The organism is Psychrobacter sp. H27, assembly GCF_059072655.1.
Window position 1 is genome coordinate 1 of record NZ_JCACRX010000001.1, and the last position, 115,343, is coordinate 115,343.

Annotated in this window: 91 protein-coding genes (1 of these 91 running past the window's edge); 41 read left to right on the top strand and 50 right to left on the bottom strand. The window is 44.1% G+C overall.

Annotated elements, in window-relative coordinates; translation table 11 throughout:
• The 3 genes from AC5JPY_RS00005 to dusB form a co-directional block, all read left to right on the top strand.
• Positions 1 to 428 (top strand): HIT family protein (locus tag AC5JPY_RS00005; protein ID WP_493851657.1); only part of this gene is annotated, 428 nt, incomplete at its 5' end.
• Positions 429 to 814: 386 nt separating this feature from the next.
• Entirely contained in the window at positions 815 to 2,860 is a 2,046-nt protein-coding gene (locus AC5JPY_RS00010) for a BCCT family transporter (RefSeq protein WP_493851658.1), read from the top strand.
• A gap of 121 nt (positions 2,861 to 2,981) precedes the next feature.
• Positions 2,982 to 4,013, top strand: coding sequence for a tRNA dihydrouridine synthase DusB (dusB, locus tag AC5JPY_RS00015; RefSeq protein ID WP_493851659.1), 1,032 nt, complete (start codon positions 2,982 to 2,984; stop codon positions 4,011 to 4,013).
• Positions 4,014 to 4,100: 87 nt separating this feature from the next.
• On the opposite strand, the gene AC5JPY_RS00020 is transcribed toward dusB, so the two are convergent.
• Positions 4,101 to 4,508 carry a DUF1622 domain-containing protein gene (locus AC5JPY_RS00020; RefSeq protein WP_493851660.1) on the bottom strand — a complete coding sequence of 136 codons (408 nt, stop codon included), beginning with the start codon at positions 4,506 to 4,508 and terminating at the stop codon, positions 4,101 to 4,103.
• A gap of 199 nt (positions 4,509 to 4,707) precedes the next feature.
• Here AC5JPY_RS00020 and AC5JPY_RS00025 point away from each other — a divergent pair, with 199 nt between their 5' ends.
• Both AC5JPY_RS00025 and AC5JPY_RS00030 read left to right on the top strand, forming a co-directional pair.
• Positions 4,708 to 5,595 (top strand): SDR family NAD(P)-dependent oxidoreductase, encoded by an 888-nt coding sequence (locus AC5JPY_RS00025; protein ID WP_493843369.1) that lies wholly within the window; start codon positions 4,708 to 4,710, stop codon positions 5,593 to 5,595.
• Positions 5,596 to 6,583: 988 nt separating this feature from the next.
• Positions 6,584 to 7,438, top strand: a complete 855-nt coding sequence (locus tag AC5JPY_RS00030) for a patatin-like phospholipase family protein (protein ID WP_493851661.1) — start codon at positions 6,584 to 6,586, stop codon at positions 7,436 to 7,438.
• 54 nt (positions 7,439 to 7,492) lie between these two features.
• On the opposite strand, the gene AC5JPY_RS00035 is transcribed toward AC5JPY_RS00030, so the two are convergent.
• The 3 genes from AC5JPY_RS00035 to lipB all read right to left on the bottom strand — a co-directional run bounded on the left by AC5JPY_RS00035 (position 7,493) and on the right by lipB (position 9,692).
• On the bottom strand, positions 7,493 to 7,960 hold the full coding sequence (locus AC5JPY_RS00035) for a hypothetical protein (protein WP_443524216.1): 468 nt from the start codon (positions 7,958 to 7,960) through the stop codon (positions 7,493 to 7,495).
• A 168-nt stretch (positions 7,961 to 8,128) separates the two neighbouring features.
• The gene (locus AC5JPY_RS00040; RefSeq protein ID WP_443524214.1) at positions 8,129 to 8,659 is read right to left on the bottom strand and encodes an inorganic diphosphatase; all 531 of its coding nucleotides are present in this window, start codon (positions 8,657 to 8,659) and stop codon (positions 8,129 to 8,131) included.
• A gap of 196 nt (positions 8,660 to 8,855) precedes the next feature.
• The gene (lipB, locus tag AC5JPY_RS00045; protein WP_493851662.1) at positions 8,856 to 9,692 is read right to left on the bottom strand and encodes a lipoyl(octanoyl) transferase LipB; all 837 of its coding nucleotides are present in this window, start codon (positions 9,690 to 9,692) and stop codon (positions 8,856 to 8,858) included.
• Positions 9,693 to 10,213: 521 nt separating this feature from the next.
• Between lipB and AC5JPY_RS00050 the strand changes: the two genes are divergently transcribed.
• The 4 genes from AC5JPY_RS00050 to pncB all read left to right on the top strand — a co-directional run bounded on the left by AC5JPY_RS00050 (position 10,214) and on the right by pncB (position 16,660).
• Positions 10,214 to 11,698 carry a coniferyl aldehyde dehydrogenase gene (locus tag AC5JPY_RS00050; RefSeq protein ID WP_493851663.1) on the top strand — a complete coding sequence of 495 codons (1,485 nt, stop codon included), beginning with the start codon at positions 10,214 to 10,216 and terminating at the stop codon, positions 11,696 to 11,698.
• Positions 11,699 to 12,156: 458 nt separating this feature from the next.
• Entirely contained in the window at positions 12,157 to 14,085 is a 1,929-nt protein-coding gene (locus AC5JPY_RS00055; RefSeq protein ID WP_493851664.1) for a glycine betaine ABC transporter substrate-binding protein, read from the top strand.
• A gap of 63 nt (positions 14,086 to 14,148) precedes the next feature.
• The gene (locus AC5JPY_RS00060) at positions 14,149 to 15,069 is read left to right on the top strand and encodes an ATP-binding cassette domain-containing protein (RefSeq protein WP_493852701.1); all 921 of its coding nucleotides are present in this window, start codon (positions 14,149 to 14,151) and stop codon (positions 15,067 to 15,069) included.
• A gap of 364 nt (positions 15,070 to 15,433) precedes the next feature.
• Positions 15,434 to 16,660, top strand: coding sequence for a nicotinate phosphoribosyltransferase (pncB, locus tag AC5JPY_RS00065; protein WP_493851665.1), 1,227 nt, complete (start codon positions 15,434 to 15,436; stop codon positions 16,658 to 16,660).
• A gap of 21 nt (positions 16,661 to 16,681) precedes the next feature.
• Here pncB and xseB read toward each other — a convergent pair whose 3' ends face one another.
• The 3 genes from xseB to AC5JPY_RS00080 all read right to left on the bottom strand — a co-directional run bounded on the left by xseB (position 16,682) and on the right by AC5JPY_RS00080 (position 19,149).
• Entirely contained in the window at positions 16,682 to 16,942 is a 261-nt protein-coding gene (gene xseB, locus AC5JPY_RS00070) for an exodeoxyribonuclease VII small subunit (RefSeq protein ID WP_443524205.1), read from the bottom strand.
• A 58-nt stretch (positions 16,943 to 17,000) separates the two neighbouring features.
• Positions 17,001 to 18,533, bottom strand: a complete 1,533-nt coding sequence (gene xseA, locus AC5JPY_RS00075) for an exodeoxyribonuclease VII large subunit (protein WP_493851666.1) — start codon at positions 18,531 to 18,533, stop codon at positions 17,001 to 17,003.
• 247 nt (positions 18,534 to 18,780) lie between these two features.
• Positions 18,781 to 19,149: a hypothetical protein gene (locus tag AC5JPY_RS00080; RefSeq protein ID WP_319050271.1), complete on the bottom strand. Its 369-nt coding sequence runs from the start codon at positions 19,147 to 19,149 to the stop codon at positions 18,781 to 18,783.
• Between the two features lie 303 nt (positions 19,150 to 19,452).
• Here AC5JPY_RS00080 and AC5JPY_RS00085 point away from each other — a divergent pair, with 303 nt between their 5' ends.
• From AC5JPY_RS00085 to purF, 11 genes are all read left to right on the top strand, one after another.
• Entirely contained in the window at positions 19,453 to 20,112 is a 660-nt protein-coding gene (locus tag AC5JPY_RS00085) for an alpha/beta hydrolase (RefSeq protein ID WP_443524202.1), read from the top strand.
• 211 nt (positions 20,113 to 20,323) lie between these two features.
• Entirely contained in the window at positions 20,324 to 21,424 is a 1,101-nt protein-coding gene (gene zapE / locus AC5JPY_RS00090) for a cell division protein ZapE (RefSeq protein ID WP_319050273.1), read from the top strand.
• 235 nt (positions 21,425 to 21,659) lie between these two features.
• Complete coding sequence (locus AC5JPY_RS00095; protein ID WP_493852702.1) at positions 21,660 to 22,244, top strand: nitroreductase family protein; 585 nt, start codon at positions 21,660 to 21,662, stop codon at positions 22,242 to 22,244.
• Positions 22,245 to 22,367: 123 nt separating this feature from the next.
• The gene (locus AC5JPY_RS00100; RefSeq protein WP_493851667.1) at positions 22,368 to 23,660 is read left to right on the top strand and encodes an NAD(P)H-dependent glycerol-3-phosphate dehydrogenase; all 1,293 of its coding nucleotides are present in this window, start codon (positions 22,368 to 22,370) and stop codon (positions 23,658 to 23,660) included.
• 66 nt (positions 23,661 to 23,726) lie between these two features.
• On the top strand, positions 23,727 to 24,185 hold the full coding sequence (locus AC5JPY_RS00105) for a SixA phosphatase family protein (protein ID WP_493851668.1): 459 nt from the start codon (positions 23,727 to 23,729) through the stop codon (positions 24,183 to 24,185).
• 86 nt (positions 24,186 to 24,271) lie between these two features.
• Complete coding sequence (gene gspL, locus AC5JPY_RS00110) at positions 24,272 to 25,594, top strand: type II secretion system protein GspL (protein ID WP_493851669.1); 1,323 nt, start codon at positions 24,272 to 24,274, stop codon at positions 25,592 to 25,594.
• A gap of 32 nt (positions 25,595 to 25,626) precedes the next feature.
• Positions 25,627 to 26,196 (top strand): type II secretion system protein M, encoded by a 570-nt coding sequence (locus tag AC5JPY_RS00115; protein WP_493851670.1) that lies wholly within the window; start codon positions 25,627 to 25,629, stop codon positions 26,194 to 26,196.
• A gap of 236 nt (positions 26,197 to 26,432) precedes the next feature.
• Complete coding sequence (locus AC5JPY_RS00120; protein WP_443524192.1) at positions 26,433 to 26,846, top strand: DUF4870 family protein; 414 nt, start codon at positions 26,433 to 26,435, stop codon at positions 26,844 to 26,846.
• Positions 26,847 to 27,072: 226 nt separating this feature from the next.
• Complete coding sequence (locus tag AC5JPY_RS00125) at positions 27,073 to 28,107, top strand: quinone-dependent dihydroorotate dehydrogenase (protein ID WP_319050279.1); 1,035 nt, start codon at positions 27,073 to 27,075, stop codon at positions 28,105 to 28,107.
• 30 nt (positions 28,108 to 28,137) lie between these two features.
• Positions 28,138 to 28,635: a CvpA family protein gene (locus AC5JPY_RS00130; protein WP_319050280.1), complete on the top strand. Its 498-nt coding sequence runs from the start codon at positions 28,138 to 28,140 to the stop codon at positions 28,633 to 28,635.
• Between the two features lie 208 nt (positions 28,636 to 28,843).
• Complete coding sequence (gene purF / locus AC5JPY_RS00135) at positions 28,844 to 30,379, top strand: amidophosphoribosyltransferase (RefSeq protein WP_493851671.1); 1,536 nt, start codon at positions 28,844 to 28,846, stop codon at positions 30,377 to 30,379.
• Positions 30,380 to 30,498: 119 nt separating this feature from the next.
• Here purF and AC5JPY_RS00140 read toward each other — a convergent pair whose 3' ends face one another.
• The 6 genes from AC5JPY_RS00140 to yajC form a co-directional block, all read right to left on the bottom strand.
• On the bottom strand, positions 30,499 to 30,858 hold the full coding sequence (locus AC5JPY_RS00140) for an AzlD domain-containing protein (protein WP_493851672.1): 360 nt from the start codon (positions 30,856 to 30,858) through the stop codon (positions 30,499 to 30,501).
• Positions 30,848 to 31,579 carry an AzlC family ABC transporter permease gene (locus AC5JPY_RS00145; protein WP_493851673.1) on the bottom strand — a complete coding sequence of 244 codons (732 nt, stop codon included), beginning with the start codon at positions 31,577 to 31,579 and terminating at the stop codon, positions 30,848 to 30,850. The genes AC5JPY_RS00140 and AC5JPY_RS00145 overlap by 11 nt, the downstream gene beginning before the upstream one ends.
• 116 nt (positions 31,580 to 31,695) lie before the next feature.
• Positions 31,696 to 33,099: an MATE family efflux transporter gene (locus AC5JPY_RS00150; protein WP_493851674.1), complete on the bottom strand. Its 1,404-nt coding sequence runs from the start codon at positions 33,097 to 33,099 to the stop codon at positions 31,696 to 31,698.
• A 273-nt stretch (positions 33,100 to 33,372) separates the two neighbouring features.
• Positions 33,373 to 34,626, bottom strand: coding sequence for a protein translocase subunit SecF (gene secF / locus AC5JPY_RS00155; protein WP_493851675.1), 1,254 nt, complete (start codon positions 34,624 to 34,626; stop codon positions 33,373 to 33,375).
• A 9-nt stretch (positions 34,627 to 34,635) separates the two neighbouring features.
• Positions 34,636 to 36,513 carry a protein translocase subunit SecD gene (gene secD, locus AC5JPY_RS00160; RefSeq protein WP_493851676.1) on the bottom strand — a complete coding sequence of 626 codons (1,878 nt, stop codon included), beginning with the start codon at positions 36,511 to 36,513 and terminating at the stop codon, positions 34,636 to 34,638.
• A gap of 377 nt (positions 36,514 to 36,890) precedes the next feature.
• Positions 36,891 to 37,220: a preprotein translocase subunit YajC gene (yajC, locus tag AC5JPY_RS00165; protein ID WP_319050287.1), complete on the bottom strand. Its 330-nt coding sequence runs from the start codon at positions 37,218 to 37,220 to the stop codon at positions 36,891 to 36,893.
• Between the two features lie 688 nt (positions 37,221 to 37,908).
• On the opposite strand from yajC, the gene AC5JPY_RS00170 reads away from it, so the two are divergent.
• From AC5JPY_RS00170 to AC5JPY_RS00180, 3 genes are all read left to right on the top strand, one after another.
• Entirely contained in the window at positions 37,909 to 39,129 is a 1,221-nt protein-coding gene (locus AC5JPY_RS00170) for a CNNM domain-containing protein (protein WP_493851677.1), read from the top strand.
• A 313-nt stretch (positions 39,130 to 39,442) separates the two neighbouring features.
• Entirely contained in the window at positions 39,443 to 39,937 is a 495-nt protein-coding gene (locus AC5JPY_RS00175) for a hypothetical protein (RefSeq protein WP_319050289.1), read from the top strand.
• Between the two features lie 327 nt (positions 39,938 to 40,264).
• A complete protein-coding gene (locus AC5JPY_RS00180; protein WP_493851678.1) occupies positions 40,265 to 43,234 on the top strand; it encodes a LysM peptidoglycan-binding domain-containing protein in 2,970 nt (989 codons plus the stop codon).
• A gap of 128 nt (positions 43,235 to 43,362) precedes the next feature.
• Here the strand turns inward: AC5JPY_RS00180 and AC5JPY_RS00185 are convergent, their stop codons facing one another.
• Together AC5JPY_RS00185 and AC5JPY_RS00190 are read right to left on the bottom strand one after the other, a co-directional pair.
• Complete coding sequence (locus AC5JPY_RS00185; protein WP_493851679.1) at positions 43,363 to 44,571, bottom strand: transglycosylase SLT domain-containing protein; 1,209 nt, start codon at positions 44,569 to 44,571, stop codon at positions 43,363 to 43,365.
• A 983-nt stretch (positions 44,572 to 45,554) separates the two neighbouring features.
• Entirely contained in the window at positions 45,555 to 46,373 is an 819-nt protein-coding gene (locus tag AC5JPY_RS00190) for a Nif3-like dinuclear metal center hexameric protein (protein ID WP_493851680.1), read from the bottom strand.
• Between the two features lie 285 nt (positions 46,374 to 46,658).
• Here AC5JPY_RS00190 and AC5JPY_RS00195 point away from each other — a divergent pair, with 285 nt between their 5' ends.
• Complete coding sequence (locus AC5JPY_RS00195) at positions 46,659 to 47,987, top strand: S1C family serine protease (RefSeq protein ID WP_493851681.1); 1,329 nt, start codon at positions 46,659 to 46,661, stop codon at positions 47,985 to 47,987.
• 160 nt (positions 47,988 to 48,147) lie between these two features.
• On the opposite strand, the gene yfaE is transcribed toward AC5JPY_RS00195, so the two are convergent.
• The 13 genes from yfaE to AC5JPY_RS00260 all read right to left on the bottom strand — a co-directional run bounded on the left by yfaE (position 48,148) and on the right by AC5JPY_RS00260 (position 64,891).
• The gene (gene yfaE / locus AC5JPY_RS00200) at positions 48,148 to 48,417 is read right to left on the bottom strand and encodes a class I ribonucleotide reductase maintenance protein YfaE (protein WP_493851682.1); all 270 of its coding nucleotides are present in this window, start codon (positions 48,415 to 48,417) and stop codon (positions 48,148 to 48,150) included.
• Between the two features lie 71 nt (positions 48,418 to 48,488).
• Positions 48,489 to 49,622, bottom strand: a complete 1,134-nt coding sequence (gene nrdB, locus AC5JPY_RS00205; RefSeq protein WP_201608429.1) for a class Ia ribonucleoside-diphosphate reductase subunit beta — start codon at positions 49,620 to 49,622, stop codon at positions 48,489 to 48,491.
• Between the two features lie 97 nt (positions 49,623 to 49,719).
• Entirely contained in the window at positions 49,720 to 50,091 is a 372-nt protein-coding gene (locus AC5JPY_RS00210) for a hypothetical protein (protein WP_493851683.1), read from the bottom strand.
• Positions 50,092 to 50,128: 37 nt separating this feature from the next.
• Positions 50,129 to 50,956, bottom strand: coding sequence for a DUF6602 domain-containing protein (locus AC5JPY_RS00215; RefSeq protein WP_493851684.1), 828 nt, complete (start codon positions 50,954 to 50,956; stop codon positions 50,129 to 50,131).
• Positions 50,949 to 51,413, bottom strand: a complete 465-nt coding sequence (locus tag AC5JPY_RS00220; protein WP_493851685.1) for a M67 family metallopeptidase — start codon at positions 51,411 to 51,413, stop codon at positions 50,949 to 50,951. The genes AC5JPY_RS00215 and AC5JPY_RS00220 overlap by 8 nt, the downstream gene beginning before the upstream one ends.
• On the bottom strand, positions 51,410 to 53,068 hold the full coding sequence (locus AC5JPY_RS00225) for a ThiF family adenylyltransferase (RefSeq protein WP_493851686.1): 1,659 nt from the start codon (positions 53,066 to 53,068) through the stop codon (positions 51,410 to 51,412). Before AC5JPY_RS00225 ends, AC5JPY_RS00220 begins: the two co-directional genes overlap by 4 nt.
• Positions 53,069 to 53,070: 2 nt before the next feature.
• A complete protein-coding gene (locus AC5JPY_RS00230) occupies positions 53,071 to 54,012 on the bottom strand; it encodes a nucleotidyltransferase domain-containing protein (RefSeq protein WP_493851687.1) in 942 nt (313 codons plus the stop codon).
• 112 nt (positions 54,013 to 54,124) lie between these two features.
• Complete coding sequence (gene nrdA / locus AC5JPY_RS00235) at positions 54,125 to 56,401, bottom strand: class 1a ribonucleoside-diphosphate reductase subunit alpha (protein WP_493851688.1); 2,277 nt, start codon at positions 56,399 to 56,401, stop codon at positions 54,125 to 54,127.
• Between the two features lie 502 nt (positions 56,402 to 56,903).
• A complete protein-coding gene (locus tag AC5JPY_RS00240; RefSeq protein ID WP_134292530.1) occupies positions 56,904 to 57,287 on the bottom strand; it encodes a YbeD family protein in 384 nt (127 codons plus the stop codon).
• 428 nt (positions 57,288 to 57,715) lie between these two features.
• Positions 57,716 to 58,675: a bestrophin family protein gene (locus AC5JPY_RS00245; protein WP_493851689.1), complete on the bottom strand. Its 960-nt coding sequence runs from the start codon at positions 58,673 to 58,675 to the stop codon at positions 57,716 to 57,718.
• Positions 58,676 to 58,865: 190 nt separating this feature from the next.
• Positions 58,866 to 60,788, bottom strand: coding sequence for an RNA polymerase sigma factor RpoD (gene rpoD, locus AC5JPY_RS00250; RefSeq protein WP_493851690.1), 1,923 nt, complete (start codon positions 60,786 to 60,788; stop codon positions 58,866 to 58,868).
• A 545-nt stretch (positions 60,789 to 61,333) separates the two neighbouring features.
• Positions 61,334 to 63,544 carry a DNA primase gene (locus AC5JPY_RS00255; protein WP_493851691.1) on the bottom strand — a complete coding sequence of 737 codons (2,211 nt, stop codon included), beginning with the start codon at positions 63,542 to 63,544 and terminating at the stop codon, positions 61,334 to 61,336.
• Between the two features lie 138 nt (positions 63,545 to 63,682).
• Positions 63,683 to 64,891 carry an outer membrane protein assembly factor BamD gene (locus tag AC5JPY_RS00260; protein ID WP_493851692.1) on the bottom strand — a complete coding sequence of 403 codons (1,209 nt, stop codon included), beginning with the start codon at positions 64,889 to 64,891 and terminating at the stop codon, positions 63,683 to 63,685.
• 869 nt (positions 64,892 to 65,760) lie between these two features.
• On the opposite strand from AC5JPY_RS00260, the gene AC5JPY_RS00265 reads away from it, so the two are divergent.
• Both AC5JPY_RS00265 and AC5JPY_RS00270 read left to right on the top strand, forming a co-directional pair.
• Positions 65,761 to 66,834 carry an RluA family pseudouridine synthase gene (locus AC5JPY_RS00265; protein WP_443524825.1) on the top strand — a complete coding sequence of 358 codons (1,074 nt, stop codon included), beginning with the start codon at positions 65,761 to 65,763 and terminating at the stop codon, positions 66,832 to 66,834.
• 125 nt (positions 66,835 to 66,959) lie between these two features.
• Entirely contained in the window at positions 66,960 to 67,856 is an 897-nt protein-coding gene (locus AC5JPY_RS00270; RefSeq protein ID WP_493851693.1) for a purine nucleoside phosphorylase YfiH/LACC1 family protein, read from the top strand.
• Between the two features lie 105 nt (positions 67,857 to 67,961).
• Here the strand turns inward: AC5JPY_RS00270 and AC5JPY_RS00275 are convergent, their stop codons facing one another.
• Positions 67,962 to 69,218: a YeeE/YedE family protein gene (locus AC5JPY_RS00275; protein ID WP_493851694.1), complete on the bottom strand. Its 1,257-nt coding sequence runs from the start codon at positions 69,216 to 69,218 to the stop codon at positions 67,962 to 67,964.
• Positions 69,219 to 69,944: 726 nt separating this feature from the next.
• Between AC5JPY_RS00275 and AC5JPY_RS00280 the strand changes: the two genes are divergently transcribed.
• The 5 genes from AC5JPY_RS00280 to guaD all read left to right on the top strand — a co-directional run bounded on the left by AC5JPY_RS00280 (position 69,945) and on the right by guaD (position 78,396).
• Entirely contained in the window at positions 69,945 to 70,556 is a 612-nt protein-coding gene (locus AC5JPY_RS00280) for a flavodoxin family protein (RefSeq protein ID WP_443524159.1), read from the top strand.
• Positions 70,557 to 71,459: 903 nt separating this feature from the next.
• Positions 71,460 to 73,172 carry a xanthine dehydrogenase small subunit gene (locus AC5JPY_RS00285; RefSeq protein WP_493851695.1) on the top strand — a complete coding sequence of 571 codons (1,713 nt, stop codon included), beginning with the start codon at positions 71,460 to 71,462 and terminating at the stop codon, positions 73,170 to 73,172.
• A 64-nt stretch (positions 73,173 to 73,236) separates the two neighbouring features.
• Positions 73,237 to 75,810: a xanthine dehydrogenase molybdopterin binding subunit gene (gene xdhB, locus AC5JPY_RS00290; protein WP_493851696.1), complete on the top strand. Its 2,574-nt coding sequence runs from the start codon at positions 73,237 to 73,239 to the stop codon at positions 75,808 to 75,810.
• Positions 75,803 to 76,867 carry an XdhC family protein gene (locus tag AC5JPY_RS00295; RefSeq protein WP_493851697.1) on the top strand — a complete coding sequence of 355 codons (1,065 nt, stop codon included), beginning with the start codon at positions 75,803 to 75,805 and terminating at the stop codon, positions 76,865 to 76,867. Before xdhB ends, AC5JPY_RS00295 begins: the two co-directional genes overlap by 8 nt.
• Before the next feature lie 107 nt (positions 76,868 to 76,974).
• Positions 76,975 to 78,396 carry a guanine deaminase gene (gene guaD, locus AC5JPY_RS00300; protein ID WP_493851698.1) on the top strand — a complete coding sequence of 474 codons (1,422 nt, stop codon included), beginning with the start codon at positions 76,975 to 76,977 and terminating at the stop codon, positions 78,394 to 78,396.
• A 126-nt stretch (positions 78,397 to 78,522) separates the two neighbouring features.
• Here guaD and AC5JPY_RS00305 read toward each other — a convergent pair whose 3' ends face one another.
• From AC5JPY_RS00305 to uraD, 8 genes are all read right to left on the bottom strand, one after another.
• Positions 78,523 to 78,972: a hypothetical protein gene (locus AC5JPY_RS00305; RefSeq protein WP_493851699.1), complete on the bottom strand. Its 450-nt coding sequence runs from the start codon at positions 78,970 to 78,972 to the stop codon at positions 78,523 to 78,525.
• Positions 78,973 to 79,071: 99 nt separating this feature from the next.
• The gene (locus AC5JPY_RS00310) at positions 79,072 to 79,332 is read right to left on the bottom strand and encodes a hypothetical protein (protein ID WP_493851700.1); all 261 of its coding nucleotides are present in this window, start codon (positions 79,330 to 79,332) and stop codon (positions 79,072 to 79,074) included.
• A gap of 523 nt (positions 79,333 to 79,855) precedes the next feature.
• Entirely contained in the window at positions 79,856 to 80,386 is a 531-nt protein-coding gene (locus tag AC5JPY_RS00315) for an ureidoglycolate lyase (RefSeq protein WP_493851701.1), read from the bottom strand.
• The gene (gene alc / locus AC5JPY_RS00320; RefSeq protein ID WP_493851702.1) at positions 80,386 to 81,507 is read right to left on the bottom strand and encodes an allantoicase; all 1,122 of its coding nucleotides are present in this window, start codon (positions 81,505 to 81,507) and stop codon (positions 80,386 to 80,388) included. The genes AC5JPY_RS00315 and alc overlap by 1 nt, the downstream gene beginning before the upstream one ends.
• Before the next feature lie 85 nt (positions 81,508 to 81,592).
• Entirely contained in the window at positions 81,593 to 82,573 is a 981-nt protein-coding gene (puuE, locus tag AC5JPY_RS00325) for an allantoinase PuuE (protein ID WP_493851703.1), read from the bottom strand.
• A gap of 78 nt (positions 82,574 to 82,651) precedes the next feature.
• Entirely contained in the window at positions 82,652 to 84,007 is a 1,356-nt protein-coding gene (locus AC5JPY_RS00330) for a urate hydroxylase PuuD (protein ID WP_493851704.1), read from the bottom strand.
• A gap of 195 nt (positions 84,008 to 84,202) precedes the next feature.
• Positions 84,203 to 84,571 carry a hydroxyisourate hydrolase gene (gene uraH / locus AC5JPY_RS00335; protein ID WP_443524145.1) on the bottom strand — a complete coding sequence of 123 codons (369 nt, stop codon included), beginning with the start codon at positions 84,569 to 84,571 and terminating at the stop codon, positions 84,203 to 84,205.
• Positions 84,572 to 84,691: 120 nt separating this feature from the next.
• Complete coding sequence (gene uraD / locus AC5JPY_RS00340; protein WP_443524144.1) at positions 84,692 to 85,213, bottom strand: 2-oxo-4-hydroxy-4-carboxy-5-ureidoimidazoline decarboxylase; 522 nt, start codon at positions 85,211 to 85,213, stop codon at positions 84,692 to 84,694.
• 476 nt (positions 85,214 to 85,689) lie between these two features.
• Here uraD and AC5JPY_RS00345 point away from each other — a divergent pair, with 476 nt between their 5' ends.
• On the top strand, positions 85,690 to 86,355 hold the full coding sequence (locus tag AC5JPY_RS00345; RefSeq protein WP_443524142.1) for a TetR/AcrR family transcriptional regulator: 666 nt from the start codon (positions 85,690 to 85,692) through the stop codon (positions 86,353 to 86,355).
• Positions 86,356 to 86,552: 197 nt separating this feature from the next.
• Here AC5JPY_RS00345 and AC5JPY_RS00350 read toward each other — a convergent pair whose 3' ends face one another.
• From AC5JPY_RS00350 to tolQ, 5 genes are all read right to left on the bottom strand, one after another.
• Positions 86,553 to 87,959, bottom strand: a complete 1,407-nt coding sequence (locus AC5JPY_RS00350) for a nucleobase:cation symporter-2 family protein (RefSeq protein WP_443524141.1) — start codon at positions 87,957 to 87,959, stop codon at positions 86,553 to 86,555.
• Positions 87,960 to 88,435: 476 nt separating this feature from the next.
• Positions 88,436 to 89,728: a translocation protein TolB gene (locus AC5JPY_RS00355; protein WP_493851705.1), complete on the bottom strand. Its 1,293-nt coding sequence runs from the start codon at positions 89,726 to 89,728 to the stop codon at positions 88,436 to 88,438.
• Positions 89,729 to 89,863: 135 nt separating this feature from the next.
• Positions 89,864 to 90,886: a cell envelope integrity TolA family protein gene (locus tag AC5JPY_RS00360; RefSeq protein ID WP_443524138.1), complete on the bottom strand. Its 1,023-nt coding sequence runs from the start codon at positions 90,884 to 90,886 to the stop codon at positions 89,864 to 89,866.
• Positions 90,887 to 90,953: 67 nt separating this feature from the next.
• Positions 90,954 to 91,415, bottom strand: coding sequence for a protein TolR (gene tolR / locus AC5JPY_RS00365; protein WP_493851706.1), 462 nt, complete (start codon positions 91,413 to 91,415; stop codon positions 90,954 to 90,956).
• On the bottom strand, positions 91,412 to 92,134 hold the full coding sequence (gene tolQ / locus AC5JPY_RS00370; protein ID WP_493851707.1) for a protein TolQ: 723 nt from the start codon (positions 92,132 to 92,134) through the stop codon (positions 91,412 to 91,414). The genes tolR and tolQ overlap by 4 nt, the downstream gene beginning before the upstream one ends.
• 568 nt (positions 92,135 to 92,702) lie before the next feature.
• On the opposite strand from tolQ, the gene AC5JPY_RS00375 reads away from it, so the two are divergent.
• The 3 genes from AC5JPY_RS00375 to AC5JPY_RS00385 all read left to right on the top strand — a co-directional run bounded on the left by AC5JPY_RS00375 (position 92,703) and on the right by AC5JPY_RS00385 (position 98,658).
• Positions 92,703 to 93,998, top strand: a complete 1,296-nt coding sequence (locus AC5JPY_RS00375; protein ID WP_493851708.1) for an NCS2 family permease — start codon at positions 92,703 to 92,705, stop codon at positions 93,996 to 93,998.
• Between the two features lie 692 nt (positions 93,999 to 94,690).
• Positions 94,691 to 97,954 carry a bifunctional proline dehydrogenase/L-glutamate gamma-semialdehyde dehydrogenase PutA gene (gene putA, locus AC5JPY_RS00380; protein WP_493851709.1) on the top strand — a complete coding sequence of 1,088 codons (3,264 nt, stop codon included), beginning with the start codon at positions 94,691 to 94,693 and terminating at the stop codon, positions 97,952 to 97,954.
• An 11-nt stretch (positions 97,955 to 97,965) separates the two neighbouring features.
• Positions 97,966 to 98,658 (top strand): 1-pyrroline-5-carboxylate dehydrogenase, encoded by a 693-nt coding sequence (locus AC5JPY_RS00385; RefSeq protein WP_319050327.1) that lies wholly within the window; start codon positions 97,966 to 97,968, stop codon positions 98,656 to 98,658.
• A 203-nt stretch (positions 98,659 to 98,861) separates the two neighbouring features.
• Here AC5JPY_RS00385 and AC5JPY_RS00390 read toward each other — a convergent pair whose 3' ends face one another.
• Positions 98,862 to 100,034, bottom strand: a complete 1,173-nt coding sequence (locus AC5JPY_RS00390) for a JmjC domain-containing protein (protein WP_493851710.1) — start codon at positions 100,032 to 100,034, stop codon at positions 98,862 to 98,864.
• A 130-nt stretch (positions 100,035 to 100,164) separates the two neighbouring features.
• Between AC5JPY_RS00390 and AC5JPY_RS00395 the strand changes: the two genes are divergently transcribed.
• A complete protein-coding gene (locus AC5JPY_RS00395; RefSeq protein WP_201571421.1) occupies positions 100,165 to 100,350 on the top strand; it encodes an NF038104 family lipoprotein in 186 nt (61 codons plus the stop codon).
• Between the two features lie 172 nt (positions 100,351 to 100,522).
• Here AC5JPY_RS00395 and purB read toward each other — a convergent pair whose 3' ends face one another.
• Together purB and mnmA are read right to left on the bottom strand one after the other, a co-directional pair.
• Positions 100,523 to 101,914 carry an adenylosuccinate lyase gene (gene purB / locus AC5JPY_RS00400; protein WP_493851711.1) on the bottom strand — a complete coding sequence of 464 codons (1,392 nt, stop codon included), beginning with the start codon at positions 101,912 to 101,914 and terminating at the stop codon, positions 100,523 to 100,525.
• Positions 101,915 to 102,125: 211 nt separating this feature from the next.
• Entirely contained in the window at positions 102,126 to 103,238 is a 1,113-nt protein-coding gene (gene mnmA, locus AC5JPY_RS00405) for a tRNA 2-thiouridine(34) synthase MnmA (protein ID WP_493852703.1), read from the bottom strand.
• A 368-nt stretch (positions 103,239 to 103,606) separates the two neighbouring features.
• Here mnmA and ispF point away from each other — a divergent pair, with 368 nt between their 5' ends.
• The 5 genes from ispF to AC5JPY_RS00430 all read left to right on the top strand — a co-directional run bounded on the left by ispF (position 103,607) and on the right by AC5JPY_RS00430 (position 108,875).
• On the top strand, positions 103,607 to 104,113 hold the full coding sequence (ispF, locus tag AC5JPY_RS00410) for a 2-C-methyl-D-erythritol 2,4-cyclodiphosphate synthase (RefSeq protein WP_319050332.1): 507 nt from the start codon (positions 103,607 to 103,609) through the stop codon (positions 104,111 to 104,113).
• A 185-nt stretch (positions 104,114 to 104,298) separates the two neighbouring features.
• A complete protein-coding gene (gene grxD, locus AC5JPY_RS00415) occupies positions 104,299 to 104,649 on the top strand; it encodes a Grx4 family monothiol glutaredoxin (RefSeq protein WP_193012410.1) in 351 nt (116 codons plus the stop codon).
• Positions 104,650 to 104,915: 266 nt separating this feature from the next.
• Positions 104,916 to 105,455: a hypothetical protein gene (locus AC5JPY_RS00420; protein WP_493851712.1), complete on the top strand. Its 540-nt coding sequence runs from the start codon at positions 104,916 to 104,918 to the stop codon at positions 105,453 to 105,455.
• A 302-nt stretch (positions 105,456 to 105,757) separates the two neighbouring features.
• Positions 105,758 to 107,653, top strand: a complete 1,896-nt coding sequence (mnmG, locus tag AC5JPY_RS00425) for a tRNA uridine-5-carboxymethylaminomethyl(34) synthesis enzyme MnmG (protein WP_319050334.1) — start codon at positions 105,758 to 105,760, stop codon at positions 107,651 to 107,653.
• 262 nt (positions 107,654 to 107,915) lie between these two features.
• Positions 107,916 to 108,875, top strand: coding sequence for an AEC family transporter (locus tag AC5JPY_RS00430; RefSeq protein WP_493851713.1), 960 nt, complete (start codon positions 107,916 to 107,918; stop codon positions 108,873 to 108,875).
• Between the two features lie 111 nt (positions 108,876 to 108,986).
• On the opposite strand, the gene AC5JPY_RS00435 is transcribed toward AC5JPY_RS00430, so the two are convergent.
• The 5 genes from AC5JPY_RS00435 to katG all read right to left on the bottom strand — a co-directional run.
• Positions 108,987 to 109,160, bottom strand: a complete 174-nt coding sequence (locus tag AC5JPY_RS00435) for a hypothetical protein (protein ID WP_319050336.1) — start codon at positions 109,158 to 109,160, stop codon at positions 108,987 to 108,989.
• Between the two features lie 49 nt (positions 109,161 to 109,209).
• Complete coding sequence (locus tag AC5JPY_RS00440; protein ID WP_493851714.1) at positions 109,210 to 110,211, bottom strand: LLM class flavin-dependent oxidoreductase; 1,002 nt, start codon at positions 110,209 to 110,211, stop codon at positions 109,210 to 109,212.
• Positions 110,212 to 110,548: 337 nt separating this feature from the next.
• Entirely contained in the window at positions 110,549 to 113,080 is a 2,532-nt protein-coding gene (locus AC5JPY_RS00445) for a membrane-bound PQQ-dependent dehydrogenase, glucose/quinate/shikimate family (protein WP_493851715.1), read from the bottom strand.
• 231 nt (positions 113,081 to 113,311) lie between these two features.
• Positions 113,312 to 114,241, bottom strand: coding sequence for a LysR substrate-binding domain-containing protein (locus AC5JPY_RS00450; protein ID WP_319050339.1), 930 nt, complete (start codon positions 114,239 to 114,241; stop codon positions 113,312 to 113,314).
• A gap of 429 nt (positions 114,242 to 114,670) precedes the next feature.
• On the bottom strand, positions 114,671 to 115,343 hold the 3' portion of the coding sequence (gene katG, locus AC5JPY_RS00455; protein WP_443524822.1) for a catalase/peroxidase HPI. The gene runs 1,520 nt beyond the window's last position; 673 of the gene's 2,193 nt are visible here — the last part of the coding sequence; its start codon lies off the right edge, out of view — the gene reads right to left on this strand; its stop codon occupies positions 114,671 to 114,673.

A 115,343-nucleotide genomic window follows, 5' to 3' on the forward strand; every position in this document is an offset into this window, starting at 1 on the left:
AAAAGACTGCTTATGACGACAATAATATTTTTGCCAAAATGCTGGACGGGGATATTCCATACCACAAGGTTTATGAAGACGATAAAACCCTTGCCTTTATGGATATTATGCCGCAAGCAAAAGGTCATGTATTGGTCATACCTAAGCAAAAAACAGCTGATTTGGCTAATCTTGAGCCAGAGTATGCTGCCGCTGTTTTGATGACCTCCAAAAAAGTCATGCAAGCGCAGCGTAAAGTGTTCGAGCGTGAAGGTATCATCCAAATGCAGTTGAATGGTGCGCAATCAGGTCAAACGGTTTTTCATTATCACATACATCTAATCCCCTCGAGTATTCATGAGCTGGGTCGCCATGCGGTGGCACAAGCTGATCAAAGTGAACTTGCCGATATTGCAAAGCAACTTGCTGCAGCAATCAATGATGCGTAATCGCAGTACCATGTTTTGTGATATAAATACCATGCTTTATGACCTTAATATCTATAGCGATATGTAGGTCTAAGTCATAGCGCATTAACATAAGTGGTGTACAAGATAAGAAGACAGCTCGCAAGCTGTCTTTTTTGTTGCTTAGTAATAGTCATGTAACGAGCGTTAAGGTCATGTTACGAGTCAGCTGGTCGTCTAGGGTTTTTGAAAAGAATGTGATAGATATGATGCGTGTTTACTAACTTATCGTTAATCGACTCATTACTAACTAATTTAGATTTAACGCACAACCATAAACTATCTATTAGCTATCTTACATTCACCTTTGTCCTTACCAATGAATAACTATAAAAAAGGCAAAATCAACTTTTGGGAAATCGCTTTTCATGAGTAAATTACCTCGTTCTACTATTTTATTACCAGTCTTTGTACCCGCTGCCATCATTATGCTGCTACTGGTCATTGGTACAGCGATCAATCCTGAAGCAGCAGGTGCTTTATTCAACGATGTACTTGCCTTTACGACTGAGACGTTCGGTTGGTTTTATATGTTGGCAGTGGCACTGTTCTTGATGTTTATTATCGTATTGGCATTTTCGTCCTATGGCAGTATCAAGCTGGGGCCTGACCATGCTGAAGCGGAATACAAGTTTCTTGAATGGTTTGCTATGCTCTTTTCAGCAGGCTATGGTATCGCGCTCCTGTTCTTTGGGGTAGCAGAACCAGTGATGCATTTTGCCAGTCCGCCACTCTCGGAGCCACAAACGATTGCGGCGGCAAAAGAAGCGATGCAAATTGCCTATTTTCACTGGGGATTTCATATTTGGGCGATTTATGGGGTAGTGGGGTTGTCACTGGCGTATTTTGCATTTCGCCACGGTCTACCATTATCGATACGCTCAACGTTGTATCCAATCATCGGTGACAAGATTCATGGTCCTATCGGTCACACGGTCGATGTGTTTGCGATATTGGGCACGATGTTTGGTATTGCGACCAGTCTCGGTTTGTCAGTATCGCAGATCAACGCGGGACTCAATTACCTGTTGCCAGATCTAATTCCAGTGAACACCACTGTGCAGGTGATTGCTATTGCATTAGTGACGTCAGCGGCTCTGTTGTCTGTGTTGGCAGGTATGGATAAGGGTGTCAAACGCTTGTCTATTTTAAATATGGTGCTAGCGACAGCACTGATGATTTTTGTGTTTATTGTCGGTCCGACCATCTTTATCTTGAATGCCTTTATGGAAAATACAGGCAGCTACTTGGGCAATATCGTTGAGCGTACCTTTAGTTTACAGGCCTATGAGAACAGCGACTGGATCGGTAGCTGGACGCTGTTTATTTTTGCGTGGACAATCGCATGGGCGCCTTTTGTGGGGCTATTTATTGCCAAGATTAGCCGTGGTCGTACCATTCGCGAGTTTGTATTGGGCGTGATGCTGGTACCAACGTTCTTTACGTTCTTTTGGTTTGCTGTGTTCGGTGATACTGCACTACATATGATTATGGTCGATGGGTATAACTCGCTCATTGGCGATGTACAGGACAACCAAGCGATTGCTTTATTTAAACTATTAGAGAACTTACCATTCACTGAGTTTGTGTCGTCATTGACTATTCTATTAATTATTACCTTTTTTGTGACGTCGTCAGATTCAGGTTCATTAGTGATTGATTCACTAGCGGCTGGTGGTCGTAGTGATACGCCGTGGTGGCAGCGCAGCTTTTGGGTAGTGACTGAAGGGGCCGTAGCAGCGGTACTCTTGATCGCAGGTGGTCTAACAGCACTGCAAACAGCAGCTATCGTCAGTGCGCTACCGTTTGCCATTATTATTCTAATCTCAATGTTTGGTATGTGGCGTGCCCTACGTATCGAAGGCCACCGTAATCAAAGCCTCGGTCAAAATAACAAACTGCCACCGCATCTACTCAAACCATCAGCATGGCGCGAGCGTATTGACTACATGACTGACAAACCAACGCGCGATAAGGTCTTGAGTTATATCAAAGAAGTGATTATGCCATCCATGATGGAAGTATCATCTAAGTTTGCAGAGACAGGCTGGACCACTGAAGTCAATTACGATGCAGTCAATAACCGTGCGGTACTTGAGTTGCAGCGTGGCGACGATGTTGAGTTTTGGTATGAAGTGCGCTTATCCGAACATGATGCGCCTGATTATTATACTGAGGGCACCGCGGATACCTTACCGCAAGAGCATCATCACCGTGCTGAGGTTTATCTACGCCGCGGTGGTCAAACATATGATCTATACGGCTACCAGTCTGAGTCAGTGATTAATGACATCATCGATCAGTTCGAAAAATACCTGCATTTCCTCAATGTATCACCTGATAGCCTACCATGGCGTATGCAAGAACATGATGAAGATATCACCCTAGAGCAGGGCAGTGTACTCGACAAATAATAGAATGAATGCGTCAATAGTAATTATAAATCAGGCAAGCTATTTACCGTAATAGCTTGCAATAAATATAAGATTCCTTAGAATAACGGCTTGTTTTCCTTACAAATCAAGCCGTTTTTTTATGTCTATTGATTCTTCAGTTTTATCCTCGTCCGCCTCAGTGTCTGACCATCCGTTATTGCAGCCATTAGTCATCGGTGGTCTGACTATCGAAAACCGTCTGATGGTTGCCCCGATGGCAGGGGTGACGGATAACCCTTTTCGCCGTCTGTGCAAATCATTCGGTGCAGGTCATGCGGTCAGTGAGATGATTATCGCAGATACGGCACTCTATGCACGCAAAAAATCACTATATCGTGCCAATTTTAATAATGAGATTGCCCCTATCTCTGCACAGATAGCAGGTGCGGAGCCTGACAAATTGGCTGAAGCGGCTCGTTATCAAATCGATAACGGTGCACAGATCATTGATATTAATATGGGCTGTCCTGCCAAAAAAGTCTGCCGTAGGCTGGCAGGCTCTGCCTTACTACAAGATGAGGATTTGGTCGCGCGTCTATTAGATGCAGCAGTCAATGCGGTGGATGCCCCTGTCACGCTAAAGACAAGATTGGGATTTGAGAATGGTCGCGAGAATATTTTGCGAGTAGCGAAGCGAGCAGAGCAAGCAGGTATTACGGCGATTGCCATTCATGGGCGCACGCGTGAGGATATGTATACGGGTGAAGCGCGTTATGAGCTCATACGAGAAGTCAAAGACAGCATCAGTATTCCGGTTATCGCTAATGGCGATATTGATAGCGCGCAAAAAGCCCAGCATGTCTATGAGATGACGGGCTGTGATGCGGTGATGATTGGTCGTGCGGCGCAAGGGCAGCCATGGATATTTCGTGATATTGAGCATTTCTTGCGTACGGGCGAGCGTCTGGATGCCCCAAGTATCAGTGAGATAAAAGAGATTGTACTGGCGCATCTACAAGAGCTCTATGACTTTTATGGTGAGTACTCTGGCTGCCGTATAGCCCGTAAGCACATCGCTTGGTATACGACAGGTATTCCGAACTCTAACGCCTTTCGGCAAGCAATGTATGGCGAAGAGAGCACCGCTGGACAATTTCGAGTGGTTGAGACTTTTTTGCAGGCGCATAAGTAGTAGAAGACCGCGATGCTATTATGCTCATCTAGTATCTATCATCACACTTGTATAGCAGATACTGCATAAGCGTATCTTTTTCGTTTCCTATGCTTTATCGATAGGTGTCGTATTCTCAGCAGGGGTAGTGGCGAGGTTTTCTTTCGGCAACGGTTTTTCTTTTTGCCAAGGGAACCGACCTTCTAGCTCTACCTGTAATGATAAGCTCAAAAACGTTCTAATAAGTACGATAATACCCAATACTATTACGCTACGTAACGATGGCTCTGTGACCACAGTGGCGACGATATCAGCAGCGATAAGTACCTCTAGGCCTAATAGGATAGATTTACCAACAGTCTGCCTGATATCGACATACGTATTATGGTTGAAGCCTCCTGGTAGTCGAAATGCCCTATAAAACGCAAAAAATATGCCAAAAAACATTATAAGAACCCCAATGACTTCGACTATTTTGGCAATTAGATCGATATAATGGGTTAACGTTTCTATCAAAATATATCCTCCTCAAACTCAATTAGTACATAGCAGAATATTAAATCTTACCGCTATTGTATGATTATATACCACTGCATACCTGCATAATCATCGTACTAGCTGTCAATTACTGGTGTTTTGTTCACTTTATACGATATTTTTTTGCTATGCTATAAACGAATATTTATTGGCATAGGACAGACAAAAAGGACTTTTTATGGCTAATCCCTCGAAAAAAGCAATAACCAAAGCAGTGAAAGGTAAGAATATTATCATTACAGGCGCGTCAAGCGGTATTGGCGAGCGTACCGCTTTTTTATTAAGTGAGTGCGGTGCCCACGTTATTTTGCTTGCACGTACTGAAGACAAGCTTAGAACAGTAAAAGAAAATATTGAAATACTTGGTGGTAGAGCCAGTTATTATCCATGTGACCTCACCAACATGGATGAGATCGAAAAAACCAGTGATAAAATTCTGACTGATTTTAAACATGTCGATGTACTCATAAACAATGCTGGTCGCTCGATTCGTCGTTCGGTGCATGAGTCTGTCAACCGTTTTCATGACTTTGAACGTACGATGGAGATTAACTATTTCGGTGCCGTCAAAATTATTCTTGGGTTTTTGCCCACGATGATTGGTCGCCGTACTGGACAGATTGTCAATATATCGTCAATTGGTGTATTGGCAAATAGTCCTCGATTTTCTGCATATGTGGCATCAAAATCTGCATTGGATGCCTTTAGTCGTTGCCTAGCAGCAGAAGTGAAAGGGGATAACATTAAAGTCACCAATATCTTTATGCCATTGGTACGTACGCCTATGATTGCTCCAACTAAGCTGTATCGTTATATGCCTGCGCTTATGCCAGACGAAGCTGCATTGATGGTAGCAAGAGCTATTGTTGATAAGCCAAACAGTATCGCTAGTAATATGGGTAAATTTGCATCAGCGACCTATTCGTTGGTACCAGCATTCAACGTCGGTATTCAGTCGATTGGTTATCGTATCTTCCCAAGCTCTACTGCAGCACAGACCAAAGACAGCAAGCCAAACCTTGCTCAACGCGCTTTTGCTAAGATTTTGCCTGGTGAATATCACTAGAGTAGAAACTTTTTGAGTTTTTAAGCAAATGAAAAAAGGATACGATGGTATCCTTTTTTATGCTTCTGACTTTTTGAGTGATCTAATGATTAGCTTGTTTGATTATTCAGTTGCCGTGAGAGAGATATTTAGATGATATTTCGATTTGCTTTTGATTTTAAGAATATTTATTTGAGAGTGATCAGAGACGATCGATGGCTATCTATAAAAACTTCGAGGGTCAGCAAAGGAGTCCGTAATTTACAGACGGTTTTTAGGTTATAAGCTATAAAATGGTGTCTACAGTTAGTCTACTCAACGCCTATTTGACTTGCTGGAACCATGCATCGTTGATCGCCGTTTCGTTCGAGTTAAAATGGACACATATCCTTTCGTTACATTTTTTGGCATACCAGTATTCGTCGAGCCCTATTTTTATTTCAAATAAATCCTTGGTCACGACATCGCCAACCGTATATATAGATCCTTCTTCAAAAAAAGGATTGCCAATGATGCATATAAGTTTGTCACCAGAAACTATCACAAGTGTATCTCCCCAAAATCAAAACAACATAGAATATATATTATTTATGAACAAATGCCAATTATAAAGACGGTATTTTTTTATATTTCTGGCTTATATCATCGATTATCCGATAAACGGTAAAAAAAAGTCCATTTTATGACTGTTTGTTTGTATTAGGATTATTTTTGTAAAGTTGGTATTTGTTACCAAAAGTATTAATTGAGCAAACTAATATCTATCTGTTTGGGTTTGTCATTTATGTTCACATAATATAAATAGGTGATAGTAGACTCCTGTACCTAGATACCCATAGCGTTCAGTTATTCATATCAGTCAGAATGTACCCGTGACTATTTACTACAAAGTCTCTTATAGTGATAATAATGACTTGATAGCCCGACTATAAACTCAAAATTATTTGTATATATTTTCTCACCTAGTGTGCTGGTAAGTGTGCGCTGCGTGAGTTATCAGAGGTTTTTAATGATCAAACAACATCGGCAGGCATTAGTCGTTGAAGGTGGCGGAATGCGCGGCGCATTTACCAGTGGCGTTTTAGATGCTTTTTTACAGCAACAGTTCAATCCTTTTGACCTTTGTGTGGGTGTTTCCTCAGGTTCAACCAACGTCGCTAACTATTTGGCTGCACAAGAAGGTCGTACCTTGCACATTTACTTAGATCACTCTCTTCGATCTGAATTTATTCGTTATGGTCGTTTTTTTAGAGGCGGTGACTTATTAGATTTGAAGTGGATGTGGGACGTTGTTGAACAGGAATATCCGCTAAATCAGGAGCAATTATTTGCCAATCATGCTGAATTTTATATGGTATTGACGCATGCTATTTCAGGAGAAGCGACCTATATCAAAGCTTGTAAAGCAAATATTTTGGAGGGGTTAAGAGCATCAAGTTCTATTCCGGTGCTGACCAGGCAAGCCGTTGAGATATTTGGTGAGCCTTATTTTGATGGCGGTGTGGCTGATGCTTTACCCGTACATTGGACTGCCAAGCAGGACCGCGTCGCTAAGATGATGGTTGTACGTACTCGCCCCAAAAACTACTATAAAGCGAGTCTCAAAGGCGATAAGTTACTGGCAAAATACTACGCTAAGCAGCGCCAAGGTTTTGCTCAAAGCTTATTGACACGAACCCAACGCTATAATGATGCCGTGCAATTTTTGCATACATCGCCATCACAGACGCTTTTAGAGATTTGTCCACCTGACTTAAAAAATATGGCGAGCCGGTTGTCTAAAAATAAAGCTAAAATTCGCTATAGCTATGATGTCGGGCTGGATGCTGGGCACCAAGCGATTGAAGAGTGGTACAGGCTCTAGTTCAACGAATGACGGACAAGTAATGCTACGTTACATATGGTGAGCTAATATTTTTTAACCAAAAACCCGCCATAATATCCAAAACACACCCAGCATTATGATAGCGATAACGAGCACGCGTTTTAGCCAGTAGGGGAGCAACGGTTTTTTGTAACCCAAATCATTCAATTGACTGTCTACACCCGCTTGCAGACTTTTAAACCCTTGCTCTGATTTAGTCGATTTGACCCGATTTTTTACTAGCGGTCCAGAGTCCTCTTCAATGTCTTGTTCTCTATCGAAGCTAATGGCTTGATTAGGAATGCCTTGTTTATTGGCAATGGTGCTTAGCTTTTGCTGCTGCTCTATTTTTAGCTTGGTCTCATAAGCATCAATCCGTACCTTGGCCTCGTCCATACTGATGTTTTCATCAGCTGCCAATGTCTTGATCGCCATGACCAAGTTGTTTTTTTCGATCATTGTAATGATTGCTTTGGGCAGCTTTGTATTGACGGGCTTTGTGATAGGGTCGGGATTAAACATGGTTGTCCTTAGTGTCAAATAGATGCCACATAGAGTAGGAGAGTATCGTCGGTTTATTATAACCATGTTACACAAACAATGTTCAAGCAAAAAAATACCGCCATCACATTATGATTGCGGTATTTTATTATTTATCTTGTGTCAGCATTGATGCCAATTTTTGATAAATTATAGATCTTTCCAGCGTTGAATGGCTTCATGGATGACTTTTTTGGCCTCGCTGACATCGCCCCATGATTCGACCACAGTGGTTCCTGGTTTTTTCAGGTCTTTATAGTGGTTGAAATGATACTCTAGCTGATTGATGATTTGTTTTGGTAGGTCATCCAAGCTGTTGTAGGCGTTGCTATTGTTGCGATCATCGGCAGGAACAACAACAATCTTGTCATCAACTTCGCCATCATCAACAAATTTCATCACACCAATTACTTTGGCTTTTAAGAAAACACCTGTGGTCAATGGCTCTTCCGTTAGAATCAACAAGTCCAGTTCATCGCCATCTTCGTCAAGGGTTTGCGGGATAAAACCGTAGTTGCAAGGCTTTGCAAAAATTCGTGGATCAACACGATCAAGCTCAAATACCGCCAATTCGCGGTTCCATTCGATTTTGTGGTTGCTACCAGTTGGAATCTCAACAACGGCGTTAATAATGCCGCCGTCTACATCGCCTGCGTCCAAGATTTTATTAAAATCTGCCATAAAATACTCCATTTTCTTTTGTTTTAGAAGTTTGAATAAGGGGTTGAGCTTTGAGTGCCACAACATCGTATTGGGGCATCCGATTTATGCTGCATGCGATTATAGCAAGTTTGAATCAAGTTTTCTCACAATGCGTAAGTCTAAGCGTGCAAGACATTATGCAAAAAAAGATTATGCAAGAACACACTCAAAGCACTTATTTAGGTGCAATCGCTCGTAATTTAATTAAACCAGCATGGCGTTTTGCAATATTGTCGATGAGTTTTTGAGTAACGACGTCATAGCTCAGTGCCTTACTTATTTGTTGAGCCGTTCGGTTTTGTGTCTCTTTTTGCATATCTACAAAATCCGATAGGCGTAGCATTTGCATACCTGCATACCCGCATGGGTTGATCGCATTAAATGCTGATAAGTCACAATTGAGGTTAATCGCAATACCGTGATAGCTAAAGCCATGCTTAATCTTGAAACCTAATGAGGCTATTTTGCCCAGCATAATTTTATGATCAAGAGGTGTGTCATCACACGAGGTGCTGTTGGTTGATGTGTCGGTATCGGTAGGGTCAGCGTAAAGATAAACACCAGGGGCATCACGTCGGGCATGAGCGCTGATGTGGTCATCACTAGATGATGCTGAGCCATGCAAACAGTCGTTGACGACATCCTCGATCGCCTGCTCTGCGTGAGAGACTAGATGACGCACGCTCCATTTAAGGCTGTCCAAGTCAAACAACCAGTAAATCACTAATTGTCCATGACCATGCCATGTCACCTGACCACCGCGATCGGTCTTTATAATGGGCGTATCGGTACGCTGTAATATGTGCTCTTCTTTACCAGCTTGTCCGAGTGTATAGACGTCGTTATGATCCACGATCCACAACTCATCAGGGGTACGCTGTTCTTGTTGTTTTTTTAAATCGATACGAGCAAGTGTGCGTGATAGCATCGCATCAAGCGTAGAGACGTAGTCGGCTGCTGATAGAGATTTACTGATCAGTGTGTCATTAAGTTGTTGCGTGTCGTTTGGCATGGGAGTGTCTTATTATTGTCTGGTGTAAAGGGGCACAACGGTTTGGCGTAAAGGTATGGTGTATAAATAGGCAGTGTAGCAGTTTTAGCAACTGTCGCTCAAAATTATATGCTATCACGCTGCCTGTAAAGGTGGCCGACGCTCATAAAAAAGAAGTGCGAGAAGGCGCTAAAAATATTTGTATATCATTGCGTTAAAGGTCAAAAAACAGTATTGATACAAACCCTGTAGTCAATCAAAGATGCTGTTCATTGCGCAGTCGATGCGCTACATTAAAGTAGCACAAATGGAACTTGATAGAATCTACAGTCAAAGCAGTATAGTAAACAGCAGGACATTTAAAAGTAAGATAGTCAAAAGTACATAGGACTATATAGAGCTGATCATAAAATAGACCTGAATACAAAATAAAAAGGTCTGCCTAGTAAGACCGTACCTATAACCCAATATAGCGCCGTGACTGCATTATAATATATGAACATAAATGATATGAGCATAAACGACTACGACAAGGAAGAAAAATGACAGATAACAATCAACACACCCCTGAGCAGACATCAGCTGATGCCCGAACTGTGCTACAGCGTATGCCCGAAGCACTGAGCACTGCTACTACTATCGATGAGATGAAAGCACAGTTTTCACGCTTGCAGATGTTGAGTCGTACGCAGCCAATCAATGACTGGAGAGAGCGTGAGACTCATCTGGATAATTTAGAAGTGATGCTGAGTGATAATCAAGAGAGCTTTGCAAAGGCGATCAGTGCTGACTTTGGTTATCGCAGCCAATCAGAGACCCAGTTTGCCGAGTTGTTCCCGAGCTTTACGGGTATTAGTCATGCCAAAAAACACGGCAAAAAATGGATGAAAACGCATCGCGCGCCTATCTCAGCCCTATATATGCCAGCACATAATGAGATCCAGCCGCAGCCGTTGGGTGTGATTGGTATTATGGTGCCTTGGAACTATCCACTATACCTAGCCATTGGCCCAATGATCGATGCGCTCACTGCGGGCAACAGAATCATGGTCAAGATGAGCGAAGCGGCGCCGCAGTTCGCTCAGGCGTTCGCGGATGCTATTGCTCGTTACTTTTCACCAGATACGATCTGTGTGGTACTGGGTGAGGTTGATATTGCTGCAGCCTTCAGCGAGTTGCCATTTGATCATCTGCTCTATACAGGATCGACTGCTGTAGGCAAAAAGGTAATGGCTGCTGCTGCACCTAATTTGACGCCAGTGACGCTTGAGCTTGGTGGCAAATCACCAGTGATTGTATTAGATGATGCCAACTTAGAGTCTGTGGTCAATCGCGTGATGATGGGCAAAACATTAAATGCCGGTCAAACCTGTATTGCTCCAGATTACGTGTTGATTCCGCGTCAACATCATGACCAGTTCATCCATTTAGCAAAAGAGTGGATGGCAAAACACTATCCTAATATCGAAGAAAATCCGGACTATTCGCGTATCATCAATGGTGAGCAGTTCAAACGGGTCAAGGGCTATCTAGATGCACTAACTGGTGATGAGATACATGCCCTTACCACTGCGGAGCCTAATATAGAAACACGTCTGATGCCGCCAGTCATCGTGAGTGAGCCTGCACCTGATAGCGATATTATGCAGAACGAAATATTTGCCCCAATTTTACCATTGGTGCATTACGAAACCCTTGATGATGCGATTTATTTTGTCAACTCACGTCCACGGCCATTGGCGTTGTATGTCTTTAGTGATAACTACAGTAGTGTGGAGAATGTGCGTAATAATACAGTCTCTGGTGGTCTATGTATTAATGAGGTGATTATTCATGTTGCCCAGCATGACTTGCCATTTGGCGGGGTTGGTGACTCTGGTACAGGCGCATACCATGGCAAAGCTGGTTTTGAGCGTTTGAGCCATATGAAGCCTGTCTTTGTACAAACCAAGCTTAATGGTCTCAATTTCTTGCTGCCGCCTTATGGTGGACTGTTTAAAAAGGCGATGGCGCTGTTTTTAAAATGATAGTTTGTGAAATAACAAATTTTGAAATAATCTCTTCTAGAGGGTTGGTTTTTAAAAGAAATACCTTTGAAATATTTGTTCTAAAATAGACGGTTCAAAAATATCTTAGTTAGACTATTTTATAATTCATATTTTACAACTTACAGTACCTATTTAGATAGGTGCTGTTTTTTTTGTTCAAAAATCAATCAACGCAATCAGAAAAAGAGTGTTTAGTACCAGAGTGTCTATCTTTGTGGTATCAAAATCAATCATCGCAACCATGATATCTATCGATAAATAAGCATTTGTCATCACTCACATAAATCGATACACTTTGTAGTAAGTCTAAACAACAGTAGATAATATTTGCATGATTCATAAATGTCATTGATCGATATGTCACCACAAAATGCCATCATAAGGCTTTGCTGATTCGATGCTTACTTCATGCTAATACAAAAAAAATAGGACAAAGCATGCGTCAATGGATCGCGTTAAGTTTACTGTGTATGAGCGCGCTGTTGCTACCCGTATCAGCATCTGCAGCTTGTGAATCACCTATCAAATTTGGAGCACTTACTTGGGAGAGCGGTCAATTTATCTCTGGTGTACTCAAATATATCGCAGAAGATGGCTATGATTGTACAGTTGAGGAAGTGCCAGGAGCAGGCCCTGCGCTAGAGACGGCACTGTCGCAGAACGATATCCAAATCATTGGTGAGCAATGGATTGGTCGTTCACCAATTATGGAAGACGCCATTGCACAAAATAAAGTCGCTGTCATTGGTGATACGCTAAAAGGCGGTGCGACCCAAGGCTGGTACGTCCCAAAATACGTCTTAGAAGAAAACCCAGGACTGCGCAGTTATCAAGACCTGCCCAAATATGCTGACCTATTTATAGATCCCGAAGACCCAAATAAATCGCGCTTTATGAACTGTCCCTCTGGATGGACATGCGAGATATTCAATACACGGTTGCTAAAAAACACCGGTCTAGACAGTATTTTTAATAATGCTCATCCTGGTACTGGCGCGGCGCTCGATGCCGAAATCGCCTCCGCTTTTGAGCAGCATAAGCCGCTATTATTCTATTATTGGCAGCCCACGGGACTCATGGCAAAGTATGATTTTGCCGCGTTGGAATTTCCTGTTCATAAAGATGCCTGCTGGCAAGATCTATTGCTTGCTGACGGTACGTCTGACTGTGTATCAGGCTTTCCTGTATCGCCTTTAGGCATCGCAGTATCTACGCCATTTATTAAATCTAATCCTGAGCTGGCAGAGGTGTTCGAGCAGGTACAGTTTACGCCTGATGAGCTCAATGGTGCGATCTTAGAGATGAGCGAAACAAAGCGTAGTGGGGATGAGCAGGCGCTGGTGTTTTTGCGTGAGAACCCAGACGTTTGGCGTGAGTGGTTGTCTGGAGATGCCAGTACCAACCTTGCCTCAAACTTAGGTATCGGCTTAGATGGTGCTATTACTGAGGATACTACTACCGCTAGCATCGATGGCTCCGCCCAAGCAACAATATTCCCTTCATGGTCACTTGAGACGCCGCTCAATAACGCCTTGGCAAGTGTGGTTCTAAACTATGGAGACGTATTTCGCACTATTAGCACAGCCGCGCTTACGTATTTACTTTTACCTATCGAGCGATTGCTGACCATCATTCCGCCTTGGCTGATTATCGCTTTGGTGGCTGTGCTGGCATGGTTTGGTGTTCGCAAGATTTGGTTTGCGTTGGCATGCGGCGCGGGGCTGTTTTTGATTGGTGCTTTTGGATTATGGGACGCATTAATTGATACCTTGGCGTTACTTATCGTATCAGTATTGGTCACCGTAGTGATTGGTATTCCTATCGGCATTGCGATGTCAGGCAGTAAGCTACTGCGTAAGATTGTGACGCCAGTACTCGATGTGATGCAGACCATGCCAAGCTTTGTGTACTTGATTCCAGTGCTGATGCTATTTGGCATTGGTAAAGTGCCTGCATTGTTTGCAACGGTTATCTATGCACTGCCACCACTGATTCGTCTGACGACACTAGGGATTACTCAAGTTAATCACGAAATGGTCGAAGCAGGACGCTCTTTTGGTAGTACGCATTTGCAGCTACTTATTTGGATCAAACTGCCACAAGCGCTGCCTAGTATCATGGCAGGTATCAACCAAGCGGTGATGATGTCGCTTGCGATGGTGGTACTGGCGTCGATGATTGGTGCCCCAGGGCTTGGCGAGGATGTATTGCAATCTATCCAAACCCTAAATATCGGGCAAGGACTGCAAGCAGGGACGGCTATCGTTATCGTTGCCATTATCATTGACCGTATTACTCAAGCGTTTGGTCAAGGCAAGCGTGCACGCCAAAAAACGATTAGGGCAGGTAGGCGTCCCATTGGATAGTTGTTTATCCAATCGTCAGTGACTAAAGCAATAATAAAAAATCAGGCAATAGTGAGAGCAATGATGAATCATATCCAACTAAAAAATATCAGCAAAATTTATAATGCCGATAGCACACAAGCACAATCTGCATTGGCATTACTGGCTGAGGGTATGGACAGTACTGCTGTCAAAGAACAAACTGGCTACTCGGTGGGTCTCTACGATATTAACTTGGATATCAAAGCAGGCGAGCTACATTGCATCATGGGGCTATCAGGTTCTGGTAAGTCTACGTTGATACGTCATCTTAATCGCTTGATCGATCCTACTAGTGGTGAGATATGGGTGGATACTGCGCTTAATGCAGATCGTATTACTCAGGCAGTGACAAATACTAAAAGCCGTGCAGGAAGAATAGAAACGCTCGACCCAACAGCAGAAGAACTTTCAGGAACCGCTACTAATATTTTGTCGCTTAATGATAAGCAATTGCAGCACTATCGGCAGCAGACGGTTAGTATGGTATTTCAGCATTTTGGTTTGGTGCCGCACATGACAGTGATGCAAAATGTCGCTTATGGGCTACGTGTCCGCAAAATGAGTGTGAATGAACGCAATGAGAGTGCACGGCACTGGCTAAATGAAGTGGGACTTACCAATGTAGAGCACAGTTACCCAGACGAGCTGTCAGGCGGTATGCAGCAGCGTGTTGGACTGGCCCGAGCATTAGCAACCGACAATCCGATTTTGTTGATGGATGAGGCATTCTCTGCGCTTGATCCACTTATTCGTGCCCAGCTGCAAGATCAGCTGCTTGCACTGCAAGACAGACTCAACAAAACCATTGTTTTTATCACTCATGATATTGATGAAGCCATCAAAGTCGGTCAGCGCATTAGTATTTTAAATGGTGGACGACTGATACAGACTGGCACCTCAAGTGAGTTACGGCATAATCCTGTTGATGACTATGTCGAGCAGTTCATGAGTGCAAAAGCTTGATAAGCCCTAATACTTAATAAGACTTGATAAATACTAAGAAAACTCTGATCTAAAATAAATAAAAAACGCTAAGCTAAGCCTTAGCGTTTTCTGTGTTATATGCCCAATATGCCAGCTCACTAATTTGAAGGTTGTACTAATTTTGCTGCAATCTATAGTGAACTCTGAAATAAACACCAAAATTCGTTATACTTAATGGCTTTTTGATAACACGCGCTTGATAAAGGTTTGTCGTTTATTATTTAGATACTATGTATAGTTCAAATACAGTCTATATTTCAAATACAGTTTATATCTCAGATACAATGTCGCTTGGTCTATTCAGTGACGTTTGTTTCTCATTTTGCACTTTTAAGGCCATAGCATGACTGCTATCTATACCCCGATCATTACCTCACTGCTTGATAATGACTTGTACAAATTTACCATGCTACAAGCCATGCTGCATCAGTTCCCTCAGACACATGGTGTTTATCGTTTTCGCTGCCGCAATAATAAAGACACGGCCTATCCATTGGCTGATATCCAAAAAGACTTAGAGCAGCAACTAGACAGCTTATGTGAGCTGCGTTTTTTACCAGATGAACTGGACTACCTGCGCAGTTTGCGCTTTATGCGTTCAGATTTCGTCGATTATCTTGAGTTGTTTAAGCTAAAGCGCCGTTTTATTACGGTCAGTACCGATGAAAAAGGGCGCTTATCTATCGATATCGAAGGACCGATGATTCAAGCGATGTTCTTTGAAGTATTTGTGCTCGCTATCGTCAATGAGCTATATTTTAATGCACTATCGAATGATAGCGTGATTGAAGAAGGACAGCGCCGCCTCGATGAAAAGGTCACGCTACTGCACCAATATGCGGTAGAGCAAGCAAACAATGGTGTCGATACACCGCCGTTTATCGTTGCTGATTTTGGCACGCGTCGACGTTTTAGTAAACGCTGGCAAGCACATGTGGTGGAGACGTTATACAGCGCTGAACCAAAGATCGTGAGCGGTACCTCTAATGTATATTTGGCAAAGCAGCTTGGAATGACGCCAATAGGGACGATGGCACATGAGTTCATGCAGGCATTTCAGGCATTGGATGTGCGTCTGCGTGACTCACAAAAGGCCGCACTTGAAGCATGGGTACATGAGTATCGTGGCGACTTAGGCATTGCCTTAACTGACGTGGTCGGAATGGATGCGTTCCTGCGCGATTTTGACTTATATTTTGCCAAGCTCTTTGATGGGCTACGCCACGATAGTGGCGACCCTTATATTTGGGGCGATAAAGCAGTTGCCCATTATGAGAAGCTAAAAATAGACCCAAAGACCAAAATTTTGACTTTCAGTGATGGCTTGAACTTAGAGAAGGCGTGGGAGCTGCATCAATACTTTAAACATCGTATCAAAACCAGCTTTGGCATTGGTACTAACTTAACCAATGATATGGGTATTACACCGATCAATATCGTACTTAAATTAGTGGAGTGCAATGGTCAGCCAGTAGCCAAGCTATCTGATAGCCCAGGCAAGACCATGATCAATAATGACACGTATCTTGCCTATCTTCGTCAAGTGTTTGAGGTGGATGAACCAGAGTAAGCCAGAAAAACATTCTGTTGTCTAACTATCAGACTGATTATGCTTGGAGTCGCTAGTAGGGTTTTCTTCAGCAAAGGCGGCATCCAATGCTTGTTGAACCGCATTGATGCGAGTCTCGCACACGCGATAAGCGGCGATAGACTCTTCAACGGTGGTCATCAGGTTGTCAATGTCAGGCTCGTCTTGTTGCTGTAGTTCGGCTGCATTGGTTTTCAAAATATCGTAGGCCGCCTTAAAAGTTTTTGGGGCGGCTTTTTTGCGTCTGCGAGTAGGGGTGGTCATAAAATTTCCTAATGTTTAAAGGTAAGTAGACGAGTGTTCTTTAGATATTATTATTTTGTTAAGTTAAAGTGCCTGAGGTTTCTGTTACTTCTTTATCCATAGTTAAATCTATAATCTGTGCTGTTGCGCTACCATCTTTTAGAATGATATTGACCGTTTGCTCAGGATACAGTTGGGCGCTGCTGGTGAGTGTTTGTTTGCCTTTTTTATCCATAAGCATGGTATAGCCTTGCTTGAGCACGCGAGAGGGTCGATGTAATAGTACAATGTCTCGCAGATGTTCACTATCACGCTTCGCTTGTATCACTTGTTGTTGCGCGTTTTGCATAATGAACTCTTGGTAATTTTTACTACGAGTACCGGCCTTTGTGAGCTGCTGATGCGCTAAGTTTTGCGTCTGTACATACCGCTCAGTCGTCAATCTGGCGGCTTGCTTCACTTGGCGCTGCGCGCTTTGTTGAATGCTGCGCCACGCATAATCACTGTCTTTTTGTAGAGCGGTGAGCTGTCCGATAGTTTGCGACTGTATTTGGCTCAACTGGCGCGTGGTTTGTTGCTCGGCAGTATTCAATTGGCGCTGAGCGGCTTGCTTAATTTGCGCTTGATATTGTAGCGTCTGAGAGACGAGCTGTGCTAAATGGTTATGGATAGCAGCAATGACTTTGGAAGGCGTATCAAAGCTTGTGTGCGCAACTTCATCTAAGATAACTCGGTCACGCTCATGACCGATACCGACCCAGACAGGAATAGGTAGCTCAGCAACCAACGCTGCCAACTCATAATCATTCAGATAAGCCAAATCACCAACTGCACCGCCGCCACGAATAATGACTAACAAGTCTGGTAGGTGCTGGTAAGTATCATAAAACGCCTGTTGGGCGCTAACAATCGCTTGTCGTATCTCGGCAGGCGCGTGATTGCCCTGAAAGGTCGCATGATGATAGTGGAACTGACAAGCGCCTGTATTCGCTAAGCGATTTGCATCGGCTTGAAAGTCGCCCAATCCAGCAGCCTTTTCGGGTGCGATGACCAGTACATGCTCGATATCAAAAGGAGTCGGAAGCTGTTGGTTAAGATGCAGTAGGCCTTCGCCTGTCAAGCGATCAACCATCTCTGCATATTGCCGTGCTAAGTCACCTAGCGTATAGCTAGGATCAATATCTTCAATGGTGATAGAAAAGCCATATAGGGCATGGAAACCTGCCGATACTTTGAGTAGGACAGTCAAGTCACGCTCAAGGGGCATGCCTGTTGAGCGCTCAAACTTAGCCAACACACGAGACGCTTTAAAACGCCAAAGATTACCGCGGCAACTGGCAATTACTTTGCCAGCATCGTCTTTTTCTGCCAACTCAAAGTAATAGTGACCGCCCTTACTTGATAAATTGCGGATTTCCGCCTTGACCCAGACACGGTGATCAAAGGTTTGCTTGATGACCATTTCAACCGCCGATAAATAGTCGCTCAGGCGTAGGACGGTATCTTCTAAATGGTCTTCTTGCTCAGCGAGTTCTGCTTCCAATGTTGCCAAATCTTTAGCAGGCGCTAATACTTTGGCGGGTTTGATATTTGAAAGATTGGGTTTGCGCATGATATGAGACCGAAGATGATTGAAATACAAAGACTGATGAGGTAGTGACAAGTAGAATATGAACAGTTTAACCCAAAAGGGCGTATACAAAAAGCGAAGCCAACACGCTTTGAGCGATATATTATCGACATCGAAGCTTGTTGGCTATTTGATTGGCATCAGATTGTCTATGATATCAGCAGTATCAGCAGATGACTCGTAAATTTACCATCCGTAAGGTGGCTATCGTATAAAGTAGGTTGTTGGCTTATTGGCAACGAAAACTAATAGTATATTCATAGTCATCATCACGCGACAAGTTAGGTGTGCCTGTACCAAAGATAGAGCCAACGACTGCACCCATTTGTCCAACCATGCGACCAGTACGCTCATTCAAGATACCGTTATATTGCACGCTATCTTCTACGATAATCACTTGCTTGCTACGACAGGTTTTTTGCGCACTATCTATGGCATTCTGTTGCGCCTTTACTTTAGTATCGCTAATACCAGTAGTCTCATAAATGGAATTGGCACGTTGAATCACAGGCGATGATGGTGTGCTTTGACACGCACTCAATGTCAGTATAGCCGCGAAACACGCACCTAGACTGGCGGTTTTATTAAAAGTATTCATAAATGATTCCTGAGGTTACAAAAAAAACATCATGATTATAAGTAAAGCTTTATGAATGTAACCTAACGATATATTAAATGTCTAGACGCTTATGGTGTGTTGTATTGCAGCGATATTGCGAAGAGACACTGCCATAAGTGCGTTTAGTGAAATGAGCGAGGTCTAAAGCCTAAATCCCAAGGCTAAAAATAACTTTCATTCGTTTAAAACAAAACAAGACACGACCGTACACAGCAAATTACTTGAAATATAAATCATATCTAGCATAATTGAGCCATTCATTTTTTATTAAAAAGTAATACTATGCAATTGATTCCCGCTCCTGCTGGTGTGCTCGAGGTCGACGCACTATGGCAACAAGACAATCCGAATGACCCAAACACTGATACCGTGGCGCTACTGTGTCATCCTAATCCCCTGTTTGACGGTACGATGAATAACAAAGTAGTCACGACTATGTATCGCTTTGCTCGTGATAATGGCATGCATGTGGTGCGCTTCAACTTCCGCGGGGTAGGTCAATCGACAGGTGAGCACGATTACGCGGAAGGTGAAGTCGTCGATGCAATGACCGTGCTACAATGGATCGCCGAGCAAACCAATGCCCGCAAACTATGGCTTGGTGGTTTTTCTTTTGGTGGATATGTTACAGCCCGCGTGGCTGAGCAAGTGCTTGAAGCCCCGCATATATGGGGAGTGGGTGATTTTGAAGTTTCAAAAATTGCCCTTATTGCACCATCAGTCGAAAAAAACGACAGTAGTGACATTGATCTACCCGCTGACAAAACCTTTGAGATTTATGGCAATGCTGATGAAGTGATTGAACCTGACAATATGCAAGCGTTTGCAGATCGTCTAGGGCTTGAGGTTAGCGTCGTCGATGGTGCTGGACACTTTTTCCATGGACGCCTGTCAGAGCTCAAAAAATTATTAGAAGCCCATAGCTTTGGGCATGACGGCTAGCTTTGGCTTTATAATTGTTCTTCAAAGGTCGTTATTTCACAGCTTTGTCTTTGAAGATGCTTTTTGTAGTACATCTCACAGCCAATGTTTTTGAATGAAGTACCTTGATGTGAAATGTGTTGACGGGTAGTGTTTCTTGTCAGATGCTTGGCTATCCCACTGTTTTGTTATTTAATTTTGATATTTATTGAATCCAACGATGAGTCGTATTATGAGTTTATCTCCATTGCAACGTTACGAGAAAGCCGTCAGTACAGATGAGTTTACCCGTGATGAGCAGCAGTTTCAGGCCATGAGTTCCCTTGATGAGATATACCATCAGCTCATCAATAGTGCGCCGCAAAAGAAAGGTTTTTTTGGGTTTTTGAAGTCTAAGCCTGTTGCACCAACTGGGTTATATATGTGGGGCGGTGTGGGACGCGGTAAAACGTGGATGATGGACATGTTCTATGATTCATTGACCATTGAGCGCAAAATGCGCCTGCATTTTCATCATTTTATGCAGCGCGTTCATCAAGAGTTGAATAAACTCCAAGGTGAAAGCAATCCACTCGAAAAGGTCGCCGATATTATTTATGAAGAAGCGGTCATCATCTGTTTTGATGAGTTTTTTGTGTCTAACGTATCCGATGCTATGATTTTGGGTGATTTGTTCACCATGCTATTCAATCGCGGCATTACCTTGGTCGCCACATCCAACATTGAACCCGCTGGACTATACAAAGATGGCCTGCACCGTGACCGTTTCTTGCCAGCGATTGCAGAAGTTGAAAGCCATACAAAAGTGATGAATATTGACTCTGGTATTGATTACCGTCTGCGAGTGCTCCAACAAGCGGAGTTATACGAGTCGCCAATGACCAAAGCCAACCATCACTGGTTAGCCAACCGCTTTGCCAGCCTGTCTGATAACCAAAAAATTAGTAATGATCCTATTACTATTAATGGTCGCGAAGTAAAAGTCAATGCGCGTACTGATGATATTCTATTCTGTGATTTCCGCCATCTGTGCATGGCACCGCGCTCAGCATCTGACTTTATTGAGCTTGCCAAACAGTTCAGTACGGTATTGGTCGATTCAGTTCCCGCCTTGGATGATGATCTGCGTGATCCAACGCGCCGTTTTATTTACCTTGTTGACGAGTTTTACGATCGCCGTGTAAAACTATTGGTACGAGCAGAACAATCAATTTTGGACTTGTATCAAGGAGAAAAGCTGGCGTTTGAAATTGAGCGTACTCGCTCGCGCTTGCTTGAGATGCAATCAGAAGATTACCTACGTATGGAGCACCGTGTCGAGGATGCTGCATAGTTTTCCTTAAAGCTGTATTGCTGATATTTCATGCTTATTACCTCTAAAAGTACTGTTAAAGATCTATTTTTTAGAACTGCTGAGTAATAAGAATTAGGCAGTCAGTGATAAATATTAAAAATAATTAGCAAAAATAGATAATAATAAGTAAGGATAAAAAATGACTACGACAAATGAAGATAATCTAGAAACGCTAGACAATAAGCTGTCCGTGAAAAATGTATCAGGAAGCGATATGTCATCTACCAGTGATGAGTTAATAGGTTGGATCAATTCAAGACGCAGTATGGGCAATCTAGATACACCAGCACCGACGCGTGACCAGATTGAGTCTGCTATTGAGTGCGCAGCAACAGCACCAGATCACAAAAAATTGCGCCCATGGCGATTTATTGTGACGCAAGGTGACGCGCGACATGAGCTTGGCAATGCTCTGGTTGAAGCCGTAAAAACAAAGGCATTACAAGATGGTGAAGAGGTGTCTGAGAAGACCATCAAAAAAACCCACACTATGCCACTTCGTGCACCAGTGATTATAACTGTGGTTACTCAAATGCAAGCGCATAAAAAAGTCCCACCATTTGAGCAAATGCTTAGTGCTGGCGCTGCGGTGCAAAACCTTATATTGGCGCTAAAAGCCCAAGGGTTTAGTACGGTGTGGCGTACTGGACTACTATGTAACGAGCCAGCAGTAAAAGCCTATTTTGGCGTAGGGCCAGATGATTATGTGACCGCTTTTGTTTATACTGGCACAAGCCCCAAAAATGAGTCTGCCCGCAAACCTATCGATATCGAACCGTTAGTACGCTTCGAGTCATGATTTGACCCTATAGGATTTCTTGGTAATAGTATTGCCAAAATAGACAGTCAACCTGTGTATCTAAGATATCAGGGGTAAGATAGATTCTATTGATAATAAGTCAGTCAACACGGATAAAAGAACATGACAAGCCCTAACAACAGCAATAAAGACAATAGCAGCGCTAGTGATGAGACGAGCAACAATACGTCTGATAAACAAAATGGTATGCTGGCAGGTATATTAGAGCGTGCAAGTAAGTCAGGCATCGGTCGTAAAAAATCAATACCGAGTCCAGTGGCGTCTGCAGTTGCAAAGGATATGGCAGATATTCATAGTAACCCTACCAAGCTGCGCTTGGCATTTTTGGGTGGTGGTAGCTTTGGTACAGCAATGGCGAATTTGGCCGCGCGCAATGGTTGTGATACGACGTTATGGGTACGCAATAAACGCACGGTTAAAGCAATGGCAAAAACCCAGACCAATAAAAAGTATCTACCAGGCTATAAGCTTGATGACCGTCTAAAATACAGCCATGATCTGGCGACAAGTGTCAAAGAAAAAGATATCATCTTTATTGCCGTGCCGGGCTTAGCTTTTCGTGAGACTCTCAAGAGTATTGCACCTTTTATCAGTGGACAGTCTATTGTCTCATTGACAAAAGGCATGGAGAAAGACACTTTTGCGATGATGAGCGACATCATTAAAGAAGTATTGCCTGAAGTGAACTTTGGTGTCATGTCAGGACCGAATCTGGCTATCGAAATCATGAAAAATATGCCATCTGCTACGGTTATTGCAAGTGAGTCTGAACCCCTACGCCATGCGGTACAAGCCGCGCTACATAGTGCATTTTTTAGGGTGTTTGCTAGTGATGATATCCGCGGCGTTGAGCTTGGCGGTGCGCTAAAAAATATCTATGCCATTGCTATGGGTATGGCAGCTGCCTATGAAGTGGGCGAGAATACCAAAGCAATGATACTGACCCGTGCGCTGGCAGAAATGAGTCGTTTCGGTGTTGAAGAAGGGGCAAACCCGTTGACATTCTTAGGTCTGTCAGGAGTAGGGGATTTATACGCTACTTGTAGCTCAGAATTGAGCCGCAACTACCGTATCGGCAATATGCTCGGTCGCGGTATGAGTATTGACGCCGCTGTCAAAAAGCTTGGCCAAACTGCTGAAGGGGTCAATACGATTCAGCAGGTTCACGAAAAAGCCACTAAAGCAGGCATCTATATGCCCATTACCCATGCACTCTATGCCGTGATTTATGAAGATAAGGCAGCACTAGGTGTGGCACTACATTTGATGGAAGCAGGATTCCGTAGTGATGTTGAGTTTGTGATGGCTCATGACCATAGCAATGCCGCGCTGACCGCTCATATGAAAAACAGCGCCACAGACAATGCCAACGATAGCGATGCTGATAGCAAGTAAGACCTATCATTTAGGCAAAGTACTATTAGGTAAAATACACTGCCGCCACATGCACCAAGGAAGGTTATGAAAATTATATTAGTACGTCATGGTCAAGCAGAAGATGAGACGCGTCCAGATAGTGCGCGCCAGTTGACTGATTTTGGTCGGCAGCAAGCAGTGCAAACGGCGGAGTACGTGACCACTCATTATAGCCCAGATCGTTTTATAGTCAGTCCTTATGAACGCGCGCAACAGACACTGTCTGCATTTCAGTTGCGCGCGCCAAAAACACCATCATCTATCCAATCCAACATCACGCCTTCTGATAATGCTCGTCAGGCGCTAATAGATATCGCTAATATTGAGGCGGAGTGTCTGGTAGTGGTTTGCCATATGTCGATTGTTGCTTATATAGCGGGGCTGCTTACCGGTGAGTCTCCTGAGTCATTCTCTTTGGCAGAAGCTAGAGTGTTTGAGATGGAGTTTGTGATGACAGGTATGGCAACAGAAGTGGATCGGTTTGTGCCTGATCAGCCATACTAAAAAACTTGGACATTTAGCAGATGCCTTTGGGGTTCTGCCTCATGAACGTATGGTTACAATTGCATCAATAATTGAGGACACGTTTAGTGTTACACGTTTGGTTACGAGCGCAGCATAGTCCGCTAGCTGTCTGGCATGAAGAGGTACAGCAGTGGCAAATGGTTGACAGCTGGCAGCAGCTGCAAACGGTCTATAGCCATTATAAATCCAATAGCCAAAAGTTACTTTGCCTATATTTTCCCTCAAGCTATGCACTGCAGGTAGATACCGAGCTTAGTGCTACTCAGCTCAAGCAGCTAGGCAACAGCGGTAAGCAGTATCTGTTTGAAGAGACCTCGCTCACACCTGTTGAGCAATTGGCTATTCGCCAGTTAGGTCATGCTGATACTACGCAGCTGTATGCACTGGCGCAAAGCGATATTGAGTCCTGGCAGCAAAGTGCTCAGCTTATTGGCATGAATATCGTTGCCTTACTTCCTGATTTTTTATTGTTGCCGCCACCAGAGGAGGGAGCAGGTCAGCAAGTGACACTGTACCAAGATGGGCAGACGATGCTATTGCGTCAGTCAGTGCGCCAAGGTATGGCTGTCAGCTATTTACCGCTGATATTGGAGCGTTTGCCGCACTTAAGTGAAGTGATGATGCTATCGTCTATTGAGGCTTCGAGTCTCGTAGACAACCAGTCGATAGATGATAGTCTAAACACGGCTATAGAGTCTAAGGAGACTGCTGTTACGGGTACACAAGATATTCAGACGATGTCAGCGACAACCAGCGCCATCGCACAAACAACAGCGCTTATCGCTGATGCTCAACTGCTATTGACGACGCTACCGAGTATACCTAAACCCATTGACTCTCCTGAACGTCATGCTCTTAACTTTTTTATTAAATCAACTGACTCGCAGCTATCACCTTATCTGCGAGTGGCAATGATGGTTGCGCTAGCGGCCTTGGTGCTACAGATGGCAACCGATGGCGTACAGTGGTACAAGTACAATGAGGCCACTGCTGCAACTAAGACCGAAATCGCGGCGCAGTATCAATCTTGGTTCGCTGATGAGCCACTCAGTACACGTACCAAACTCCAAGTACAACTGCAACCCAAGCTGATGAGCGACAGCCAAGCACCCGAGTCGCATATAGCCGCACTATCAAAGATATCACCTTTGATCAAGCAGTCCTCGCTACGCGCGCAATCATTAGTCATGCAACCATCAACACTCAGTTTCACGCTCATTGCACCTGATCGCGGTAGTCTAGATCAGTTTACGAGCACACTGGTTGCACAGGGATTAAGTGCTAAGCTTGCACAAGTGAATAGTAATGAGCAAGGCCAGTTCAGTGGTCAGATTACTGTAAATGTAGTGGAAGGGAGTGGTGCAACAGACAATGTGGCAGCGTCATAACTCATCTAGGTATCGGTAATAAAGGTTAAAATATGAAACGACTACAGCGCCGTACCAAACGTAGTGCAGCTGCCTCTACACCCAATACTACAACGCATGCACTTTCAGATCGGATTGGCACTTATCAAAACATGCTGGTCACACGCTGGCAGGCTCTACCACCACGTGACCAGCTAGCGTTAGCCGTATTGTCCGTGTTTCTGCTGTTGTTTATCGGCGGCTATGGCGGTTATAGTATTCATCAAGCCGCAAAAACCAGCAAAAGTAATTACCAAGAACAAGTATCTGATTATTTTTGGTTGCGTGCGCAAGCAGGTAATATCGATAATAATGCATTGAATGCTAATAATACTGCTAACGGCGTGGCTGACATGCCGCCTGCCAATCGCATCAGTGCGCTACTCAATAATTCAGGTATTACGGACGCTCAAGTCGTTGCTGCTGGCGATTCGGTGCAGTTGAGGTTTGTACATCCTAGTCAAGCTGTTGTCAGTACTGCACTTGGTAAGCTTGAGCAGCAAGGTTGGCAGTTCATGCAATTATCTATGCAGCAAAACCTAACGGACAAATCCATTGAAGTGCAAGCCACTATCACTTCATAGTGTGGTGTGCTAAACGTGATATATCAGTTAAGATGAGCGATGGGCAGTGCTTAAGACGGCGTGCTGGGTCCAACATCTTAGATTAGGTGCCATTTTAGCTTGAGTATTATTTTAGCTTGAATGTCATTGAAACGCCATTTACTGGCACCATTAACTATTTATTAGCCACTGCTAACCACAAATAGGTACCACAAAAAATATCTAGATAGCTAACTCAGTAAGGAAGATTGCCTACGATGAGTGACAGTATGAGCAAAGACAAGCACCGTTCTTTGGTGACTTACAACCACATTACTTATTTCTTATATGTGATCAGTTACTTTACTGCTGGTTTATTATGGATTGTGCCGATTGTGATGAACTATGCCAAGCGCCATGATGCGAATGGGTCATGGCTAGCCACGCATTTTGATTGGCAAATCAAAACCTTTTGGTACAGTATTGTCTGGTTTGTCATTGGTGTTATCATCATCACCTTTGCACTGGGTGGCTTTGGTGTCAGTGTGTTGGCTGATAGTGGTAATATTGCTATTGGTTCCATATTATTGGCTGGATTTGGCCTATTGATTATGACCTTTACCTTTATCTGGCATCTATATCGTATCGTTCGTGGTTGGATTGCTCTGACTGATGGTCGCCCAGTACCTTAGTGCTTTAATATGCCGAAAGAAGTATTTTTTGATGTTGATCCACTGAACAGGCAGTGACTTATTATCGTCATTTACTAAATGCTTAGGAATGCTAAGAGTTACTTTGGGGTGGAAATTTACCGTATGAAACTTTGCCCTTGTTTCTGTTAAGCTGATATAATCGCTGCGCTTGATTTTATTCATATTCTTTATTCACTATTGCTTTTGAGCAGGGTCTGTCGTCATTATGTCTTATGCCTTACTTCGTCCTTTTTTGTTTAATATGGATCCTGAACATGCCCATGAGATGACTTTGTCTTTATTGGACAAGGCACATAAGGCGCGTGTCTTAGGTCTGGCATATGGTCAGTCGATGCAGCCTACAGACTGTATGGGATTGCAATTCTCTAATCCAGTTGGTCTTGCCGCAGGTCTGGACAAAAATGGTGACTATATTGATGCCTTAGCTGAGCTTGGATTTGGCTTTATAGAAGTAGGTACCGTCACCCCAAGACCACAAGTGGGTAATGATAAACCCAGACTGTTTCGAATCAAACAAGCAGACGCTATTATCAACCGTATGGGTTTTAATAATGAAGGCGTCGACTATCTGATTGATAACGTCAAACGCTGCAAGTATAAAGGTAATATTGGTATCAATATTGGCAAGAATGCTGATACGCCAGTAGAGCAAGCAGCAGATGATTATGTCTATTGTCTAGAGCGTGTTTATCCTCATGCGTCATATATTACGGTCAATATCTCATCGCCAAATACCAAGAACTTACGTGATTTGCAAAGTGGAGAAGCGTTGACCCAGCTGATGGATACGATTAAGAACCGTCACAGTCAGTTAGCCACTGAATATGGTTTTTATGTGCCATTAGTATTGAAGGTTGCCCCTGATCTAGAGCCTCTACAAGTCGACTATATCTCACAGCAGTTGTTAGATTTTGAAATCGATGGTCTGATCGCGACCAATACAACATTGAGTCGTGTGGGTGTCGAAGACTTGCGTGATGGCGATCAAATGGGCGGTCTTTCAGGTCGACCAGTCAGCCATATTAGTACTCAGATTTTGCAGCAGTTCTCCGATCAGCTGGATGGTAAAGTGGCTTTGATCGGTGTCGGCGGTATCGATAGTGGCGCCAAAGCCGTCAAAAAAATCGAAGCGGGTGCAGACATGGTGCAGCTCTATACAGGACTGATCTATAGAGGTCCTGGACTGGTACAATCGTGTATTCAAGCAATCGGTGGGTATTATGATGCCATGGAAGGCTAATCACATGAAGCAGATAGTGAGGCGCAAAGTATGAGCGGTCTAGATATTGTGATTGCTATCGTTGTATTGATTGGCTTGTGGCGTGGCTTTCAAGTCGGACTGATCAAAACAGCAGTAGGCTTGGTAGGTTGGTTCATTGCGCTTATTGCCGCAACTCGCCTAGCAGGAGTAGTATCGCCTCAACTGTCTGGTATCGTACAAAGCCCTGTGTTACAAATGGCGTTGGCTTTTTTGTTGGTAGTGATTGCAATATTGGCTATCATGCACTTGGTGGCTTTTGTGTTCTCAGGTGTACTAAAAACCCTACGCTTAGGTGTGGTTGACAAAATGGCTGGCGGGGTACTTGGTGCTGCCAAAAATGTCTTGATGGTATTGGTCATTTTGAGTGTCAGTGCACCACTATTGGTGCAGATGCCGCAATGGCAGACCTCAGTACTTGCCCCTGAACTCATGCCCTATGCACCCATGGGCAAAGCCTTGGTTTCAGATGTGTTAGGCATGGCTTGGGATCAAGTTAATCAATCGTAATTTTCTAAAGTTTTCATTCTTTTTATACTTCTAAATGTTTGTGCGTGTCGCGGATCATCAAAAACAAGTTATCAGAAACTATCGTTAAGTGTCTTACAAAATCATCAGGTTAGCGGCGAACGACAGTGAGTGATTTTAGCAACATGCTGTCGTTGCATTTGCCGTTATTGTCGTACTAATGTGTGGGTCAAAATAGGATATAGCTATTATGTGTGGAGTCATTGGAGTTGCAGCTCATGAGCCAGTCAATCAGATACTTTATGACGGCTTGACGATGCTACAGCATCGCGGGCAAGATGCAGCAGGTATTGTCACTTTGCAAGATGGGCGACTCTATCTACGTAAAGAAAATGGCATGGTACGTGACGTATTTATGAATCGTCATATGATGAAACTGGTTGGTAAATTTGGTATCGGTCACGTTCGTTACCCAACGGCTGGTACCTCTAGCAGCGCTGAAGCCCAACCATTTTATGTCAACTCACCTTATGGTATTACGCTTGCACATAATGGCAACTTGACCAATGCTGAGAGTTTGGCCAAATCGCTATATATCGAAGATCGTCGTCATCTAAACACTGACTCAGACTCTGAAGTACTGCTAAATGTACTGGCGCACGAGATGCAAAATCTTGGCAAGACTCACCCGAGCGCTGATGATATCTTTGAAGCAGTAAAAGCGGTTTATAAACGCTGTGAGGGTGCTTATGGCGTTGTGGCTTTGATTACTGGTCATGGTCTGCTGGCATTCCGTGATCCAAACGGTATCCGTCCGCTTATCTTTGGTAAGCGCATGGCACAGAACGGCGGTACCGAGTATATGGTCGCCTCAGAGTCAGTAGCGCTAACAGGGTCAGGATTCACTATCGTTCGTGATGTAAAACCAGGCGAAGCGATTTTTATCGACTTGAACCATAAATTGCATACGCATCAGTGCGTAGAGCAAAAAGAATACACGCCTTGTATCTTTGAATATGTGTACTTTGCTCGCCCAGATTCAATTATGGACAACATCTCAGTCTACAAATCACGCTTACGCATGGGTGAAAAACTGGCAGATAAGATTCTTGCTGAATGGGGCGACGGACATGACATCGATGTGGTTATCCCGATTCCAGATACGTCACGTACGTCAGCCATGGAGTTGGCACTCAAAATGAACGTCAAGTATCGTGAAGGGTTTATGAAAAACCGCTATATCGGTCGTACGTTTATCATGCCAGGTCAGCAGCAACGCAAAAAATCAGTGCGTCAAAAGCTTAGCGCTGTACCATTAGAGTTCAAAGGTAAAAATGTACTATTGGTTGATGACTCTATCGTTCGTGGTACGACCTGTCATGAAATCATCCAAATGGCACGAGATGCCGGTGCAAATAAGGTGTTTTTTGCGAGTGCTGCGCCACCAGTAAAATTCCCAAATGTCTACGGTATCGATATGCCAGTGCGTAGTGAGCTGATAGCTTCAGGTAATAGTGTCGAAGAGGTACGTGATATCATCGGTGCTGATCGTTTGATTTTCCAAGATTTAGATGATTTGATCGATGCGGTAAAAGACACCAAGCATAGCCGCGTTGAAGGTTTTGATTGTGCAGTATTCAATGGCTGTTATATCACAGGTCAGATCAATGAAGCGTATCTTGATCACTTGCAAGAGCAGCGTAATGACACCGCTAAAACGGGCAAAAAGGGTGTGCAAATAGTGGCCGATACCCCAGTAGATATGATGGGTGTTGAAGAGCTCTAAGTCATATACCGCTGAAGAATGATGTTATAAAAAGAGCTGGATTCTGAGTAGAATCCAGCTTTTTTGTATGTAAAGCACAATCAAAAATACTAATAGTAGTACAAGCGTACGTCATATAGTCAGCTAAAAAATCGACTAAGTATCCAAAACAAACCATTGATTGCAGCAATACCAACGATCATACTTACCAAAAGTTGACGGCTAATATGGTAAACAAATAGTACCAAAATAAGCGCACCAACTTGAGCCATCAATAAATGGAGCTCAGAGTTGTTGATCGTGATATCTGCTGGTAAATTCTGATAAGACAGACTGGTCAAGATAAGTAAGACCATGACAGACAGCGGCAAGCTCTCATTCAATCGATGTAGCCAAGGCGTGTCTAAAATTTTTCTAGGTATTAGCGCTGGCAATGCACGAGTGATGAATGTGACAGCGGCCATGGCAAGTGTTGCAATAATAAGATAACTACTGGTCATGAGGCGCTCCTATTTCTTGACGTTGTATCCAAAATCCACGTATCAAAATCATGATCATACAGATAGTAATGGCTACTAATAGCAACCAATCGCTCGTAAATAGCGAGGCGATAATTAGGCCAATCACGGCAATACCAATTGGAAAGTAACGCTTGATACTTTGAAACTGCTCATAAGCTAAAATCGCAAACAGACAAACCAACGCAAAATCTAAATGCGGTACTAAATCACTGAGCGTACTACCAATGACCACGCCAATAGCACTCGCGAGCACCCACCAGCTTTGATTGAATAAGCTAATAGGCAGTATCAATGCCCGTCGTGACTCATGGGGCAGACTGGTCATCACCGAAAATGTCTCATCAGTTAGGGCAAACAAACAATACGTTTTGGCGAGTTTGTGTTGAGGTAAATACTGTAATAATGGCATACCGTAAAATACGTGACGTAAATTGATCGCTGCGATATTGGTTGCGATATTACCGATTGGTAAGCCTGCGCTTAGCATGGGTAGACAAGCGTATTGTGCGGCACCAGCATACAACACAATGCTGAGCATGATAGTTGCCCATATAGGAATACCGGCAACTTGTGCCAGCACACCAAAGGCAATACCCGCAGGCAGATACCCCATAGCAACGGGTAAGCTCTTTTTGAGCCCCTCAGCCCAGTCGTAGTGACTGTTGTGTTGCTGGCTTAATTTATTTGAATGAGTACTCACATGACATCCTAAATTTGTCTCGCTAATTTTTTATAGATTTATAGATTTGTACGTTCTAAGGATAAACCACTCATTGCATAAGGTGGCTAACCAAGCAGGCATTTAGTCGATAACTACTATGCTTCAGGCTGTAGCATCTCATAACTACCTGACTGATGCGCACGGTATAAAAACCCACTTAAAATGATCAATCTCAATAGCAACAAACACCACACGCTGAGCCAAATACCAGTCATATCCCATTGCTGATAAAGTAACCAACTCAATGGAAAGAAAACAACAGCCAGTATCAGTGCCGCATTTCGAATGACATTACCCGCGGTCAAACCAAAAAATATACCATCCAACCAGTAGGCGCCCACGCCGACAAGAGGCAATAGCACAGCATACCAATGGTACTCATAAGCGAGGGTAAATACTGGCTCAATATTGGTCATAAAGTCTAAGTATGTGGGCATTGCAAGCCACCAAATGGCACTCAACATGATAGCGAGAGCATAGCTAACCACACCTGTGCGTTTGACGATCAGACGAAAACGTGGCCAGTCATGTCGACCAGCGGCCTGTCCACTCAAGGTTTCGGCAGAGACAGCAACGCCGTCAAGCGCAAAGGCTGAGATACTTAATACTTGTAACAAAATAGCATTGGCTGCCAGTATGACGTCGCCACTTTGAGCAGATAAGCGAGTGATCCAAGCAAAGCTTAGCGTCAAAATAAGTGTACGTACAAAAATATCTTTGTTTAAAGAAAATAGCCTAAGCATCTTTTCTTTGGTGAAATGTTGGCTATCAGCCCTAAATAGAGCGCTCCAAGATATCGTTAGGTGATGACGACTTAACCACAATGCCATTACGACGCCTAACCAAAATGCGATAGTCGTACCTAGAGCAACACCAGCCAAACCCATCTGCATTACAAACACAAAAAATAAGGTCAGTACGATATTGATTATGGCGATAAAACCCTGTTGGTAGAGCATATATCGTGTCTTACCTTGTCCTGCAAACCATCCAATAAATGCAAAGTTCATGAGTTCCGCTATCACGCCCCAAAAGCGTACATCTAGATAGGTTTTTGCCGCGCGACCGCTCTCCGGGTTGGCTGACAGTGCTTGTAAACCATAATCAATCAGCCATGGTTTTGCGAGTAGCAATATTGCGCCAATGATAAAGGCTAACAACAGCGCACGTTGTAAGATAGACAGCAGAGGGGTGGCAGAGGTTGCTGTAATACGGTCAGTACTATTAGCCAACTGTCCCAATGCCTGTGCGGAAAGTCCCGATGAGGCGTACTGCAAAAAGTTAAAACTGACCAGCAATAAGGACAACAGCTGTATTGCCAGACCCATACCAGCGAGTTTGGCAGTGTCATTCATATTGCCTACGATTGATGTATCGATAACACTTTGCAGTGGCATAGCCAGATTGGCCAATAGTACAGGCAGGGCAATCGCGATGATACGCTTATAGCTGGTATCAATAGGCGGCATGGCATTAGATGTTGAAGCGTTGGCTGACATTGGTAGCTCGTTTATACTGAGGTGATAAAGAGAGTAATATGTTATTTAATCTGTAGCAAAACAGCAGTGCTATACCTATGAGAAGTGAGACAAAATAGCTATAAAGACAAAAGCACCTAGACTCATCATTCATGAGTCAGGTGCTCTTATTTAGACGCTTTTAAAGATTGTGACTGTTATTATGACTATTTGAGTAGCGATAATATAAAGACCAATAATATGCTATGTTCGCGTCTGAGCTCAACCAATTTGCTAGACAGCTAATATGGCTTATTAGACATTGTCCTGTTCAAACATCTTTGGATCATTAAAAGTAACAATCTCTTCTTCGAACTCTGGTTTTACTTTCACAATAAAGTCATCGCGCGATAGACCCATACGTAATGGAATCGAGCTTGCGATATAAGTCGACGAGTATGTACCGGCAAGCAAGCCGATAAATAGCGCCACTGAGAACCAGTATAGACCATCGCCGCCCAAGAACAACATGGCCAATACGACCAACAAGACGGTCGAAATGGTCATAATCGTGCGGCGTAAGGTTTCAGTCAAAGATAAATCGACAGTTTGACTGGGCGATATACCTCGAACACGGCGGAAGTTTTCGCGGATACGGTCATAGACAACAATCGTATCGTTCAATGAATAACCAATCAAAGCCAAGATAGCAGCCAATACTGTCAAATCGAACGGAAAGCCAAACAATGCAAACACACCAATAGTTACGACGGCATCATGAAAAAGAGACAGTACAGCGCCCAAAGAGAGCTTGAACTGAAAGCGTAGGGCAACATAGCCCAGCATACAGGCCAGTGCTAGTGCTAGCGCCATAACTGAGTTTAAGTAAACCTCATTACCCACTTGGCTACCAATGATATTGACGTTGCTAATATCAGCAGTATTATCAGGTAATGCCAATGCTTGAGTGAGATCTGCACTTAGTCCGTCGACGTTATCTGACTGTGGCGGCAAACGTACCAGTAGCTCCTCGCGAGTGCCTAGATACTGTACGACAGCATCATCAAACCCACTGTCTGCCAGCGCCTGTACCACGGCTACCTGCTCGACAGGTTGCTCATAACGCACGTCTGCTGAGACACCACCAGTAAAATCAAGACCTAAATTCAAGCCATTGACAGCGATAGCAATGATACTAGCGATAACCATAAATAAAGATAATAGCGCCATTGGCTTTTCTATCTTCATAAAAGGAATAATACGCTGATTACCAACCGCTTTGATACCACCTTCAGCTACGGCTGCAGCATCATCAGCGGCGTCACCTGATACTAGATTGGGATCAGTCGCAGTAGATAATGCCTGACTGTCTTTGTTATCTTTGCCGCCGCTGCGACTGCTTTTGCCAGATTTTGTGGCAGTTGGATTATTGGTTTTAGTGTTGCTACCTTTACCATCACGACGCGGTTTTTTGCGGCGTCGCGTATTTGCATTAGTCGCCTCACCAGTCGAGCCATTTCGATCAGGGTTGTTCTGCTGTTCTAAAGGGTTGTTATTATCGATCGCCATAGTATTCTCCTAACCGATGCTCAGACTTTTGATGGATTTACGCTTACCGTAAGCAATTTGTACCAGTGCACGTGTCACCAAAATAGCGGTGAATAGTGAGCTGACAATACCAATAGCTAGCGTAATCGCAAAGCCTTTAATCGGACCTGTACCAATCGCAAATAGGATAAACGCGACCAATAAGGTTGTGATGTTGGCATCAAAAATACTACTAAATGCGCGGTCAAAACCTGCCACGATAGCGGACTTTGGCCGTACGCCATTTGCTATCTCTTCTCGTATCCGCTCAAAAATCAGTACGTTGGCATCAACGGCCATACCAATGGTCAAAACGATACCTGCGATACCAGGTAGAGTCAGTGATGAACCCAAAATTGACATGATAGCAATGATAATAATAACGTTCACGGCGAGTGCCACGTTGGCAATCACCCCAAACAGACGATAGAAGATAATCATAAACGCAAAGACTAGAAGATAGCCAACCTGCGTAGAGAACAAGCCTTTATCAATGTTTTCTTGACCCAGCGATGGACCGATGGTGCGCTCTTCTACAAAATACATTGGTGCCGCAAGTGCGCCTGAACGTAGCAATAGAGCAAGCTCAGCTGCTTCAGCACTGCTGTCTAAACCAGTGATACGGAATGATGAACCCAGTACCGCTTGAATGTTAGCGCGGTTGATAACTTTAGTTTCAGCATAAGGCGTACGAACTTCAGTCGTCTCACCAGTCTCTGGATCTTCTTCGTAAATAATTCTTTGCTTATTTTCAATAAACAATACAGCCATTTGTTGACCAACAGCGGTACGAGTGGCGTTCTGCATGAGCTTGCCGCCAGCACTGTCCAATGTGATACTTACTTCAGGTAGGCCGCTTTCATCAACGCCAGTTTGAGCGTTGGTTACTTTGTCACCTGTGACGATCGCTTGGCGATCTAGTAATACTGGTGGACCATCTAGTGTCTCAAACGGGAAGGCCTCTGTGCCTGCAGGAGGGATGCCACCTGTATAGGTATCGGCGTCGTCTGCCACCATACGAAACTCAAGGTTTGCGGTACGGCCAAGGACACGTTTTGCTTCAGCGGTATCCTGTACACCTGGTAGTTCAACCACAATACGGCTAGCGCCTTGCGACTGTACTAAGGCTTCAGTGACACCTAGCTCAGCAATACGGTTACGTAGGGTCGTTAAGTTCTGATTGACCGCATAGCTATTGATCTCATCAAGCGTTGCATCATTATACGACAACACTAACGCAGGCCCTTGATCATCAATAGAAGATTGCAGATTAAACGTATTGCTCATCGAGCCTTGCAACACATTCTGTGCACGGTTACGAGTATCAGTATCAGCAAAATGCAACACAACACCGCGCTCTTCAGTTTTTATACCTTTGATCGCCACTCGCTCAGCACGTAGCTCGCGTCGCATATCACGACTGGCACTAGTCAAACGCTGCTCAAGTGCCTTGTCCATATCAACTTCTAGTACAAAACGAACACCACCGCGTAAATCAAGACCGAGCTTCATCGGTTTTGCACCGATATCACGCAGCCATTGCGGGGTCGTCTGTGCTAAGTTGAGAGCTACTACATAGTCCTCACCCAAGTTTTGACGGAGTACTTCCTGCGCTTTTAGCTGGTCAACTGGGTTGTTGAGACGTACCAGCGCACTGTTTCCCTCAAATGTACCATCATGATTGTCTAGTCCTGCCTCTTCGAGTAAGCTTTGAGACTGGGTCAAAATGCCTTCAGACAATTGTGTGCCAGCTGCTGCACTGGTAATCTGCACTGCAGGCTCGTCAGGGTAGAGGTTAGGAGCAGCATACAGACCGGATACGAGTAGCACGACGGCAATAATTAAGTATTTCCAAGCGGGATATTGCATAATCACTTCTTTAGGTTGATAAACGACTGGCGATGTGAGCCACAAGTTAGCAGATGGGAAGTTAGCGACAGCAATGATTGACTGTCTATTTGGCAGGCTTCATTGCGATCATCCGCGGTGATAGTAAAGCATAAAACAGTAAAGCAAATAATACAGAGGTATCTTTATCTAGTCACCAAAAATATCACTAAGCAAATAGATAAAACCAATATGTCTCAAGAGCCAACGTATATAGACAAAAAATCAGCCTATATGGCAACTATACTTTACTGCCTTAACAGCGAAAAATGACCGTAAATGATATACGGTCATTGTTTTGTCATGACACCCAGTGGTGAGATGACCATCAAATCATTACTAGTAAGAAACAGTAGTGACTATACGCCTTCGATTGTGCCAGTAGGCAATACTGAAATAACAGAAGCACGTTGTACTTTTACGTCAGTATTGTTGTTTAGGCTTACGACGGCATAATCGCCCTCTATCGCTTTGATACGGCCCATCAAGCCACCAGCAAAAATGATCTCATTACCAACACTCAAGGCATTAACCATTGCACGGTGCTCTTTGGTACGCTTAGACTGCGGGCGAATAACCAAGAAGTAAAAAATGGCAAAAAAGGCAACAGGCAGTAAAATCTGACCGAATAAACCTGCAGCACCGGCAGTCTCTGGGGCAGCATGGGCAGCTTGAATAAATAGGCTCATAATATCTCTCAGTAAGTCGTAGATAACAATAAAATTAGACGCATAGTAACAAAAAATACCCGACTTGGTAACTGTTAATCATAGGCTGAGCGTGTTTTTGTTAGCGTAGCGGCATACTAGCAGCACACAGGTGTCACAACGACGTTTTACTATTCCAAGTATAGGATACGCAAATACGAAGCTATAAATAGCATTACAAGGAGCCTCAAACAGCAGTGACCCGCTCAGTAATATTGAGGAAATAATAAGCAATAAAAGTGACCAAAAAATAAAAACTTAAAAATAGCGACTTATTGTGAAATGCTATTATCAATGCTACTATCAAATGGCAATGATTGCCTGTATTTAGTCTGCTGTCTATTGAAGCGAAATATAGCTTTGGAGCAGTGCTAAGTCAGCTTTGAGCAGTGGTGTCGGTTCATGCAGTGTAGCGAGGTAGATGGTGAGTAAAAGTACTACAGAGTAGACTAAATAAGCCTAACACCGTATCTGATTTATATATAATTAACGTTATAATAATCTCTAGGTATCTTGTAGTACGCTACTAACCGACACCGATTGCTCTTTATGCCATATTCCCTTTTCTCTTTTTAGGTTACCTAACTTGTTCACCACTTTTATGTTTGTACCTCGTTTATGTCGTCCGCGCGCTCATCGTGAAGACGCATCTGCAGAACCTCCCCCGAGAATGAAGCATAGTTCTCAAATTGGTTATACATTTTTTTCTGCGTTAGCGTTATTGATGCTACCGCAGTCTGTATGGGCAGCTGGTGCTGTAGCCACAACAACCGCTGCTGCTGCACCAACTGCGCTCAGTGTTTCTCTCTTGATATTTTTTGTCTTGCTCGCTATTGGCGTCTCTTTTGTCTGTTCGCTTGCAGAATCTGTTCTGCTTAGCATGACGCCATCGTTTATTGCCGATGTGCAAGAAACAAGCCCCAAAAAAGCAGCGATGCTAAAGAGCCTTAAAGTTGACAATATCGATCAGTCATTGGCTGCTATTTTGACCCTAAATACGGTCGCTCATACGCTTGGCTCTATTGGGGCTGGTGCGCAGGCTACGATCGTATTTGGTAGCGCTTGGTTCGGTTTATTCTCTGCCATTATGACGCTTGCCATTTTGTTTTTGTCTGAGATTATTCCAAAAACACTAGGTACAGTCTACTGGCGTCAGCTGAGTGGCATGGTGGCATATTTTGTCCGCGGTATTATCATGATTTTGTACCCACTTATTTGGGTATCAGAGCGCTTGACTAAACTATTGGTACGCGGCAAAGAGACGCAAACGTTTAGCCGTCGCGAGTTTGCTGCACTTGCTAGCATTGGTGAAGAGTCAGGTCAGATCGATCCATTAGAGTCACGTATTATTCGTAATCTACTGGCGTTTGGTGCTATAAAGGTCGAAGACATCATGACGCCGCGCTCAGTGATGCTTGCATTTGAAGAGAACAAAACAGTGGCTGAGTTATTGGTTGATCGCCCAAAACTGACCTTTTCTCGACTGCCTATTTATGATGGCGACTTAGATAATATTACAGGTTTTGTCCTAAAGACTGACATGTTATTGGCCAAGGTCAATCATGCTATGCATAAGCCATTGACTCAGTTTAAAAGAGACATTACTTTTGTGTTCTCTAAAATGAAGCTATTCGATTTGTTAGAGCTTATGCTAAAAAACCGTATTCATATTGCGATTACTGTCGGTGAATATGGCGAAGTAAAAGGCTTGGTCACGTTAGAAGATGTCTTTGAGACACTACTAGGGCTTGAGATTGTTGATGAGATAGATCGCGTAGAAGATATGCAGGCCTTAGCTCGACAAATGATGGACAGACGTGTAGAACGTTTGGGTATGAAGCTCAGTGACGACGAGCAAGATGACGATAGCAATAGCGACGCCAAATTCTAGTATTGAGAGCTGATCTAGTATTAAGAGCCACTATAAGAGCCCTTGAGATCAAATGTTATGGTACCAAACGTCATAAAAATAACCGTTTTAATGACGTGCGGTGTCATAGCCGCAAATGTGAGACTTCTGCGTTTTGTTAGTCGCAATAATTACACAGGGTGTCACATGGCTGTGAGAATTCGATGATAGGCTCGGCATATTATATAAGTATAATCATACAGATATATCTATAAAAACGTACTGCCAAAATAAATGATAAAGAGCGTTGATCGTCACTATATGACGCTAACGAAAAATATCGCTAAGGATTATCATGAAAAAACTATTGGGTAATGGGCTATTAGCTCTCTTGGTAAAAGGCGCCAGCATCACTGCGATAGTAGCAGTAGCCAGCACTATTAGCATCAGTGCACAAGCTGCCACGATGACAGAAGCCTTGGTGCAAAATTATGCAGCAGCAATGAAGTCCTCTGCAAATAACCAAAGCATCAATCAAGTGGCGCGTCTTGTATCTGATGATGCGCTGATTTCTTTATCTAGAAAGGGTAAGTCGACTAGCCTAGATAAAGACGCCTACTTGAGACTATTGCAGAATAGCTGGAACGATACGTCGAATTATCGCTATGACATATCAGTAGATAATGTGGTCATCACAGGTGATCAGGCCAAAGCCAATGTCACAACAAACGAAAGCTGGATCAAAAACGGTCAGCCAGTATCGTTTGTTACCACCTCTCGCGTGACGCTGACGGTATCTACTGGTAATGCCATACTACTGCGCGCAGTATCACAAGTAGCTATTAACTAAGTCTGACTCAGAACAAGCGTAGTTAGCTGCTGCCTATTACCTGTTAACAAAAAGAGTAGGTAGCCAAGCATATCCGTCAGACAAAGCAAAAAACGGTTATTTGTTTGAAAAAGTAGCCAGTCTGATTGTCGATGTCAAAACCTATGACTAAGGATTTTGACATTAAAGGTCTGACATCAAAAGTCTTTAAAAGGTCCCAGCTTTAAACGATTCTTTAAACGATCATTACTATCTTTTATATTAGGCTGGTTTTTGCTTTACGTTGCATACTATACTATCTATCAACTTTATCTTATCACTTTCTGTCGTTAGGAAACCTCCAATACCATGTCTACTGTGCTATCAAAATCTCGCTCGTTTGTCGCGTTACCCTTGACGCTTGCAGTATCAACGTTACTCATCAGTGCGTGTAGCAACACCTCAGCAGTAAAAAACACAGGTGCGACTAATAGCTCATCTGTTGTTACTAAACGTCCTGCTACTCAAGTGGCGACGAATAGTACCGATTATTCTACAGCGTTTTTGGACGCAGAGAGTTTAGATGAGTTGGCAGATTTGTTAGAAGCAACTGACATGACAATGGTGGAGGGCAACCAGCTTGCCATTCAACAGTATGGTGATTTGTGGAATCGCCTGCGTGCCGGTTACCGTATGAACGGTGGTAAGCCGATTTATAATCAGCGTATCGAAGGACAAAAAAGCTGGTTTACTAGCAGACAAGACTACCTAAACCGTTTAACAGCGCGTGCCAGCCGTTATATTTATCATACGGTACGAGAAGCTGAGCGACGTAATATCCCGACAGAGCTGGCTTTGCTACCCGTTATTGAGAGCTCGTATGACCCAAGCGGCACCAGTAGTGCAGCCGCTGCAGGGCTATGGCAGTTTATTCCAAGTACGGGCCGTATTTATGGTTTGAACCAAAGCAGTACTTATGATGGTCGCCGTGACGTGATTGAGTCGACCCGTGCCGCTTATGACTTCTTGACCGCACTGCACAACCAATTTGGTAGTTGGGAGCTTGCGCTGGCGGCTTATAATGCAGGTCCTGGTCGTGTACAAAAAGCCATTGATGCGAACGCTGCACGCGGCTTGCCAACAGATTACTGGTCACTGCAGCTGCCTACAGAAACCATGAACTACGTACCACGCTTTTTGGCAGTTGCCGAAATCGTTGCCAAGCCTGAACAGTATGGCGTATATCTACCCGCTATTGCCAATCGTCAGCATTTCCGTAGTGTACCAGTCAACTATGGTGTGAGCTTGTCTGAGGTGTCACAGCTCACAGGTGTGACTTATGATGAGCTCGAACGACTCAATACGGCATTGACCTCAGGTCGTGTTGATTCTTCAGGTCCGCAGCGTGTCATTATTCCTAACGATGTTAGCCTAAATGCTGATGCTAAACTGAGCCTATTGCGCGGCAATGGTACAGGTAACGTATTGGCATCTGGTAATACAAGCACACCGGCGTCAACGACACCAAGCTATAATAACAAGCCATATACCTCATCATCACTACCATCTAGCAGCAGCGCTTTAGCTGATTATGCTGCTAGCGCGAGCGTCCCTCAGCAAACGACAAGCTATATCTCACCATCGGCTCAAACGACGAGCAGCTCTGTTTATAGCGGTAGTGCCTCAGTGCGTACTGAGCCACCATTGACCAATGCTGAGACCAAAAAAATCAATGCTGAGCTTAAGAGTAGCAACAGTCTACCGACCACTTCAGCTCAAATCACTCAGAACAATACGATTGTCCAAGAGCCACCACTGAGTAAAGAAGAGCGTGATTTCATTGCCAATCAAATTCGTAGAAGCACCTCTGAAACTAACGTAATTAATGCTGATGGTAATATTAACCTATCAGCCGTTCAAACGCAGCAGTCTATCCTAGAAGCAAGTGGTGCAGAGAAAAAACTTAGCTTTGCAAAGTCATCGGCCAGCAAGCCGAAACCGCAAGGTACGCGCAGCACTTATACTGTCAAGCGTGGCGACACGCTATCGAATATTGCGAGCCGTGCTGGGGTAAACTGGCGTGATATCGCAGAATGGAACCAAATAGACGCCAGTGCCAACTTATTGTCTGGTAGTACCTTGTATCTATACAATGCTAAATCTATCGAGCCATTAGCTGCTGCCAATAATGCTGCAGCCAGCCAGCCTGATAGCTACGTTGTACAAGGCGGAGACACGCTCATCGGTACGGCCAATCGCTTTGGCTTATCAGTTACGCAGCTTGCCAGCTACAACAATCTTAGTAGTCGTGCAGATCTGCTTAGAGGACAAAAGTTGTGGTTGATACCGGGCAAAGTGACTGCACCGGCGACAACACCTGCGGCACCTTCTACTCGGTCGAACAAGTCAAGCGCCGCAACCAAGAGTTATAAAGTAAAATCAGGAGACGGTCTGATTGCTCTAGCGCGTCAGTTCAATGTATCAACAGACACATTAGCCAGCCTAAATGGTATCAATACCAACAGCTCACTATATGTTGGTCAGACATTAAAAGTACCATCTAGTGTTAATTTTGATACAGCAAGTACGTCAAGCTCTAGTAATGCCAGTAGCGCAAGCTCAGTAGCGACCACCAGTTACAAGGTACAATCAGGTGACACCTTGATTGGCATTGCCAATAGTGTGGGTGTTAGTGCCGCAGAGATTGCTGCTGTTAACAGCAACTTTGATGCAAGAGCACGTCTCCAACGTGGTCAAACGATAAAAGTACCTGTTTCTAAAGAATTGGTTGATCGTCAGCTCAATGATAAAGCGGTTAGCTATAAAGTAAAATCAGGTGATACGCTAACTGGTGTGGCGAGACGCTATAACATCGGCTTGAGCGATTTGGCATCAGCGAATAACTTAACGACCACTTCTAATTTGATACTGGGTCGTACGATTACGATTCCTGCTGGTGGCAGTGTTGCAAGTGCCTCTAGCAGTAGTTCTACTAGTAGTAACAGCAGCAGCTCTGCGAGTAGCGGAGCAAAACTGAGTAACACCGAAAACTACAAAGTCCAATCAGGTGATGGTTTAATTGCTTTGGCACGTCAATTTGGAGTTTCTGTTGAGGATTTAGCAGCGACGAATAATCTGGCAACTAACGCACAGTTACAGCGTGGTCAAACCCTTAAAGTACCAAAAGTAACTGTAAGCTATACCGTTGGTTCAGGCGATAGCTTGATCGGTCTAGCACGTAAGTATGGTGTATCAACGCAAGAACTGGCTGATATGAATAACATCGCTGCTGACACTATGTTGCAGCGTGGTCAGCGTCTGACAGTACCCAACCGTTAATGAGACCTTAGATACGGTATCTAGATATCGTTTTGATTGACCGTATAACAAAAAAGCTGCTCTTAATAAGAGCAGCTTTTTTTTGGATATTTAGTTTTACAAGTTTCTATCCAATAGAGATCTATCGACTAGACAGTTTGAGTTTTGATGGTCTCAAGGTAGCTTCTGATGTTACTGACATAATGCATTGCTTGCCCGTAGCGACTGTTGGAAGCTTTGTTATCTGCTAAATAAGCATAGACGTTCGCCCAGCTCTTATCATCAATACCTTGAGCACGTAGTTCACGCTGAATTCTTTTGACTGCATTGGGACCCATGTTATAACCTGCAAGTGCAAACCAAATACGATCAGTTTTGGGCACATCAGAGAAGTCATCTTTGACTTGCTCTAGATAGCGTGCACCGCCACCAATGCTTTGGTATGGATCAACACGATCTGATACGCCCATCGCTTTTGCAGTGTTGTTGGTCAGCATCATCAGGCCACGTACGCCAGTCGGTGACACCGCATCGGCATCCAGATGAGACTCTTGATAACCCATAGCCACTAGCAATTCCCAGTCATGATTATAGTTGCGCGCTTGCTCTTCAAACGATGATTGATAATCAGGCAGTTTTTCTGTCAAAGTTTTTTGGAAATGATCCTGACTATAAGCGTCCTTTAGCAAGTTCTGATTGTAGAATGCTGCCAATTTCTGTGTGTTTTGTAGCTTGATGCTATCACATAAAAAATAACTGGCTTTTTTGGATAGTGGGTCATTAGATGAGCTAAACGTCCAGCTGACTTTTGGATGCAAGCCATTTTTAGTCAAGCTGGCATCATAACCACAGCTGACATTGATAGAAGATAGATTAAGTTGGCTTTTTAGCTTAGTGCTGGCAGTGGTCAATGCCATATCAGCATCACCTGATCTGATAGCTTTTAGCGCAGCTTCCTCATTAGCATAGGCTTTTAGGTCAATATCAACACCAAGCTCGTCGGCGTAAGTGCGCACCAAATCAAAACCAAAGCCATGCTGGAAGCCATCAGTCGCAAAATAGGTACTATCGCCTGGTACTGCGGCAATGGTTAAGGTGTTCTCCAGCATGACATTGGCATAGGCTGGCACAGGCGCGCTCATAGTGGTCAGACTCTCTGCTGGCAGAGAGAGTAGTGCTATACTGGATACTTGTGCCAGCTTCTTGGTTCTGGCAAAACGCCCTGACGCAGTAGGGGTAACGGATGAAACGATGTTACTTTTGGTGTTAAGCAGGCGTTTAGATGGACGCAGTAAATAAGAAATACGGCGTTTGGCCCCTTGCGCAGATACTTTTACACGATAAGTAATACGTTGCATGGATGTCTCCTGATTTTAGCCATCCTTCTTACCGCAAAAACACATAAAGGCAAGTGCACGTCATCTTGCACCTATCGATATAGCGTCTCAGACGATAGGGTACTTTTGAATAAAACAAGTACATATCATCTTGCTTGAATACAGTGCCACTAGCATACTCTCTCTAAGAGTTAGCGATGTGAGCGATCATTAACCAGGGATTCAGGTATCCTCTATATCATCACAACAGTCGTCTCAAAATCTGGACGCACGACTATAAGAAGGATATGGATCAGATGATTCCTTCATCAATATTTCGATGTGGCTAATGGTCAAACAACTATATGTCAAACATAGGTAAGGTCATGAATAAGTCATTGGGACAATGACATAGTAATAACAGTACTGGGATATTTTGAGGTTAAAATAAATATCTCCGTCTACCTTTACTATGCAACTTTGAAAACTGGCGACACCTTGTATTATTAGTAATAAGGCGGCTTGCTACAAAATTTTTTGTCCAGCGATAAGAGTAAGTACAGTAGCTATCAAACAACAGATAAGCCATGTCATACTGTCACCGCGACACTAAAATCAAAAACACGATGCTGCCAAAATGTAGTGCATACATCGTGTCTGATTGACCAATATTCTAAAATACAATTACTTATGATGCGTAATAAAATCTTAGATTAGGGCCAATGTCACTCTAGTGCCATAACCGGAAGCTGTAATAATGGGAAGTTTCATGACAAAACGTTCTTTCTTACAGGTAGTAATATGCGGTTACCGATTGTATTATTCAAGTAGAGTTAAGAAAAAAGCGATAAAACTTAACAATAGAGACATAAGCGGTTAAATTTCCATAAATTAATTACTTGTTATTCACAAAAAGGCTAATAATGGTAGAAAACAAATAAAAAATGAATTTGAGTAAGTTTAAAATCATCGATTTCAATCTGTTTTTCTATCATGTAACTGTCTATGCGAGCTGTACTGACTGTTTAAGCAGGATTATCAATATCGATAAATGTTACTGGCAGCTCGAATTTTTTGGCAATGACGTCGCCTAATGCTTGGATACCGCCACGCTCGGTTGCATGATGACCACAAGCAAAATAGTCGATACCCAACTCTCGCGCACTATGTGTGGTGCGCTCAGATATCTCTCCTGATATAAAGGCATCACAGCCCATAGCCGCCGCTTGGTCAATCATATCTTGGGCACCACCGGTGCAAATACCCACTCGTCTGATCAGTCTGCTCTGTATATGAGCATCTGCGTTGTTTTCATAATTGGCTGAGATATGAAGTGGCGTACGTCCTAATGCTTGAGTAATTGTGGCGATAAGATCATCAGTAGTTTGCGGTGCACAAGTAGCAATATTACCAACAGGGTGCGACTCGTGAGGATAGAGCGCACCAGTCATTGTCATACCTAAAACATCAATCAGCTGGGCATTGTTGCCAATCACAGGATGCGCATCGAGCGGTAAATGATACCCAATCATGGAGATGCCATGCTGCATGAGTTTACGGACACGTCGACCCTTCATACCTGTAAGCGGGGCAGGTTCACCTTTCCAAAAGTAACCATGATGCACCATAATGGCATCAGCATTGTCGGCAATGGCGGCATCAATCAAGGCTTCACAAGCAGTTACGCCAGTGACAATACGCTGAATCGGTCGTCCACCATCAACTTGTAGTCCGTTTGGCGCATAGTCTTTAAATGCATTGGTAGATAAATACTCATCGCAGAACTGGGTCAGCTCTTGTGCGCTGATGCTACTGGTCGAAGATTTAGTCGTGTTTTGGGTCATTAGGTTTCCTTATTCTTATCGTATCGGTCTCTGTGGCAAGTATTTTACATGGTTTTTATTTTAACATGACCCTGCAAAAGAGTAGACAAGATGGATAACTGAAACGGTACACGATACGTTACTATTTCACGGCATTGCGGTTATAATTTATACATGTAAGTCTGCCTATCTGTGCATCCGTTGCCTAGCCAGACAATGAGATGCGATCAGTCGCAACCAACTTACTTTATCTCTTATAATTTCATTTTTCACTGTTTGTTTGCATTACATTTATAGAGGTTCTATATGTCGTCATCCCAGAACACCCATAACAAGGCATCCCTATTAAAATGGTTGCCTTGGGTTTTATTGTTGCTAGTGTTAGCAGCGTTTATCTGGTTGTTTATGAGTATGAAGTCGACATCAGAGGCGACATGGGAACCACCAAGAACCACGCCAGCTGAGCAGCAAGCCTCAGCACCAGTGGCAGACACGCCAGCGCCGATATCTTCTTATCACAACGCAGTGGCACGCGCATCACAGTCGGTGGTCAATATCTATACGACCCAAGCGATGATGGAGCATCCTTATATGGATGATCCTGTATTGCGCCGTTTCTTTGAGAACCATAGCGGACCGTCACAAGATCAAGGGTCGACCAATCTAGGCTCAGGGGTTATCGTATCAGAAGACGGCTATATCGTGACTAATGCTCACGTGATCGAGAAAGCCGATGAGATTACAGTCGCGTTCAACGATGGTCGCAAGAGCCGTGCTAGAGTCATCGGTACTGATCCAGACAGTGATCTGGCAGTGATCAAAGTCGATATGACAGGACTGACGCCCCTTGGTTTCCGTGAAGACCCAATCCGTGTTGGCGATTTGGCCCTAGCTATTGGTAATCCATTTGGGGTCGGTCAAACGGTGACCCAAGGAATTATCTCAGCGACTGGACGTACTGGACTGGGGGTCAATAAATTCGAAGACTTTATCCAGACAGATGCGGCAATCAATCCAGGCAACTCGGGCGGGGCACTGGTCGATGCGCGTGGTGAGCTGGTCGGTATTAACACCGTAATATTCTCACGCTCTGGTGGCTCGATGGGGATTGGTTTTGCGATTCCTACAGCGCTCGTTGAGCAAGTGATGAATGCGCTTATTAAAGACGGCCGCGTCAGTCGTGGCTGGCTCGGTATCGAGATTCAGTCACAACTACGTGACCCAACGCAGCTTGAAACCTCAACTGGTGTAGAAGTGCTAAATGTCATTCAAGGTGGTCCTGCTGCCAAGAGTGGACTGCGTGTTGGTGATATTATCCTAACCATCGATGGTGTCGAGATGACCGATGCCAATACCTTGATCCAGTATGTCGCTCGTAAGCCGCCAAATACTGAACTGGATGCACAGATACTACGCCAAGGCAAAAATGCACAAGTCAAAATCATGCTAGAGGAGCGTCCTGTCCAAGAGCTTATCGAGCGTCCTGTGGTACTGCAAGGAGAGAGTATGGGCGGTATGGAAGCAGAGCCAAGTATTCAAAGTGATGAAGAGGCGCCAATGATGTCAAAAGCAGAGCGTGATCGTATGCGCGAAGAGCTGATGAAACTGTTTGAACAAGATACGTCGGCACAGTAAGGTGTATTGATAATATATGCTCTTCACTAGCATATTGATTTAGCTGGTCGCATAAAAAAGCGCGCTCCTTATCCAAAGGGGCGCGATTTTTTTTGACGGTTCGAACGATTTTTAGCAACGCTGACAGTCGTAAGCTTAGGGTTTTGTGTTTACCATTATATTATGACTTTTCAATGGGGTCATGATTGATATGAATAACCCCTTGCACTCGGCAGCAGCAGGGTAGGATCTCATCGTCCTCAATCATGGCGAGCGGATCAAACGGATAGTCCACCGTATGCGAGCTGGCAATACGCTTGACTCGGCAGCTACCACAATAGCCCTCACGGCATTGATAGTTGACTTCATGACCAGTGCGCAGCAGACCATCAAGCAGACTTTCATCGTCATGCAAGTAAAATTGCTGCTTACTGGTCATTACCCACGTCATAATTTATCCTATTGGGATACGTCTTTGCTGTTACTGCTATTAAAACGTAAAACGGTTACAACTCAAAGCTCTTATAATTCAAAATCATCAAAATCACTATCTGACAAATCTGAATCAATCTGACCAACCAAGTACGAGCTAATCTCGGTCTCTTGCGGTGCTACTTGCACATTGTCAGACGACAACCACGTATTGATCCACGGAATTGGGTTTGATTTTGAGTTCGGGAACGCCGCTGGCAAGCCGACGGTCTCCATACGCAAGTTGGTGATGTATTCGATATATTGGCAAAGGATGTCTTTGTTTAGACCAATCATTGAGCCGTCTTTGAACAGATAGCCTGCCCATTCTTTTTCTTGCTCAGCAGCCTTGCGGAAGATTTCGATACTTTCTTCATAGCACTCTGCGGCAATCTCGACCATCTCAGGATCGTCACGACCGTTACGCATGAGGTTTAGCATATGCTGCGTACCAGTCAAATGCAACGCTTCATCACGAGCGATTAGCTTAATGATTTTGGCATTACCTTCCATCAATTTACGCTCAGCAAAGGCAAACGAGCAAGCAAACGACACATAGAAACGAATGGCTTCTAGAACGTTGACCGCCATGATGCATAGATACATCTGCTTTTTCAACGATCTTAAATCAACCGTGACTTGCTCGCCATTGATGTTGTGCGTACCTGGCCCATACAAGCTATATAGCTGTGAGTTGCGATACAGCTCATCATAATACTGGGCGATATCAGAGGCACGGCCTAAGATGTGCTCGTTTTGCATAATGTCATCAAAGATAATATTTGGGTCATTGACGATATTACGAATGATATGCGTATAGCTGCGTGAGTGAATGGTCTCAGAGAACGACCATGTCTCAATCCACGTCTCAAGCTCAGGGATAGACACCAGCGGCAGTAGCACCACATTTGGACTACGACCTTGGATAGAGTCGAGTAGGGTCTGGTACTTGAGGTTGCTCAAAAATATATGCTGCTCATGCGAGGACAGATTACTAAAGTCGATACGGTCTTTTGATACATCGACTTCTTCTGGACGCCAAAAGAACGATAGCTGCTTTTCAATCAATTGCTCAAAGATAGGGTGCTTTTGTTGGTCATAGCGTGCCACGTTGACGGGCTGACCAAAGAACATCGGCTCTTTTAGCGCATTGTTTGGCGTTTGAGAAAAAATCGAGTAAGTCATGGGACTGCCTTTATAATTGATACGGTTATTAATTTATATGGGTTTGACTGGTTTTGATTTGATGTTATGACACGTTTTTGGATTATATCGTTTTAGCTCAGAGGTTCTCTAGTGATATCTGTGACGACTCTTGCCCATCGTTCATATAGGCTTTGAATATCTCGCTCAGTTCACTATCATCGAGTGCTTCTAATTCATCAAGCGCGCTTTTGCGTAGGGTACTCACATCCGACTCTTCCGCTGTTGTTTTTAAGTCTTTTTTAGCCGCTCTTGATGCTGGTTTTTTGGCTGCTTTCGCCACGCTTTTTTTGGCGACAGTTGCCTTTGGTGCTTCATTCATGCCTAACTGCTGACGCACCTCTGCAATATCAACCTCGACTTGTACGATATGCGAGCCACCATCGTTTAGGTCTGAAAATACGTTTGGGATAAACAAACCACCGTCTTTGATGATTGCGGTATATTGCACATGACCTCCGTTTTTGGTGTTGGTTCTTTGATAGCGTTTAAAGTTCTTGATCTATTTCTTCACCTATTACATTGAGATAAGCTTGCAAATCAATAGCTGGAATAGTTCCTATCGCTTGCTGAAGATAGCGAGTTAATTGCATAAAGAAAGTAATTAATGAATTTTCAGCTTTGCTAAAATTCACATCATCAAATTGTCTAGACTCATAATAATCACTTATTCGCTTAGAGAAATCATCTTCTGTGATATCTTCTTCACCATTATAATCAACATAAAAACTGCCATAGTCCACAACACACCCTAAATCTATTCCCTTTAATCCATCTAATTTTTCAAGATGTTGCTTAATAGTATTGTTGTTCTTATGACTATAGGTATTTGTAGTAGCTAAAAATCCACCTAGTATTTTAGTCAATGGTCTAGGTGGAAACTTTTTCCCAGAGTTAATCATCGAAGTAGATGTTCGAGTTAATTGTCTAACGCTCTCTATTTTTTTACCTGCGTACTCTATGTAACTATCTGAACCAACATTACCTTTTATATCAGGCTTAACCTCAAAAATAGCATAAACACCTTCGGCAGGAACATAATGGAAACCATTTTGTGTAAAAATAAATGGAGTAAAGTAATTGTCATAAATAACTACATCGATTTGATCGCTCGTGTTTCCTAGATGGTCAATGATAATTGCTTTATCTACGCTATAACGGTTAGGCAGGTAACTTCTCAACCATTCAATCCATGCATTCTCTAAAGAGTCACCTTTTGAACCAGGATGATGTATGAAAGCTCTATTAGTACTTAGTTGAGCAGACATTTGCTGTTGCATGCTTGCAAACAACTCTGGTAGTGCAATCTTATTCATATAGCTCTAACCTATTGTTATTAAGAACAAAGAAATTAAAATCCCTCAAACTATCGCTAGTAATACTCAAAATAAGCAAGATAGGATTGTCAATTTTCACATCTTTTTCATGAGCAATGCTAATCATTGCACTTAAATCTGTTGTGCTATACCATGCTTCACCATCTGGATGAGTATGCCACTCACCAATATAGTAGAGTCCTTTGTCTATAAATAATTTTTTTAACTCGGATTTCAGATAGTTAGACTCTCTAGTAAACTCAATTCGACTACTCTTAAAAATCTCTGCTGTGATTGTTTGTTCAATATACAAGGTTTTAAAATCATCAGAATATTTGCCAATTAAAAAGCCACCATACTCTTTAGGGTAGTGTCCACAGCTTGACTGATAAATACTTTTTAACAAGCTATCTTCGACTACTAATTTTAAATTCTTGTAGTGTTTGGTAATAGTCAAAACTTACTCACTTTCAAAGACTCATAATTATTATCTTGATTAATTACAAAGCTATTCAGCTGTTTGTTACTAACCATGATATTGATATGTTTTAGAGCAAAATGTATAAGTGTAGAAATATCGTTGTAAGAAGCCTTGAAAGTAGGACTCCAGCAGCCTAAAGGATTATATAAATCTTCGACGTCATTTTCTAAAATATTATCAAACTGATGTCTAACGAACTTATAAGTATCTGGTGATACACCACAGACGAGTGATTGAGCATGATTGGTAATAGATAAGTTAATAATAATGGATGTAATATCAATTTTATCTAAAATATGCATTAAATCATCATCTGTAGAGCAGTCAAATATATAATCATAGTTTGATAATTCTGCTCTGATATTATCAGCAAAAAGTTCGACGTAAGAATCAGATTTCAAATACTCTGTAAAAAGGCTATTACTAGCTATAATATCGATAAAAGGCGATATTTTATAAAGTAAAGATCGTAACTCATCTACCTTATTAGCATAAGCATATATAAACTCATATTCAGAACGACAAATATTTTCGGGTTTTTTAATATCATAATCAACTAATGATATGTCTCTGCAGCCACACCTCGTTAGAATTTTGGCAACATTACTTCCAACTGCACCCACACCAATAACCAATATCTTTGCATCAGTTAAAGCTTTGTTGAAGGCTCCACGTCCAAAAAAATAAGAGTAAGATGAGTTATTTGTTACTGCCCATGTAATATCCTTATTTTTCAGTCTATAAATATACTTACCGTTTATATCAGTTGAACCTTCAAGGATACTCTCGTCGATACTAATCAATGCTACTTGCCAATGTATATTTTTATCTTTCGTATAAAAACCTATAAATAAAGGTATTGGTAATTTGGGATTATATGTGCTTCTTACACTAATCACATATCTAGAGAGATACTTTAGAAAATCTTGGCTAATTAGACTTTCGAAACTTTTCCAGTTATCAAAAGAAAATCGCTGATTAACAGCTGGAGCATCTTCAATAAAGACATACAGTCCTTGGTCACTCTGATTAGCACTCATGTAGTGGGAGTTCCAATCACAATTTTTGACCGTAAAACTTGAATGGTCAATAAAACTTTGAGCTAAATAATTACTCATACGACTTTTATAGTATGGCGAGCTAGTTAATGGTTTGAGAGAAACTATCCCAAACTCTCCTTTTTTGAAGCCTTCTTTTAAATCAGTAAACTGATAAGAATAATAACCATCATAGAAAGAACTACTGTTGACAATTATATGCTCATAATGACTATCTGTTTCTTCTTTAACTATATATTTAGTAATCCAATTTTTAATTGCATCGAAGTCCTGTATTAATTTTTGCTTAAAATCAATACAGTGTCGATTATGAAAACATACTGAGCCATCATCCATTACATGACTATATTCAATAAGATTAATATTCCGAAAAATTATTGTTTCAAAATCACTAAATTTAAATGGATATTGAGGATTGATTATTACTTCAAAAGTTATTTCCTCATCGAGACCTTCGAGATTAAAAGCTATGCTAAAACTTACAAGATCTTTGTTGAATTTAAGATCTTGTAAGTTTGAGATATAGCTTATGCTACTGATAGTATTTAGTAGTTCTTCTTGAGAAAATCTCATATCTAACCAAAACGCTGTTTAGATGAAGGAGTAGAAACTGGAGTAGCTCCAGCAACACCATAGCTCAAACTACTATTACTAGCTTCTTCAGAAAATTCTTTATTTTTCTCAAAATAGTATTCAATTTGTTTTTCGTTGTTCTCAATATTGGTTAGCATCCATTCAAAATCATTTTTTAATGATATTTTTTGATATGAATCTAATGTACTCATTAAATCATTGTTACTATTACCTGGGTCAAGCAGTTTAAATGTAGAGCTTTCAATATTATTTACAATATATTGGAGTACAGTCTTAAATTGCTCCCATAAATTACCTATAGGTGAGGTAATGTCATAAGCTTTGATAACTAAAAGTTCAAAGAAAAATGACTTATATTTTTTAGAATTCTGAAACTTCCAGATCTTCAGCAATCTAATAATTTTTCGTTCATTGTCCTTACCATTTATATGGTTAATCTGACTTTGGATATTAGTTTTTAAATATCCAGTCTCCGATGGATCTAAGGAGTTGATATGAAGGTTTAGGTTTCTTGTTTCAGTATAGCCATCTACTCGTGTTTCTCGAGCAGGTACAATATCTATATCAATACCATCTTCTTCAAAGGCTAGTCCAATAGAAACACCTTGCTTTCGAACCGTAGTTCTATCATTAAATTTATCATTTAACTTGTCATAAATGTCACTGAACATATCTTCTAATGTATTGAAGCTTTTATATTTAAAAGGTACAACTGCATCTAAGTCAAACTTTGTATTAACAGCAGTATGTTTACTATAAGATCCTGAATCAAAAGGACTATAAATTCTGCTACCGTATTCGGCATTTAAGAAATCTTTAATTTCATTACGTCTATCTCTATATTTATCAAAAACATCTTTTATGTGCTTCATCTTATGTGTTTCAAGTACTTCTTGTAGGTGGTTACTTTTATAATCAGCCATTATCTTAGTCCTTTAAATAGTGTTTATAAATCCATCTGAATAAATTAATACTGAATAGCGGGATTTAACTAAGAAGCCAAACCCGCCATCCTTTAGAACTTCCCCTGCAAACCTAGATCTTACAAGCACCGCCAGCACAATCATCTTCCATATCCGCTTGGGCATCGTTCGCACCATCACGAGTGTTATGGTAGTACAACGTCTTCACACCCATTTTATAAGCGTTTAGCAAGTCTTTTAGCAATATCTTCATCGGTACACGGCCACCTGCATAACGAACAGGATCGTAGTTGGTATTGGCAGAGATACTTTGATCGACGAATTTTTGCATGATAGCGACCAGCTTTAGGTAACCGTCATTGTTTGGCATTTGCCATAGTAGCTCGTACTGATCTTTTAGCTTATCAATCTCAGGCACGACTTGCTTCAAGATGCCGTCTTTTGACGCTTTGATAGAGACCAGACCACGTGGTGGCTCGATACCGTTGGTCGCGTTGGCGATCTGACTAGAAGTCTCAGAAGGCATCAAGGCGGTTAGGGTAGAGTTGCGTAGACCGTGCTCAGTGATCTCGCCGCGTAGCGTTTCCCAGTCTAGATGTAGCGGCTCTTGGCAGATTTTGTCCAAGTCGGCTTTGTACGTGTCAATTGGCAAGATACCTTGTGAATATGTAGTCTCATTGAATGCAGGGCACGCACCTTGCTCTTTTGCTAATTTGTTTGACGCTTTTAAGAGATAGAACTGCAACGCTTCAAACGTCTGATGGGTTAGACCAAGCGCGCTGTCGTCAGAGTAGCGTGCGCCATTCTTAGCTAAGTAGTAAGCATAGTTGATTACGCCTACACCGAGCGTACGACGACGCATGCTGCCGTTTTGAGCCGCTTTTACTGGATAGTCTTGATAGTCGAGCAGGGCATCAAGCGCCCGCACGATTAGCTCAGCTGGCTCTTCGATGTCGCTGACGTTTTCGACTTTACCCAAGTTAACCGCTGATAGCGTACAAAGCGCGATTTCGCCTTCTTCGTCATTGATGTTATCGAGTGGTTTGGTTGGTAGCGCGATTTCCATACATAGGTTTGACTGGCGAATCGGGGCAACCGTCGGATCAAACGGGCTATGAGTGTTGCAATGATCGACGTTTTGGATATAGATACGACCCGTACTGGCGCGCTCTTGCATCATTAGGCTAAACAAATCAGCAGCTGGGATTTGACGGCTACGAATGCTTGGGTCATTCTCGTACTTGGTATATAGTTCTTCGAATTTGTCTTGATCTTCAAAGAACGCATCGTACAAGCCCGGGGTATCACCCGGTGAGAATAGCGAGATGTCTTGACCTTTGATGAGGCGGGTATACATAGTTTTGTTTAATTGTACGCCGTAGTCCATATGACGGACACGGTTGTCTTCGACGCCGCGGTTGTTTTTGAGTACCAGTAACGACTCAACTTCCAAATGCCATAGTGGGTAAAATAGGGTCGCAGCACCGCCACGGACGCCACCTTGTGAGCAGCATTTCACCGCCGTTTGGAACAGTTTATAAAATGGGATACAGCCAGTATGCTGCGCTTCACCGCCACGGATCGGGCTACCAAGGGCACGGATACGACCTGCGTTGATGCCGATACCAGCGCGCTGTGACACGTAGCGTACGATGGCGCTGGTGGTCGCGTTGATTGAGTCTAGGCTGTCACCACATTCGATCAGTACGCACGAGCTAAACTGACGCGATGGCGTACGTACACCTGACATGATAGGTGTCGGTAGGGAGATTTTGAATTCTGAGGTCGCATCATAGAAGCGTTTGACGAAATCAAGTCGATCTGACTTGTCGTATTGGCTAAACAAGCACATACCGACCAGCATATATAAGAACTGCGGGCTTTCATAGACAGTCTTGCTCACGCGATCTTGTACCAAGTATTTACCAGCCATTTGCTCAACAGCGGCATAGGCAAGATTCATATCGCGCCAGTGATCCAGATACTCTTCTAGCTCGTCAAATTCAGCACGGCTATAGTCAGCTAGGATATGTTGATCGTATTTGCCAGCATCAGTCAAAGTTTTGACATGGTCATATAGGTGCGGCGGCTCAAACTGGTTATAAGCAATCTTACGCAGATGGAAGATCGCCAAGCGCGCGGCGAGATATTGATAGTCAGGCGTGGTTTCAGAGATGAGGTCAGCAGCAGACTTGATGATGGTTTCGTGAATGTCACGGGTTTTGATGCCTTCATAAAACTGAATATGGGATTTTAGCTCAACTTGCGACACAGAGACGTTGTCCAATCCATCCGCCGCCCACGCTATTACCTTATGAATTTTGTCTAAATTAATAGGCTCTAAACGTCCATCACGCTTGGTTACTTGGATTTTATCAATATGTGTCATGTTGGCCTCTATTTTGATTGCTTATAGTGATGCTGCGCGCCAAAGGAGCGGCAGACATTCTTTATAACGCTATTATGCGGGGTTGTGATAGGTCATTTTTTGGACAAAAGACTGCCACTACTCATAGTGATGGTTAAAATCACTGAGTACTACATATAGCGTGTTTGTTAATTGGTAGGCACAATATAGCGGGAAAATTTTGAAAATACTATATTGATTTTAGAATAAAACTATGTTGCTACAAGGTTGTAGGCAGTCTAAATTTTGGCAAAGGACGATGGGATAAGGGTTAGACGCGAATGCGGTCAATAATAAATTTTTTGTAAAAATATCGTGACGTTTCGCTTTTCATTCTCTCGGTTATTGTTGACTGAAAAAGGCAGTCATGACGACAATAATGCGGGCGCAGATTGTACATCAAACCACAAAAAATCGCCACCCGTATCTTATTACTAGCGAGTGACGATTTGGACTAAAAAGGCGTTAAAGTTTTTTATGCCACTTATAAAACAATACGAACCGTTTTTGCATTATCAAGTGCCGCATAAAGCGCGTTGACTTGCTCAGCAGCCGTTAGGTATAGATTGACCCGTGCTGAGTGAAAACGACCTGTCTTTGATGGCTTAACTTCGATAGACGCCAGATCAAAATCAGGGAACTGACTACCCAAGATGAGCTTTATCTCATTGAGTAAGCTCTCATGCTCGCCTTCATGACCAATGATACTTAATGGGTAGTTCATTGGAAAATCCCAAAGCTCTGGATTTTGGATATCCGTTTTTTTGCCTTTTAGAACGCCTTTATTTGGCGTCAGATCAGTGACTTTCACTGATGGCTGATTGCTGGTTGGGTTATTTGAATTATTGTCGTTTGAATCATCACTCATGATATGAGCCTCGCTTGTATAGGGAAATAAGAAAAAGTTAATCAGTAACTAGTAGTAAATAATGAAAAAATCACCGCTATAGACATACAGTGAGTCAGACATCTGCTTGAGTCATGCCAAAATCATAACGCAAAAATCTGAGACAGGCTCAGTATGGTCGTAAATGGCATTTGAATCAGTCAAGCTATAGTCGATTCAATTTAAAAGTAGTACAAGGCAACCGAGTGTAGATGTATGTGTGATACTTCAAGTGAGGTCAACGCTGTCTACTTTTATAGTGGAATGGCTATATTAGGTAGAAAATATATGCACTGTTTATAGTGGTCTATGGGCAATTATTCAAGAGAAGTCTGTATTTAGTCTGTTTTGAAGCTAGGTAATAAGCCAAATGGCTTTTATTAATAGCCATCAATAGCTATTGATAAAAACTACTGCAAATAGCCGTTGATGGGAGTGATATCAGGCGGGATATCCGTCTCTCCCAATGCCTCTCGCAGGTTAATCTCGATAGTGCGTGACAAGGCAGTCAAAGGTAGTTGGTTCGCGGCAAAGCCAAAAGGCTCTTCTAACTCTTCACTAAGCGCATCCAAACCAAAAAAGGTATAAGCAATCACTGCACAAATCAACGGGGTCGCCCAACCGAGTGAGGCCACCAACCCAAAGGGCAACATAATGCAATACAGATAGGTCGTGCGATGTACCAGTAGCATATAAGCAAATGGCAGCGGGGTGTTGTGAATACGCTCGCAAGCTGCCAGTACAATTGTCATCGAGGTCAGGCGCTCATCCATGTTCTGTATGACTTGCTCTGATACCATTCCTTGACGCCGAATATCGCCAAGCTGCTTACCCATTAAGCGCATTATATAGTCAGGCACATTTTTTGCTTGATGCATACCATCATGATGGATCGCTGCGACAAAAGGCTCGATATCCTCCCAAGGTGACGACCCACGTAGCCTGTGGCGCACAGCATGGGCAAAAGCAATGGTCAGATATATCATCGTTCGCTGAGTATTGCGTGCAGTCTCGTTGCTATCCTTGCCATCCTCTATGGCAGTTGTATTGTCCTCATCTATAAAGGACAGCACTTGGCGCGCTAAGCTACGAGAATCGTAGACCAGCTGACCCCATAGTGTTCGCGCTTCCCACCAACGTTGATAGCTGGCATTGTTCCGAAATCCAAGGAACAACGATAGTGCAATACCTATCAAGGTAAAGGTCGCCGTACCATAATAAGGGAACGAGTTAGGGTACCAGTGCTGGATAACCGTTATCAGCGTGCTAAGTAAAGTGGTCAGTAAAATCTGCGGATAGATCTTGGGAACAATAGAGCCGCGCAGGGTAAAAAATATTTTGAGTGCGTTTGGGGTTTGGCGGACAATCATATCGGCGTCCTAGCGGTGGGTTTTGTGGTCACACTAACAGCATTAGCATCAACATCAATATTGACTTCAATAGCCACAGGTCAGCCTAAAATGTAGCAACCTGTGTGAGCAGTTGATAACGCTGTAGTTGATTCGTTAAACACAAAAAAGCCGAGATAAACTCGGCTTTTTTGTGTCGCTGGCTTGAGTATTAGTCGTTCTCTAAGAACGAACGCAGATGCTCAGAGCGCGATGGATGACGCAGTTTACGTAGTGCTTTTGCCTCAATCTGACGAATACGCTCACGCGTGACGTCGAACTGCTTACCGACTTCTTCTAACGTATGATCCGTTGGCATATCGATACCGAAACGCATCTTGAGCACGCGCGCTTCACGTTCAGTTAAGTTGCCGAGTACATCACGAGTGGCTTCTTGTAGTCCAGCAGACGTCGCATCGTCGACAGGGCTTGAGATCGTACCATCTTCGATGAAGTCACCTAGGTGTGAATCTTCATCATCACCGATAGGCGTCTCCATAGAAATAGGCTCTTTAGCGATCTTGAGCACCTTACGGACTTTGACTTCGTCCATCTCTAGACGTTCGCCTAATTCCTCAGGCGTTGGTTCACGTCCCATTTCCTGTAGCAGCTGACGTGAGACACGATTGATCTTATTGATGGTCTCAATCATATGTACCGGAATACGAATGGTACGCGCTTGGTCAGCAATAGAACGGGTGATTGCCTGACGAATCCACCACGTAGCATAGGTTGAGAACTTATAACCGCGACGATATTCAAACTTATCAACGGCTTTCATCAGACCGATGTTACCTTCTTGGATCAGATCCAAGAACTGCAGACCACGGTTTGTGTATTTTTTCGCAATAGAGATAACCAGACGTAGGTTGGCTTCGACCATCTCTTTCTTAGCACGGCGAGCTTTTGCTTCACCAACTGCCATACGGCGTGCCACATCTTTCATGTCATGGATTTTCATGTCGAGCTGTTGCTCGTAGTCACGGATACGACGTTGTAATAAGATGACGTCATCAGTGACTTTTTCTAGCGTACCAGCAAATGCAGGCTTACCTTTGATACGCTCAATGAGCCAATCAACGTTGGTTTCATTGCTTGGGAAAGTCTTGCGGAACTCTTCGCGCGGCATACGACCACGGCGAATCACCAGACGCATGATCTGGCGCTCTTGCTTACGCACATCATCATAGACATCATGCATAATTGCCATGACTTGATCTGACAGACGGTTGTTTAGCTTCAACATCATGAAGCGTTCAGCAAGTAGGGCATACGCAGTATCTGCCTGCACGCTACCACGACCATAATCTAGCAAGGCTTGCTTGGCTTTGATGAATAGATGCTCGATCTCTTCTAGACGTAGACGTACTTCTTCTGGATCAAGACCGCTGGTTTCTTCTTCAGCTTCTTCTTCAACGTCGTCTTCATCTTCGTCTTCATCATCAAGGGCTTCGGATTTGGCATTGACCTTGGCTTTGATAACTGGTGGGTTTTCTTTTTCTTCTTTGATGCGCTCACGCTCTTCTTTCGCCGCTTCTTTTGCTTCTTGAGCAGCGATTTTGTCTTCTTCGGTTTCAGGGTCTAAGAAGCCAGTGATGACATCAGACAGCTTTTTTTCGCCGTCTTGTACTTTTTGATATTCATCAAGGACGAACTGTACGGTACCCGGCCAGTAAGACATGGCATGCTGCACGTCACGAATACCTTCTTCGATACGTTTAGCAATAGAGATCTCGCCCTCACGGGTCAGTAGATCAACGGTACCCATCTCACGCATATACATACGGACAGGGTCAGTGGTACGGCCAGGCTCGGTCTCAACAGAGGCGAGTACCGCTGCTGCTTCATCTGCTGCCATGTCATCGTCACTTGAATCATCATTCATCAAGATGTCATCGGCATCAGGAGCAGACTCAAAGATTTTGATACCAACATCGGTTAGCATCTGCACAATATCTTCGATCTGATCGCTTTCGGTAATAGAGTCGGGCAGCTGGTCATTCACCTCAGCGTAGGTAAGATACCCTTGCTCTTTGCCCATTTGGATTAAGGTGGCCAGTTGAGATGTGGACTTAGAAACTGACTTATCGTTCATAAATACTCGCTTACTTGCATCGGACATTTTTATATTGTGACGCGCTATCGCTCGCTCTTTGCGTTGATCTTATCAGTCGATTGATCAAAATATGGCGTAGAGGTTGTCAATAATATCAAAAATGAGTTGATATGAATAAAGGCTCAAAACACTACAATAACAATGCTAAAAAAATAACTATGCTAAAAAACAGCTAAAAATTAGAAAAGCTAAAAAACTTCAATACAGTACCTAAAAGAATATAGTACTCAAAATACAGTACTTAAAAATAGTATCTAAAAGCGGATACGTAAAAATAATACCTAAAATTTGTGCTTAACGATGCATGCTCGCAATCATTTACCAAGCAGTGCTGTCAATATACAGCGACACAGTTTAACACAGACCGCAGCTCTCAAGCACGAGCTAGTGATAGCTACTAGCCACTTTTACTGATTATTTATTATCAGTTGAATGATATAGGAGCTGCTCATGCTACTGGGTATAATCATTAGTAGTGGGGGCAGTAACTAAACTTTTAAAGGGTCGACATTTGAAATTGAGCATTAAGACTGGACAGTGACCATCTGTGATGAGCGTTCGGCATGTTGCGCGCGCAGCCAATTACTCAAATGCTGGGCTTGCATACGTACGATTGCTTGTTTGATATGATCAGGGTTTTTTATCAGCTCTTGCATTTTTTTCTTTATATTACGTTCAAGTAGTGAGCTTACTAGCTCTTCAATCAAATCATCAAGACTGAGGACGTTCCTTGCGGTTAGCGCTCTATAAAACCCGCCCCAACTACCGCTCAATGTCACTTGATTGGTATGATCAAGGTTGGATAATACAAAGTGTGCCGCTGCGTTGGCGTCTGTTGGTAAGTGCGTGATACAACGCTTGATGGTCGTGACGACATTCAATAGCGCAGCATCTTGCAAGTCTTCCCATGCGATAGCGCGCAATGCATCGCTCGCGGCCTTTTTTTGTATGTGGGCTGGCAGTTTTAGTCTTGTAAGACCAGACTGTTGCCATATTGACTCAATAGGATCATCGACTAACGCGCGCGGCTGAAACAAAAAACAAAGCTGCAGTTGCTGACTGATGGTCATGTCACCATCAAAATCTAACAATGCATCTTTGGCCTCGACATTTTGACTGCGCTTGCCGCCCAGCTTTTGATACACATCATTGTTGAGCAAATAGCGAAAGCTACTGCCTTTAGGTAAGGCGGTGGTCAACGAGCGTACTTGCGACATGAGTTTGGCTTTGCCTTCAGCCAGACTCATGTCATAGCGCTCACTCAAATACGCAAAAATATACTGTGATAGCGGCATGGCATTAGCGATTTGCTCACGCATGGCATCGCTGCCCTGACTTTTGATAAACGTATCAGGATCATGATTGTTAGGCAGGGTCAAAAACCGTAGCTCCTTGTCATCGGCCAATACAGGCAGAGCAACCTCAAGCGTACGCCAAGCGGCTTTTTGTCCGGCACTATCGCCATCAAAGCTCAAGGTAAGCGTTGGGTTTAGAGTCAATAAACGTGATATCTGGCTTTCATTGATGGCCGTACCCATTGACGCGACAGCACCATAGATACCAGCTTGGTAAAGCGCGATAACATCCATATAGCCTTCGACAACCAGCCAGTCGTTGGCACGCTGCTGACGCGATTCGTAATAGCCATAGAGTACGTGCTGCTTATGAAAGACAGGCGAGTCTGAGGAATTGATATATTTGGGCTTGACCTCGTCATCGAGCGCGCGACCACCAAAACCAATGGTACGACCTTGATTATCACGTATAGGGAAAATCACCCGATCGCGCAGCAGATCATAGTCGCGACCAGATTCCGACTGGCGCACTAGTCCCAAGGCTTTGAGTCCTTCAATATCTTGTGGAAACTGGTGCTCAAGATGTTGCCACCCAAATGGCGCATAGCCTAAACCAAAAGTCTCAAAAGTCTCTTCAGTGAGTCCACGAGACAAAAAGTACTGCTTGGCATGAGGGTGAGTGGTTAGGTTATGCTGATAAAACTGTTGAATTTGCTCTAGCAGCTCGTATAGGTTGCCATCTTGGTCAGTCGTCTCAATACTAGCTATGCCTGCATCGGTATCCGTCAGCCATGCTGGCGGGTAGCCATCATCCTGTGAATAATCGGACGGATATGAGTCCGCTGCGTATGGCACTGAATCGTAAGCATCTATCGGCGGGAAATTATCGTAGCCCTGAGCATCTGGATAACTGGGCTGATCCATGTAGCTTTGGTCGCGGTTATCTACATGGCTATGATTTGCATGGCTCTGATCTGCGTGACTATGATCTGAATGGGCTTGCTTTATATTGCTCTTGCTTGAGTCGCTAGCATTTGGATGGCTTCGATTGACAGCTTGACCTACGGCTGCGCTAGAACGGTTTTGTTCCTGCGGCGGAGTCACAGGTTTGGGTGCGCGGCGCTGGTAGCTGACGTTTTGTTGTTCTTCTTTTGGTACCTCAATGCCTGTTTGTTTGGACAGCTCATTGACCGCCTCAATGAAGGTCAAGCTCTCATAATCACGCAAAAAACTGATGGCATTGCCACCAACACTACAGCCAAAACAGTGGTAGATGTTTTTTTGTGGATTGACATAAAATGAGGGTGATTTTTCACCATGAAAGGGGCAACAGCCTTTATATTCACTACCAGCACGTTTGAGCGTGGTATGTCGACCAATAATGCTGATCAGGTCAGCTTGGCTATTTAATTGTTCAAGAATATGGTTAGGGATGCTCATACAAAAAACAGTTTACCATAGGTCAATTATATTGGGGCATAGCGAATAGCATACCACTAGAAAAATAAGGCCAACATAGTGTTGGCCTTATTATTAATCATACAGACGGTGTCGACTTAACCCAGTCACTGCACGTGATTATTCGTCGTCCATATCTGATGGGGTCAGTAGTATGCTATTGCTGTTACCATCTAGGGTGGTGCGGCGTGTTGGGTTGATGTTTTGTGGATCAACGTTGGCTTCTCTCGCCGTAGAGCCAGTGCTTGATTGACTGGTCACGCGTTCAGCTGATGCTTCTGGCAGACCTAGACCTACATTGATGCCGTTGTTGCCTGAGGCCGTCGTAGTGTTGGCAGTGGTTGCACGAGCAGCGCTTATGCCATTATCACTTGGTAGTCTGAGCTGATTGGCATTGCGAATCATCTGAGTTTTAGTCGCGCCATTATATTCGCCAGTTGCCACTGAGTTGTCAGTTGTGTTTGAGCGACCAAGCTTACCAAAAGTCACTTTATTGAGCCAAGAGCGATCACGTTTGGTGCTTAGCTTCACACTGCCGTTGCTGGTCAACATGTCTGGATAGTTGATTTGCAAGAGGGTTTTGTACTCGTCTGCCAAATCTGTTAGACCAAGCTTGTCGTGGCTATAGGCTAAGACGGCTAGGGCATCTGGAATCGATTCGCTAAGTGGGTAGTACTGGAACACCCATTTGGCACGGTTGACAGCGGCCACATAAGCTTCACGCTCAATATACCAGTTGGCTGCGCTCATCTCGCTTTGAGCAAATTGATTGTAGATGAAGGTCATACGCTGAGCGGCATCTGGTGCGTAAGGGCTGTTTGGATACTTGTTAATAAGCTCTTGGAAGTTGGCAAAAGCAATACGCAAATACGCAGTATCACGCTCTGCTTGGTTGAGTTTAAATAGCTTTAAGCTCTCAGATGAGCCTTCCATATTGGCAACGCCGCGTACATAGTAAGCATAGCTGACTTGCGGGTTAGACGGATATAAACGGATAAACTGCTCAGCACTTGCCGCTGCCATCTCGTATTTATCAGCTTCATACTGTGCGTACATCATGTCGAGCAATGCTTGCTCAGCATATTGACCAGTTGGGTAAAAAGTACGCAAATTGGTCAACTCTTCAATACCTTGAAGATAACGACCTTTATCAATCTGAGCAACGGCATCGCTATAATAACCTTGCTCTGATTTTTCTGCAGTTTCTACCGCATCGACGTCTTTGGCACCCGTTAGGTTTTTGAAAGTTTGGCAACCCACTAGATTGACGCTAAGCGCAAGTAAGGTTATTGAGGACAGCTTGATAAACGTATTGCCAACAGCTTGCATACTTCTTCTCCGACACAAGACGCATAATAGCAGCAGCGCTATCATGCTATATAAAAGGTTAGTGATAAAAACAATTCACGAATAATAAGGTTTTTATCGAATGCAGTTTTTGTTATGACGTGTTTTACTGATAGAACTGATTAAGCTATGAAAAATTTATAAATGTTCAGCCGCGCATGCGTGTTTTATCACAGTCAAACGGTATAGAGAGCAAACGTTGTCGATAGAATACAACGGCACTCAAATACGGCATGTCAACAGGTCATTCAAATACAAAGCATTCAAATATAGTGGCATAGCATACAGCAAAACATGGCTACACTTTATAGAATAACGTCAGCTTCGTCTATTTTTTCGCCATAGGTATTTTACAAGCAGTTTAACATGAGCGGCTATCACGAGCGATATCGAATATCACTGGCTGGAACAAATATACAGTAAATTACAGCAATGTTATGTTCCAGAGAGCTAAGGGGTAAATGTTAAACGCTCAAAATCGATAGATACCAGCCACTTTTATAGGGCTTGGGCGCGTGACATGGTACACTATGGCGATATTGTTTTCGATTTTTTGAGTCCTGATTGCTTTTGTTCGGCAGCTAAAGGTCAAAAAACGCCAACTTTTTATAATTTTTTTTATTACTTTTTTTAAGGCTGCCTTATCACTATCTGTTAAGGGTCTTGATATGTATAAATTCGCTATGAACAATAACGCCATGACTACCCATTTATCACAGAATCAATCGTCAAAGACTGATTCATCAGCACAAGAGCCACCAATGCCAAATAACGTTTTAAATAATGAAGAGCTACCTGATAATCAGACAATGATTGATGAAGCACATGATGAAATACTGGATAACGACGATATGCTCATCGACGATGATGGTGTTGAAGAGCATGGCATTGATGATGGCGATGCAGATGATATAGATGATAGCGACGATGATGAAGCGCCAGTAGCAGGTCAAGCGGTGCCAGTAGTCGTAGATATGACACACATCGTCACAGAAGAAGAGTCTGGTTTGCGCATTGATAAAGTCGCCTCGCAAGTATTTTCAGACTTTTCGCGTGTGCAGTTACAAGGCTGGATAACTGACGGCAGTTTGCTATATAACGGCAAAGTGCAAAAGCCAAAGGTCCGTGTAAAAGCAGATGATGTGCTACATCTATCAACGACGCTGCAGCAGCATAGCGAAGATCAGCCAGAAGATATTGATATCAATGTGGTCTACGAAGATGATGAGGTACTGGTGATCGATAAGCCTGTCGGCATGGTGGTCCATCCTGGGGCAGGCAATCAAACTGGCACTTTAGTCAATGCCTTGCTATACCATTATCCGCAGCAGCACCATCTACCGCGTGCTGGTCTGGTACACCGTATTGACAAGGACACCTCTGGGCTGCTGCTTATTGGTAAGACCAAACCTGCTCAAATGGCACTCATGGAGCAGCTAAAAGATAAATCTGTCTATCGTCACTATAAGTGTGTGGTAGCAGGTGACCAAGCAAGTTTGCTGCGTCATCGCCGTATTGATGCACCGATTGGACGCCATCGTACGCAGCGTACCAAAATGACAGTTATGACAGCAGGCCGTGAAGCGGTGACGCATTTGCTGAAAGTGACGCCCCTTAATGACAACTACTGCCTGCTAGATGTGGGGCTTGAGACGGGTCGTACCCATCAGATTCGTGTGCATTTGAGTCATGTGACTTATCCGCTAGTAGGAGACCGTGTTTATGGTGGACGTCGTCAATTGCGTGCAGGATTGTCCGAAGCACAGCGTCAAGCCATTAATAATTTCCCGCGCCAAGCACTGCATGCTTATACTTTAGGTTTTGTTCATCCAGCGACTGGTGAAGACATCGAAGTTACTACGCCGCTGCCAGAAGACATGCAAAAACTAATAGCCGTATTAAGCGATGGTTATGATGAAGAGTAAAACCTGCTGAAACAATGCTACTGTTGAGTCATTGCTGTACACAGGTATGACACCTATCTAGTCTACGGCAGTGATACAACCAACCTCATCATGAGGTAATCGGTGGATAAAGGGGTAGAGCAGTCATGATAAACAAGCTTCCGACAACAAATAACTTCCCAATGACAATGCTTGCGCAAATGGACGAAGTGGCTGTTTTTCAGACGGCTGCGTTTGCGTATGATGATAGGGATGACTCTGTTACCAGAAACCAGCGTACGGGGTATGAGGGTCAGTCAAATTATGGTGAGCTGAATCTAGGTCTTCATGTCAATGATGATGCGGCAAAAGTATTGGGCAACCGTATGAGTTTATTGGCTGCTATCAATGAGCAGCTGGCAAGTGAGTCATCACTAGATGGGCAGTATGGCAGGATCAATAGTATACATTGGGTCAGTCAAGTCCATGGACAGCAAATCCACGATATTGATATGACAACATTGAGTATGACGCCATTGGCTGCTGATGCAATGGTCAGCCAACAACGTGGGCGCGGACTAGCAATAATGACGGCAGACTGTGTGCCGCTTGTCTTATACCAGCCTACCAGTGGCAAAATAGCGGCGATCCATGCAGGCTGGCAAGGGCTGGCATGCGGCGTCATTCAAGAGACGGTAAAGCGCTTTACCGATTCAGGGGCTATACAGGCTTGGGTAGGGGTCTGTATCAGTCAGGCTAACTACGAAGTAAATACAGACGTTCGAGATAAGCTATTGGCTGGGTGCATAGAGCATCAGACATTATCACAGGAACATATCAATAATTTTGCGATGCTGTTTTCTATCCCATCTATCGATGACAAGGTCAAGCTGGATTTACCGAAGCTTGCTGCCATGCAGTTAGAAGCGGCTGGCGCTACCATTATGAATGATTTGCCAGTTGATTGTAGTTACGCAAATACTCACTATTATTCTTACCGTCGTCAGACACACATGCAGCAGCCGGCAACGGGTCGGATGGCACTGGTCATCGTGCGTCGTTAGAAGCGCTCTAGATATATACACCGCACAGCACGCAATAAAAAAACAGCAGAATAATCTGCTGTTTTTTTATTTAAGAACTAAATTTGTATTAATATAAGATCTGCATTAACAAACAGAATCGCTAGATTTTGGCACAGATAAGCCAAATACAGGGCGTAAATAGAGTGCTAAAAACGTACCTGCCATTGCGAGTATGCCCCAGATATAGCCATGCAAACTAAAAGAAGCGATACCGCCAAAATAAGCGCCAATGTTGCAGCCGAATGCTAAACGTGCGCCATATCCCATCATCAACCCGCCAATGACAGACGCTGCAAAATTACCTGTAGTAATCTTAGTAAATTTGAACAAGCCGCCCGCTGCAGAAGCGATAAATGCACCGACGATGATACCGATATTTAGTACCGTGGTCGAATCTGCAAAGATAGAAGCTTCTAGAGCTGCTGCATTAGCACCCTGCCAGTAGCCCCAGCTGGCGACATCCATACCAAAGCCGCTTGCAATTTTAGAACCCCATAATGTAAAGGCAGAGGTGATCCCCCACGGTTGACCACGCGTGAGCAGTGTCAGTCCGTTGAGTAGAGCCAATACGATAGCGGCAGCAAACAGTGGCCAAGAACCGCGAAAGATCCTTCTCCAGCCAGACTCAGAGGGTACGGGCGCCATCTTTGGTGCGTTTCTCTTTTTCTCAACAATCAGGGTCACCCACGCGATGATACCGAATATCGCAAGAGACAAGAGCCATGCCCCTGTATAACCGAGACCTGTGGAGGTTGCCAAAGAAAAAGGCGCAGCTGCGGGCATCTCCTCTGTCCAAAATGGCAGATGATAAGCGCCAATCGTCGCGCCTACGATGAAGAAGATAAAGGTAATAAACATCACTGAACGGCCGCCGCCTACCGCGTAGAGCGTACCAGAGGCACAGCCTCCACCAAGCTGCATGCCGATACCAAACACGAATGCACCGACGATCAGACTGACACCTAATGGCGCGACATAACCCGCCACAGGTCCACCGAATAGCGTCGTACCATAAGCAAGTATGGGCGCAAACAAAGTAACGGCAACCGCTAGCATCAGCATGTGTGAGCGCATCGCCTGACCATTGCCTACCGCCATGATGCGTCTAAAAGCAGAGGTAAAGCCAAAGCGTGCATGAAAGAGGGTGTAGCCAAGCAACAAGCCAATGCCAAGTAGCAATGATTGAGAGATATGCTGGGTGGCCAGTAGATACACAAGCACCATTAATCCTACGATACCGCCCCCTATGATCAAGGGTTTTTGCGGGGCATTCAGAGCAAGATCGTCTCTGACAATGGGGTCTTTTGTATCGTTTACAGGTTGAACGAGAGTAGTAGTCAAGGTAATAGCTTCCTTATCCGACAGTTTTATCAGATATCGTTTTTATGAGAGTTTCTGTTTTATATGTATGTAGGTCTACAGAGCTGAAAGTGGTCATACGGTCAAATTAAGAGAAGCGCTACATCTTAATCCTATTGGGCGTAATGTAAACCTGAAGCGAGTAGAATAATTTGAATTAGCATATAATTATTTGGAATATAGCAGTCAATTGCTGATATTGTTCGAGGTTGATAGTCGTCTATGTAGTTAATAAACATAAGGGTTATCAGCGTATGAAGGCCATTACGTCTATTTAAGGTAAGACTCTAGGCTGTATTGATCGTGCATAGCGCCTCGTTTGGTAAACCGCGTAGCCTAATAGTTTGATAGGTTAGAATCTAACAAATAACTCAAAAATAAAAATACGTCTGATACAATAGGCTTGAATTCAATGAAGTTCATCGCATATATGATGATACGTGTACGCTGACGTATACAGGTCATGTGGAAGCTTTGTCATTTAGAGATTTTACCATTTAGAAATGTTGTCATCGACGCTTTTGTCCATGAAAGTGGTTGATTTAGTAATCAATTGCTTAGAGTCGCCTGTCAGCACTTGATTGCTTATCAGTGATAATGATGACGCCTTTACCAATCAAAGCGATGTCACAAGCTACTGACCATCGCTAAGTAGCCGATATTTTACAATCTTTATTATCCAACCAATTATTTATTATTAGAGTATGTATGAATACACCTGTTAAATCGTCTGAAACATCTACTGATAGCACGCCCAACGTATCAATCGCTGTTATTTTTCATAGTAATTATGGTCATACCAAGCGTGTCGCTGAAGCGATCGTAGAAGGTGCGCATCAGCAATTGCCGCAAGCTCAAGCAAGGGCAGTCGATATTTATGATATTGATTGGGACTATTTAGATCAGGCAGATTTGCTGGTTTTCGGTAGTGCAGTATATATGGGTAGCGTGACCGCTGAATTTAAGACCTTTATGGATGAGACTTCAAAGCGCTGGTACAACCGTAAGTGGGAAGGCAAGTGGGCCGCAGCCTTTGCCAACTCGGGCGGTTTGAGCGGTGATAAGCTTGCTGTACTACAGCAAATTTCGTTATATGCGATGCAGCATGGCATGAACTGGATCGGTCTGCCCCTGATGCCGACAGGTCATGAGTCACATGACTTAAACCGTTTATCTAGCTTTTTGGGTTTGATGACGCAGTCGCTTGATGGTCCACCTGAAGAGACACCAGGAAAAGGGGATATCGACACCGCTATTTGGTTCGGTGATCATTTGGCAAAGACTATTATCAAGCACCAACCAACTGATACTAAAAGCTAGACGAGCGGATAGCTAACAGACTAGTAGAAGAAAAAAGCAGACACCTTATAATGTCTGCTTTTTTTTATGCCAAATTTATCTTGGAGAGAGTTTTTGTACCGAGTCTCTATTGAGCAATTAGCGTAGTAGTAGGGGCAGCAGTCACAGGGATGGGGCTGTCAACAAACTGAAATGCCTGACACCCTGTCAGCATTATCGTCACTACCAACAAATAAATAAAGCTAAATGACTTCATGATCGTATCTCGAGGGCAGTGTTGACCAGTGATATTTTTCTACTACCGATTATCATAAATAATGGCAGCAAAATGTTGGATGTATTTTAGCTATTATATATAAAAACCAGCCAGCTATAAAAGTTTAGACAAGATATATGTGTTTGACCTTGTTTTTCAAAGGATTATTTATTCAATGGCAACCTGCTTTATTGATCACTCTACTCGGTCTGTTGCCTATATGGCTAAAACGAATGCATAGTGGCAGTATATTTGCTACTACACATATCAATCAGAGCCATTGAGCATCTGTCTATATATCAACTATTCGGTAGTATTGGTAGGCATCCTAATGGGTTGTATTGTAAATAAGAATAGTGATAATATGTTGAAAGCTGACCAAATAGTCAGGTATCTTATATCTTTAAAATTATATCTCTAGCATTAGTTTCTAAACTTCTAGCGAAATTGCTGATATTTTTTATCCGTTTATTTACTATAAAAGTGTACTGTCGTCAATGTATTGGTATCTTGCAAGTGTGCCACAGAGCAGTCAATAAATTAAAGTCTGTAGCACCCATGAGTGATACGAGAACAGTTGCAGTACGATACAAGTCGAGCGCTTAAGCTGAGTGTTTGAGCCGTCAAATCCCTTATTTTTATCTTCATTATTTTAGCCGAGCCTTGCTATGATTAGTTTTTATCTCAATGGAAAAATCCAAGAGCTAACCCAGCTTAACCCCAATACGACGGTGCTTGAGTATCTACGATTGTATGAAGGCCAAATGGACACAAAAGAAGGCTGCGGTAGTGGTGACTGCGGTGCCTGTACGGTGATGGTTCAGCGTCTACCCACAACCAACCAGCAGTCGTCTGATGTCGAAAACGGCGGTAATGAAAGCATTACGTCGCCGTTCTATACTATCAATGCCTGTATCACGCTAGTCTCGCTCATGGATGGTCATCATGTAATGACAGCGGCTTACTTAGCAGACAATCCTGAGCATCACCCTGATCGTGCCTTGTTGCATCCTGCCCAGCAAGCAATGGTCGAGTGTCATGGATCGCAGTGTGGTTTTTGTACCCCTGGGTTTGTGATGTCGCTGGCTTGTGTCTACGAAAACAAGCGTTTGCAAACCAATCAGAATGAATGTGAACAAAGTGATGCCAAGCCACTAAGCTATGATGAGGTCGTCGCGTCGATATCTGGCAACCTATGTCGCTGTACAGGTTATCGTCCGATTATTGAAGCGGGTCTACTGATGGGTGATATCGGTCAGCAAAGACAGGTAGAGCAGTCAGCGGTGAAAGATCTGACGGTCAGTTTGGCGACAGATGCCATGAGTAGTACAAAACAATCAGCAGCCTCTCATACTGCCTTAACTGAAGTCGAACCAGATACTACAGCGTCTCAAAATATTGAAGCTGCATTGACTGATGCTGGGCGACAGTTGTATATGCCTAAAACAGTAGATGAGCTTAATCAAGTATTGGCAGCCAATCCGCAGGCAACGATTTGGGCAGGTGGTACGGATTTAGGGCTCAGCGTAACCCAGCATCTAATCGATCATGACGTCATTATTCAGCTCTCAGGCGTTGAGGCACTAAAGTCATGGTCGCTACTTGACGCAAAACCTGATTCAAAATCTGACTCAAACAGTAATAAGTCAAATAGCGAACAGCTGGTAGCTCAGTCACTAGTGCTAGGTGCTGGCATGAGCTATCAACAGATGCTGCCTGTGCTTGAGCAACACTTCCCAACCTTTGCGCAAGTGTTTGAGCGTATTGCCTCTCCACAAATTCGTAATATGGGCACCATTGGGGGTAATATAGCCAACGCGTCGCCGATTGGTGATCTGCCGCCGATTCTCTTAGCATTGGACGCTTCTATTCATTTGCGTCACTGTGCGACTAATACTGAAGCGTCAAGCGGCTCGTCTCATATGGATGAAATCCTACCGTTATCAGAATTTTTCTTAGATTATAAAAAGACTAAGCTGCAAGCAGGCAGCTACGTCGTCGCTATTCATATTCCTTTGCTACAAGACAATCAGCACTTATTTATTCATAAGATTAGCAAGCGCTACGAAGATGATATCTCAGCGTGCTTGCTTGCGGCGCGACTGGATGTGTCAGCAGATGGTGCAATCATTGAGAGTGCTAAGCTAGGCCTTGGTGGTATGGCAGCGATACCATTGTTAGCGACCAAGTGCCAGCAAGCACTTATGGGACAAGCTACTGAAGTGGCAAGTTTTGAGAAGGCAGCCCAACGCTTATCTGCTGATGTGACACCAATGACTGATGTCAGAGCCAGCCGTGAATACCGCATGCATGTGGTACAGCGTCTATTGGTGAAGTGCGGTAAGCAGTTGGCAGCAGCTATGCAGACTGAGAGTGCCTAATCGTCATCATTGTCAAAAATCAAAAACAGCATCAATAAAAGCGTATTAATAGAAGAGACTTGCCATGAGCCATCATTCGTCCTTATTCGACAGTTATAGTATCCGCCGTGTGCGTCCGCCAAAAAACAAAATTGGCACCTCGGCCAAGCATGATAGTGCGATCAGTCATGTCATGGGGACGGCAACCTACGTGGATGATATTGCAAAACCACAAGGTACGCTACATTTAGCAGTTGGCAAGAGCAGCCATGCTCATGCACGTGTCCTGAGTATGGATTTGAGCGCTGTTAGAGAGGCTGATGGGGTTGTAGATGTTTTAAATTTCCAGGATTTACCGGCGCAAACGGATATCGGTGCGGTGTTCGATGGCGAGCCACTCATGGTGAACGATATTACGGAATATGTGGGTCAGACGCTGTTTGTAGTGGTGGCGAGCAGTCACCGTGCTGCCAAAAAAGCGGCTACTAAAGCCATTGTCGAGTATGAGCCGTTGCCTGCGGTGCTGAGTATCGATAAGGCACTAGAACAAGAGTTTTTTGTGCGTCCGAGTCATTTTATGAAGCGCGGCGATGCGGCGACGGCGCTTGAGAACGCGCCAGTTCGTATCGAAGGTCATATTCATATGCGCGGGCAAGAGCACTTTTATCTTGAAGGGCAAGTGTCTTACGTGGTGCCGTGTGATGATGGCGGGCTAGAAGTATACACGTCGTCACAGCATCCAAGTGAAGTGCAGCAACTGGTCGCTGAAGTAACAGACTTGCCATTTCATGCGGTAAACACAGTCGTGCGCCGTATGGGCGGCGGTTTCGGTGGTAAAGAAACGCAAGCCGCGGCATGGGCTTGTCTGTGCGGTATCATTGCCAAGCGCCACAATGTCCCTGTCAGTATGCGTCTAGACCGTCAAGACGATATGGTCGTAACTGGTAAGCGTCATGAGTTTGCCAACCGCTATGAGGTGGGCTTGGATGAGTCAGGTCGTATACTAGGCGTCGATATGCAGCTGGCTGGTCTGTGCGGTTATGCGCCAGATCTGTCTGATGCTATCGTCGATAGAGCGATGTTCCACTGTGATAATGCATATTATTATCCAGCGGCTCATGTGGCAGGTCATCGCTGCAAGACCCATACGGTATCCAATACAGCCTATCGCGGGTTTGGTGGACCACAAGGGCTGATGACGGCTGAATATATGATGGATCATATTGCCTATACCTTGGGTCAAGATCCGCTACAAGTGCGCCTAGCCAATCTATATCAAGATGGTCAAAGTACGCATTATGGTCAGACCATTGAGCACTTTGATTTGGCGACCATCATGAGCACGCTGGCAGAAGATTGCGATTATGACAATCGCCGTCAGCAAATCATACAAGCCAATCAAAAAGCTGCTGCTGAAGGCAGTGACAAGCGCTTAGGCATCGCGCTAACGCCCGTCAAATTCGGTATTTCATTTACCGTGCAGACGCTCAATCAGGCAGGTGCGCTGGTACATATTTATACCGATGGCAGTATCCATCTCAATCACGGTGGTACAGAGATGGGGCAAGGGTTGTATATCAAAATCGCCCAGATCGTCGCTAATGAGTTCGATGTGGATCTGGATACGGTCAAGGTATCAGCGACGCGTACGGATAAAGTACCCAATACCTCACCAACTGCTGCGTCATCAGGGACAGATATCAATGGTAAGGCAGCACAGAATGCTTGCTTGAGCATCAAAGCGCGCATTGTTGAATTTGCAGCTGAGCATTTTGAGGTGGCACAAGAAGACATACGTTTTGAAAATAACCATGTCTATATCGGTGATAAAGAAACGCTAACTTTTGCTGAAATGATTCAGCTGTCGTATCAGAATCGCATCAGTCTATCGTCTACTGGCTACTACAAAACGCCAAAGATATTTTATGATCGTTCTAAAGCGTGGGGACGTCCGTTCTTTTATTTTGCGCTAGGTGCCGCCTGTGCTGAGGTTGAGATTGACACCCTGACAGGAGAGTACAAAGTGCTGCGCTGTGATGTGCTACACGATGCAGGGCAGTCGATTAACCCTTCCATTGATATCGGTCAAATTGAAGGCGGTTTTGTGCAAGGCATGGGTTGGCTCACAGCAGAAGAGCTGATCTGGAATGATAAAGGAAAACTCGCATCTGACAGTCCTGCCAACTATAAAATTCCAACTGCGCATGATTTGCCTAAACAGTGGAATGTTAAATTATACGACCGCAAAAACGAAGAACAAACTATCTATAACTCTAAAGCCGTTGGTGAGCCGCCGTTTATGTTAGCAGCCAGTGTCTGGTGCGCACTCAACAATGCCGTCGCAAGTCTCGGTGATTATAGAAAGAATCCAGAACTGACCATGCCTGCAACGCCAGAAGCGGTACTAAAAGCAGTGATGCGTATGGAAGGTGCCTCATGGGAGCTAGAGACCAAAGCGGACAAGGATACGATGGATAGCCTTGCCAAAGGTGTAGAAGAAAATGGCGACCTTTATAACGACAAGGTCATGCCGCAAGATGTGCGCCATGCAAAAGACATCGATCCAAAAGAGGTGACAGGCAAACAGACCGATGAGCAGCCAGAAGCGATAGAGCATCCGAATGTCGCAGGGGCGAGAGGTCCTGCGCACAGTGAGTGAGTCATTAGCACCGCCAGTGATCTGGTATGAAGGTCTGGCGCGATATCAACAGCAAGGTATCGCTCATGTGTTGGCAACGGTTGTGGCTGTGAATGGCTCGGCTCCGCGTGCGCTACAGGCCAAAATGATCGTCACGCAGGATGGCATCGTAGATACGCTGGGCGGCGGCGGTCTCGAGCACGATGTGATTACTACTGCTCGTCAGCTACTGAACGGTGAGATTTCAGCAACGGTATCAAAGGAAGTCAAACCAAAAGTATCTGAAGTCAATGATACAAGCGCGCCAAATCCTTCTAAAGCGGTGCGCCGAGACGCGGTTTATACCAAGCATTACCCGCTGGGTGCGAAATTGGCACAGTGTTGCGGCGGTAGCGTCACCGTTATGTTTGAATGCTTTAATGTGATACCGCCGATGTCATTACTGGTATTTGGGGCAGGGCATGTGGCCTCAGCACTCATGACCATCCTTGCTGAATTGCCATGTCAGGTAGATTGGGTAGACAGTCGCCCAGAGATGTTTGAGCGTTATTTAAACAACAAGCCAAATACTGATAAAGCAGATCAGACAGACTGTAACCGCCACACTTCAATATCACATAACGATGCTGAAGCACGACCATTAGCATCAAACAAAACAGCATCAACCCAACCAACCTCTTACGAATTACCAGCGCATATCCGTCCGCATATCGATGACGATCCTGTAGATTTTGTGCGTCCATTTATAGAGCAGGGCGGTCAGCGTTTTATTTTGGTTATGACGCATGACCATAGTGTTGATTTTGAGCTGGTGCGAGCAGCATTAGATACTATTTCTGATAGCAGCTCAGCTGATGATAAGCGCTCAGATATCCCAGTACCTTATATCGGCTGCATTGCTTCGGCCACCAAAGCCAAACGTTTTAGAGACCGTTTGATTCAGCGCGGTTATAGTGAGTCATTAGTGAGTCAGCTCGTCATGCCCATTGGACTATCAATCGGCGGCAAAGAACCGATGGCAGTAGCAGTCTCTATCGTGGCACAGTTGCTACAGCGTTATCATCAGGCTGTTCTTTGAAGGAACTAATTACCTCATAAAACCGTGTCACTTTTTATTAAACAATCAAAACGCTCAGTACTATTTATCAAGATGCTCAGTACTATTAAGCCATGTGAGACCACCAAATGACCCTACATATTTATCAAGCTCGACTGCTGCATTATTTGACCGAAAGCGATCGTACTGAGCGTACACCCTCTAAAATAGCGAACACCAATCAACCTGATCATGCACAGGTATCAACCATTGATCAAAGCACAATGTTATTACCCGTGATTGCAGGCGAGCGCATTTACCCTGAATATATTGCTGATGGTGCGCTTGTTGTAGATGATGTGACAGGACGCATTGTAGAGTACGGTCATAGCGAGACTATCTTATCGACGTATGCTAATGCAGAGGGCAAGCCAGCAGTTAAAATGCATGACTATCGCGATAAACTCATCATGCCAGGTTTTATCGATACCCATGTGCACTATCCGCAAATCGATATGATTGCCGCTTATGGTGAGCAACTGCTCGACTGGCTCAACAACTATACCTTTGTCACCGAAGCCAATTTTGCTGATCCAAAAGTAGCGCACGACACTGCGCAGTTCTTCTTAAACCAACTGCTGGCCAATGGTACGACCAGTGCCATGGTTTTCTCTACCAGTCACCCGCTATCTGCCGAAGCGTTTTTTGCCGAGAGCCACAAGCTCAACACACGTATGATCACGGGCAATGTATTGATGGATCAAAATGCGCCTGAGCAACTGTGCGTTCCTGCTGAACAAAGTATCCGCGATACTCAAGACATCATTGATAACTGGCATGAGCGCGGACGTCAGCATGTCGCCATCACCCCGCGCTTTGCGATTACTTCGACACCGAAGCAGCTACGGCTGGCAGGAGAGTTGTATGCCAGCTACGATAGTGTCTATTTGCAGACGCATCTAGCAGAAAACCGCGATGAGGTGGCTTTTGTGCAGCAGCTGTATCCCAATCACAAAGGTTACCTCGATGTCTATGATGATATGGGTTTGTTAGGTCGTCGTACGACTTTGGCGCATGGGATCTACCTTGAGACATCAGAGTATGAGCGCCTACGCGCGACTGGCACACAGATATCACATTGTCCGACGTCCAATCTATTTTTGGGTAGTGGACTGTTCGATTTACCCAAGACCTTAAGCTATACCGGTGTCAGTATCGCCACCGATATTGGGGCAGGCACGAGTCTGTCTATGCTGACGACATTATCAGAGGCTTATAAAGTTCAGCAACTACAGAGCAATCAGTTATCAGCGCATCAAGGGTTGTATCAGATTACTTTGGGCAATGCACAGTCGCTGCTATTGGATGATAAGATCGGTAATTTTATGCCCAATAAAGAAGCCGATTTTGTCATCATAGATATGGGTGCGACGGAACTGATGGAGCGACGTATGGCACAGACCAAATCACTCGAGGAGCAGCTGTTTGTACTGATGATGCTGGGTGATGATAGAGTGATCGAACAGACAGTCGTTGCAGGTGTGAGTCGCTATCGCAGCGCTGCCTTATAGGACAAATACATCAGTGTATGCTTGCACCAATAACGCAGCCAGTAGATGTCTAATCAGAAATAAAAACCCCTGCTTCTACCAGATAGAAGCAGGGGTTTTTACGAATAAAGGTATCTTTATCCTATGTTAAAAATGGAACTTTACTAAGGCGCTAGGGGCGCTTTGATTGACACCATCGACACCGTATTTGTTTTTCCAATAACTATACTCCATGCCGACTTCTAGGCGGTTATCAATACCGAGCACCTCCTGTAGATTGTATTTGATTTGCGGATTGATATGAATATTATCTTCAATATCATCGTTATTAAATGAATAATCGATAAAGCCGTCCACTACAAAATTGTTACGCTCCCAACCATAGGTCAAGGTGATTTGTTGATCATCATCGATATTGTCATTAAAAGCATGGTATAGCGTTGCAGACGCGTACGTTGTCCCTGGAATAGGGATATTTAGATCGGCACCAATACCAACCAAATAATTGTCTTGATCAAAGCCAGTACTGTTTGAGCCAAATTCATAAGTAGCGGCTAAATTAACTTGCTTTATAAAGCTATCGTTAAAAGTTGCCATTTTTAGTGTAGGAGACAGCTCGCCATAAGTTTCTCTAAATCTATTGTTTTCAATATCATTGGCACCTTGATTTCGATCGACAAAGAAGAATACACCGCCTCAGTCGTGCGCAGAGACATGCTCTAATGTAACAGTCGTCAGCTCTCCATCCTCTACAAGGTCATAGTCACTGCCGTAAAGTACAGAAACGCTCGTATCGGTAAAATAGGTCTCAGCTTGGAGGTTAGACATGCTACCGAAAGCGGCGACAGCAACTGCCACCATTGACAACGGTTTAAGCAAAGACGGCTTTTGGCTAAATGGTTTCTGATTAGACAGTTTAGAGGTGGAGAGTGGGCTCGTTCGTAAATCAAAATGCAAAATGTAACTCCTTTATGTACGATGGAATATTAATTACCTTAAATTTATCTTTGATAATTCATAAAATAGGTTGTTGTTTGAAAATCACTATCAACTAACAATAAGCGTGCTATTGACCGGTTCTGTTTTTAAGTAGAAATCAATAAGTATCATTCATACGCTTACCCCTAAAGAGTATTCAATAATCGTGCCACGAACCTATAAAATATATGCTCTGCAGCATTTACTGGCTTTTATGCTTATTTGCTATTATCAGGGTATAAAATAAGCAAAATAGCCCTTAGTTTTTCTTAAATGCCAGACGCATCTTCTATATATTTGAGTAAATATAGAAAACAGTGCTTTTGGATGAAAAAGCACGTGATAAAAGCACCAAAATAGACCTTTTTATGCCCTAATTTGGGCTGTATAAAATACCTTTGAGTCAACATAGATAGGACTTGCCGATCTGCCAAACATAAAAAAGCCAGCTAATAGGACTTAGCTGGCTTTTAGTTTGTATCGTACGTGCCGTATTAGCTGGTTAGCTGCACTCGTCTGCTAGTTTAATAAATACATGCCAGTCAGTAATATCTATCTCGTGGCAATTGTTACCGTCGCCATTGATGCGATCAACCACCAGGAAATCACTATCACGCCCTAGAGCCAGTAGTGGATGATGCCAGACGTTAGCGTCATATTGCACACCCTGATGAGAGGTGGCATAGAATACAGCGAGGTCTTCAGCAGACTGGGGCGGTGTACCCGCTTTTGCAACAACGACGACATAGTCCTGACCTTCCATAGACACAAACGCTTGTGTTCCAAGTGGGTGGTATTCCATGACGGAGAGGACAATAGGGTTCTCGCGCTTTTTGGCACGAAAGATACTCATACCTACTGTACCACCCTCAAGCTGGCTTTCAGCAAGTGCATGATGGCGAACGGCATAGCCATTATTGATCTCATAAGTATTGTCAGCGGTTTGCTCATCATCACTATAGCGCTCGATCACCGAACCATAGGGGGCAAAATTTTCCTTCGTCAAAGGTATGGCGGTTAATGTGACAGACATTAGGTAGTCTCGCTATCGTTGGGCTGGGCCGCGGCATTGTCAGCAATCTGTCCATATATACGCACGCGGCTGATACCACCATCTGGGAAAATGTTCACTCGAATATGAGTGATAGGCTGGTCTATCTGAAGCTTATCTTTACTAAAAGTATGGACGTCATTAGCATTGGTCTTTTGCGGCTCAAGTAACGTCTCCCAAAACATACTTTGAGTCACTAGCGTTTGCTCTGGTGTGTTTGGTGAGTAGACCGCTTGGATCGAGACTTTGTCAGGATAGTTGCCTTTAAAGTGAGCCGTATCAATCTCAATAGAATCAACGATACCTGCTTGACCTAAGGCAATGATGCACCAGTCGTTACCTGGCTCACGGCGACGACGAGTCTCCCAGCCATCCCCCATATTGGGTGCTTTGGTCGGTAACAGTAAGTTGCTGGCTGCGCCAAAGTGCGCATCATTGCTAGCAATCGCGCGACCACCATTTAGCGCACCTGCCAAATCGAGCAACTCGCCTTGAGTATTGAGGCTCGCATCAAGCTGGATATCACCGTAGACACGTAGCCTAGCAACGCCGCCATCTGGATAGATATTCAAACGAATATGGGTCACCGTTTGCTCATGATCGATCTCGACAAACTCATGATTGTGTCCTTGTAGCGGCGTCATACCTACAAGCGTTTGCCAGTTTTTACCGTCCCAGTCTTCTTTGCTTAGGTTGGCAAGTTCAGTATCAGTCTGCTGTAATAGCTCTGGTGCATACAAAGCATCGACACTGGCAGAAGAGGGGAAGTTGCCAGTAAAGTGACTGGTATCGATATCGAGCCCAGCGATTTTGGTTGGGCGGGCAAGTTGAATAACCAAGTAGTCATAACCCAAATGACGCTTGCGACGCGTCTCCCAGCCGTCCATCCATTTACCATTGTTATCGAATTTACCAACCACAAATATAGGCGCATCCGGATTTAGAATACGGCTTTTATCTGCAAAAAAATCATCAGTCGCAAACAGTGATTTTGCGCCTAAGCGACTGTCAGCCACGTTTGATTTTTTGGTAAATGATGGCAATGTCTCAGGTAAATTGTTTGCTGAGAGAATTTGTCCGACTTCTGAACTACTTTGACTCATCGTTATTTCCTTTATTCTATATTAGGTTGTATTTATCGTATGCGGTCTGTCTTATATGGTCAATATATCAAGATAATGACGGCGCTCACATCCAGTTGGCAGTGTTGTCTGACGTGGCAGGGTGATTGTCGTACCAGTGCTTGGCGATGTCATCACGGCGACATATCCATACGTCAGGTTTATTGGTGATATATTGCAAAAACTGCTTTAACGCTTTGATGCGTCCTGCACGTCCGATAATTCGGCAGTGCAAACCAATCGTCAGCATTTTCGGGGTATGCGCGCCTTCTTCGTAAAGGGTATCAAAGCTGTCTTTGAGATACTGATAAAACGGCTCTGCATGAGTAAATCCTGGACTTGAAGAAAAGCGCATGTCATTAGTCTCTAAACTATAGGGTATGACCAGATGCGGCTTACGCGTGATGACATTGCCATCTTGCACTTTTACATTGAGCCAGTAGGGTAGCTCATCCCCATACGAGTCAGAGTCGTAGACATAGCCGCCTTGCTCAGCGACTAACTCGCGAGTATTTGGGCTATCGCGTCCGGTATACCAGCCGAGAGGCTGATTACCTAGCATACGCTTGAAGATAGTAGTAGCACAGCGAATGTGTTCGCGCTCAGTCTCGCGGTACATGTCCTGATAGGTAATCCAACGTAGACCATGACTGGCAATCTCATGACCGTCTTCTAACACACGCTCAATAATGTGCGGCGTTTTTTCGGCAGCGGCAGCACAAGTAAATGTGGTGATAGGAACGCCGTACTCTTTAAAGACGTCTAATACACGCCATACACCGACACGACTACCGTACTCGAAAGCAGACTCAATAGACTGATGACGGTTATTGAATTCTGGTGTGCCCAAGATATCAGATAAAAAGCGCTCTGATTGTCCATCGCCATGAATGACGCTATTCTCTGCACCTTCTTCGATATTGAGTACAAACTGTACGGCGATTCTCGCGCCGCCAGGCCAGTTTGCTTTTGGTGGATTGTCGCCGTAGCCCTTTAGATCTCGTGGATATGTACTTAGATCAAAGTCACTGGTAATCTTTTGGGTCATTATCGATGTTCCTATATCTCTTAGAGCCTTAAATGTTTATTTGAAGGTTACTGGCCATAGCTTTTCTTAGATCGTAAATTAAAGCGATGATGCATATGCGACAAGCTGCTGGCGCTCTGTATCTGTCAGCTGCGTGATATTACCAAGTGGCATGTAGCCGGTCTGTACCGCAGTGACGACTTTTGCTTTATGTATTCTCAAATCTTCTGGTGTCTGTAAGATAATACCTGCTGGAGGCGCGGCAAACCCCTGTTGCGTTGGTTGTACGGCATGACAAGTGCTACAGCGTGTATGCACCACATCCATCATCGCGTCATCTGCTGACGCGCTTACGGGTACGGCTTCAGCAGTGGCAGTATTATCGGTAACACTGTTATTAGTACTACTATTAGGATTGGCATTAGCATTAGTAGCGGTATCAGTGTTTGAGTCAGGAGTCATGCTTGCAGCTGGTGGCGTGCTATCAGTCGTCGTAGACGTTACTGAGGCAGTAGAAGGCATTGCAGGCGCTGGCTCAATCGGCTCAGGTCGCATCCAGATAATGAGCAATACGGTCAGTATCGCTGGTATGACTAGGTAACGCGGTTTTTTGTGTCCCAAGTGCTTTTGGTTAAAGTAATGACGGGCAGTCGCGGTAATGATACCGACGAAGACCAAAACCAACCAACCTTGCTCGTGAGCATACATCATTGGATAGTGATTACTGATCATGGTAAAGATAAGTGGTAGGGTAAAGTAGTTGTTCATCAATGATCTATTTTTGGCTTGTAGCGCCAATTCAGCCACTTCTTTACCCGGTTTTTCGCCGCGCCTTACGCAATCTACGAGGGCGCGCTGTGCCGGCATGATACCAAAGAACACATTACCGACCATCACCGTACCCAAGATAGCACCGATATGGATAAATGAGGCGCGATCACTAAACAGCTGGTACGAACCCCAACAGGCAATGATCAAAAGAATAAAAATCAACGTACTAAATATTAGGGCGTTTTTACCCAAATGACTGCGGACGATGACCTCATAAATAAAGTAACTACCAAACAAAAACAGCAAACTTGTGGCAATAGCGCCGATACTGGTAAAAGGTACCTTACTTGGGTCAATTAAGTAGGCAGTTGCATTGGCATAATAGACGATAGACATCATCGCCGCACCCGTTAGCCACGTGGTATATGCTTCCCACTTAAACCAATGTAGGGTTTTTGGCATCTCTTCTGGTTCGAGCTTGTATTTGGCAATCTCATAAAACCCGCCACCATGTACGGCCCAAAGATCGCCTGAGATACCTTTGTCTGCTTTCCACTGTGGCGGCTTGCGTAGGCTCAGATCTAGCCACACAAAATAAAATGAGGCACCAATCCATGCTACCCCAGCGATGACATGAAACCAGCGGAAAAATAAACTCAACCATTCGAGAAGATAGGCACCCATGTAGTAATTGTCCTTTAATATGACCGTGTCTTGATAAAATATATTGATAAGCTTTTTTGATAATTAATAACGACCATGGTTTATGATCGCTTGGATATAAAGTAATGAGATAAAGTGGCAACGTCAGCAAAATGTCAGCAATGAGTTATGATCATATAACGCGAATACACATTAAAGGACACCACGCTCTATAGGCTACGATCCACGGTACGTGCTATAACCATGGGCACTCAGTAGTAGCGGCACGTGATAGTGACTGGCATCATTCACCACAAAATCGATAATGACTTGCGGATAAAATGCAGTCAACTGCTGGGCATCAAAATAAGACTGAGTATCGAAAGTCACGGTATAGCGTCCGATGCTTAGCTGCTGCGCTGCGCTATCGAGCATGGTAACAAATTGCCAAGCATCTGGGGTGACACGGCCATCTTCATTGGTCGTACCGTGTGCAAGTAGGGTGGCGCCGCCGCTGTCCTGTATACGGTGTAAAGTGACAGCGATATTGGTGGCAGGCTTACCAAGATGCGTATCCAAGATATGTGATGATAGGGTGGCAGACATGATGCTTCCTTTATATTTATTAGCGATGTAAATTCAGTAGCGATGTGAATGAGTCTAGAGTGATTGATGAATAAACCATTGTATGAATGTTGATCTTACGGTTCATCAAGTCGCAGTTATCTATGCCTGACCGAATAATTTATGTAGACGTAGGCGTGTGATCTTGTTTTGTTCAGTGGCTGCGTTCGCCAGCTCAGTGGTACGCTCATTAGGCAGACGAGCCAATAGTAAATCAAGCATTTGCTGCGCGCTTTTGCCAGTGGCAAAGACAATAAAAATAAAACCAAACTTTTCCAGATAGTCCTGATTGCCTTTGGCAAGTGCTTCGAGCACATCGTCAGCTGCATCATTAGCACCTGACTGCTCGTGGGCGGCGCTACCTTGCGTATTGCGATATTTTTCTTTTAGGGTTGCCACGTTACCGATTTGTGGATGACCATCGAACGCTTCTAGCAAGTCGGCCTCGTTGGTTTGTACCTCATGCCAGATAGTATCGCTACTCGTTAGCAGTGTATCCAAGTCTGTAAAAGGACGCGCATCAGCAAGTTTGCTCGCCCACGTGCTGCTGGTACAACACGTTAGCAGGTGCTCGACAGCCAACTCTTGAGACAGATCATTAAATTGCGCTAAGGTTAAGCTCACGATGATATCCTTTTATAATATGACAGGCCGTTTACCTATCGGGTAACGGTTGTCTAATAATGATTTATACATTATGGTTATGGGCATAAATGTGACGGTAGCAGTAGACGTTTTACTATATCCATTTGCTATATCCATGTTGTTTTGCATGCGTATATATTTCACTTGCTGCATTTAATTCTTTATCGTTAATAACCATGATTTGTGTGGGATAGCATTGATAATAAAAAACTGCTTTACCGCATGAATGCTAACAATTCAATGGTAAAAAATCATGGCAACATGATTTTAGTAGTAATGTGATGAATTTATAGTTACCATTTTGCTAAAACCTGACTAATTGGTCAACTGTTTTATTGGAAATATTTTTATCCAGAGAATAATGCTGCACAACTCTGTGCATTGATAACCAAACGTCTCAGGAAAAATAACGACTATTTTGTCGAACCTGCCACTCGGAGTGAGATACCACTACCATGACTAAAGACAACCAAAAAGAAGATACCCTTACTACTGACGCGCCCTCGCATCGAAGCCAGCAAGCGACGCGTGCACACAATCAATCTCTAATACTGGCAGCAGCCGAAGAGGAGTTTGTGCTCCAAAGCTATCGCGGTGCTACGATGCAAGGAATTGCGGATAGAGCAGGGCTACCCAAAGCCAATGTTCATTACTATTTTAAAAACAAAAAAAATCTGTACATGGCGGTACTGCGCTCAATCATTCAGGAATGGAATGAGGGCTTGGTCACTATGACCGTAGAGAGTGATCCAAAAACTGTCATTGAAAAGTTCGTCCGTACCAAATTGCAACAAGCCTTTGCCAACCCGAGTCGTCATAAACTGTTTGCTATTGAGGTTATTGGCGGTGCGCCGCACTTACACGAGTTTATGTCTACCACGATGAAGGACTGGGTAAACGATAAAGCACAAGTCATGAAAGAATGGCATAAGCAAGGAAAGATAGGTATTACGGATCCCTTGCAACTCTTGATTTTGATATGGGCGACGACCCAGCGCTATGCAGAATTTGAGATAGAAATTGTCGGCTTAATGGACAAGACCGCTTATGATGCAGAGGACCAGGCACGCGCAGAAGCGTTTTTAGTACCCTTTATTCTGCGAGGTTGCGGGCTAGAATAATTACGGATTAAAGTCACAGGCTTTATGTCGTATGGGTTGTCTACGTTGAGTAGTCTACCTTTCATCACCAAGCAGTGATACTGTGTTTTTCGCTGTTTGGTGATGAAAGGTTGTCAGTCAAGCTCAGTCAGTTAAGAACAGCCAGATAAGATCAGTCAGCCAAGCGTAGTCAATCAAGCACTATGTACAGAGGCTTATCAAGCTGTTTCTTGGACTTGCTCTAGAGAGTCATCTTGGTGCTGCGCTTTTGTATCAAATTCAACGCCGTAATTCTTCGGTAAAATCATATCAAGTGTAATCGCGACAATTCCTGACATCGTCACCGCTGAGCCAAAGATATTCTGAAAAAACTGCGGGGTTTGTGACAGTACATCAGGTACGAACGCAATACCTGTTGCCAAACCTAGAGAGGTGGCGATAATCAATACATTACGGTGGGTGAAGTTCACGGTAGACAAAATACGGATACCCGCAGTCGCCACAGTAGCAAACATCAATAACGTGACACCGCCAACGACTGGCTTAGGTAATTGCGTAAAAACAGCCCCAAGCACCGGAAACAGTCCCATCAAGCACAATATACCACCAACATAAAAACCGACGTAGCGACTCGCAATCCCTGTCATTTGAATCACACCGTTGTTTTGGCTAAAGGTGGTGACCGGAAAGGTATTAAAGACCGCCGCAATCAGAGAGTTGACACCGTCTCCTAATACGCCGCCTTTAATGCGTTTTTCATACAGAGGGCCCTTGATCGGTTCCCCTGATATCATCGAGGTAGCCGTCAGATCGCCAGACGTTTCAATACTGGTAATGATGTACATAAAGGCAATAGGAATAAACGCCTGCCAATCAAAACCAAAGCCATATTTGAACGGTACGGGCACGGTAAAAAACGCCGCCTCAGACACCAATGAAAAGTCAATACGGCCCATAAAGACAGCAGCGACGAGTCCAAGCATCAAACCGATAAAAATAGCGCTTGAGCGAATAACCTTGTTATTAATAATGCTGATGAGCACGACGCTTGCAAGTACGCCACCACCTAAAAGTAAATTTGGAATACTACCAAAATCCTCCGCACCAAACCCGCCTGCCAAATCAGTCAAACCTACCTTGGTTAAAGACAAACCAATCGTGACAATCACACACCCTGTAACAATAGGGCTCATAAATGATTTGAGCCTGGTGATAAATTGACTCAAAAATATCTCAACAAATGCACCGAGAAATGAGACGCCAAAGATAACTGATAAAATCTCTTCAGGACTTCCGCCACGGTTTTTTACCACAAACCCTGCGGTCAATACCGCCGCTAAAAACCCAAAGCTGGTACCTTGTAACGCCATTAACCCAGAGCCCACAGGACCTACTTTTCGAGTTTGAATAAAGGTTGCCACCCCAGAAACAATCAAAGACATGCTGAGAAGGTAGGGGATATGCTCACCCAAACCTAGAGTACCACCGATAATTAGGGAGGGAGTGATAATACCAACAAAGGCTGCTAGCACATGTTGTATAGCACCTAAGAATGCTTTGATAGGGGTTGGACGGTCATGTAGTTTATATAGTAAATCGGTATTTTCTGGAACGTTTTCACTCATGGTGGTTTCCTCCTAAAATAACTACTTGGCACCCGCGCAACGGCATATATCAGATAACATGGCAATCAAATGGATCTCAGATAACATGGAGGTCATTAGATAAGAATTAATATCTAACCTTTGAGCAGTTTTTTATCGATTTATACAATGGGGGCACACATCCGATTGAATACTAGCCAAAAAACCTATGTTTGTTGGCTAGTATTGCTAAAGTCTGACCATTTGGTCAGGTCTATTTAGGATATAGATAAATTATGAGTGAATGCAATGTTTTTTTTGGTACTAGCAGGTTTACGTGATTGTTACGTCTTAGAAAGAAAGGCTTAACCTAAATAGAGAGATTTTAGAAAATGAATATCATTAGATAACAGTCCATCTAGTTGCATCTGTACTTCAAACACCCACAAAAAAGCCCCAACCATACTTATCATGATTGAGGCTTCTTTGAATAGCTACATGACAATAAAATTGCAAATTTATTTTGGACTTGATGACCATACTGGTGAGCGAATGATGCCTTGTCCTGACTTACCGAAGGCTGCACCACCATTGAGTGATTTAATCGTTAATACACCTTTACCGCCTTGGGTCGACGCATAGACCACACGTTTACCATTGGGCGAGAAGCTTGGCGCTTCGTCGATACCAGTATTACCAAGGTTGGTCGTTACCGCACCACTGTTATTCATAATAGCGGCTGATCGACCACTCAAAAAGGCAATTTGCGTCCCATCACTACTAAACTGTGGACTGGTTGCATAGCCACCATTGGACACTTTGGTTGTGCGCCCTGAACCAAACTCATAACGATAGACTTGCGGCTTATTAAACCCTGTTTTGTCACTGACATAGACAAATGACTTACCATCAGGGGCATAACTTGGTTGTACTTCACTGCTTGGCAAGTTGGTGAGTCTCCTAGGTGTACCGCCGCTGACACTCATCTCATAAATATCAGCGCTGCCCTCAAAGCTACTGGAGAACAGTATCTTGCTACCATCAGGAGAGAATGATGGGCTTAGGTTACTACCAGAAAAAGGTGTCAATACGCTGGCACCGCCGCCACTGACGTTCTGAATGTAGATGACAGGGTACGACTTTTCACGTTGTACAGAGTAGGCGATACGGTTGCCATCAGGTGACCATGCTGGTGAGAAAATAGACCCTGCTACTTCGGTAATGGTTTTGGCGTTTTCCCCATCAGCATCCATTACTTTTAGACGAGAGACTTTTTGCTTGCCAGTGCCTGTCTCTTCAATGTAGGCAATACGTCCCGAGAAATCCCCTGGAATACCAGTAATCAGCTCATAGACCTTATCTGCGATCACGTGGCCGGCGTAACGCATACTTTCTCTGTTGTTATCTGCCGTTAGGTTTTGCTTACCCTCTATCACGCGGCCAGATTTAACATCGATAACCTCGTAATCGGTGACGACTTTGCCACGATTGGTGCGGGTGCTACCGACAACGAGATAAGGGATGCCCATGTTTTGCCACACAGGTAGCGTACCTGCCAGCTCGCTACTACTGCGCGGCTGCTGCGGCAAGTTTTGGCTGGTGACTGTCAGCTCTGTGTTGCTCAAGTCGTTTAGGATGATAGGAGATAAAACAGAGTCGCCTGCGAATGGTACAAACGCGACTTGGTTCTGTTGAACAGGAATATCATAGTCGAGTTCTAGTACGACAGGTGCTGCTAGCAAACTTTGCGAAGCAAGCAGTGCCGAGGTGCCAGTCAATAAAGAGACGAGTAGTTTTTTATGAGTACGCATGAGTTAATGGAGCTCCTAACAGTAGTATGATATTCATTTTTATAGTCAATAAGGCACGCATTTAAATAGAAAAAACCGATACGATACAAGCCGATTAACGTTACGTTATCAATAATACAAGACGCTAGCAACTGATTAGTTGCTACCTCTGAACTGTATGGTAAAAGTAGGGTATTTAGGATCATCAGTATTGATGGGTAGGCTACCTGTATTGAGTACGGCTTGTTTGGCGGCTTCGTTGACGGTGTTATCAGGTCCGGAGGCGGTAACATTGATGACGTCGCCATTGGCATTGACAGTGATGGTCAAAGTAGCACGCTGGGTGGAACCTCTCGCTGCGGTAGGCGGTGTATAGTTACGCTTGATAAGATTTATAATCTCGTTGTTGCTGGCACCGCGGCTACCACTGGAGGCGGAACGACTGCTGCCTCTAGAGGTGCTAGCCGTTGAGGTATCACCTGTGATGGTTGACTGACCATCAGATAAGCTAAAGGTTCGGCCTGCATTGCCAGAGCCATCGGTATCAATCTCTATATTACGATCGTTGGCAGTAGGTCTTTTTATTTTAGGTGGATTGTTTTGCTTTTGGCGAAAATCCCCAAGCCTTTTTTGCTCTTCGATCATCTGCTCTCTTTTATTTTGTTCAACTTGCTCGAGCTCTTCCATGGTTGTCTCGTCCAACTGAGATGCCCACTCGGCCATTCTGCGCTCATACTCTTGGTTTTGTTCGCGCAATCGCTGATGCTGCTCTTCGCTCATGAGCATGGGCTGGCTGGCTGGCTCGTCAGATCGTGTAAACACAGGAACGCGCTGAGAATCTGGCTGGCTTGCGCTTTGCGCGCTGGTACTACTGCTTGATGTTTGCGGTTGAGCGCTACTGGGCGAGTCGCTGGTGCTACTTTCCATTTGCATGGCACTTGCTGCTGCACGGTTGGCCAGTATCTGTCCTTGCATCTCAGCGAGTTGCTCAGGCGATACCATTACGGTTTCGATACTACCAGAGGTTTCGACGTCAGCGGTTTGATAATTATAAACCAGTACACCGATGATAAGACCATGTGCTAGCAAGCTGAGCAACGTAGGTAGGGTCAGCCCGTTACTTTCAGGTTCGGTAGGTACATAGACGGCAGGCGCATTATGCATGGTATAGATACTCATGAACGGTAGTTATCAGAAACGAGAATTATCGGGCTGGCTATTGAGTCAGTATTTATGGAGCGTACCACTATTGGAGCGCAGGCGTTGGTAGAGGCGCACCAGTCAACAATCCCACTTTTTCAATACCGGCCTGCTGCAAGGTCGCCATTAGCGTCATAATAGCGCCGTATTGGTTATTTTGATCGGCATTGATCATCACTTGCAATGGCTCGGCGTTGGTACTACCGCTCTGAGACTGTAAGTTTGATAGTGTGTTGATCAGCTCAGGCTCACTCATAGGTAAATCGATGTTGCTCTCATAGCTGACAAAAATCTCACCATTATCAGTCAAAGAGACAATAACGGGTAATTGGCTCTGGCTCATCGTATTGGTCTGCTCTTTTGGCAAATCAACATCGACACCTGTAATGAGCATCGGTGCGGTCACCATAAATATCACCAACAGCACCAGCATGACATCGATATAAGGCACGACATTCATCTCTGCATTGAGTGTTTTTTTCTCACGGCGATAGGGGTTTGGTTTCATAGCCCATTCACCTGACTGGCACTCACTTGAGTTTCTCTGTTGACAGTGCTTTGAACGCTAGTCTCACGCTGTAGCATGCCTGTCATCTCATCGCAGAATAATGCACGTGAGTCATAAAGGTTACTCGATTTTGCAGTGAAATGGTTGTAAGCCAGTACCGCAGGAATAGCGGCAAATAAGCCCATCGCCGTTGCAATTAATGCCTCGGCGATACCGGGTGCAACAGAGGCTAGGGTAGCCTGCTCCGTTTGCGATAGCCCCAAAAAGGCATTCATAATGCCCCAAACAGTACCAAATAAGCCAATATAAGGCGCGACCGAACCGATACTGGCAAGCGCCGTCAGTCCTGACTCTAGCTGCTGCTGCTGGCGACCTAGGCCCACGCGCAACTTACGCTCGACACCATCGATAATATCGTCTTTGGGTTGGCGCTTTTTATGCATTCTGAGGTATTCTGAAAACCCCACATAAAAAATCTGCTCAAGCCCTTGGCGATCAGGTGAGCCTTGGATACCTTGATATAGCTTTGCCAAGTCTTCACCTGACCAAAACCAAGTCTCAAACTGCTGATCAAAGTTTTTGGCCGTACCGAGACGCGCACTCATACGAAAAATAATAACCCAACTGAATAAAGACGCTAATAGCAATAACGCCATCACAATCTGTACCAATAAACTGGCTTGGGTAATAAGATCAATAATATTTAATGATTCAGGCATGTAATGGACTCACGGATAATTGACAACAGCTGGATTGAATAAAAGTATATGAACCAGACCAACCTCAAAATATAACGCTTATGCTTTATTGGTCGCCCTCAAGGCAATGCTATGTTTACAACAGCAAAGATAATCGCCCATAGGGGTCGAGCTATGATTAAGGTATCGACACAATAACCCCCTAGTTTACTTCTAAATGAAAGAAAGGTCATTATTAATGTGTTAAACAAATAGATAGCGCATATATCAAATGGCAAGTAGCGAGTATATATAGAAATAATTGCAGAGCAACGAACGCTTTTATTGACAACTGATATACCTCGATACACTTAGAGTAATATAGAGAGTCGCATATTTGTATAGACGTTTAGCCCTTACGCCAGTGGCATCTCGAATTGTGTTTTTATACGAATTAGGCATTATCAACGATTGAGTTTGTAAGATAACTGGTCTAATATGTTACGCTTTGTTACTACATTATTCTCACTGTGGCGTCGTCATTTTTGCTGAAGTTACGTTTGATTTTAAGTAGTGGTGACTTTTTATTGGCCAGTCGGGGGCGACACTTATGAATGCAATTGAACGCTATTTTGGGATCAACGGTGAGAATACCACGATCAAAACAGAAATCATCGCTGGTATAACCACGTTTTTGACGATGGCATATATCATTTTTGTGAACCCAAATGTTTTAGCTGATGCGGGGATGGACAAAGGGGCAGTATTTGTAGCGACTTGTGTAGCTGCAGCGATAGGTTGTTTTATCATGGGCATATATGCCCGACTACCAGTAGCGTTAGCACCAGGAATGGGGCTCAACGCTTTTTTCACCTATGGGGTTGTGCTAGGCATGGGCTATGCATGGCAAACAGCGCTAGGTGCGGTGTTCTTGTCGGGTTGTATCTTTGTACTGTTAAGCTTATTTAAGATCCGTGAAGCAATTATTAATGCGATTCCAAACTCTCTCAAAAACGGCGTAGTCGCTGGTATTGGTGCATTTTTGGCGTTCATTGCTCTACAGAGCGCTGGCATTATTGTCAATCATGATGCAACCTTGGTTGGTCTTGGTGACATGACGTCATTTGGACCTGTTATGGCCTCATTGGGTTTTGTGGTTATTATCGGCTTGTCTTACAAAAAAGTACCAGGCGCGGTTACCATCGGTATTTTATTGGTTGCTCTGATTAGCTTACTAATGGGCTATACACAGTTCACGGGTATTATCTCTACGCCACCTTCAGTCGCACCAACGCTCATGCAGCTTGATATTGCAGGTGCGTTCGATGTGGGTATGATCAGTGTGATTTTTGCTTTCTTGTTTGTCGATTTATTTGATACTGCGGGTACTTTGATTGCAACCACTAGCCAAGCCAAGCTGACCGACAAAGACGGCAACATTCCTAATATGGGCAAAGCACTATTGGCTGATTCGTCAGCGACAGTAGCAGGCTCTTTGCTGGGTACGTCATCGACGACCAGTTATATTGAGAGCATCTCCGGTATTGCCTCAGGTGGCCGTACGGGCTTAATGGCAGTGACTGTTGGTGTGCTATTTTTATTCAGTATCTTCTTCTCGCCACTAGCAGGTATGATCCCAGCGTATGCAACGGCTGGTGCAATCTTCTATGTTGCTGTACTGATGATGGGCACTCTAAAAGACATCAACTGGAGCGATTTAACAGAAGCGGCGCCTGTAGTCGTCGTGTTGTTATTTACACCGCTGACATATTCTATCGCTGATGGTATTGCACTAGGCTTCATCACCTTTACTGCGGTAAAAGCTATCGCAGGCAAGTTCTCTGATATCAGTATCGCGGTATGGATTTTGACTATTATCCTATTGGTCAAGATTGTCTTCTTGTAAGATATAACCAAACATTAGCTAGTATCTAAAAAGCAAACCCTCTTTGTCATTCAATGATAAAGAGGGTTTTTCTTTGTCAGTAATGTAGATCTACAGCTTCAGCTTTCACCCTCACATTTTGGATGTTTGTACTGGCTTTTGACATGCCAAAAAACAGGCAATAGTAAACAGAAATATATAACCAAAGCGTCATAGTCAATAAATTGCTTGTAAGCTATTGTTATTTATGTATATATTAATTTATGAAATTAAGAAAAATTCGTTAGTTTGAAATTTTTTTTCATGATATTATAGCCGAGTTAAGCGCATCACCTCAATCAACGCCGTAGAGGTTTTTCTTACAGTGAATTAGCACATAAAGATGACAGATTTAGGTTGTTTCAAGCGATATCTGGTCATCACACTCCTTTCACTACTAACAAGAAGAAGGCACTAATGCCGCTTAATTTTTCGTTGTTGCCTTTGTATTGTTAACGTAGCCCGTTTAACGGTCGAACGACCTACTTAACCGTCTCCAGCATGTGCTGGATTTTCTAGTTTTGTGATGGCGCCGTTTGGTCTTTTGATTATTGCTGTGAATATCCGTCAATAACCTCTATTTTTTGATAGCGGTTACGAGCAGTTATACAGGACGATCAGACTTCCTAAAGCACCATTTATTATGGTTTTTAAACGATAGTTATGGAGTTGTTATGAACCCAGTAGACCAGTTTACCCCGCAAGAGCCGATTTTGTTCAATCCTGTTGATTTGCTGTCGCCAGAGTATCTTGCGCAATCAGCAGCAGAGCTACATAAGCGTGTTTCGCCATTATATAGCGTTGATGAAGAACGTTGGTTGTCTGATTTATTGCCACTTGCCAAGCCTAGTATAGAAGAGCGCGATGCTGCTGCTGAGCAGACGCGCAAGCTGGTTGAGCATGTGCGTAACGATGGCAAAGCCGTCAAGATGGTTGACTCATTATTGCTTGAGTATAGCCTTGATACCCAAGAAGGTATCTTGCTCATGAGTTTGGCAGAAGCATTGATCCGTGTACCAGATAATTACACGGCTGATGCGCTGATTCATGACAAAATGAGTGTCGCTGATTGGAAAAAGCACATCAAAAACGACAATGGCTTTATGGTCAATGCTTCTACATGGGGCATGATGATGACAGGCCGTGTTGTCAGTATCGACAGCAGCACCACTGCATCAGGTTTCTTGGATCGCATGACCAAAAAGATGGGTGAACCTGTCATTCGTAGTGCCATGCAAAAAGCCATGCGTATCATGGGTCACCAGTTTGTATTGGGTGAAACTATCGAAGACGCCAACAAAAACAGCCAACCATATCGTAATAGAGGCTATACCTATTCGTTCGATATGTTGGGTGAAGCGGCGATCACGCACAAAGACGCTGAAAAGTACTTCAATGACTACCTGCATGCGATCAGAGCAACGGCTAATGTTAAAGTCAAAGAAGGCATGCCTAAGCCGTCTGTATCTATTAAATTATCAGCACTGCATCCTCGCTATGAAGCCACGCAAGAAGCTCAAGTTATGGGGCTATTGCGTCAGCGTTGCCTATTGCTTATTGAAGCTGCGCGCGAAGTCAATGTCGATATCAGTATCGATGCTGAAGAAGCAGATCGCCTTGAGATTTCTCTAAAACTGTTTGAGTCTTTGTACCGTGATAATTTGACGGCTGGCTGGGATGGTTTGGGTATCGTCGTGCAAGGTTACTCTAAGCGTGCTATCGCTGTATTGGCTTGGCTTGCTCGTATATCGACTGAAGTAGGCGACCGTATTCCAGTACGTCTGGTAAAAGGTGCTTACTGGGATACTGAGATCAAACTTGCTCAGCAAAAAGGTCTATCAGGCTATCCAGTATGGACACGCAAAGAAGGTACGGATACCGCATACCTAGCTTGTGCGCGTTTCTTATTGTCAGAGCAATTGCGCGGTCTTATCTGGCCACAGTTTGCCACGCACAATGCCCATACACTGTCGTCAATCATGACCATGAGCGCGCACAGAGACTTTGAGTTCCAACGTCTGCACGGTATGGGTGATGCGCTTTACGATCATATCTTGCAAGCTTACGAGATCCCTGTGCGTATCTATGCACCAGTGGGCGCGCACAAAGACCTGCTACCATACTTGGTACGCCGTTTGCTTGAAAACGGGGCTAACAGCTCGTTTGTCCATCAGTTGCTAGACAAGTCTTATCCAATTGAAAAGCTAACCGTACATCCGTACGACAAGCTACTTGCTAATGCCACCTTGCACAATCCAGATATCCCGTTACCACTAGAGATTTATGGTGAGCGACGTGCAAGCTTTGGCCCTAATATATTTGTTGAGTCGCAATGGCTGCCGTTCAAATCAGCTATTGATAGTCATCTAAATAACAAATGGTCAGCGACACCTATCATTAATGGTCAAGCGATCAATGAGTATGAAGTAGATGGTGCCATCCATCAGCTGAATGCGCAGACTGTACTTGCGCCTTGGAACCACGATGTAAGCGCTGGTGAAGTCAAATATGCCAATGCAGCACTAGCGCGTCAAGCGATTGATGTGGCTGTTGCTGGACAAAGTCTGTGGCAAAACGTGAAGGTCGCTGAGCGTGCTGCTATCTTGCGTAAGATTGGTGAACTATTTGAAGAAAACTATGCTGAGCTGATGGCACTATGCCAAGTCGAAGCAGGTAAGACCATGCAAGACAGCATCGATGAAATCAAAGAAGCCGTTGATTTCTGCCGTTTTTATGCTGATGAAGCAGAACGATTAGACGATGTTGTACATGAGTTTACCGATTTGTCTGGTAAGCAATCTCGTCAAGTGTATAAGCCACGAGGCACCTTTGTTTGTATCAGTCCGTGGAACTTCCCACTAGCGATTTACACAGGTCAAATCGTAGCAGCATTAGCAGCAGGTAATACTGTCGTGGCTAAACCTGCCGAACAAACCAGCTTAATTGCTCATTTTGGTGCACAGTTGATGTATCAAGCGGGCGTACCAGCTGAAGCGCTACAGTTAGTTACTGGTGCAGGTGATGTAGGCGGCGCATTGACAACTGCTGACAACATATCAGGGGTGATATTCACAGGTTCGACGCAAACTGCCCAGCGTATCAACCAAAGCTTGAATGATCATGCACAAGCCAGCGGTGAGTTGCCTGTCTTTATCGCTGAGACTGGCGGTCAGAACGCTATGATTGTTGATTCAACAGCATTGCCAGAGCAAGTCGTGAGAGATGCGGTGCTATCAGCATTTGGCTCAGCGGGTCAGCGTTGTTCAGCTTGCCGCATACTATGCGTGCAAGAAGAGATGGCTGATGACTTGATCGAGCTACTGCAAGGCAATATGGCTGAGCTGTCTGTAGGCAATCCTTTGTATGCTGCGACAGATGTAGGTCCAGTAATTGATGCTGACGCCAAGCATGGTTTGGAGGCGCATATTGCGCGTATGGATGCTGAACCGACAGCGAATATTTTGGCGCAAACGCCAATGAGCTCAAGTTCAGTGGTCAGCCAAGAAAAATCTACCTTTGTACTGCCAACCGCGATCGAAGTCAAAAGCATTGACGTCATCGGCGGTGAGCACTTTGGTCCCATTCTACATGTGCTGCGTTATCAAGCGCGTGATCTGAATAAGCTGATTGATGCCATCAATAATACAGGGTTTGGTTTGACTTTGGGTATCCATAGCCGTATCGAAAATACGGTTGAGCACATTGAGCGTCGTGCTTTTGTAGGGAACACCTACATCAACCGTAACCAAATCGGCGCAGTTGTAAACGTCCAGCCATTTGGCGGTTGTGGTTTATCTGGTACTGGTCCAAAGGCTGGCGGACCGCACTATGTTGCGCGTCTGATGCAGCTCAAATCAGAGTCAGTCAATGCTGCACAACCAGCCGCTAGCATGACAGCGACAACCACCCAATCTACCACTCAAACAGAACTCGCATAAGGAGTAGCAACATGGCGACTGAATTCAAAAAAAATCATGCCCAGGTTTGTGAATCTTGGCGACTACTTGGCGCAGTCAATCGCGCAACGTACCTGCAAGCGGCAGTGTCAAAACTGGCGCTGCTCACTGGTGATGCTAATAAAGCAAAGCGTTTGTTCAACCATCTATTGAGTGCGGCTCCTAGTCTAGATGAGACGCACCGCATGACGGGTGCAACTGGCGAGTCAAACGACTTGTATGTGACTGGCCGTGGTAAAACCATGGTCATTGGCGGTGAGTCTGCTAGAGCCATGGCCGTACTAGGACAACTTATCGCTGCGCTACTGACAGGTAATGAAGTCATACTACATTGCCCAAGCCAAGATGATATGTGTAGCGAAGCGGCTAAGATACTACATGATACTGGTATCAGCGAAGACGTGCTAAGCGTCGCTAACGACTCGCAAACGGTCACACTTTTATACATCGACCGTCTTGCGCAAGTAGCAGTGTCTGGTAGTCACAGCGAAGTACAGGCGATCAGTCAAGAGCTGGCCAATACTGATGGTATCTTAACCCAAGTTATCAGTGTCACTGATATGGAAGGCTTATCAGAAATGTTAACGCCTGACTATTTGCATCGGTTTGTCACTGAGCGTGTTAAGACTATCAATACCACAGCAATTGGTGGTAATGCGAGCTTGCTTGAGCTTGGTACAGAGTAGAATAGTTGCATTAATTACGAATTCGCTCAGCTTTTATAGTAACTATTCATAATAGCAATCTTCACAAAGGCTAAGCGGTGTTTGGTAGCGCTATAAGTACCAAACCAGTAATTGCATAAAATGTATAAGAAAAAACCGCTATCTGAGTAATTATCAGATAGCGGTTTTTTTGCGTTATTTAACCGAAATTTTATTACTGAGTATTATTCAGAAATATCCACCCATACCCAGCCGTTCTCTAGCCATTCGCTCAAATCATCTGCATCGATACCCGTCACGTCGCTATGTTGCAGTGTTTCACCATCAGCCAAGCGTACCAGTACTGATATTGCCGCTTCATCAAGCCCGTCGATACGTTGACCGTTGGCATACAGCACGGTGCTATCATTGGTCTGGCTATAGAGAAGGCGATTGCTATAGTCTGCTTGTAATCTAGCACCTTCTGATAGCGCTTGCATGAGCTCGTCGGTATCTAACGCTTCTTCTGGCATCAGCGCATCGTATTGACGCTTACTGACCACCTCCAAGACTGCTTGACGAATCATGTCGTCACCGCGACTAGATTGTAGCATCTCTAGCAACTGCGCTTTGATAGCAGCGATACTATCCGTTTGCAGCTCACCTGAGTTCTGTAGTGCTTGTGGCAGTAGCATCGGGACAAACAAACTGCTGTCGTTGGTCGCAATATCTGCCACGCTATCGATAATTTGCATCAAGTTTGGACGGCGGCACCCAAAAGAAAAAGTCAGACAATCGTCTTGTGCCACGCCAAAATGCGATAATTTAGGCGGTACATAAAGCACGTCACCTGCTTCTAGTACCTCATCAAAGATAATCTCGCCCATATCATCAAATAAACGCAGCGGCTCATCAGCAACAAACGCTGTTTGCTCGTCACAGAATTTGCCCAACTGCCAACGTCTAGAGCCATAACCTTGCGCCAAAAACACATCATAGTCGTCATAATGCTTACCGACCGACCCACCTTGCGGTGCATAAGACACCATAATATCGTCACGCTGCCACTGCGGAATAAAGTCAAATGCTTGCCACAACTGACCCAGCTCTGGTGACCATTGTTCGAGATTTTGTACCAATACCGTCCATTGCTCTGGCAAGTCTTCAAAGTCATTTTCAGTTAGCGGGCTTTTTTTGAGCTGCCACTGCGCTTGACCTTCTTTTTTACTGGCTGCTTGAGTTAGTAGGCGTGCGCTAGCGTCTTCTTCAAGGGCAAGACCGATCATGTCATCAGGCTCAAACATGTCAATCAGTTGCGACAACCCTTGCTTAATAAGGAGTGGCTTTTTTTGCCAGTATTCTGCTAGAAACTGCTCAGGCGTTATGGTGTCAGGTAGACAAAGCGGAATAGAAGTCATTGATAAATCCATATTTTAAATACGTACAATATTAATAATAAGGGACGCTTTATAGGAAGGTTTTAATAGTCTATGATTATGGTCTATCTGATGGTTATCATCAGAGTAGCCACTAAATCGTAGGAAAGTTATGAAAAAATTGCACTTGATCGCAATCATCGCTAGCGTGTTTTTGCTACAAGCCTGTGTCCACAAAATCGTCACGGTGCCCGCTAAAGTTGCTTATAAAACCACTAAAGGCGTGGTAAAAGGAACGGTAGCGGTTGGCAAAGCCATCATACCAGGCGACAGTGATGACGATGATGACAAAAAATAAAACCTCACTTATCAACTATGAATTTTAAACTAATATCATAGCATTCAAAGTAAGGCTGTTGTGTGGTCACAAAACCAGTAAGACATTAGCTGAACCAGACAATGCTATTATCGAAATAAGAGCGCGTAAATTATTTTAAACACTCTTATTTTTTGGTATCCGCTTGCTGCTATTAAAGCTTGGCAATCCATTCTTTAATAGTGCGCGCTTGTTCAGCGGCATTACCGATATAAGTGGCTGGCGTCAATGCGCGTAGACTTGCTTTGTCAGTATCACTAACTGCCGATAGCTCATCACTCTCGACAAACGTCAGCATCGCTTCGCGAGTCATAGCATTACCACGAGTTAAAGCTTTTAGCTTCTCGTATGGGTTTTCAACGCGGTAGCGACGCATGACAGTTTGAATCGGCTCTGCCAACACTTCTTGCGCTTGATTCAAATCATCATTCAAACGCTGCGCATTCAATTCAAGTTTACCCACGCCTTTTAGGCAGGCATCAAATGCAATCATGCTCTGTGCTAGGCCAACACCGATGTTACGCAGTACCGTTGAGTCGGATAGATCGCGCTGCATACGTGAAATTGGTAGCTTCTCACCTAAGTGTGCCAACATCGCATTGGCAACGCCCAAGTTGCCTTCTGAGTTTTCAAAGTCAATTGGGTTAACTTTGTGCGGCATGGTAGAAGATCCAACTTCACCGTCTTTTAGGCGTTGTTTAAAATAGCCTAAGCTAATGTACTGCCAGATATCTCGGTTAAAGTCGATCAAGATTGTGTTGAAGCGTTTAACAGCATCAAACAGCTCAGCAATATAGTCATGCGGCTCAATCTGAGTCGTATAAGGGTTAAAAGTCAGCTCTAGACGCTGATTGATGAAGGCTTCAGCATGGCTTTGCCAGTCGACGTCAGGGTACGCTGAAAAATGCGCATTATAGTTACCAACGGCACCGTTTATTTTACCAAGTAGCTCTACTTGACCGATTTGCTTGATTTGACGAGCAAGGCGATAGGCGACGTTTGCCATCTCTTTACCAAGCGTCGTTGGACTAGCGGTCTGACCATGTGTGCGTGATAGCATTGGTTGGTCAGCATGGGTGATCGCTAAGTCAACGATGCTGTCAGTCACTTGCTGCATTTTGGCAACGACGAGCTCGCGACTGTCTTTGAGCATCAATGCGTATGATAAATTATTGATATCTTCACTGGTACAAGCAAAGTGAATGAACTCAAGCGAATCAATTAAGGCATCCTGACCACGGAATTTGTCTTTGATAAAGTACTCAACCGCTTTTACATCGTGATTGGTCGTTGCTTCGATGTCTTTGATCGTTTGAGCATCTGCTTCGCTAAAGTCATCAACAATCGCATTCAAAAAAGCATTGGTCTGTTCATCAAATGCTGCTAATTCACCAATTGCGTTGTTGTCAGCCAATGACTGCAACCAGCGAATCTCTACCGTAACGCGGGCTTTGATTAGACCAAATTCAGATAAATAAGGACGTAAGCTGTCAGCCTTTGATGCGTAACGACCATCAATTGGAGAGAGAGCGGTAAGTGGGGTCATGGTTATGCCTCAGTAGTTATGAAATAAAAAACTGCAAGAGTCTGGCTAAAAATTACCATACAAAAAACGACATCGAAATCGCTGCGCGTAATATAGCAGAAATATGTTATTAAAAAAGCGGTCTATGCAAATAAAGCGATGTTGAGGCTCGTTAAAATCAATCTATTCACTGCATCAACATCTGTACCTCAAGTTGGGTCTTAAGAAGTAATTAGAATCCACAAGGTGCATCGATAGATTCAATCACGCCGCCGCCCAGACATACGTCATCGATATAAAATACGGCTGACTGACCAGGAGTGACGGCGCGCTGTGGCTCATCAAATATGACACGCACTTCGCTGCCATCAGCATTGGTCGCAAACACGCGACATGCCTGGTCTGGCTGGCGATAGCGAGACTTTTCCATACAGGCTAGACCTTCGTCACTAAACACATCAGCAGGCGGCAGACCATTCGTCCAATCGAGCTTATAAGCTTTTAGTTCGTTACTCATTAGCATTGGATGCTCGTGCCCTTGACCAACGATTAAACGGTTTTTTTCTAAGTCTTTTGCCAATACAAACCAAGGCTCCTCAGGACGGTCTTTGACCCCGCCAATACCGATGCCGCCGCGTTGACCCAGTGTGTAATACATGAGGCCATCATGAGTACCGATGACTTTATTGTCATCCGTAAGTATCTCGCCTTTTTGAGCAGGCAGATATTGCTGTAAGAAGTCTTTAAAGCGGCGCTCACCAATAAAGCAAATACCTGTAGAGTCTTTTTTCTTAGCCGTCGCTAGGTCATGCTCTTCGGCAATTTGACGTACCACTGGCTTTTCAAGCTCACCAACTGGGAATAGTGTTTTGGCGATTTTGTCACCGCCAACCGCATGTAAGAAATAGCTTTGGTCTTTATTGTTATCAAGGCCGCGCAATAACTGGGCAACCTCGTCACCCTCGGCATTTTTGTAATTCACACTGCGGCGCGTATAGTGACCTGTAGCGATATAATCTGCACCAAGGGTTAACGCGTAGTCCAAAAACGCCTTAAACTTAATTTCCTTGTTGCACAAGATATCGGGGTTAGGGGTGCGTCCAGCCTTGTATTCTGCCAAAAAATGCTCAAAAACACGGTCCCAATATTCCATAGCAAAGTTGGCAGTATGTAGCTTCATACCGATTTTGTCACATACGGCTTGCGCGTCTGCTAGGTCGTCCATTGCCGTACAGTATTCTGTACCATCGTCTTCTTCCCAGTTTTTCATAAACAGGCCTTCAACCTTGAAACCCGCTTGTTGAAGTAATACGGCTGACACAGAGGAGTCGACCCCACCTGACATACCAACAATCACATGTTTGGTGCTAGGGTTTTCGACGTCGGCAAGTGTCAACGGGCGATGAGCATTAAAAGACTCAGAAACGACTGCGCTTGAGGTATTTTGTATGGCTGACATAGAACGGCTCAACTATTTATACGTTATCCAAAGTAAATGCCGACGCCAAGAGTTATGCAATTTCTATAATGTATAGTCTCAGCACAACAGCGTCAGCTTGTCTTTTGAATCTGGTATTATGATAAAATAAACGTCATATTATACCAGTTAATTTAAACTGGTGGCGACCGATGCTATCTAGCTATTGGGAAAACCACTTTGAAAATTCAGATAGTCATTTTGAATTATTTTAATCACGTCTAACTCATCTTGGAATGAAAATGATAAAAATCGGTCAAGGTATTGATGTTCACGCGTTTCATAACAACGGTCAGCAGCAGCAATACGTCGTATTGGCAGGGGTGCCCATTGAGCATTCGCACAGTTTGCTGGCACACTCTGACGGCGACGTGGTTTTGCATGCCTTGGCTGACGCACTACTTGGCGCTTTAGCACTTGGTGATATTGGTCAGCATTTCCCTGATACAGACGCCGCCCATGCAGGCCTAGACTCGCGTATATTGCTACGCTACGTTTATGGCAAAGTACAAGAGGCAGGTTATAGCCTAGGCAATGCCGATATCACGGTGATGTGTGAACGGCCTAAACTGGCACCGCACAACCAAGCGATGCGCGCTAATATTGCGAGCGACTTGCAAACAGATATTAGCAATATCAGTGTGAAAGCCACTACGACGGAAAAATTGGGATTTACTGGTCGACAAGAAGGCATCATGGCCAACGCCGTGGTATTATTGGTGCCTAATGCGGTTGGTCCATAACGTTATCGAATCTAGGAGCTGTTGAATCTAGAGCTTTTAGATTTAGTAAACAACAACTGGCTAAAACAATATGAAAGGGCGCTTGTAATATACAAGCGGTCACCCCATGTATCAGCCATATCTTCACATAATTATTTTTATATAAATAATCATTTTAATAAACCGCTTTATCAATAGGAGCTTTTATGAGTGAGCAAACCCCAAATACTGCTGCAAACGACGTTGAACAATTGATCCGTGATCAAATCCGTGACAATAAAGTCATTATCTACATGAAAGGCACGCCGCAATTTCCGCAGTGTGGTTTTTCTGCACGCTCTATTGAAGTGTTGACTCAGATTGGTCGTCCATTTGCATTTGTAAACATTTTAGAAAACCCAGAAATCCGCGCAACACTCCCGAAAGTTGCTAACTGGCCAACGTTCCCACAGTTATGGATCGATGGTGAGCTGATGGGCGGATCTGACATTATTTTGCAAATGTATCAATCAGGTGAGCTAAAGCCATTGGTTGAAGCAAACAGCCCTGCTGCTTAATACTTGAGAGTGTTGGTTGGATGTCTTTGATGTCCAATTAGCCTTTATAAGGTACAAGCACAGCAAACCCAAATGGTCATTAATGGCTGTTTGGGTTTTTTTATTGTTGCTATTAGTGTCACTAATACCCTATCTATTCTTGTCCCTATTATTATTTCCACGCGCCTATGTCATTAGGCTTCGTTGTTTTTATGGGATTTACCCCCATATAGTGCCTAAGATACAAGCTATATAAATAATAATTATCGGATGAATAAGAGAGCTTTATGAATAATCAAACCAATGAACAGTCAAATGAGCAAACAGAAGCGGCTGAGCAGGCAGCGATTGAAAAACGCCGTGAGCGTTTAAAAAATGAATCGACACGCATTATTGAGATTGCTAATAATGAGTCATACTCAGCACTCAAGTGTATTCATCAGCTTAGTGTGGCGGGCGGGGCAACTGAAGCGACCTATATCGCTATTGAACAGCGCATTGTTGTGGACCAAGATCCGGCAGGTGCTTATCATTTGGCATTGTTGGCTCAAAACACGCCAGATTTGCCAATCGATGCCCGTCAGCTTATCGAATTGGTAGTTAATAAGGGTGATAACCACCAGCGCTTGGCCCTGCTCAAAAACTTACCATTACCGCCAGTTGAGCTCATCAAAGCGCAGATTTTGGCGAGTGATGACGGTGATGCCATTGGTCAAATGAATGCCTATTTACAAATCAACCCAGAAGGGTATGGCAGTCATCATATGCTGTCTAGTGGTCAATCGGATCAAATAGTACCGCTGAGCCGTGGTAACGGTAATGGCTAAGATATCATCATAAACTAAAAAGCTAACCGCTAAAGTGATGGTGGCTGCACCAGTAATGACGGTGTTACTGTCAACATCGTCATTACTGGTATAAATATCTTTGCGCTTAATTATAATAGTTTTTGTCCTAGCGTTTTTTAAGCGTCAAAAAATTGTTATAATGACAGGTTATCTAACCAATTATGAACGACTTATCTGAGTCGTTATCTTTTTTATAAATACGACTGACGTTTATTTGCCGACTACCATGTTATTCAATGAAATGTGGTACCAAGCAGCGTTATGAGTCAAGTGAGGCAAACATGCAATACCCAAAACATTATGACGTGATAGTGATCGGCGGTGGTCATGCTGGCACAGAAGCTGCTCTAGCGGCTGCACGTATGGGCGCACAGACCTTATTGTTGACGCATAATATTGAGACGCTCGGGCAGATGAGTTGTAATCCTGCGATTGGCGGTATTGGTAAATCGCATCTGGTGCGTGAGATTGATGCGTTGGGCGGTGCAATGGCGCTGGCAACGGACAAAGCAGGTATCCAATTTCGAGTACTAAATAGCCGTAAAGGGGCTGCCGTTCGTGCCACGCGTGCGCAAGCAGACCGTATTCTGTATAAAGCGGCGATTCGCCATACATTAGAAAACCAGCCGAACTTAGATATATTTCAGCAAGCCGCTGACGATATCTTGGTAGAGAATGGCCGTGCGACAGCAGTTGTGACCTCTACAGGTATTGTCTTTAAGACTGAAACAGTGGTGCTGACCTCAGGGACTTTCTTGGGCGGTGTCATTCATATTGGTATGGAAAACTCAAAGGGTGGCCGTGCAGGAGACCAGCCGTCTATCAAACTTGCAGATCGTTTGCGTGAGCTTAAACTACCAGTAGGTCGTTTAAAAACAGGCACACCAGCGCGTATCGATGCCCGTAGCGTTGATTTTAGCGTGATGACGGTACAGCCGGGTGATACGCCACTACCAGTCATGAGCTATATGGGTGACGTCTCTATGCATCCTGAACAGGTCAATTGCTATATCACCCATACCAACGCGCGTACTCATGACATCATCCGTGAGAACCTTGACCGCTCACCGATGTTCTCTGGAAAAATCGAAGGCGTAGGCCCGCGTTATTGCCCATCGATTGAAGACAAAATCCATCGTTTTGCGGATAAAGACAGCCATCAGATCTTTATCGAGCCTGAAGGTCTCACCACGCATGAGCTATATCCAAATGGTATTTCGACCAGTTTGCCGTTTGATGTGCAACTAGAATTTATTCATAGTATGAAAGGACTAGAAAACGCTCATATCACACGTCCAGGCTATGCAATTGAATATGATTACTTTGATCCGCAGAACTTAAAACCAACGCTTGAGACCAAGTCTATCGATCGCTTGTATTTTGCTGGTCAAATTAATGGTACGACGGGTTATGAGGAAGCGGGCGTACAGGGTCTACTAGCAGGTACTAATGCCGCACTCGTGACGACCAATAACAGCGAGTTTGACACTTGGACACCGCGCCGTGATGAAGCTTATCTTGGTGTGCTTGTCGATGACTTGATTACGCACGGTACGACCGAGCCATATCGTATGTTCACGAGCCGCGCAGAGTATCGTCTATTGCTACGTGAAGACAATGCCGATCAGCGTTTAACTGAGACAGGTCGTAAGCTAGGACTGGTAGATGATGTGCGCTGGCAGGCCTATCAAGAGAAAATGGAAGCCATTTCGACAGAAACCTCGCGTCTAAAAGACATGTGGGCAACGCCTAGTAATGCATTAGGTAAGCAAGTGACTGAGCAAACAGGTGAGGTGCTGTCTAAAGAATCGACAGCCTTTGATTTGCTGAAGCGTCCGCAGATTCACTTTGCGGATATCGCTGCTATTACTGATTCAACAGTAGATGCACAAGTGGGCGAGCAGATCGAGATTTCTGTGAAATACGCAGGCTATATTGATCGTCAGCAGGAAGACATCGATCAGATGAAGCGACTAGAGAACACAGCATTACCGCTAGATTTTGATTATAGCGTTGTCTCAGGTCTATCGAACGAGATCGTACAGAAACTCACGCAAGTGCGTCCTGCGACGCTTGCTCAGGCTGGACGAGTGAGTGGCGTGACACCTGCTGCTATACAGCTATTGGCGATGACGGTCAAAAAACATAAGAAAGCAAAGGCGGCATTGGACTCATAATAGGTATGCCACAAAGTCTTTTATAATAAAGCACCTATGATATAAAAAGCCTGTAATGACACTTCGTTACAGGCTTTTGTTTGTCAAGATATACATCGTTCTGACAAGAAAGAAGTATGTGAGCTTGTTTTACTGGCTACTTTATCTCTATACTAGGTCACTGAAACTAGGTTGCCAAATTCACCAAATCTCACTACTATTTATTAATTTATATCGCTGATGCCTATATGATGTCGGGCTTGTCAGCGAACTGAGCTTATTTATGATCGATGCTGTTATTTTTGCGATTACCATTGTCTTTCCCAACCTTGCACTGATGTGGTTGGGTTTTTTTATGCAAAGGCGAGGTGAGACCAGCCAAACTTTTATCGATCAAGCATCAAGTTTTGTCTTTAACTACTGCTTGCCGTGCTTGTTGTTCTTTAGCGTGGTCGATAGTGATGTCGACTATGGTCAGCAAATTAAGCTAATCTTCGTTGGTATCTTGGTAACCTTTGTTTTGTTTATTGGCGCAGAGCTTTATGCCAAGCGGTTTGTCAAACGTCCTGAAGATCAAGGCGTGTTCGTACAGGGTATTTTCCGTAGTAATATGGCAATTATTGGTCTTGCAACGGTTGCCAACGCTTATGGCGCGCAAGGTTTAAGTATTGGTGCTGTTTATATGGGCGTGGTGACGATACTGTTCAATATTTTAGCAGTCATTACCTTGAGCCGTGTTTCAAAAAGCGTAGATGATACCTTGATCAGTCGCAGTATTATGATTATTAAGAAGGTGTTTACCAATCCGCTTATCTTGGCATTGCTATCAGCATTTGCATATAAGGCACTGCCATTGCCACCACTGACAGGTGTGATACATAAGACTGGTGACTTGTTGGCAGCAGTCGCATTACCATTGGCATTGATTTGCGCTGGTGCGAGCATTGATTTGAAATCAATGCTGAGCGCGTCAGGATTGTCCATGCAGGCTAGTATTGGACGCATTGTTGTTGCACCATTGGTAGCCGTCGCGATTGGACTGGCATTTGGCTTGTCAGGTGTGCATATGGGCGTGTTGTTTTTGATGGTGGCCTCACCAACAGCAGCAGCCAGTTATGTGATGGCAAAAGCGATGGGTGGCAATGATATACTGGCAGCAAATATTTTAGCGTTTACTACGGTCGTTGGCATGTTCGGAATGGCGTTTGGGGCGGCAACGCTACGTGCGCTTGGCTTGATGTAGTATTTATTTTATTAAGGACATCGGTTACATTTAAATCAACAGCATTATTGAGTGTTGGCATATCTTTGAGCCAAAAAAAGCCCTTTTTCTTATTTGAGAAAGGGCTTTTTGTTATCGATTTAAATTGTCTCGATTGCGCTTATCTTCTCGGCGCTGTTTGCGTTTAGGGCTAGTACGATAGGTAAGGTATGCAAAAATAGCCAGTACTGCAAGGAGCGCCACGATATACATAAATATTGATGAGCCAATCATCAATGACGCGCCAATAATGGGAGTTGCTTCCATGTCAAAGATCCAGTTTTAGGTTTACTAATAATTATGCAAGTCTCTCATTTCATTGTAAAGTAAATAAGTTTAGCTCCGGTGTAAGTTCAAGTGAACGGATACGGGCAGCTTGGTCATAGATGTTGGCCGTCACGATCAGCTCATCCGGCTGGTATCTTGCCAAAAACGCAGACAATTTAGGTTTAACGGTCTCAACAGAGCCAACGAAAGACACTGATAGCGCATTGTCTACCATCATCTTTTCTGCTTGACTCCAGATACTGTCCATATCGTAAGTGGGTTTTGGCATCTGACCGGTTTCACCGCGGCGCAACCGCACAAAGCTTTGCTGCGCTGAAGTAAAGTGATATTCAGCGGTTTCATCGTCATCAGCAAGTAATAAGTTCGCAGCCAGCATCACATAAGGCTTGTCCAGATATGCAGATGGTTTGAACTGTTCACGGTAGGCAGCGATTGCTTGTCCAAGCATCTGCGGTGCAAAGTGCGAGGCAAACACGTAAGGCAGTCCTAAATGGGCGGCCAAAGTCGCGCCAAAAAGAGAAGAGCCTAATATCCAAATAGGAATGCCTGATTTTGCACCAGGAAATGCCTGTACAGGACTACCGTCAGTATCATTGCCCAAAAAGTACATCAGCTCTTGTACATCCTGCGGAAAACGCTCAGCGTCTTTCATTTGTCGGCGAAGTGCCTGAAACGTCGCCCCATCAGTACCAGGTGCCCGTCCCAGACCCAAGTCAACACGGTCGCCGTAGAGCGCTTGCAAGGTACCAAACTGCTCAGCGATCACGAGGGGTGCATGGTTAGGTAACATGACGCCGCCCGCGCCAATACGAATGCGCTTGGTTTGACTACCGATATGCGATAGAAGTACCGAGGTTGCTGCACTAGCAATACCTGGCATATTATGATGCTCTGCCATCCAATAACGATTCAAGCCAGACTTTTCTGCTTGCTGTGCGGTTTCAACCGTTTGGGCGATACCTTCAGCGATAGTATGGTCTTCAGGTACGGGTGCTAGATCTAAAAAAGATAAAGGGATGTTGTTATTCATAAATTATCCAGTAGTGTGTAAATTACTGTCTACCGATATGCTCATGATTAGTGATAGTTTCAAGTGCTGCTAGTCGGTGTTAATCAATCATAACAAAGTAAGCTAACTCAGTATTTAAGTCCACTTAATAATCACTTATTAACCATTAAGCGTTACATATAACGTCGTCATACGATATAGAGGTAGTACAAGCAATATTGCACCATCATAGAGAACAAAAAAGCAGGCAACCTAGGTTACCTGCTTTTATTGGTTATTGATAAAGTAATTATGATATGAATCATCAATACTTTATCAACATGACGTCATATAGCTGAGTAACTGTTCAGTCTGTCAGCTATTTAGACTGGTCACCAAGTTTATAAGCCATGACGTAGTCACCAATGGTTGTACCTACTGAACCATGTCCACCAGCAACCAGTAGTACCATCTGCTCACCTTTAGAGTTTAGGTAAGACATTGGTGTGGCCTGACCACCCGCCGGAATACGAACATTCCACAGCACATCACCATTCTTTAGGTCATAAGCGCGAAAGTTGTTTTCGGTCGCCGCTGATAAGAACGCAACGCCGCCTTTGGTGATCATAGGTCCGCCAATACCAGGAACCCCTAGTTCCAGTTTAATTGGGATAGGAGACAGGTCTTGTACCGTACCGTTTTTGCGCTGATAGGCAATCTCGCCAGTCGCTAGATCAGCACCTGCTATCGTACCCCATGGTGGCTGCTGGCAAGGGACGCCTAGTGGCGATAAGAAAGGACCTAGCTCGACTGCATAGTCTGCGCCTTCGTTGGCATTGACCCCTTGCTCACCTTTATTGGTCTCCGCATCGCCTAGCGTTTCTCTAGGAATGAGTTTTGAGGTAAATGCTAAATACGTCGGCATACCAAACATCACGCCATTTTCAGGATCGACCGCGATGCCGCCCCAGTTAAAGGTACCAAAGTTACCAGGATAGACCAAGCTACCATTGGTTGATGGCGGTGTATAGCGACCATCATAGTTGAGCTGATTGAACTCGATACGGCACATCATTTGATCAATGAGACTAGCGCCCCACATGTCTTTTTCAGTCATCATTTCAGGCTCAAAGCTCAAACCAGAGTATGGCTGAGTCGGTGCGGCGTGCTCGCCTGCTACCAGATATCCCTGCGGCGCTTCACGTTCTTTGATCGGTACAATAGGCTCGCCTGTTGCACGGTTCAAGACGTAGACGTCGCCTTGTTTGGTCGGTACGACCAACGCAGGCTGAACGCCGTCAGCAGTATCTAAGTCAAGCAACGTAGGCTGAGCAGGGGTATCCATGTCCCAAAGGTCATGATGCACAAACTGCTGAACCCAGCGCGCTTCACCCGTTTCGATATCTAGCGCCACCACAGACGTTGCATACTTTTCTTCAGCAGCATTACGGTAGCTACCCAGCTGATCGGGAGTACGGTTGCCCATTGGGAAATATGCCAACCCAAGCTCTTCATCAGCACTAGCAATCGCCCATGAGTTTGGTGAGCTGGTTTTGTAAGTTTGGGTTGGATCATTAACATCAAAAGGTGCGGTGTTTTCGGGATCACCTGAATCCCAGTTCCACATGAGCTCACCAGTATTGACATCATAAGCACGTATCACACCAGAAGGCGAGTTGACATCATAGTTGTCATTGACAGCGCCAGCTACAATAATAACGTCGCCTGCTACTACTGGCGGCGAGGTAGAGTAGTAGTATCCTGCCTGAGTAAATGGCATGTTATGCATCAAATCTAATGCACCATCATCACCAAAGTCTTGGCAGCGCTGTCCAGTATTTGGATCAAGTGCATATAGCTTGGCATCTGACGTCGGGATAAATATTTTGGCATCACATTGCTTAGAGGCATTGTCAAATGTATTGCCAGCAATTTTTTGAACCATCGTATCGCGAGTATCCGCTTCATTAGTCGCAGCGACATCATTAGCAATCACAGGCGTATTATCAGTGCCAGCTTGTCCCGCATAGTAAGAGACGCCGCGGCATGTTTGGTGCTGACGCTGTAAATTCTCTTCTACTTGAGGGTCAAACTTCCATAGTGTCTCGCCAGAGTCTGCATCTAATGCCATAACCCAGTTGTGAGGTGTACATAGATATAGTGCATTGCCGATTTTGAGCGGGGTTACCTGATAGGTGGTCTCACCGACATCGTTAGGACCTTTGACATCACCTGTCTGGATCTGCCAAGCCAGTTCTAAATCTTTGACATTATCAGTGTTGATCTGTGTCAGAGGAGAGTAGCGCTGTCCGTAGTCTGTACGACCATACGCGCTCCACTCGCCATCTGGCGTTTGTTGACCATTGGATAGTGGATCACCAAGATTGGCTGACGTTTCATCTGTACTGTCATCTTGGTTGCTTTTATCGGTCGCAGACAAATCAAGCTCGCCTAGTTTGTCAGTAGCGTTATTTGCCAAGCTCCCAAAAGAGAGCAGTGCGCCCACAACGACACTAGCGAGCAGACCCCAATAATATAGGGGACTTTTCTTAACAGAGTCTGTGGTTGATGATGTGCTCGCGGCTACTTGAGCCTTATGTCCACGCATCTTATTAGCTACCCATGGTAATAGCATGAGCAAACCAAATATCAGTGGGAAACCAACGCGAGGTGCTAGCGCCCACCAATAAAATCCAGATTCCCATAGTGCCCACACCATGGTTGCCACGATAAAGAGGGCGTAGAGTCCGTAAGCACTCCAATGTTTTTTGAACAATAAAAAAGCTGTCGTTAACATGATAACGCCAGCGAAAAGATAGTAAGGACTACCGCCTAGAGAGAGCAGATAAGCGCCGCCGATAAGCAAAGGGGCGGCAAAAACTGCCATAATGATCGCTACGAGTTTTTCCATGAGCGGTATCACCTGTTACATAAGAGCAAATGGACATGCAGTGATCGACACCCAGTAGTCATCAAATCCTAAATCTTCAAATATTTAGGTCATTAAATGTCTAGGTGTCCAGCAATACATGCATAAATAAAAAATAAAACGTTGGATGACGTTTTAGACTCTATTTTATCATTTATGCATAAGTTGGGTAAAGGTGACGCAAGCTAGCAGTAACGGTTTGGTAGGGTTGTTTTAGTTGTTGAATTGTTTCTGACACAGTTCCATAAAGGCACGGCCGTATTGGCGGATTTCGGCATCATCTCTTACTGCCATCCAACTGGTAAAGCGACCAAAATGGTCTACTGGTATGGCAGTTAGGTTCTGATAATGGCTGGGTTCAAACGCCATTTCTGCGATGATGCCAATCCCCAAACCCAGTCCAACATAGGTACTGATCACATCAGCATCCAGCGCCGCTAGTACGATATCCGGCTCTAAACCTGCTTCTTCAAAGGTTTTATCAATGGCGCCGCGTCCAGTAAAGCCGCCATGATAGGTAACAATGGGATAGCTGGCAAGGGTAGGCAAGTCGATAGATTCTTGACTAGCAAGCTCATGATCGCTCGGTACGATAACGCGGTGCGTCCAATCATAGTAACGGTAGCATCTGAGGTAATTGTTTTGCAGCAACGACTCGGTTGCGATACCAATATCCGCCTGACCACGAATCACCATCTGCGCGATGGTCTCAGGATCTGCCTGTTGCAAGATGAGATTTACTTTGGGAAAGCGATCTTTGAACTCTTTGACCACTTGCGGCAACACATAGCGTGCTTGTGTGTGAGTGGTGGCAATCGTTAGCGTGCCTATATTGGGATTGTTAAAATCTAGACTCAAATTTTCAATGGTACGGATTTCAGCAAAGATAGACTCGATATGAGGCATGAGTGCTGTACCCATAGTGGTCAAACCTGTCAAGCGCTTGCCTTGACGAATGAATACTTCGGTCTTTAGTTGGTTTTCGAGGGCTGCGATATGCTTAGATAAGCTCGACTGGCTCGTGTGTAGTACCGTCGCTGCTTGACTTAAGTTATAGCCATTGATCACCGTATGCCATACTGTTTCCAACTGTTTGAGCTGAATCTGCAAATGTCGCTGGTTGACCACTACGTCGATTGCCATAACCTAATCCTATTGTATAACTATATAGACCTTGTCTATGTTTGAAAGGTCTGTATATGAAAGTAAAAACATACGAATATACCGCAATAGGCTAGTGTAAAACAAACCTATTATTCTTGTATATAATAAATAGCTATCAATTTATGATAATAATGAATATAGGGGTAGTTAATGTGGTGACATAGTTCTCAACAAGGGTTATGATGATTTATTTTAGTAAAACGTGAATGGCTTATAAGATGGTAGTCACTCATAAAAGACAAATGTCTTATGAAGGATAAGCGGTCTATAAAGCACGAAAAATTACGGCTTTCTAAAAAATAGACTTCAAACGGGTAAATTTTCAGCACAAAAAACAGCTACCTTCTAGAAGGTAGCTGTTCATGATTTATAGACTTGCTTGATTTTCGTTAATCCAATAAATAACGCTTACTTAGCAACATCATAGCGATCTGCATTCATCACTTTGTTCCAAGCGCTCACAAAGTCACGAACAAACTTCTCTACATTATCGTCTTGTGCGTATAGTTCAGCATAAGCACGTAAGATAGAGTTTGAGCCAAATACTAGATCGACACGGCGTGCTTGCCATTTGATTTTTCCAGTGCTGCGCTCACGCACTTCATAGTTATCAACAGTATCACTTGCTTTGTCGTCCGATTTTACAGGATGCCAAGTGTAGTTCATGTCTGTCAAGTTAACAAAGAAGTCATTGGTGAGAACACCAGCACGTTCCGTAAAGACACCATGTTGGCTGTGACCATAGTTGGTATCAAGGACTCGCATACCACCAATCAATACAACCATCTCAGGCGCTGTCAATCCCATCAACTGAGAGCGATCAAGTAGCATCTCCTCAGGAGAAACGGCATAATCTTCTTTGACCCAGTTACGATATCCATCATGTAATGGCTCTAAATCAGCAAAAGATTCAGCATCAGTCATTGATGCATCGGCATCACCGCGACCCGGTGTAAATGGAACGGTTATGTCTACACTTGCCTCTTTTGCTGCTTGCTCGATAGCCGCGTTACCAGCCAACACAATTAGATCGGCCAAACTGATGTCTTTGTCAAAGTCAGCTTGAATGCGTGTTAATGTT

Bases quoted from the DNA above. Each gene is read 5' to 3' on its own strand.
- AC5JPY_RS00010 (WP_493851658.1), top strand. From the start codon at position 815: ATGAGTAAATTACCTCGTTCTACTATTTTATTACCAGTCTTTGTACCC.
- dusB (WP_493851659.1), top strand. From the start codon at position 2,982: ATGTCTATTGATTCTTCAGTTTTATCCTCGTCCGCCTCAGTGTCTGAC.
- AC5JPY_RS00025 (WP_493843369.1), top strand. From the start codon at position 4,708: ATGGCTAATCCCTCGAAAAAAGCAATAACCAAAGCAGTGAAAGGTAAG.
- AC5JPY_RS00030 (WP_493851661.1), top strand. From the start codon at position 6,584: ATGATCAAACAACATCGGCAGGCATTAGTCGTTGAAGGTGGCGGAATG.
- AC5JPY_RS00035 (WP_443524216.1), bottom strand. From the start codon at position 7,960: ATGTTTAATCCCGACCCTATCACAAAGCCCGTCAATACAAAGCTGCCC.
- AC5JPY_RS00040 (WP_443524214.1), bottom strand. From the start codon at position 8,659: ATGGCAGATTTTAATAAAATCTTGGACGCAGGCGATGTAGACGGCGGC.
- lipB (WP_493851662.1), bottom strand. From the start codon at position 9,692: ATGCCAAACGACACGCAACAACTTAATGACACACTGATCAGTAAATCT.
- AC5JPY_RS00050 (WP_493851663.1), top strand. From the start codon at position 10,214: ATGACAGATAACAATCAACACACCCCTGAGCAGACATCAGCTGATGCC.
- AC5JPY_RS00055 (WP_493851664.1), top strand. From the start codon at position 12,157: ATGCGTCAATGGATCGCGTTAAGTTTACTGTGTATGAGCGCGCTGTTG.
- AC5JPY_RS00060 (WP_493852701.1), top strand. From the start codon at position 14,149: ATGAATCATATCCAACTAAAAAATATCAGCAAAATTTATAATGCCGAT.
- pncB (WP_493851665.1), top strand. From the start codon at position 15,434: ATGACTGCTATCTATACCCCGATCATTACCTCACTGCTTGATAATGAC.
- xseB (WP_443524205.1), bottom strand. From the start codon at position 16,942: ATGACCACCCCTACTCGCAGACGCAAAAAAGCCGCCCCAAAAACTTTT.
- xseA (WP_493851666.1), bottom strand. From the start codon at position 18,533: ATGCGCAAACCCAATCTTTCAAATATCAAACCCGCCAAAGTATTAGCG.
- AC5JPY_RS00080 (WP_319050271.1), bottom strand. From the start codon at position 19,149: ATGAATACTTTTAATAAAACCGCCAGTCTAGGTGCGTGTTTCGCGGCT.
- AC5JPY_RS00085 (WP_443524202.1), top strand. From the start codon at position 19,453: ATGCAATTGATTCCCGCTCCTGCTGGTGTGCTCGAGGTCGACGCACTA.
- zapE (WP_319050273.1), top strand. From the start codon at position 20,324: ATGAGTTTATCTCCATTGCAACGTTACGAGAAAGCCGTCAGTACAGAT.
- AC5JPY_RS00095 (WP_493852702.1), top strand. From the start codon at position 21,660: ATGTCATCTACCAGTGATGAGTTAATAGGTTGGATCAATTCAAGACGC.
- AC5JPY_RS00100 (WP_493851667.1), top strand. From the start codon at position 22,368: ATGACAAGCCCTAACAACAGCAATAAAGACAATAGCAGCGCTAGTGAT.
- AC5JPY_RS00105 (WP_493851668.1), top strand. From the start codon at position 23,727: ATGAAAATTATATTAGTACGTCATGGTCAAGCAGAAGATGAGACGCGT.
- AC5JPY_RS00115 (WP_493851670.1), top strand. From the start codon at position 25,627: ATGAAACGACTACAGCGCCGTACCAAACGTAGTGCAGCTGCCTCTACA.
- AC5JPY_RS00120 (WP_443524192.1), top strand. From the start codon at position 26,433: ATGAGTGACAGTATGAGCAAAGACAAGCACCGTTCTTTGGTGACTTAC.
- AC5JPY_RS00125 (WP_319050279.1), top strand. From the start codon at position 27,073: ATGTCTTATGCCTTACTTCGTCCTTTTTTGTTTAATATGGATCCTGAA.
- AC5JPY_RS00130 (WP_319050280.1), top strand. From the start codon at position 28,138: ATGAGCGGTCTAGATATTGTGATTGCTATCGTTGTATTGATTGGCTTG.
- purF (WP_493851671.1), top strand. From the start codon at position 28,844: ATGTGTGGAGTCATTGGAGTTGCAGCTCATGAGCCAGTCAATCAGATA.
- AC5JPY_RS00140 (WP_493851672.1), bottom strand. From the start codon at position 30,858: ATGACCAGTAGTTATCTTATTATTGCAACACTTGCCATGGCCGCTGTC.
- AC5JPY_RS00150 (WP_493851674.1), bottom strand. From the start codon at position 33,099: ATGTCAGCCAACGCTTCAACATCTAATGCCATGCCGCCTATTGATACC.
- secF (WP_493851675.1), bottom strand. From the start codon at position 34,626: ATGGCGATCGATAATAACAACCCTTTAGAACAGCAGAACAACCCTGAT.
- secD (WP_493851676.1), bottom strand. From the start codon at position 36,513: ATGCAATATCCCGCTTGGAAATACTTAATTATTGCCGTCGTGCTACTC.
- yajC (WP_319050287.1), bottom strand. From the start codon at position 37,220: ATGAGCCTATTTATTCAAGCTGCCCATGCTGCCCCAGAGACTGCCGGT.
- AC5JPY_RS00170 (WP_493851677.1), top strand. From the start codon at position 37,909: ATGAAGCATAGTTCTCAAATTGGTTATACATTTTTTTCTGCGTTAGCG.
- AC5JPY_RS00175 (WP_319050289.1), top strand. From the start codon at position 39,443: ATGAAAAAACTATTGGGTAATGGGCTATTAGCTCTCTTGGTAAAAGGC.
- AC5JPY_RS00180 (WP_493851678.1), top strand. From the start codon at position 40,265: ATGTCTACTGTGCTATCAAAATCTCGCTCGTTTGTCGCGTTACCCTTG.
- AC5JPY_RS00185 (WP_493851679.1), bottom strand. From the start codon at position 44,571: ATGCAACGTATTACTTATCGTGTAAAAGTATCTGCGCAAGGGGCCAAA.
- AC5JPY_RS00190 (WP_493851680.1), bottom strand. From the start codon at position 46,373: ATGACCCAAAACACGACTAAATCTTCGACCAGTAGCATCAGCGCACAA.
- AC5JPY_RS00195 (WP_493851681.1), top strand. From the start codon at position 46,659: ATGTCGTCATCCCAGAACACCCATAACAAGGCATCCCTATTAAAATGG.
- yfaE (WP_493851682.1), bottom strand. From the start codon at position 48,417: ATGACGTGGGTAATGACCAGTAAGCAGCAATTTTACTTGCATGACGAT.
- nrdB (WP_201608429.1), bottom strand. From the start codon at position 49,622: ATGACTTACTCGATTTTTTCTCAAACGCCAAACAATGCGCTAAAAGAG.
- AC5JPY_RS00215 (WP_493851684.1), bottom strand. From the start codon at position 50,956: ATGAATAAGATTGCACTACCAGAGTTGTTTGCAAGCATGCAACAGCAA.
- AC5JPY_RS00225 (WP_493851686.1), bottom strand. From the start codon at position 53,068: ATGAGATTTTCTCAAGAAGAACTACTAAATACTATCAGTAGCATAAGC.
- AC5JPY_RS00230 (WP_493851687.1), bottom strand. From the start codon at position 54,012: ATGGCTGATTATAAAAGTAACCACCTACAAGAAGTACTTGAAACACAT.
- nrdA (WP_493851688.1), bottom strand. From the start codon at position 56,401: ATGACACATATTGATAAAATCCAAGTAACCAAGCGTGATGGACGTTTA.
- AC5JPY_RS00240 (WP_134292530.1), bottom strand. From the start codon at position 57,287: ATGAGTGATGATTCAAACGACAATAATTCAAATAACCCAACCAGCAAT.
- AC5JPY_RS00245 (WP_493851689.1), bottom strand. From the start codon at position 58,675: ATGATTGTCCGCCAAACCCCAAACGCACTCAAAATATTTTTTACCCTG.
- rpoD (WP_493851690.1), bottom strand. From the start codon at position 60,788: ATGAACGATAAGTCAGTTTCTAAGTCCACATCTCAACTGGCCACCTTA.
- AC5JPY_RS00255 (WP_493851691.1), bottom strand. From the start codon at position 63,544: ATGAGCATCCCTAACCATATTCTTGAACAATTAAATAGCCAAGCTGAC.
- AC5JPY_RS00260 (WP_493851692.1), bottom strand. From the start codon at position 64,891: ATGCAAGCTGTTGGCAATACGTTTATCAAGCTGTCCTCAATAACCTTA.
- AC5JPY_RS00265 (WP_443524825.1), top strand. From the start codon at position 65,761: ATGCTCATCGACGATGATGGTGTTGAAGAGCATGGCATTGATGATGGC.
- AC5JPY_RS00270 (WP_493851693.1), top strand. From the start codon at position 66,960: ATGATAAACAAGCTTCCGACAACAAATAACTTCCCAATGACAATGCTT.
- AC5JPY_RS00280 (WP_443524159.1), top strand. From the start codon at position 69,945: ATGAATACACCTGTTAAATCGTCTGAAACATCTACTGATAGCACGCCC.
- AC5JPY_RS00285 (WP_493851695.1), top strand. From the start codon at position 71,460: ATGATTAGTTTTTATCTCAATGGAAAAATCCAAGAGCTAACCCAGCTT.
- xdhB (WP_493851696.1), top strand. From the start codon at position 73,237: ATGAGCCATCATTCGTCCTTATTCGACAGTTATAGTATCCGCCGTGTG.
- guaD (WP_493851698.1), top strand. From the start codon at position 76,975: ATGACCCTACATATTTATCAAGCTCGACTGCTGCATTATTTGACCGAA.
- AC5JPY_RS00305 (WP_493851699.1), bottom strand. From the start codon at position 78,972: ATGGCAACTTTTAACGATAGCTTTATAAAGCAAGTTAATTTAGCCGCT.
- AC5JPY_RS00315 (WP_493851701.1), bottom strand. From the start codon at position 80,386: ATGTCTGTCACATTAACCGCCATACCTTTGACGAAGGAAAATTTTGCC.
- alc (WP_493851702.1), bottom strand. From the start codon at position 81,507: ATGAGTCAAAGTAGTTCAGAAGTCGGACAAATTCTCTCAGCAAACAAT.
- puuE (WP_493851703.1), bottom strand. From the start codon at position 82,573: ATGACCCAAAAGATTACCAGTGACTTTGATCTAAGTACATATCCACGA.
- AC5JPY_RS00330 (WP_493851704.1), bottom strand. From the start codon at position 84,007: ATGGGTGCCTATCTTCTCGAATGGTTGAGTTTATTTTTCCGCTGGTTT.
- uraH (WP_443524145.1), bottom strand. From the start codon at position 84,571: ATGTCTGCCACCCTATCATCACATATCTTGGATACGCATCTTGGTAAG.
- AC5JPY_RS00345 (WP_443524142.1), top strand. From the start codon at position 85,690: ATGACTAAAGACAACCAAAAAGAAGATACCCTTACTACTGACGCGCCC.
- AC5JPY_RS00350 (WP_443524141.1), bottom strand. From the start codon at position 87,959: ATGAGTGAAAACGTTCCAGAAAATACCGATTTACTATATAAACTACAT.
- AC5JPY_RS00355 (WP_493851705.1), bottom strand. From the start codon at position 89,728: ATGCGTACTCATAAAAAACTACTCGTCTCTTTATTGACTGGCACCTCG.
- AC5JPY_RS00360 (WP_443524138.1), bottom strand. From the start codon at position 90,886: ATGAGTATCTATACCATGCATAATGCGCCTGCCGTCTATGTACCTACC.
- tolR (WP_493851706.1), bottom strand. From the start codon at position 91,415: ATGAAACCAAACCCCTATCGCCGTGAGAAAAAAACACTCAATGCAGAG.
- tolQ (WP_493851707.1), bottom strand. From the start codon at position 92,134: ATGCCTGAATCATTAAATATTATTGATCTTATTACCCAAGCCAGTTTA.
- AC5JPY_RS00375 (WP_493851708.1), top strand. From the start codon at position 92,703: ATGAATGCAATTGAACGCTATTTTGGGATCAACGGTGAGAATACCACG.
- putA (WP_493851709.1), top strand. From the start codon at position 94,691: ATGAACCCAGTAGACCAGTTTACCCCGCAAGAGCCGATTTTGTTCAAT.
- AC5JPY_RS00385 (WP_319050327.1), top strand. From the start codon at position 97,966: ATGGCGACTGAATTCAAAAAAAATCATGCCCAGGTTTGTGAATCTTGG.
- AC5JPY_RS00390 (WP_493851710.1), bottom strand. From the start codon at position 100,034: ATGACTTCTATTCCGCTTTGTCTACCTGACACCATAACGCCTGAGCAG.
- AC5JPY_RS00395 (WP_201571421.1), top strand. From the start codon at position 100,165: ATGAAAAAATTGCACTTGATCGCAATCATCGCTAGCGTGTTTTTGCTA.
- purB (WP_493851711.1), bottom strand. From the start codon at position 101,914: ATGACCCCACTTACCGCTCTCTCTCCAATTGATGGTCGTTACGCATCA.
- mnmA (WP_493852703.1), bottom strand. From the start codon at position 103,238: ATGTCAGGTGGGGTCGACTCCTCTGTGTCAGCCGTATTACTTCAACAA.
- ispF (WP_319050332.1), top strand. From the start codon at position 103,607: ATGAAAATGATAAAAATCGGTCAAGGTATTGATGTTCACGCGTTTCAT.
- grxD (WP_193012410.1), top strand. From the start codon at position 104,299: ATGAGTGAGCAAACCCCAAATACTGCTGCAAACGACGTTGAACAATTG.
- AC5JPY_RS00420 (WP_493851712.1), top strand. From the start codon at position 104,916: ATGAATAATCAAACCAATGAACAGTCAAATGAGCAAACAGAAGCGGCT.
- mnmG (WP_319050334.1), top strand. From the start codon at position 105,758: ATGCAATACCCAAAACATTATGACGTGATAGTGATCGGCGGTGGTCAT.
- AC5JPY_RS00430 (WP_493851713.1), top strand. From the start codon at position 107,916: ATGATCGATGCTGTTATTTTTGCGATTACCATTGTCTTTCCCAACCTT.
- AC5JPY_RS00435 (WP_319050336.1), bottom strand. From the start codon at position 109,160: ATGGAAGCAACTCCCATTATTGGCGCGTCATTGATGATTGGCTCATCA.
- AC5JPY_RS00440 (WP_493851714.1), bottom strand. From the start codon at position 110,211: ATGAATAACAACATCCCTTTATCTTTTTTAGATCTAGCACCCGTACCT.
- AC5JPY_RS00445 (WP_493851715.1), bottom strand. From the start codon at position 113,080: ATGGAAAAACTCGTAGCGATCATTATGGCAGTTTTTGCCGCCCCTTTG.
- AC5JPY_RS00450 (WP_319050339.1), bottom strand. From the start codon at position 114,241: ATGGCAATCGACGTAGTGGTCAACCAGCGACATTTGCAGATTCAGCTC.